Origin of the sequence: Janthinobacterium algoris (genome assembly GCF_051380935.1) — a bacterium.
Classification (GTDB): domain Bacteria; phylum Pseudomonadota; class Gammaproteobacteria; order Burkholderiales; family Burkholderiaceae_D; genus Janthinobacterium.
In genome coordinates, this window is record NZ_JBNYXZ010000013.1 from 114,405 (window position 1) to 196,720 (window position 82,316).

70 protein-coding genes, 1 rRNA gene and 1 pseudogene (1 of these 72 only partly in view) are annotated in these 82,316 nt (G+C 60.8%); 47 read left to right on the forward strand and 25 right to left on the reverse strand.

The features are described 5' to 3' along the window. The 13 genes and pseudogenes from ACQ4W7_RS19450 to ACQ4W7_RS19510 all read left to right on the forward strand — a co-directional run. A protein-coding gene (locus ACQ4W7_RS19450) for a DUF4962 domain-containing protein (RefSeq protein WP_436532603.1) crosses the window boundary here: on the forward strand, positions 1-1,718 show its 3' portion. It extends 541 nt beyond the left edge of the window; the window shows 1,718 of its 2,259 coding nt (coding positions 542-2,259); its start codon lies beyond the left edge, outside the window; it ends in the stop codon at positions 1,716-1,718. 588 nt (positions 1,719-2,306) lie between these two features. Further along, entirely contained in the window at positions 2,307-3,530 is a 1,224-nt protein-coding gene (locus tag ACQ4W7_RS19455; RefSeq protein WP_426072794.1) for a glycosyltransferase, read from the forward strand. Between the two features lie 85 nt (positions 3,531-3,615). Then, a complete protein-coding gene (locus ACQ4W7_RS19460) occupies positions 3,616-4,605 on the forward strand; it encodes a glycosyltransferase family protein (RefSeq protein WP_426072795.1) in 990 nt (329 codons plus the stop codon). Positions 4,606-4,657: 52 nt separating this feature from the next. Continuing rightward, positions 4,658-6,001 carry a phenylacetate--CoA ligase family protein gene (locus ACQ4W7_RS19465; RefSeq protein WP_495542747.1) on the forward strand — a complete coding sequence of 448 codons (1,344 nt, stop codon included), beginning with the start codon at positions 4,658-4,660 and terminating at the stop codon, positions 5,999-6,001. A gap of 71 nt (positions 6,002-6,072) precedes the next feature. Next, positions 6,073-7,143 carry a glycosyltransferase family 4 protein gene (locus ACQ4W7_RS19470; RefSeq protein WP_426072797.1) on the forward strand — a complete coding sequence of 357 codons (1,071 nt, stop codon included), beginning with the start codon at positions 6,073-6,075 and terminating at the stop codon, positions 7,141-7,143. After that, entirely contained in the window at positions 7,140-9,137 is a 1,998-nt protein-coding gene (locus ACQ4W7_RS19475; protein ID WP_436532606.1) for a heparinase II/III family protein, read from the forward strand. The genes ACQ4W7_RS19470 and ACQ4W7_RS19475 overlap by 4 nt, the downstream gene beginning before the upstream one ends. 11 nt (positions 9,138-9,148) lie before the next feature. Next, positions 9,149-10,459: a nucleotide sugar dehydrogenase gene (locus ACQ4W7_RS19480; protein WP_436532608.1), complete on the forward strand. Its 1,311-nt coding sequence runs from the start codon at positions 9,149-9,151 to the stop codon at positions 10,457-10,459. After that, positions 10,440-11,705, forward strand: coding sequence for a glycosyltransferase family 4 protein (locus ACQ4W7_RS19485; protein WP_426072800.1), 1,266 nt, complete (start codon positions 10,440-10,442; stop codon positions 11,703-11,705). Before ACQ4W7_RS19480 ends, ACQ4W7_RS19485 begins: the two co-directional genes overlap by 20 nt. 109 nt (positions 11,706-11,814) lie before the next feature. After that, entirely contained in the window at positions 11,815-13,269 is a 1,455-nt protein-coding gene (locus ACQ4W7_RS19490; protein ID WP_426072801.1) for a mannose-1-phosphate guanylyltransferase/mannose-6-phosphate isomerase, read from the forward strand. A 179-nt stretch (positions 13,270-13,448) separates the two neighbouring features. Further along, positions 13,449-14,006 carry an FxDxF family PEP-CTERM protein gene (locus ACQ4W7_RS19495; protein ID WP_426072802.1) on the forward strand — a complete coding sequence of 186 codons (558 nt, stop codon included), beginning with the start codon at positions 13,449-13,451 and terminating at the stop codon, positions 14,004-14,006. Positions 14,007-14,090: 84 nt separating this feature from the next. Beyond that, entirely contained in the window at positions 14,091-14,669 is a 579-nt protein-coding gene (locus tag ACQ4W7_RS19500) for an FxDxF family PEP-CTERM protein (RefSeq protein ID WP_426072803.1), read from the forward strand. A 134-nt stretch (positions 14,670-14,803) separates the two neighbouring features. After that, positions 14,804-15,835: a TIGR03790 family protein gene (locus ACQ4W7_RS19505; protein WP_426072859.1), complete on the forward strand. Its 1,032-nt coding sequence runs from the start codon at positions 14,804-14,806 to the stop codon at positions 15,833-15,835. Positions 15,836-16,006: 171 nt separating this feature from the next. Next, positions 16,007-17,211 (forward strand): annotated as a pseudogene (locus tag ACQ4W7_RS19510) (ISL3 family transposase). A 10-nt stretch (positions 17,212-17,221) separates the two neighbouring features. Here the strand turns inward: ACQ4W7_RS19510 and ACQ4W7_RS19515 are convergent. Further along, the gene (locus ACQ4W7_RS19515) at positions 17,222-17,944 is read right to left on the reverse strand and encodes a PEP-CTERM sorting domain-containing protein (RefSeq protein WP_436532611.1); all 723 of its coding nucleotides are present in this window, start codon (positions 17,942-17,944) and stop codon (positions 17,222-17,224) included. Positions 17,945-18,399: 455 nt separating this feature from the next. Between ACQ4W7_RS19515 and ACQ4W7_RS19520 the strand changes: the two genes are divergently transcribed. The 4 genes from ACQ4W7_RS19520 (at position 18,400) to ACQ4W7_RS19535 (ending at position 23,613) form a co-directional block, all read left to right on the forward strand. After that, on the forward strand, positions 18,400-21,393 hold the full coding sequence (locus tag ACQ4W7_RS19520) for an ExeM/NucH family extracellular endonuclease (RefSeq protein ID WP_436532613.1): 2,994 nt from the start codon (positions 18,400-18,402) through the stop codon (positions 21,391-21,393). A gap of 10 nt (positions 21,394-21,403) precedes the next feature. Continuing rightward, positions 21,404-22,042, forward strand: a complete 639-nt coding sequence (locus tag ACQ4W7_RS19525; protein WP_426072806.1) for an NF038129 family PEP-CTERM protein — start codon at positions 21,404-21,406, stop codon at positions 22,040-22,042. 186 nt (positions 22,043-22,228) lie between these two features. Then, a complete protein-coding gene (locus ACQ4W7_RS19530; protein WP_426072807.1) occupies positions 22,229-22,945 on the forward strand; it encodes a winged helix-turn-helix domain-containing protein in 717 nt (238 codons plus the stop codon). After that, positions 22,942-23,613: a LuxR C-terminal-related transcriptional regulator gene (locus tag ACQ4W7_RS19535; RefSeq protein ID WP_426072808.1), complete on the forward strand. Its 672-nt coding sequence runs from the start codon at positions 22,942-22,944 to the stop codon at positions 23,611-23,613. Before ACQ4W7_RS19530 ends, ACQ4W7_RS19535 begins: the two co-directional genes overlap by 4 nt. Here the strand turns inward: ACQ4W7_RS19535 and ACQ4W7_RS19540 are convergent. The 3 genes from ACQ4W7_RS19540 to ACQ4W7_RS19550 form a co-directional block, all read right to left on the reverse strand. Then, the gene (locus ACQ4W7_RS19540) at positions 23,610-24,035 is read right to left on the reverse strand and encodes a protease inhibitor I9 family protein (protein WP_426072809.1); all 426 of its coding nucleotides are present in this window, start codon (positions 24,033-24,035) and stop codon (positions 23,610-23,612) included. The genes ACQ4W7_RS19535 and ACQ4W7_RS19540 overlap by 4 nt on opposite strands. A 115-nt stretch (positions 24,036-24,150) precedes the next feature. Then, positions 24,151-27,303, reverse strand: a complete 3,153-nt coding sequence (locus tag ACQ4W7_RS19545; RefSeq protein ID WP_436532617.1) for a S8 family peptidase — start codon at positions 27,301-27,303, stop codon at positions 24,151-24,153. Positions 27,304-27,346: 43 nt separating this feature from the next. After that, on the reverse strand, positions 27,347-28,105 hold the full coding sequence (locus ACQ4W7_RS19550) for an NF038120 family PEP-CTERM protein (RefSeq protein ID WP_426072811.1): 759 nt from the start codon (positions 28,103-28,105) through the stop codon (positions 27,347-27,349). 464 nt (positions 28,106-28,569) lie between these two features. Between ACQ4W7_RS19550 and gspG the strand changes: the two genes are divergently transcribed. From gspG to ACQ4W7_RS19610, 12 genes are all read left to right on the forward strand, one after another. After that, complete coding sequence (gspG, locus tag ACQ4W7_RS19555; RefSeq protein ID WP_426072812.1) at positions 28,570-29,013, forward strand: type II secretion system major pseudopilin GspG; 444 nt, start codon at positions 28,570-28,572, stop codon at positions 29,011-29,013. Positions 29,014-29,049: 36 nt separating this feature from the next. Next, positions 29,050-30,255 carry a type II secretion system F family protein gene (locus ACQ4W7_RS19560; protein WP_436532620.1) on the forward strand — a complete coding sequence of 402 codons (1,206 nt, stop codon included), beginning with the start codon at positions 29,050-29,052 and terminating at the stop codon, positions 30,253-30,255. Continuing rightward, positions 30,252-31,958: a GspE/PulE family protein gene (locus tag ACQ4W7_RS19565; protein ID WP_436532622.1), complete on the forward strand. Its 1,707-nt coding sequence runs from the start codon at positions 30,252-30,254 to the stop codon at positions 31,956-31,958. The genes ACQ4W7_RS19560 and ACQ4W7_RS19565 overlap by 4 nt, the downstream gene beginning before the upstream one ends. Beyond that, positions 31,951-32,784 (forward strand): hypothetical protein, encoded by an 834-nt coding sequence (locus ACQ4W7_RS19570; RefSeq protein ID WP_436532624.1) that lies wholly within the window; start codon positions 31,951-31,953, stop codon positions 32,782-32,784. Before ACQ4W7_RS19565 ends, ACQ4W7_RS19570 begins: the two co-directional genes overlap by 8 nt. Next, positions 32,781-33,329 carry a ubiquitin family protein gene (locus ACQ4W7_RS19575; protein ID WP_436532626.1) on the forward strand — a complete coding sequence of 183 codons (549 nt, stop codon included), beginning with the start codon at positions 32,781-32,783 and terminating at the stop codon, positions 33,327-33,329. Before ACQ4W7_RS19570 ends, ACQ4W7_RS19575 begins: the two co-directional genes overlap by 4 nt. Beyond that, positions 33,326-33,901, forward strand: coding sequence for a hypothetical protein (locus ACQ4W7_RS19580; protein WP_436532628.1), 576 nt, complete (start codon positions 33,326-33,328; stop codon positions 33,899-33,901). The genes ACQ4W7_RS19575 and ACQ4W7_RS19580 overlap by 4 nt, the downstream gene beginning before the upstream one ends. Then, on the forward strand, positions 33,898-34,419 hold the full coding sequence (locus ACQ4W7_RS19585) for a hypothetical protein (protein ID WP_426072818.1): 522 nt from the start codon (positions 33,898-33,900) through the stop codon (positions 34,417-34,419). Before ACQ4W7_RS19580 ends, ACQ4W7_RS19585 begins: the two co-directional genes overlap by 4 nt. Continuing rightward, complete coding sequence (locus tag ACQ4W7_RS19590; RefSeq protein ID WP_436532680.1) at positions 34,419-36,449, forward strand: secretin GspD/PilQ domain-containing protein; 2,031 nt, start codon at positions 34,419-34,421, stop codon at positions 36,447-36,449. Before ACQ4W7_RS19585 ends, ACQ4W7_RS19590 begins: the two co-directional genes overlap by 1 nt. Then, complete coding sequence (locus ACQ4W7_RS19595) at positions 36,446-36,937, forward strand: type II secretion system protein (RefSeq protein ID WP_436532630.1); 492 nt, start codon at positions 36,446-36,448, stop codon at positions 36,935-36,937. The genes ACQ4W7_RS19590 and ACQ4W7_RS19595 overlap by 4 nt, the downstream gene beginning before the upstream one ends. Before the next feature lie 3 nt (positions 36,938-36,940). Beyond that, positions 36,941-37,333 (forward strand): type II secretion system protein, encoded by a 393-nt coding sequence (locus ACQ4W7_RS19600; RefSeq protein WP_426072820.1) that lies wholly within the window; start codon positions 36,941-36,943, stop codon positions 37,331-37,333. Positions 37,334-37,338: 5 nt separating this feature from the next. After that, positions 37,339-38,004: a type II secretion system protein gene (locus ACQ4W7_RS19605; protein ID WP_436532632.1), complete on the forward strand. Its 666-nt coding sequence runs from the start codon at positions 37,339-37,341 to the stop codon at positions 38,002-38,004. A gap of 225 nt (positions 38,005-38,229) precedes the next feature. After that, positions 38,230-38,727, forward strand: coding sequence for an FxDxF family PEP-CTERM protein (locus ACQ4W7_RS19610; RefSeq protein ID WP_426072822.1), 498 nt, complete (start codon positions 38,230-38,232; stop codon positions 38,725-38,727). 99 nt (positions 38,728-38,826) lie between these two features. Here ACQ4W7_RS19610 and murJ read toward each other — a convergent pair whose 3' ends face one another. Next, the gene (gene murJ, locus ACQ4W7_RS19615; RefSeq protein ID WP_436532635.1) at positions 38,827-40,374 is read right to left on the reverse strand and encodes a murein biosynthesis integral membrane protein MurJ; all 1,548 of its coding nucleotides are present in this window, start codon (positions 40,372-40,374) and stop codon (positions 38,827-38,829) included. A gap of 297 nt (positions 40,375-40,671) precedes the next feature. On the opposite strand from murJ, the gene rpsT reads away from it, so the two are divergent. After that, positions 40,672-40,938, forward strand: coding sequence for a 30S ribosomal protein S20 (gene rpsT / locus ACQ4W7_RS19620; RefSeq protein WP_010395935.1), 267 nt, complete (start codon positions 40,672-40,674; stop codon positions 40,936-40,938). Positions 40,939-41,113: 175 nt separating this feature from the next. On the opposite strand, the gene ACQ4W7_RS19625 is transcribed toward rpsT, so the two are convergent. From ACQ4W7_RS19625 to ACQ4W7_RS19635, 3 genes are all read right to left on the reverse strand, one after another. Continuing rightward, entirely contained in the window at positions 41,114-41,566 is a 453-nt protein-coding gene (locus ACQ4W7_RS19625; RefSeq protein WP_436532637.1) for a DUF192 domain-containing protein, read from the reverse strand. A gap of 128 nt (positions 41,567-41,694) precedes the next feature. Continuing rightward, positions 41,695-42,021, reverse strand: a complete 327-nt coding sequence (locus tag ACQ4W7_RS19630; protein WP_436532639.1) for a hypothetical protein — start codon at positions 42,019-42,021, stop codon at positions 41,695-41,697. A 108-nt stretch (positions 42,022-42,129) separates the two neighbouring features. Continuing rightward, a complete protein-coding gene (locus tag ACQ4W7_RS19635) occupies positions 42,130-42,693 on the reverse strand; it encodes a pseudouridine synthase (RefSeq protein WP_436532641.1) in 564 nt (187 codons plus the stop codon). A 317-nt stretch (positions 42,694-43,010) separates the two neighbouring features. Between ACQ4W7_RS19635 and icd the strand changes: the two genes are divergently transcribed. Beyond that, a complete protein-coding gene (icd, locus tag ACQ4W7_RS19640; protein ID WP_436532643.1) occupies positions 43,011-44,264 on the forward strand; it encodes an NADP-dependent isocitrate dehydrogenase in 1,254 nt (417 codons plus the stop codon). Positions 44,265-44,355: 91 nt separating this feature from the next. Here the strand turns inward: icd and cspE are convergent, their stop codons facing one another. Then, positions 44,356-44,559 carry a transcription antiterminator/RNA stability regulator CspE gene (cspE, locus tag ACQ4W7_RS19645; RefSeq protein ID WP_010395943.1) on the reverse strand — a complete coding sequence of 68 codons (204 nt, stop codon included), beginning with the start codon at positions 44,557-44,559 and terminating at the stop codon, positions 44,356-44,358. Positions 44,560-44,880: 321 nt separating this feature from the next. On the opposite strand from cspE, the gene clpS reads away from it, so the two are divergent. The 3 genes from clpS to ACQ4W7_RS19660 all read left to right on the forward strand — a co-directional run bounded on the left by clpS (position 44,881) and on the right by ACQ4W7_RS19660 (position 51,019). Continuing rightward, a complete protein-coding gene (gene clpS, locus ACQ4W7_RS19650) occupies positions 44,881-45,183 on the forward strand; it encodes an ATP-dependent Clp protease adapter ClpS (protein ID WP_034751577.1) in 303 nt (100 codons plus the stop codon). Then, a complete protein-coding gene (clpA, locus tag ACQ4W7_RS19655) occupies positions 45,180-47,480 on the forward strand; it encodes an ATP-dependent Clp protease ATP-binding subunit ClpA (RefSeq protein WP_426072828.1) in 2,301 nt (766 codons plus the stop codon). The genes clpS and clpA overlap by 4 nt, the downstream gene beginning before the upstream one ends. Before the next feature lie 176 nt (positions 47,481-47,656). Further along, positions 47,657-51,019: a S41 family peptidase gene (locus ACQ4W7_RS19660; RefSeq protein WP_436532645.1), complete on the forward strand. Its 3,363-nt coding sequence runs from the start codon at positions 47,657-47,659 to the stop codon at positions 51,017-51,019. 5 nt (positions 51,020-51,024) lie between these two features. On the opposite strand, the gene ACQ4W7_RS19665 is transcribed toward ACQ4W7_RS19660, so the two are convergent. The 3 genes from ACQ4W7_RS19665 to prpR all read right to left on the reverse strand — a co-directional run bounded on the left by ACQ4W7_RS19665 (position 51,025) and on the right by prpR (position 54,133). Then, on the reverse strand, positions 51,025-51,441 hold the full coding sequence (locus ACQ4W7_RS19665) for a LytR/AlgR family response regulator transcription factor (protein ID WP_426072830.1): 417 nt from the start codon (positions 51,439-51,441) through the stop codon (positions 51,025-51,027). A gap of 90 nt (positions 51,442-51,531) precedes the next feature. Next, on the reverse strand, positions 51,532-52,482 hold the full coding sequence (locus ACQ4W7_RS19670) for a phytanoyl-CoA dioxygenase family protein (RefSeq protein ID WP_436532648.1): 951 nt from the start codon (positions 52,480-52,482) through the stop codon (positions 51,532-51,534). A gap of 25 nt (positions 52,483-52,507) precedes the next feature. Continuing rightward, positions 52,508-54,133, reverse strand: coding sequence for a propionate catabolism operon regulatory protein PrpR (gene prpR / locus ACQ4W7_RS19675; RefSeq protein ID WP_436532650.1), 1,626 nt, complete (start codon positions 54,131-54,133; stop codon positions 52,508-52,510). Between the two features lie 211 nt (positions 54,134-54,344). Here prpR and ACQ4W7_RS19680 point away from each other — a divergent pair, with 211 nt between their 5' ends. Beyond that, positions 54,345-58,004, forward strand: coding sequence for a sensor domain-containing protein (locus ACQ4W7_RS19680; protein ID WP_426072833.1), 3,660 nt, complete (start codon positions 54,345-54,347; stop codon positions 58,002-58,004). Here the strand turns inward: ACQ4W7_RS19680 and xth are convergent. Further along, a complete protein-coding gene (gene xth, locus ACQ4W7_RS19685) occupies positions 58,001-58,765 on the reverse strand; it encodes an exodeoxyribonuclease III (RefSeq protein WP_426072834.1) in 765 nt (254 codons plus the stop codon). The genes ACQ4W7_RS19680 and xth overlap by 4 nt on opposite strands. A gap of 570 nt (positions 58,766-59,335) precedes the next feature. Here xth and ACQ4W7_RS19690 point away from each other — a divergent pair. From ACQ4W7_RS19690 to ACQ4W7_RS19705, 4 genes are read left to right on the forward strand one after another with little or no spacing between them, the layout of a single operon-like run. After that, a complete protein-coding gene (locus tag ACQ4W7_RS19690) occupies positions 59,336-59,707 on the forward strand; it encodes a phiTE_015 family protein (protein WP_426072835.1) in 372 nt (123 codons plus the stop codon). A 10-nt stretch (positions 59,708-59,717) separates the two neighbouring features. Next, positions 59,718-59,906: a DUF1653 domain-containing protein gene (locus tag ACQ4W7_RS19695; protein WP_034782199.1), complete on the forward strand. Its 189-nt coding sequence runs from the start codon at positions 59,718-59,720 to the stop codon at positions 59,904-59,906. 32 nt (positions 59,907-59,938) lie between these two features. Further along, a complete protein-coding gene (locus ACQ4W7_RS19700) occupies positions 59,939-60,409 on the forward strand; it encodes a CreA family protein (RefSeq protein WP_071079295.1) in 471 nt (156 codons plus the stop codon). A gap of 11 nt (positions 60,410-60,420) precedes the next feature. Then, positions 60,421-60,954: a hypothetical protein gene (locus tag ACQ4W7_RS19705; RefSeq protein ID WP_436532653.1), complete on the forward strand. Its 534-nt coding sequence runs from the start codon at positions 60,421-60,423 to the stop codon at positions 60,952-60,954. 193 nt (positions 60,955-61,147) lie between these two features. On the opposite strand, the gene ACQ4W7_RS19710 is transcribed toward ACQ4W7_RS19705, so the two are convergent. Then, on the reverse strand, positions 61,148-62,641 hold the full coding sequence (locus ACQ4W7_RS19710) for a leucyl aminopeptidase (protein ID WP_426072837.1): 1,494 nt from the start codon (positions 62,639-62,641) through the stop codon (positions 61,148-61,150). Between the two features lie 67 nt (positions 62,642-62,708). Here ACQ4W7_RS19710 and lptF point away from each other — a divergent pair, with 67 nt between their 5' ends. From lptF to ACQ4W7_RS19730, 4 genes are read left to right on the forward strand one after another with little or no spacing between them, the layout of a single operon-like run. Continuing rightward, on the forward strand, positions 62,709-63,854 hold the full coding sequence (gene lptF, locus ACQ4W7_RS19715; RefSeq protein ID WP_426072838.1) for an LPS export ABC transporter permease LptF: 1,146 nt from the start codon (positions 62,709-62,711) through the stop codon (positions 63,852-63,854). After that, the gene (gene lptG, locus ACQ4W7_RS19720; protein WP_436532656.1) at positions 63,851-65,020 is read left to right on the forward strand and encodes an LPS export ABC transporter permease LptG; all 1,170 of its coding nucleotides are present in this window, start codon (positions 63,851-63,853) and stop codon (positions 65,018-65,020) included. The genes lptF and lptG overlap by 4 nt, the downstream gene beginning before the upstream one ends. Next, a complete protein-coding gene (locus ACQ4W7_RS19725) occupies positions 65,020-65,427 on the forward strand; it encodes a sirohydrochlorin chelatase (protein ID WP_436532658.1) in 408 nt (135 codons plus the stop codon). The genes lptG and ACQ4W7_RS19725 overlap by 1 nt, the downstream gene beginning before the upstream one ends. Continuing rightward, positions 65,424-66,419: a stealth family protein gene (locus tag ACQ4W7_RS19730; RefSeq protein ID WP_436532660.1), complete on the forward strand. Its 996-nt coding sequence runs from the start codon at positions 65,424-65,426 to the stop codon at positions 66,417-66,419. The genes ACQ4W7_RS19725 and ACQ4W7_RS19730 overlap by 4 nt, the downstream gene beginning before the upstream one ends. On the opposite strand, the gene ACQ4W7_RS19735 is transcribed toward ACQ4W7_RS19730, so the two are convergent. From ACQ4W7_RS19735 to ACQ4W7_RS19770, 8 genes are all read right to left on the reverse strand, one after another. Further along, entirely contained in the window at positions 66,416-67,066 is a 651-nt protein-coding gene (locus ACQ4W7_RS19735; RefSeq protein ID WP_436532662.1) for a hypothetical protein, read from the reverse strand. The two genes, ACQ4W7_RS19730 and ACQ4W7_RS19735, sit on opposite strands and share 4 nt — an antisense overlap. Before the next feature lie 251 nt (positions 67,067-67,317). Then, a complete protein-coding gene (cobA, locus tag ACQ4W7_RS19740) occupies positions 67,318-68,082 on the reverse strand; it encodes a uroporphyrinogen-III C-methyltransferase (protein WP_436532663.1) in 765 nt (254 codons plus the stop codon). 28 nt (positions 68,083-68,110) lie between these two features. Then, positions 68,111-69,427, reverse strand: a complete 1,317-nt coding sequence (locus tag ACQ4W7_RS19745; RefSeq protein WP_426072844.1) for a sulfate adenylyltransferase subunit 1 — start codon at positions 69,425-69,427, stop codon at positions 68,111-68,113. After that, on the reverse strand, positions 69,427-70,338 hold the full coding sequence (cysD, locus tag ACQ4W7_RS19750; protein ID WP_436532665.1) for a sulfate adenylyltransferase subunit CysD: 912 nt from the start codon (positions 70,336-70,338) through the stop codon (positions 69,427-69,429). Before cysD ends, ACQ4W7_RS19745 begins: the two co-directional genes overlap by 1 nt. 40 nt (positions 70,339-70,378) lie before the next feature. Continuing rightward, positions 70,379-71,095 carry a phosphoadenylyl-sulfate reductase gene (locus tag ACQ4W7_RS19755; RefSeq protein WP_436532667.1) on the reverse strand — a complete coding sequence of 239 codons (717 nt, stop codon included), beginning with the start codon at positions 71,093-71,095 and terminating at the stop codon, positions 70,379-70,381. 9 nt (positions 71,096-71,104) lie between these two features. Then, positions 71,105-71,665 carry a DUF934 domain-containing protein gene (locus ACQ4W7_RS19760; RefSeq protein ID WP_436532669.1) on the reverse strand — a complete coding sequence of 187 codons (561 nt, stop codon included), beginning with the start codon at positions 71,663-71,665 and terminating at the stop codon, positions 71,105-71,107. Next, positions 71,658-73,346, reverse strand: coding sequence for a nitrite/sulfite reductase (locus tag ACQ4W7_RS19765; protein WP_426072847.1), 1,689 nt, complete (start codon positions 73,344-73,346; stop codon positions 71,658-71,660). The genes ACQ4W7_RS19760 and ACQ4W7_RS19765 overlap by 8 nt, the downstream gene beginning before the upstream one ends. Before the next feature lie 81 nt (positions 73,347-73,427). Beyond that, complete coding sequence (locus ACQ4W7_RS19770; protein WP_426072848.1) at positions 73,428-74,201, reverse strand: sulfite exporter TauE/SafE family protein; 774 nt, start codon at positions 74,199-74,201, stop codon at positions 73,428-73,430. A 160-nt stretch (positions 74,202-74,361) separates the two neighbouring features. Here ACQ4W7_RS19770 and ACQ4W7_RS19775 point away from each other — a divergent pair, with 160 nt between their 5' ends. The 3 genes from ACQ4W7_RS19775 (at position 74,362) to ACQ4W7_RS19785 (ending at position 77,156) form a co-directional block, all read left to right on the forward strand. Next, entirely contained in the window at positions 74,362-75,303 is a 942-nt protein-coding gene (locus tag ACQ4W7_RS19775) for a CysB family HTH-type transcriptional regulator (RefSeq protein ID WP_102292355.1), read from the forward strand. 60 nt (positions 75,304-75,363) lie between these two features. Continuing rightward, positions 75,364-76,014, forward strand: coding sequence for a class I SAM-dependent methyltransferase (locus ACQ4W7_RS19780; RefSeq protein WP_426072849.1), 651 nt, complete (start codon positions 75,364-75,366; stop codon positions 76,012-76,014). Positions 76,015-76,208: 194 nt separating this feature from the next. After that, a complete protein-coding gene (locus ACQ4W7_RS19785; RefSeq protein ID WP_426072850.1) occupies positions 76,209-77,156 on the forward strand; it encodes a porin in 948 nt (315 codons plus the stop codon). A gap of 52 nt (positions 77,157-77,208) precedes the next feature. On the opposite strand, the gene ACQ4W7_RS19790 is transcribed toward ACQ4W7_RS19785, so the two are convergent. From ACQ4W7_RS19790 to ACQ4W7_RS19800, 3 genes are all read right to left on the reverse strand, one after another. Further along, positions 77,209-78,399, reverse strand: coding sequence for a PAS domain-containing sensor histidine kinase (locus tag ACQ4W7_RS19790; protein ID WP_436532673.1), 1,191 nt, complete (start codon positions 78,397-78,399; stop codon positions 77,209-77,211). 164 nt (positions 78,400-78,563) lie between these two features. Continuing rightward, positions 78,564-79,322, reverse strand: coding sequence for a LytR/AlgR family response regulator transcription factor (locus tag ACQ4W7_RS19795; RefSeq protein ID WP_101480230.1), 759 nt, complete (start codon positions 79,320-79,322; stop codon positions 78,564-78,566). A gap of 63 nt (positions 79,323-79,385) precedes the next feature. Further along, entirely contained in the window at positions 79,386-80,678 is a 1,293-nt protein-coding gene (locus ACQ4W7_RS19800; RefSeq protein WP_426072852.1) for a sensor histidine kinase, read from the reverse strand. A 628-nt stretch (positions 80,679-81,306) separates the two neighbouring features. Here ACQ4W7_RS19800 and ACQ4W7_RS19805 point away from each other — a divergent pair. Beyond that, positions 81,307-82,316: ribosomal RNA gene (locus ACQ4W7_RS19805) — 16S ribosomal RNA — on the forward strand; the annotation flags it as partial.

Genomic DNA, 82,316 nt, shown 5'->3' on the forward strand with positions numbered 1-82,316 from the left:
CGGGTGGTGCCCGTGCGCTGGCTGCACCATCGGATTCGCTTTGGCCAGTGACGTCAAGTACGCAATCCGCAGCGCGCACTGCGTATGTCACCCAGATTTCTCAAGCCATAGGCAGCGCAACCAATCAAATGTTGGGTGCGACACTGTTGTATCAACTTACACGTGAAAGCAAATATCTGCAAGAAGCACTGGCACGCGGTAATCAGTTGGCGGTACTTGATCCTGGGGGCATGACCAGCTATGTCAATCATGATATGGCGACACGCAGCATCATGTTGACATTGGCCAAGTGCTCGGACTTGCTGTCGGTCGAGTTGAGCAAGGATCCGCAGCGCAAAGCACTCTGGATGGCGGCCATTTCTGCGCGTGTCAATCCTATGTATGCTGATCTGATCAAAAATAATTACAGGTTAGATCAAACCCCCTTCGATGCTCATGGCGTGATAGCGCTCGGCTATCTGGCGGTGATTTCCACGCTCACGATGGGCGATATCCCTGCTGCGGCTACCTGGTTTGATTTTTCTTTCCGCTCCTATGTCAACGCGGTGTACGCCTGGAGTGGTCCCGAAGGCGGCTATGCGAATGGTACTTCCTATGCGATGTTTAATACGGAGTATGCCCTGCAGTTATGGCAGCCGATGGCTGAAGCGACTGGAGTGAATATTTTCACTAAGCCGTGGAGTAATGGCTTTGCGCGTTATCTGATGCATTTCTTGCCTCCAGGTGCGCCAGGACAGGTATTTGGCGATCAACATGAGGGTGATATATATAATTTTGTATTGAAGGGTTTCGCGTCGCGCTTCAAGACACCTCAGGCTGCCTGGTATGTCAAGAATATCGTTGGCGAAGAGGCCGATCTGACTTTGTTTCAGGCGCCCTATCCTCTGCCTGTTGAGACGGTGACTGCGACACCCGTACCGCCGCCCAATGCCGCCTTGTATCCGACTATCGGATGGGTCGCCATGCATAGTAATCTGGCGGACCGTGCTCGTACTTCCGTATATTTCAAATCCAGTCCCTATGGTTCGTATAATCATGGTCATGGCGATCAGAACTCGCTGGTGATCGATAGTGGCGGGCGCCGTTTGCTGATTGAGGCAGGATATGAGGATTATTATTATTCGCCGCTGGTGATGTCTTGGTATCGCCAGACTAAATCGCATAATGCTATTACGTTCAATAATGGCATAGGCCAGCTAATCAACGATAACGTCAATAACCTGAGCCGAAATGGCAAGATCACGGCATTTTCTACGACCCCGACGTTGGATTATGCGGCTGGTGATGCGACTCCGGCCTATGGCGGAGCGTTGACTTCGGCAGTGCGCAAAGTATGGTATTTGCGTGGACAAGACGCGGTGGTGGTGGTGGACAGGCTTTCCGCACCCACAGCGATGTCGTTCGAATGGAATCTGCATGCGGCTGGACCGATCGCCAAGGAGAGTGCAACTGCCGTGAAGATTACCAAGATTGATCGTACCCTGTGCATTACTTCATTGGGCGGCGAGGCCAATAGCTACCAGCTGCGCTCGGGACCACCGCCGGCCCCAGGTAAAACCGAAGATCATGGTGCATTTGTGAAAACGAATGTTGCACAGACTGGCGAATTTATTGTATTGCTCGATGTCGGCTGCAAGCGTCCGAAGACGACTCTAACCACCACGGCCACTGGCAAGCAGTTGATGGTTGGGGCACAGGCGATCATGATTCCGAACTAATAGATAGAGGTTGTGTGTCAAAGATCTTTGATTAGCTGTAAAAAACCTGCAGCGTAAACTGAACCCCAAAAGTTGGACACCAATTTTTGGGGTTTTTCATTTCGACGTACAGTGAGCAATTTAAGCTCGACATTGACCGGCAATATTTGTCCGGTGCCGTGGGTATAAGCAGCTGGCCGACGAGCACAATCTGCATCATTTAACTGTGAGATTGTGGATTGAATTGCATGCAGCGCATGGCATTGACGGTCAGGTAAAAAAGGTCAGCTATTACAATGCAGAGTCCAAGTTCTCTGTGTTGCAGTATATGTGAGCCGCTGTACGGAGCTCAGCCCTGGATAAGCTGGCAAACTAAACCGTCCAACTATATGGGGCCAGTTCAGGGGCAGGTTTTTTATGTGCGGATGAGCGATGGTAGTGCAAGCGAAAGTGCGGGGGGGGATTTTTTTGTCAATGAAGCTGACTTTTTGTTAATTATTTGCCTTGGCGCGGGTATGATATGCCTGTTCTTTGAGATCGATGGCCGCGTAGCTGCCATCGATCCCTCTTCAGCGTCTTTCATTGACGGGCTTATATGGGATGTTTGCCTTGAAATCACACAACGTATTTCGATTATTGCAACTTGTACCTGAGCCCTTGCCAACCTTCCGTGTCGACGTGGCCACCCTTTTCGGCAAATACCTGCCGCTTCATGGCGTGATATGCGACATCGTTGGCAGGGCCGGCAAGGGGGAGTTGGTGGAAGGTGCGTATATGACACAGGCGCGTCCCGCCGAGTATTCCAGCCGCTTGCGCCAAGAGTGGGCATTTTTCAAGCTATGCCTCGGCCGTGTCTTGGCGACCAGTAAAAAGCAGTGTGACTTGATCCAGGTGCGAGATATGGTCTCCATCGGTCTGCTGGCGATGCTGATGGCTCGTTGCAAGGGTATCCGGTTTGCATATTGGGTATCATTTCTGATGAGTGAAGGGCGCATCGCGCGTGCCCGATCCTCAATTGCCGCTGGCAGGGGCAAGCGTTACTACATCGTGTTGTTGAAGGGGCTGGTTGAGCGCTTTCTCCTGTACCGATTTGTGCTGAAATGGGCGGACCATGTTTTTGTGCAAAGTGAAGCGATGAAGCAATTGATGGTAGAACGAGGTGTTGCAAAAGATAAAATCACCGCCGTGCCGATGGGCGTCGACATGGACATGCTGCATGCGGAAGGATTGGCGCCACGCCGCCTGGCCGGCTGGGAAGACGTCCCCGTGCTGGCTTATCTCGGCACGCTGGATAGCTCGCGCGAGCTGACGGTGCTGCTCGATGCGCTGCTGCTTCTGCGCCGCCGCCAGCCATCGGCACGTTTGCTATTGATCGGCGATTCGCCGACGGCATCCGATGTGCCCGCCTTGATGGCTTACGCGGCGGGCCTTGGCCTTGCCGATGCCATTCATATTACGGGCTGGCTGCCGTCGCTGCAGGCGCTGGCCCTGCTGCGTGGCGCTGATGTGGCGCTTTCCTATGTGCCACGCGGCGCGCTGTTCGATTACAGTTCGCCGACCAAGCTGCTCGAATACCTTGCGCTGGGCATGCCTTGCGTGGGTAATGACAGTCCGGACCAGGAAAATGTGTTGCGTGCAAGCGGTGCCGGCTGCCTGGCGGCCAGCACCGCTGAGGCGATGGCCGAACAGATCGGCGTCATTCTTGCCGACCTGCCTGCCGCTCGTTTGCTTGCGGCCGTCGGCCCGGCCTTTATTGAGGAACAGCGCAGTTACCGGGTTCTGGCCAGCCGGCTCGCCACCGTGTACACAGAGGAAATTGCTCAGAAGCCATAATATTGTAACAATCCTGTGCACTGCAGCAAAATGCTGGACGATGTCGCTATGCTATGTGATAATGTTTTTTTGAAAATATTTTCTGATGATTCAAATAATCCTTTCCCAAGCTGGCGGCTACCAGGACGTTGTCGCCTATCTGCAGCAGCAGGGGGGTCACGTCAGTAACATGGGGCCGGATCGTGGCCGTGGTTCGTCGTTTCGCGGAAAACTGTCAATCCTGTCTGCCATGGTGTCGCCCAAGCTGTGGGGTGTGCGCAAGCTTTGGGGCAGCGACGATATCGTGCTTCTGATCGGTTGGCAGGCGCTACCCATCCTGGCGATGATACGGTGCGGCCTCGTGAAGCGTCCGCGCAAGCTGCTGGTGATGGCGTGTTTCGTCCATTCGGTGCGGGCGCGCCGTTGTCTGAATCTGCTTTGGCGCGCGCTGCGCTTCCCCGGGATGGGCTTTGTCGCCTTCTCGAAAGGGGAGGGGGATAATTTGATCAAGGCCGTCGGCATGGCGCCGCAAGACGTGCATTTTCACCTGTGGCGGCAGGAACTCTATGGTTTTGGCGGCGCTGCGGCGGCGGTCGAGGGCGACTATGTGTTCGCCGGCGGTTATTCCAATCGCGACTATGACTTGTTGTTGCAGGCCATGGCGGGCGTCAATGCCCCGCTGGTGGTGGTGGCTGCAGAACGCAATCACATCGCCGTGCCGGAGCAGTCGCGTGTTACCCTGCACCGCGATTTGCCGGAGGCGCAGTTCGAGAGTCTGCTTGCCGCCAGCCGCGTGGTTGCCATGCCCTTGAAAAGCCAGGGTGAGGCATGCGGGCAAAGCGTGCTGTTGCGGGTGTTGCGCAACCGCAAACCGCTGGTGGCGACGTGGCATGAGGCGATCGAAGCATATCTGGGCAGCGATTATCCAGGATTCGTCCCGCATGATGATGTCGAGGCCATGCGCGCGACCCTCGAGCGTGCCGTCGAGGACGCCACATTTCGGAAAGCATTGAGCGATGCGATCGTACAGGCGGAGTCCCGCCTGGCCAAGGTCGGCAGTCCAGGTGAGGAAATACATCGTTTCCTGCTGCTCTGATGCTTTCCATTCCACTCCTATCGGACACCCCGTTGCGGGAGCCACTGTGAATATGTCTTCAATCAAGAACGAACTGCGTTTCGGCATGCGAGCCATGTTGCGCGATAATTTTTTGTTGCGGCGTGCCATGGACCGTCTCGCTGCACATGAGCGCATGAGCGTCGACGAGTTGACGCACTATTCTCAGCTGCGCCTGCATGCAAGCATGCAGCACGCGATACGAACGCTGCCTCATTACGCGGCCATGCCAAGCGGTTTTACGCCAGCCAATGCGGCACAGGTATTGCGCGAGCATTTTCCCGTGATCGACAAGGCGACCCTGCTGGCGCACCGCGCGGCGCTGTACCCGCATCTGGGCCACAAACGCCCGTGGCAGGCGGCTGGGCAGACCAGTGGCACGACCGGCACGCCGTTGACGATTTTTCGCAGCATGCAGTCTGTGTTGATGGAAAACGCCTTTATCCAGCGCCACTGGAGCTGGTCCGGCTACACGCCCCAGGTGACGCGCGCAACCTTGCGTGGCGACATGGTGGCGGGGATCAACCAGACCAGACCGCCATTCTGGTTCTGGAACCGCTATAACCGCCAGTTGTTGCTCTCGTCGCGGCACCTGACCGAGGCGCATGCCGATGCGATCATTGACCGCCTGGAACAGGCGGCGCCGGCCATGTTGCAAGCCTATCCATCGACAGCCTATACGTTGGCCGGTTTCTTGCAGCGGCGGGGGCGCCGGCTATCCATACCGTATGTGTTTACAGCATCGGAACCGCTGTATCCGCATCAGCGCGCATTGATCGTCCAACGCCTGGACGCCACCATCATGGATATGTATGGCATGGCGGAGCGCGTGGCGTTCGCCACCGAATGCGAACACGGAAACATGCACTTGAACAGTGATTATTCCCATGTTGAAATCCTGGACGAGCATGGCGAGCCGACCGACGGGGAAGGCTTCGTGGTGGGAACGACCTTTCATAATCTGGCCATGCCGCTGCTGCGTTACCGGCTCAGCGACCGGACGCGCTGGAAGCCCGGTCGCTGTGATTGCGGCAGGCCCTTTCCCATGATCGAGCCCGTTACCGGCAAATTTGAGGACATCATCACCGGCAGCAGCGGTGCAGTGATCAGTCCATCGGTGCTGACGTTCGCCTTCAAAGGTGTCGATAACATCCTCAAGTCGCAAGTGGCGCAAGTGGGTACTGCGCGCTGGGAAGTGCGTCTGCTGCCTGGCCCCGCCTTTTCCGATAGCGACAAGCTCAAGCTGCTCGACAATATCCACACCATGGTCGATTCCGGCGTCAGTGTGAATGTGGTGCTGAAGGCGGACTTGCCCAATACGGCGGCGGGGAAATTCCGTTGGGTGGTCAATGAGACGAGTGCCCACGCAGCTAGCTAGTGCCGAGTGGCATGGCCATGTGCGGTAGGGCCCCACCGGCTGGCGGACAATGATAAATTACCGGATTCGACATGAAAAAAATTCTGATGGTCGGCACCAGCCTGAACACCATGGGCGGCATTGCTGCCGTGGCGCGCGTCTACGAGAGCGCGGGCCTGTTCGAGCGCTATCGCGTGCATTACCTGGCCACGCATTGTGATGGCGGGCCCGTGGCCAAGCTGCGCATCATGTTCTGCGCCTATGCGCGCTTCCTGGGCATGCTGCTGACCGGACAGGTAGGCCTGATTCACGTGCATGTCGCCTCGCACGCGAGCTTCTGGCGCAAGTCGGGCTTTTTCCTGCTTGCCTTCCTGTGCCGCGTTCCCAGCATCCTGCACTTGCATGGCGGCGGCTTTGCCGCTTTTTATGAGCGGCAGTGCGGTCCGTTGCGGCGCGCATATATCCGCTACATTTTCAATCATGCGTCGCGCGTGCTGGTACTGTCGAGCGGCTGGCAGGCCTGGGTGCGCGGCATGAGCCGCAATCCGCATGTCGAGATCATGTTCAATCCGATGTCGTTGCCGCCTATTGTCACACCATGGTCTGCACGGCAAGCTGGAAGCGTGTTGTTCCTGGGTAAACTAGGTCAGGCAAAGGGCGTATATGACCTGCTGCAGGCATGCGCCGAACTGACGCAACGTTGTCCATCGCTGCACCTGGCGTTAGGTGGAGATGGCGACCGTAGCGCCGTGCAGCAACAAGCCGATGCGCTGGGGGTGGCGCGGCACGTCGACTTGCTGGGCTGGGTACAAGGCGAGCAAAAGACGCGCCTGCTCAATAGTTGCCGCATCTACGTCTTGCCTTCGTATTTTGAAGGCTTGCCGATGAGCATACTGGAGGCGATGGCCTGTGGCGTGCCCGTGATTGCTACGGCGATCGGTGGCATTCCCGAGGCAATACAAGATGGGGTGGAGGGATATCTGCTCGCCCCCGGCGACGTCAATGGGCTTGCTGAGCGGATCGCACGCTTGCTGTCCGACGACGCGCTGGCGCAAAGAATGGGCGCCGCGGGGCGCAGCAAGGTGGAGCGTCAGTTTTCCACGGCGGCGGTCATGCCGCGCCTGGAGCAAATTTATAACGACTTGGGGTTGAGTGCTGTATGACATCGTTAGCATGGAAAATCAACCGCTTGAAATTGATGGGCGCGCCCGAAGTTGCCTGGCGCGTGCAGCAATTGCTGCAAAAAAAAGCCAGCAAACTTGGCATCGGCTTGCTGCGCCGCGTGCCTGCGCCGCAATTGACGCGTATGGGCCAGCCTTTCCTGGCTGGCGATGGCCGCGATACCGATAGCGTGGCCTTGCGCGCCGCAGCCGATGCCGTGCTGGCGGGCCGCTGGAATGTCTTCGCCTTGCTTGGTGCGGAACTGGGTTTCCCGCCGCAATGGAACCGCGATCCGAAAACAGGTACCGTGGCGCCGGTGACCCTGGGCAAACAGATCGATTACCGCAGCGAAAAAGTGGTTGGTGATATCAAATACTTGTGGGAACCGAACCGACACCTGGAACTGGTGGCGCTGGCGCAGGCATGGAAAGTGACGGGCGAGCAGCGCTACGCTGACGGTGCGCGTACTTTGCTGCAATCGTGGTTCGAGCAATGCCCGTATCCGATGGGCGTGCATTGGACCAGTTCACTTGAGCTGGCGCTGCGCCTGCTGAACTGGGCCTGCGCCTGGGAATTGCTGGGCGGCCTTGCGTCGCCGTTGTTTCAGGGCGAAGCGGGGCAGCGTTTCTTGCAGCAATGGCTCACCGCCATCTACCAGCATAGTCACTTTATTTCAGGTTATTTTTCGCGCCACTCGTCAGCGAACAACCATTTGTTTGGCGAATACATGGGCTTGTTTGTAGCCAGTACTGTGTGGCCTTGCTGGCCGGAAAGTACGAGATGGCAGGCGCTGGCGCGCAAGGGGCTGGAAGAGGAGGCGCTCAAGCAAAATACGCCAGATGGCGTGAACCGCGAGCAAGCCGTCTATTATCAGCATGAGGTGATGGACATGATGTTGCTGTGCCAGAGGATCGGTCAGGCCAACGGTGCGGGCTTTTCCATGGCGTACTTGCAGCGCCTGGAGCGCCTGGCTGAGTTCATCGCGGCGCTGATGGACGTGGACGGCAACGTGCCGATGACGGGTGATGCTGACGATGCGCAGATGGTGCGTCTGGCGCACGAGGATGGCTGGCATCGCTACCGCTCGCTGCTGGCCAGCTGCGCCGTGCTGTTTGGCCGCGCCGACTTCAAGCGCAAGGCCAGCCATTTTGACGACAAGAACCGCTGGCTGTTCGGTGTGGCGGGCTTGCAACATTGGCAGGCGCTCAATGGCGGCTTGCCCGAGGCGCCCGTACTGGCCTTTCCCGAAGGCGGTTACTTTCTGCTGGGTAGTCATTTCGGCACGCCGGACGAGGTGCGCCTGGTGGCGGACTGCGCACCGCTCGGCTATCTTTCCATCGCTGCGCATGGACATGCCGATGCGCTGGCATTTACCCTCTCGGTGGGTGGCGAGGAATTGCTGATCGATCCCGGTACCTATGCCTATCACACGCAAAAAAAATGGCGTGACTACTTTCGCAGCACGCCCGCGCACAACACGATAGCCGTCGATGGCCTGGACCAGTCTGAAATCGGTGGCAATTTCATGTGGCTGAAAAAAGCCAACGCGCGCATGATTGCTCATGAAACGAATTCCGAAGTGCAAGTTTTTGAGGGCGAACACGATGGCTATGGCCGCCTGGCCGATCCCGTGCTGCACCGGCGTCGTATCGAGTTCAACTTTAATAATAAATGCATTGTTGTAAAAGACATATTACAATGTACAAATGTACATGATATTGCCTTGCATTGGCAGTTCGGCGAGAGCTGTGATGTGAGCCTGGTAGATGGGCAAGTGCAGGTGCGGGGGCAACGTAATGGCTTGCGCATGATGTGCACGCACGGTATCCCGGAAGTGTTGCGCGGTAGCGACACCCCGCCCGGTGGCTGGATATCGCGTCGCTTCGACGAGAAATTGCCCATTGCCAGCGTTGCCTGGCGCGTGCAGGTGCATGGCACAACTGAAATCGTGACGCGAATCGAGCTGATGCCGTTTGCGTCGCCAGCTAATTATTGAGGGAGCATATTTTGAAAATCAGTATTTTTGGCCTCGGCTATGTGGGTGCAGTATCGGCCGGTTGCCTGGCAACGGATGGACATGAAGTGATCGGTGTCGATCCGAACAGGACCAAGGTGGAACTGATTAACCAGGGCACCACGCCCATCATCGAAAAAGATATCGGCGAGATGATCGCCGCCACCGTGAAGAGCGGCCACTTGCGCGCCACCTTCGACGTGCGCGACGCCGTCTTTGGCTCGGACATGTCGCTCATCTGCGTGGGCACGCCTTCTCAGCTGAATGGCAATCTGGACCTGAGCCACGTGCGCAAGGTGTGCCAGGAAATCGGCGCCGCCATCGCCGAGAAGGACAGCTTCCACGTCGTTGTGGCGCGCTCGACCATGCTGCCCGGCTCCATGCGTTCGCTGGTCATTCCGACGCTGGAAGCGGCCTCGGGCAAGGTGGCCGGCGTTGATTTCGGCGTGTGCAACAATCCGGAATTCCTGCGCGAAGGCACGGCGGTCTACGATTACTACAACCCGCCGAAGACGGTCATCGGCGAATCCGATGAAAAGGCCGGCGCGCTGCTGGTGCAGTTGTATGAAAAGATGGATGCGCCGCTGGTGCGTACGGACGTCGAGACGGCCGAGATGGTCAAGTACACCGACAACACCTGGCACGCAGTGAAAGTGGCGTTCGCCAATGAAATCGGCAATATCTGCAAGGCCGTCGGCATCGATGGCCACAAGGTGATGGAAATCTTCTGCCAGGACACCAAGCTGAACCTGTCGCCCTACTACATGAAGCCGGGCTTTGCCTTTGGCGGCTCCTGCCTGCCGAAAGACGTGCGTGCGCTGACCTACAAGGCGCGCAGCCTGGACCTCGATTTGCCTTTGCTCAACTCCATCCTGCCGTCGAACCAGCGGCAAGTGGAAAAGGGCATCAAGATGATCGTTGACAAGGGCGCGCGCAAGGTGGGCATCCTGGGCTTCTCGTTCAAGGCAGGCACGGACGACTTGCGCGAGTCGCCGCTGGTCGATGTGATCGAGTATCTGCTGGGCAAGGGTTACGAGCTGAAACTGTACGACAAGAACGTCAACCTGGCCGCCCTGACAGGCGCCAACCAGGATTACATCCTCAACCACATTCCGCACATTTCCAAGCTGATGGTGACGAACATGCAGGACGTGCTCGATTTTGCCGACACCATCGTCATCGGCAATGGCGCGGCCGAATTCAAGACCGTGCCCGCCAGCCTGCAGCCGCACCAGCACATCGTCGACCTGGTGCGCATCAGCAAGGAACAAAGTGGAGAGCAATATGACGGCATCTGCTGGTAACAAGGTGGCAGGTGCGCCACGCCGCGTGCTGATCCTGGTGGAAAACTTGCCGTCGCCGTTCGACCGGCGCGTCTGGCAGGAAGCGACTACCCTGCATGCGAATGGTTACGAAGTGTCGATCATCTGTCCCACGGGCAAAGGTTACGAATCGCGCTACGAAGCCATCGACGGCATCCATATCTACCGCTACCACCTGCCGCTGGAAGCGGAAGGGGCCAAGGGCTATCTGGTGGAATATTCGCTGGCGCTGTTCCACACTTTCCGCCTGGCGTGGAAAGTGCATTTCGCGCGCGGTTTCGACGTCATCCACGCCTGCAATCCGCCCGATCTGCTGTTCCTCATCGGCGGCTTCTTCAAGTTGACGATGGGCAAGCGTTTCCTGTTCGACCACCATGACATCAATCCGGAGCTGTACGAAGCGAAGTTTGGCCGGCGCGATTTCTTTTATAAACTGATGGTGCTGTTCGAACGCTGGTCGTTCCAGAGCGCCGACGTGTCGATCGCCACCAACGAGTCGTACAAGAAGATCGCCATCGAGCGGGGCGGCATGAAGCCCGAGGATGTCTACGTGGTGCGTAGCGGACCCAAGCTGGACCGTTTGCGCGTGCTGCCGCCCGTGCCGGCACTCAAGAAGGGCCGCGCCTACCTGGTCGGCTACGTGGGCGTGATGGGCGCGCAGGAAGGCATCGACCTGCTGCTGCAGGCGGCGCAATACATCGTGCAGACCTTGCAGCGCGAGGACGTGCACTTCGGCCTGGTGGGCGGCGGCACCTCGCTCGAACAGATGAAGCAGATGGCGCAGGACATGGGCATCTCCGACTACGTGACCTTTACGGGACGCGTGCCGGACCAGCAATTGCTGGAAATGCTCAACACCTCGGACGTGTGCGTGAACCCGGACGTGGCGAACGAGATGAACGATAAGTCGACCATGAACAAGATCATGGAATACATGGCCCTGGGCAAGCCTATCGTGCAGTTCGACTTGGTCGAGGGCAAGGTTTCCGCACAGCAGGCATCGCTGTATGCCTTGAAGAACGACCCCATCGACATGGCGCGCAAGATCGTCGAATTGCTGGACGATCCGGCCCGCCGCGAGCAGATGGGGGCGTTCGGTCGTCATCGCGTGATCAATGAGCTGGAGTGGGAATATGAAGCGCCCAAGCTGCTGGCCGCGTATGCGCGCCTGTTTCCCGCTGCCGCGCCCGCCGCGCCGGTGACCTTGAGCAAGGATGGCGGCGGATAGCGCCGTACAACCGCGCCGTGCGCGGCGTGCTGGGCGGCCTGCGGATCGCCTGAAGGATTATAGTGTCGAGCGTGCATGCTCCTCAATAAACTGTTTGTGAAGTGAAGCCATGAAAATTTACCCAGTTATCCTGTCCGGCGGTTCGGGCACCCGTTTATGGCCGCTGTCGCGCGCCGTGCTGCCCAAGCAACTGTTGCCGCTGGTAACGGACAAGACCATGCTGCAGGAAACGGCGCTGCGCGTGACCAGCCTGTCCAACCGCCGTGCCGGCGATAGCGGACTGGCCGGTTTCGACGTCATGCCGCCGCTGGTGGTGTGCGGCAATGAGCACCGCTTCATGGTGGCCGAGCAACTGCGCGAGATCGGCTTGCCGCCGCTGGGCATCTTGCTTGAACCGGTGGGGCGCAACACGGCGCCGGCCGTGGCCGTGGCCGCGCACTACCTGCTGGCCATCGACCCGCAGGCGCTGATGCTGGTCTTGCCGGCCGACCATGTCATTACCGATGTGGCCGCGTTTCACCAGGCCATCGCCCAGGCGGCGCTGCTGGCGGCCGATGGCGCGCTGGCCACCTTCGGCATCGTGCCGACGGCGCCGGAAACTGGCTATGGCTACATTCGCAGCGGCGCGCCCGTGAGCCCGGATGCTGTGGGCTGCAAGGTCGAGCGTTTCGTGGAAAAGCCGGACCTGGCCACGGCGCAGTCGTTTCTGGCCGCCGGTAATTATTTCTGGAACAGCGGCATGTTCCTGTTCCGCGCCGAACGCTTTCTGGGTGAGCTGGGGCAATTCCAGCCGGCCATGCTGGCCGCCAGCGAGGCGGCCGTGCGCGACGGTTACCGCGACCTCGATTTCTGCCGCCTGGAAGAGAAAGCCTTCGCCGCCTGCCCGTCCGATTCGATCGACTATGCCGTCATGGAGCATACGGCGCATGCGGTGGTGCTGCCGGCCGCCATCGGCTGGAGCGATGTCGGTTCCTGGTCGGCCCTGTGGGAAGTGCAGCAGGGGGACGCCAACGGCAACGTGGTGCGCGGCGACGTGTATCTCGATGGCGTGAGCAATTGCCTGGTGCGCGCCGAACGCCGCATGGTGGCCATGCTGGGCGTGCAGGATCTGATCGTGGTGGAAACGGACGACGCCATCCTGGTGGCGCACAAGGACCAGGTGCAGCGCGTCAAACAAGTGGTCGATCACTTGAAGCAGGCGGGGCGCAGCGAACACGTGCAGCACCGCAAGGTGTACCGCCCGTGGGGCAGCTATGAAGGCATCGATATCGGCGAGCGCTTCCAGGTCAAGCGTATCACGGTCAATCCGGGCGGCAAGCTGTCGCTGCAGATGCACCACCACCGCGCCGAGCACTGGGTGGTGGTCAGCGGCACGGCCAGCGTCACCTGCGGTGAGAAGGTGACCTTGCTGACGGAAAATGAATCGACGTATATCCCGATCGGTATGACCCACCGGCTGGAAAACCCGGGCAAGCTGCCGCTACATTTGATCGAAGTGCAGTCGGGAAGTTATCTGGGCGAAGACGATATTGTGCGCCTGGAGGATGTCTATCAGCGCGCCTGATGTGCGGTTTCACGATATCCGCACAGTGAAACTATTGGCTTCAAGAATGATGCTATAAAGTAACTTTTTATTAAACAATAGTTAACACAAAGAATTGCTTTATGCTATGATTCTGCCTGGTTTGATCAGATAACTCATGTGGATGCAAGCGCATCCACAATCACGCTCGGTGGAATCGCATGAAGAAAAATACGTATTCGGTGCTGGCTGCGCTGGCCTTTGCCAGCTCAGCTTTGTTCGCGCAGGCAGCCTTTGCCGCGCCCGTCGACATCAGCTCCACGCCTGGCGCCGTCAATCTGGCAGCGGGCGGTTCGCTGACCTTCGGCGACAAGTTTAAAAATAATCAAAAAAGCAATTTTTTCAATGACCTGTTTGCATTTAACGTGAGCAAGGCCAACGACCTGAGTGTGGTGCTTTCTGCGCGCAGCAGCAGTGCGAAGAATGGCCTGAACCTGACGGGTTTTGGCTTGTACAGCAGCGTCGGCAATACCTTGCTGCTGGGCGGTGATCAACTACTGACCGGCATCGATGACAAATGGACCCTGTCGTATGCGAATCTGGCGGCCGGTTCCTATTATTTGAAAGTCAGCGGCAACGTGGTGTCGAATACGGGCGCGGCTTTCAGTGCGAACGGTAGTCTGGTATCGGCCGTGCCTGAGCCAGGTACGTATGCGATGTTGCTGGCGGGCTTGGGCCTGCTGGGCTTCATGGCACGTCGTCGCCAGAAGGCGGCTTGAGCCTGGCCTGGCTGATTGGTATCCTCGTTTGCGTTTCCATCCCGCAACTGGCATGAGCCAGTTGCAGTTATCTTGGTGAAAAGTATGAAAAAATTCCTGAAATCCCTGTTTGTGGCCGCCATGTTTGCCGGCAGCAGCCTGGCAGCCCATGCTGCGCCGGTTGACATCAGTCACGCGACGGTGGATCTGACGCAAGACTTGCTCGATTATTCCAGCAGCGAGCTGCTGGGCTCGTTTTCGCTGGCACCAGGCCAGCTGGCCGGCGCGGGCAATAACTTTTTCAGCGACAAATTCACGTTCAACGTGACGGGTTTTAACGACCTGAGCGCACTGGCGACGTCGCTCAAGCCGAGCGCCAACTCTGGCCTTACCCTGACCGGTTTCAGCCTGGGCAATGCCAGCGGCATTCTGTTTCATGGCGCCCTTGACCTGATCAACTTCTCGGCGCAAGACCAGGCATGGTCGCTGCAGTCCGGTTCCACGCCTTTGGCTGCTGGCAATTACTTCCTGCAAATTGACGGCTATGTGGCCTCGCCAACTGGCGGCAGCTATAGCGGCATCCTGGCTGTCACGCCGGTGCCTGAACCGGAAACCTACGGCATGCTGCTAGCGGGCCTGGGTTTGCTCGGTTTCATGGCACGCCGCCGCAAGCTGCAAGCCTGAAGATAAAAGATTCTGTACATGGAACGGAGGCTGCGGCCTCCGTTTTTTTTTGTCGCTGGCTAACGCGGGGCTATAATCGTCACACACAGTGGGTGACTGCGGCATGGCTGCTTCGATCTTCCTCAACGACGATACTGACCTTGCATAAATCTCTCTTCCTTTCGCTGGCGCTGGCTGCCGGCATCGCACATGCCGACGCGCCCTCCATGCCGCCAGGATTGAATGCGCTGCAATTGGCTGTCGTGATTAATGACGCCGAACCGAACAGCATCGCGGTGGGCGAATATTACCGCCAGGCGCACGGTATTCCTCCTGCAAACGTTGTGCACGTGAATATCCCGAATCGCCCGCGCAAGCTCAGCGTGGATCAGTTCGCGCAGTTGAAGAAGCGTATCGACGCGCAATTGAAGCCCCATATCCAGGCCGTGCTGATGGTGTGGAGCGCGCCGTACGCGGTCGAATGCAATTCCATCACTTCCGCTTATACCCTGGGCTACGATGCGGGGCAATGCGCGAAGACGTGTGACGCCGGCAAGCCCAGTATCTATTTCAATAGCAATGTGCCGCAACCATTTACGCAGATGGGCATGCGCCTGTCCATGCTGTTGCCCATCGATTTCGTGGAAGAGGCCAAGGCCGTGGTGGATCGTGGGACAGTCAGCGGTTTTTCCGTGCCCGCCGCCAGCGCGTATTATCTGACCACCAGCGAAAATGCGCGCAACAGCCGTGCCGCCTTTTTTCCGCCTGCCGGGATCGTGCGCCAGCGCAAGCTGACGGTCAAGAACTTGAAGGCCGATGTACTCGATGGCGCGCAGGACATCATGGTTTACCAGACCGGCATGGCCAAGGTCGCCAAGCTCGACACCTTGCGCTTCCTGCCTGGCGCCCTGGCCGATCATCTGACATCGTTTGGTGGCGATCTGCAGGGGACGGCGCAAATGAGCAGCCAGCGCTGGCTGGAGGCGGGCGCCACGGCCAGCTATGGCACCGTCAGCGAGCCGTGCAATTACTGGCAAAAGTTTCCCAATCCGACGGTGTTGTTGCGGCGCTACCTGACAGGTATGACGGCGCTGGAAGCGTATTGGGGTAGTGTGGCGTGGCCCGCGCAGGGATTGTTTATCGGCGATCCCTTGGCGGCGCCGTATGCAGCGCTCCGGCGTCGTTAGCATCATGTTGATGCAGGCATAAAAAAAGGTTCATCGCGGTTCGTGGGGGAAGACGGGCTTGACGTTTTTGCCGAAGAGGTGGCGGTGAGGGTTTTGAATTGGTAAATTAGTTGTCGCCAATCAAAACAATTTACCTTGCCACCTTCGCCGCCATGCTCAATGCTCACTGCTATGTTGTCCCTTCCATTCTGGGAAGGGCATGTTGTCGATTCCGTCGTTGAACTAGACGATGGTTCGCTGCAAATTACTCTCCCCGCCGCTCCCGGCGCCGATGCGCTGTGCGGTTTCTGCCGCAAACCTTGCGTCTTGCTCCAAGAGCGGCGCTGGCGTTGGCGTCGCGTGCGTGAGCGCGATATTTTAGACAGGTGAGTTTGGCTCAAGGTGCCGATCCGCCGCCTCGACTGTCATCATTGTGGGGCCCGGGTCGCTGAGCATATCGCCTGGCTGGAGCCCCGTTCGCGTATCACCCACCGTGTACGCACCTGGGTTGAGGCGTTGGTGCAACTGCTGCCCATTGCGCATGTGGCCAAGCTGACCGGTCTGCATTGGCATACGATTAAGGCCATCGACCTGCAACGCCTCCAGCAATTACATGGTGAGTTCAAGGCACCAGAGGTCATGCGCCTTGTCATGGATGAATTCGCTCTGCACAAGAGGTCCGCTACGCCACGGTCATGCTGGACGCGCAACGCAGGCGCGTACTGTGGGTTGGCGAGGGGAATAGCCGGGCAGCGATCCGGCCCTTCTTCGAAGCACTGGGAGCGGAGGGCTGCAGCCGGATCGAAGCAGTGGCAATGGATATGAACACGGCCATGGATCTCGAGGTACGCCAGCACTGCCGTAACGCCGAAGTCGCCTACGACTTGTTCCATGTCGTGGCACGCTTCGGACGTGAGGTCGTTGACAGGGTCAGGGTGGATCAGGCCAATGCGTTACGCGCCGATCCCAAAGCCCGTCAGGTGATCAAGCGCAGCCGCTGGCTGCTGCTGCGCAATCGTGACAACTTGGACAACGAACGCGCCGTCGAACTGGACGAACTGCTCGCTGCGAACACCCCCTTGGCCACAGTCTACCTACTGAAGACCGAACTCAAGGAACTCTGGTATGCGTCGTCCGTTCGAGAAGGCGCGCGCCGTTGGAAGCGCTGGCTAAGGCTGGCACTTGATAGCCAGATTACGCCGGTCATCCAGTTCGCCAAACGACTACGCAAATACCTGCGTGGCATTTTGGCTTCGGCAATCTATCCGATGAATTCGTCCATCCTGGAGGACATCAACAACCGCATTAAAGTCATCAAACGGATGGCCTACGGCTTCCGGGACTCAGCCTATTTCTTCCTCAAAATCAAGAATGCGTTCCCCGGTAAACCGCGATGAACCTTTTTTATTAGGTTTTAGCAGTGCGTTTTCGGCGTCCCATGAAGGTCACCATTCCCAGGCCGGCCAGCAGCATGGCATAGGTTTCCGGTTCAGGAACGGCCAGTACCGGCGGCAATATGGTGTTGGGAGTAATGCCACGGCCTTCGATGCCACCACCAGCACCACCGGAGCCAACGCCACCGCCGCCAGCTGCCGCGGGAAGGGCCGTGTCGGAGGACGTCAGCAGTGGCGCATACTGCTCCGGCATCGCCCGTCCCATACCACGATAGCCTTCGCCGCCGCTAAACGGTTCCAGTCTTGCCTGCGCAACAAAATCGCGCGTACCCGAACTATAGTTAAAACCATCTTGCTTGACGCCTCTTCCCAGGCCCTTGGTGCGAGTGCGGGAATCCGTATCGAACTGGCTCAAATCATGGCCGCGACTGTCGAAATGCGGCTTGCGCAATACTTGCGAAGATTCCTCACCACTGAACTCAGGCGTGGATCCTTTGCCGTCGTTGGTTCGCCAACCCATGCCGATGGCACCATTTGCCAAACGGCAAGCGCTATATGTGCTGTTCATGTCCGCCTCACTGGCATTGCCATTGGTGCCGGCATCGTTTGCTTCGCAGCGTTTGTTGTCCGCAGCGGCTGGAGCCGCTGTTTGCGCAGCCGCGGAACCTGCGCTCAATACCAGGGTGGCGGCAATGGCCAGCAGGGATAGGTGGAGGGAGGGGGTGAATTTTTTCATGGTTTGATCTCGCTAGGGTTTTTCATGCCGACAGGGCGCTGTGCGCTCCATGGTCTCGACGCAATAAAATTAGCAGTACATTCAAATAGCGCATCGAATTATGCGTGGCGCAGGGCGTGGACTGGGCCCTTTGCATAACTATTTACTGGCGTGTTGCTACTGACTGGGCAAGCTTTGCAAACTTGCAAGGAATAAAACTTATTTAATAGAAATATATCATATTTTTGAGCAATTTGCTGTTCTTGCTGAAGTTCGAAAGTCAAATGTTGTTGATTGGCTACTTGCATGAAGGATGAGAGGATGGACTTTTACTCCATTCGGCTTAATCAAATGTCATCAAGTCGTCATCCCATGCCTTTAATATGCAAATAACAAGTCTGAAATACTTTTGTTAATTGTGGCGCGCCGGCCGATCATGTGGGACCGGCGTCATTTATTTACCGACCGGGATTCTCATGCACACCTCGTTTTCCCCCTTGCGCACGCCGCTGCGCCTGACCGTCATGGCCACCCTGCTGGCCAGTCTCTCCGTGCCGGCTCTGGCTGCTTCCGATATCGTCATCAGCCAGGTATATGGCGGTGGCGGCAATAACGGCGCGTTGTATCGCAACGATTTCATCGAACTGTTCAACCGCGGCGCCAGCGCCGTGAACCTGAGCAATTGGAGCGTGCAATACGGCGCGGCCGGCGGAACGAGCTGGGCCGTCACGGCCTTGCCGGCTATCGATTTGCAACCTGGCCAGTATTTGCTGGTCCAGCAAGCCAAGGGTACGGGCGGCACGCTGGACTTGCCTGCGCCGGACGCCACGGGCGGCCTGACCATGTCGGGCACGACGGGCAAAGTGTTGCTGAGCAATAGCAAGACGGCGCAAGTGGGAGCGGCGCCAACGGGCACCGCCGTCGTCGACCTGGTCGGTTTCGGCACGGCCAACGGCTTCGAAGGCAGCGTAGCGCCCGCGCCGTCGAATACGGTATCGATCTTGCGCGCGAATGGCGGCTGCGGCGATACGGACGACAATGGCGCCGACTTTGCCAGCGGCAGCGTGACGCCGCGCAATACGGCTTCGCCGCTGAATGTCTGTGGCGGCCCCGTGGTGCACCAGATCATTACCAGCTGCCCGGCCAACCTGGCTTTGGCCGTAGGCAATGGCGGCAGCGCCGTGCTGCGCGCCGCCGATGTCGATGGCATGGTGAATTCCTCTACCTTGAGCTCGCCGGCCGTGGCCGGCATCAGCCTGGCCAATTTCAGCGCCGCCGGCGTTGCGGGCGAGAGCGCCAGCGTGAGCCTGCTGGTGGCTGCCGGCGTGCCGGTGGGTATTTATCCTGTCGTCGTGAACTTCAGCAACGACCAGCAGCAAAGTGCCAGCTGCAAGATCGATGTCGCCGTGCAAGGCCTGGCCGCCGTCAGCCACACGATTCCGCAAATCCAGGGAGCGGGCGCGGCTAGCCCGTACGCCAATTCCGTGCAAACGACGCAGGGCGTGGTGACGCTGAAAGTGGGCACCGGCTTCTTTATCCAGGATGCGGCCGGCGATGGCGATCCGTCCACGTCGGACGGTATTTTTGTGTACACGGGCGCGACGGCTACCACCGTGCAGCCGGGCGAGCTGGTGCGTGTGACGGGCACGGTGGTCGAATACACGCCCTCGGGCGCGAAAAATTCCTATACGGAATTGAAGGACGTGACGGCCATCCTCACGCAAAGCGCGGGCCACAGCATCGTGCCCACGAATGTGACCTTGCCGAACGACAAGCTGGCCGCCGTGGAAGGCATGCTGGTGCGCTTCACGCAACCGTTGACCGTGTCGCAAAACGCCTACCTGGGCGCGCGCGGCGAATTGAGCCTGTCGGCGGGACGGCGCGAAGTGCCGACCAACCGCCATCCGGCTAGCTCCGCCGAGGCGCAAGCCTTGATCGCCGCCAATGCGAACAACCTGATCGTGCTCGATGATGGCATCTTTGTTGCTCCGGCAACGATACCGTACATCGGCCAGGATAACACCGTGCGCAGCGGCGATACGCTGGCCGACCTGACGGGCGTGGTGGACTTTGGCGCCATCGGCGGTGGCGGGGCCGCATATAAATTGCAGCCGACGCAGACGCCGCAATTCTCGCGCGACAACCCGCGCATGGGCAGCCCGGAACTGCCATCAGGCAATGTCAAGGTAGCCAGCGCCAACGTGTTGAATTTCTTTACGACCTTTACTAATGGCAACAATATCTTTGGCCAGACGGGGCAGGGCTGCACCGTGGGCGCCTCGACCACCAAGTCGAACTGCCGCGGCGCCGACAACCTGGCCGAGTTCGTGCGCCAGCGCGACAAGATCGTGGCCGAGCTGAAAGCCATCGACGCCGACGTGGTGGGCTTGATGGAAATCCAGAACAATGGCGAGACGGCCGTCACTTACCTGGTCGAGCAGCTCAACGCTGCCATCGGCGGCGTCACGTATGCCGTGGTGCCGAAACCGGCCGCTACGGGCACGGACGCCATCCGCGTGGCCATGATCTACAAGCCATCCAAGCTGGGCCTGGTGGGCGGCGCCTTGTCGGACGCCAACGCCGTCAACAACCGTCCTCCCATGGCGCAAACTTTCCGCGCTGCCAATGGCGAGAAATTCTCGCTGGTCGTCAATCACTTGAAATCGAAGGGCAGTTGCCCGTCGAGCGGGCTGGACGCTGATCAGAACGATAGCCAGAGCTGCTGGAACGCCACCCGCGTACGGCAAGCCCAGCGCCTGGTGGGCAGCTTCGTGCCCCAGGTGGCGGCCGCTGCCGGCGACGCGGACGTGCTGGTCATCGGCGACCTCAATTCGTATGGCGCGGAAGATCCGATCCAGGTCATCACGGGCGCCGGCTTCGTCAATGAACTCGAGCGTTTCGTGCGGCCATCCGGCATGCCGTACTCGTACGTATTCGGCGGCCAGAGCGGCTACCTCGACCATGCGCTGGCCAGCGCTTCGCTGAGCCCGCAAGTAGCCGGCGTGGCCGAGTGGCATGTCAATGCGGACGAGCCGGAAGTGATCGACTACAACATCGACTCGGCCAAACCGCAAGACTTGTACAACGCCTTGCCCTATCGCGCCTCGGACCACGACCCCGTCGTCATCAGCCTGGACTTGCAACCCGCCTACCGCGACATCACGGCTGCCGTCTCGACTGCCAGCTCAGGCCTGACGTTCAACCGCGCGACGCAAAAGTACACGGGCACGTTCGCCTTCACGAACACGGGCACGGCGGCCATCAGCGGCCCGTTCCAGGTCGTGTTCGGCGGCTTGCCGGCCGGCGTGACCCTGGCCAATGCCACTGGCAGCCGTGCGGGCGCCGCGTATGTCACCGTCAACGCCGCCAGCCTGGCGCCTGGCGCGACAGCCTCGTTTGCCGTCAGTTTCACCAATCCGTCGAAAGTGACGATCAATTATTCCGCCAGCATCTTTGCCGGCAACTTCTAAGGATACGACCATGTTTGCACAGAACCTCAACCTGACCCTGCGCCGTGCCGTGCTGGCCGCCGTGCTCGCCGCCAGCAGCAGCCTGGCGCTGGCGGACCCGCTCGCCTACCGCGTGGAAATCGACACCAGCCAGTTTTCGGGCGCCGGTTTCCTCGATTTTGCCTTTATCGCCGGCAACAGTCCTGCACCTGGCGCCAGTGCCGTGCTCAGCAATTTCTCGGGCGCATTTGGCGCGCTGGCATCACAGGACGGCAACGTCAGTGGCAGCTTGCCCGGTACCTTGACCTTCGGCAATAGCGGCGCCTACAACGACTGGTTTCACAACGTGACCCTGGGCGGCAAATTCGGATTCAACGTTGTCTTTGGCGGCGACTTCCTGAACACGGCCGGCAACGCAGGCACGACGTTTGGCGTGGGCTTGCTCGACTACACCGGCACGGCTTACCTGGGCAATGCGAATGGCAACTTGCTGCAATTCGAACTGACCCCGCTCAACGGCGGCTTGCCCGCCAGCATTACGGGCAGCACCTACGCCAGCATAGCAACGATCTCGGCCGTGCCGGAAGCGTCGGAATGGATGATGCTGACGGGTGGCCTGGCGCTGATCGGTTTTGCCCTGCGCCGTCGCCAGCCTTTCACACGCGCATAGTCTTTCTAGCCAGGACACAGCGTGCCTGCGGGGCGCTGTGTTTTTTTTCGTCTATTTATTTGAAATAGCTATAAATCAGGAAACTAAATTGTATTAGCCAGCGTTTTACGCTTGATGCATATTAAAAAGTGTCGAGCAGTCTAGTTTTTCCTGGACTGCCGCCAACTTTTTTCCGGAGATGCATCGATGCCTGGCCATATCCTGGTGCTGGACCCTGCGCCCGTCATGCAGGCGTTGCTGGCGCATAACCTCGTGGGTGCGGGCTACCGGGTCAGTTGTGCCCTGGACGCGCGCGGTGCGCTGGCGCTGCTGGCGGCCGATCCGCCCGATGTGCTGCTGCTGGAGTGGGAGCTGCCGGATGCGTCCGGCATCGCACTGCTGCGCCAGCTGCGCCAGGATGAGGTGCTGTGCAACTTGCCCATCATCATGGTCAGTGCGCGCGACAGCGAGCAAGACAAGGTGCTGGCGCTGGAAAGCGGTGCCGACGATTATCTGTGTAAACCTGTCGGTCCCCGTGAAATGCTGGCCCGCGTGCATGCGTTGCTGCGCCGGCGCGCGCCAGCGGCCTTGCGCGCTGGCACGGCTGGCGCTAGCGCCTTGCGGCTCGATCCGCGCACCCAGCGCGTGACGGCCGGCAGCGTGCCCGTTAACCTGGGCCGCGTGGAATTCAAGCTGCTGCATTTTTTGATGGACCATCCGGACACGGTGCATAGCCGCGCGCAACTTCTGGACCAGGTGTGGGGTCACGCCGCCTATCTCGACGAGCGCACGGTCGACGCCCACGTGGGACGCTTGCGGCAGGCGCTGCAGCCAGGCGGCTGCGGCCACCGCATCGTAACCGTGCGCGGTAGCGGCTATCGCTACCTGGCAACCGATGCCACCGATACCGCCGTGTGCGCATGATGCTGCTGACGGGGCGGGAACAGGAATACCTGCTGCACGCCATACTTGGTGCGCATGGCATTGGCGTGCCCGGCGATTTCTTTCTGTGGAGCCAGGGGCCGTTGCAAACGCTGTTGCCGCACGACATATTAATGTGCGCGCAGCTGGGCGTCGACGGGGCCGTGCTGCGCAGCGAAGCGTGGCACAGTATCGTGCCTGATCACGCACAGCTGCGCCAGCGCCATGGACAGCTGGCGCGCCTGGTGCTGGCCTGGCGCGCGGGCGGGCGGCAGGCGGCCGTCATCGATAGCGTGCTGGTGCATGGCTGCGTGGGTGAGGCTGGTGGCAGCTTTTTTGCCCTCTTCTCCATGGGGGGCGTGGATGCAGCGCGCCAGGCCTACGCGCTGGAATTGCTGCTGCCGTATCTACATGTGTACTGGCTGGCGCTGCAAGGCAGCCAGCGTGCGCCCCTGGCCGGTCCGGGCGCCAGGCGCGCAGCCAGTGCGCGCGAACTGGAAGTGCTGCATTGGGTACGCGAGGGGAAGAGCAATGACGAGGTCGGGCAAATCCTCGGCATCAGCGGCGCCACCGTGAAAAGCCATTTGCAGCGCATTTACAAATTATTGGGCGTGAGCAACCGCATGCAGGCCGTGTCGCGCGGCATCGCGCTGCGCCTGCTCAGCCATTAGCGCTGGTCCTGCGGCCCGGCCTGCATCGTTTCATTGCCATTGCCGCCGACATCTTGCGTGTGTTCGACGGTGCCGAGCGACACCCTTGCCACGTCCGGGCTCGCTTGCAGGCGCGCCACTTCGGCTCGTGTCAGCATGGCGGCAAAACCGTTGAAGGTCACTGTGTAGCGGTACTGCACGGTAGCGTCCGGCACCAGCGCCAGCACGGCGCGCTGCTGCGCTTCCAACTGGGCCGTGTAGCGCCGCGTGGCGTCGCTGTTCGTATCGAGCCCATGCACGCCGTCCGCTTGCGAGGCCAGCGGTGGGGCGCGCAATTGCACCAGATAGGACAGTCGCGCCGCAGCGGCCTGCGCCGTGACAGGCCGTGCATGGATGCTGGCCATGCCGGCCAGGATGGCAATACTGAGGCGAAATGCGGACATGCAAGCTCCTTTGGCGCGTGGCGTATGCAAGCCGCCCATGCGCCGATTGTACGCGCCTCGCGCATAAAAAACGCGCCCCGCAGGGCGCGCCGTGTTACGGCTTGAAGCGATATCGTTACAGCTTGGCGTCCGCTCTCACGTTGCGCAGGCTGGGGACGGCCAACGGCAACGGGCTGTTGGTTTCCACCGACAGTACGGTGGTGGACGCCGCGGCGTTGTTGCCATCAAGGAAGACCACGCCGCCCAGGTAGCGCTTGCCCGTTTCCAGCCCCGACCAGCTGATGCCGGCCGTGGCGCTGCCGCCCACGTACACCTTGCCTGGCAGCGTGGCTTTCAGGTTGCCGCCCTTGTCGGCTGTGGTGACGACGGCCGACGACAGGCCGAAGCCGGTCGACGCGCCATTCGCCAGCTCGTAGCCGATCACGCACACCTTGTAGCTGCCTGCCGCCGGGGTGGTCACGGTGATAGCCTCGTTCGAGCCGGCCGTGGCCGAGGTGGCGACGGTCGCGCCAGCGCTGTTGAGTAGCAGCAAGTCGAGGTCATTGCCGGCGCCTTCGCTGGTATCGCGGTCGAAGGTTTCGAAGCGCGCCACCACCGTGTTGGCGGGAATGCTCACATTGACCACGCGCACGCCGCTGCCACCCGCCTTGCAGGCGGTGGCCATCTGCGCCAGCGTTTCCACGCTGCCCGGCGCGGCCTGGCTGATGGTTTGCGCGCTGCGGGCCACTTCCTTCAGGCCGCCCGTCGCCGCGCCGACCTTGCCGGCAAAGCCGGTGGACAAGGTCAGCGAACGCAAGCCGCTGACCTTGTCGGCCTGCAGCAATGCCGGCGACTGCACCGCGCGGCCCGAGCGGGCCGTGACGGGGCTGCGTACTGTGTGCACGCCGTCGCTCCACACGAGCGCGCCGTACTGCCAGGCGTTGTCCGGCGCCGTGGTGCGCGTCAGGGTCACGCTGAAGGACTTGGTTTCGCCCGCTGCCAGTACCAGGGTGGCAGGCGTCACCGCCACGCTGTAACCGCTGACCGAGGCGCTGGCCGTGTAGGTGGCGCTGCTGCTGCCCACATTGGTGACGCGGCGCGTCACCGTTTGCGTGCCCAGCACGTTGCCGATGGTGATGGACGGCACGTTCAGGTTGTAGCCGGCAATGGTGCCGCCCGCACATTCAGCTGTCATGCCGACGCCGCACATGTATTTCTTGTAGTCAGCCAGGCTGGCGTCATATACGAGGCCCGGATCGGTGGCTTTGTTCGGCGTCACGTGGCCGGCGCCCTGGCCCCATGGCAAGATGCCGCGCGCGTCGCCTGCCTGGATGTCGGGCAGGGTGGTGCTGCCGGTGGTCATCAGGGCCGATTTGATGGCGGCCGGGCTCCAGTCAGGATGCTGCTGGCGCAGCAGGGCGGCCAGGCCGGCCACATGCGGGCTGGCCATCGAGGTGCCTTGCAGGAAGATGTAGGCTTGCGCCGGCACCAGGCTGCCATCCTGCACGGCATCGCGCTGCGCGCGCGACAGGGCAGGCGAGCCGCCGGCCAGGATGTCCACGCCAGGCGCCGTGACGTCGGGCTTGAGCAGGTTGGCATCGAACAGGTTCGGGCCGCGCGACGAGAAGTCGGCCACCACGGGCGCGGCGGGGCCGTTGCCATTGGTGACGAAGCGCGAAATGGCCGCCGTGGCCACGCCAGTTTGTGCTTGGGCGTTGATCAGCGCGCCATCTGCAGCGCTCACGTGCACGGCCGGCAGCACGTGCGGGTCGGATACCAGGCCCACGCCCGTGTCAACCAACACCATGCCGGCACCGCCCGCTTGCAGCACGGCGACGCCCTTGTCGGTGCGCGCCGTGGTGCCGCGCAGGCAGCTGACGACCTTGCCTGCGACCTTGGCCGGATCCAGCAAGGCCACGCCGCCGTTGTCGCCGGCGCGGTAGCACAGCGCCAGTTTTTGCGCATCAGCGCCAGGCAGGCCCGCGTCTTGCGCGCGGATCAAGGTTGTCGCTGGCAGCGGGTTGTAGTTGAGCGAGGCACCCGTGTAGCTGGCGCCGTTGCCCAAGGTCACCTTGGCCTGGTTGGCGCGGTTGTGTGTCGAGGCGGCCACCGTGGTGATCCACGGGCTGACGTGGGCCACCGTATTCGCCGGTCCCGCGTTGCCGGCCGAAGCGGCAACGAAAACGCCGGCATTCGAGGCATGCAGGAAGGCTTGCTCGACCGGGTCGTTGACGCTGCCGCCACCGCTGATCGAGTAATTGATCACGTGTACGCCATCCTGCACGGCTTTTTCAATTGCCGCCACGCTGTCGCCGCCGTAGCAGCTGTTTTTCGCGCCGGTCGGCTGGGTGGCCAGGTTGTAGGACCAGCACACCTTGTAGACGGACAGGCGGGCGCGTGGCGCCACGCCGGAAATCGCGCCCAGCGGCGCGCCGCCTACGATGACTGGCACGCCCGCATTGCCGCCCGCGGTGGACGAGGTGTGCGTGCCGTGGCCGCCTTCACCGCTGGGGTCGCCAACGGAGTCGCGCGGCGAGGTGAATTCGCTCCAGTGCTGGATCTTGTCGGTCTCGGTCAGGCGCACGGCGTTGAAGTATTGCGCGCCAAGCAGCTTGTTATTGCAGTGCTCTTGCGTAAAGCCTTCGCCCGCTTGGCAGCTGCCCTTCCAGGCGGCCGGCGCCGTGCCGTATGCCAGGGTTGCGTTGGGGTCGAAGGTCGGGGTGCCGTTGGCGTCGACCTTGTCCGCATACGACAGGTTTTCCGGCCACACACCGCCATCGACGATGCCGATGATGATGTCTTCGCCCGCATGCTGCTTGCCGCCCAGCTGGCTCCACAGGCCGCCCGGTTGGTCCAGGCCCAGGAAGGTTGGCGTGTAGTTCGTTTGCAGGGTGCGCGGTTCGTCTGGGGCGATGCTGGCCACTTCGCCGCTCGCTTGCAATTGGCGCACTTCGGCGTCGGTCAGCAGGGCGGAGAAACCGTTGAGGACGATCTTGTACTGGTATTGCACGGGCGCGGCGGCAACGAGCGCTTGTACCCGTGCCTGTTTCTGGTCAAGGTAGTCGCCGTACAGCTGCACTTGCGTGCTGGCCAGGTCGAGGCGGCCGCCGGCGGCAGGCTGGGTTGCGCCCAGGCCTTCCACCGAGCCGGTGTAGGAGGCGATCGGTTTGTCGGTCAGCTGCACGATGTAGGGACGGCGCAGGTCGTCGGCGTGGGCCTGGAAGCTCAGGCTGGCAAACAGGCTCAGCACGGCGAGCGAAATGGGGCGCAAGGCGGGACGGAATGTCATGTAGGGTTTCCTGGTGGCGGTAGCGGGAATCGAAAGGGGCAAATCAGGCTTGCTGGCGGCGGCGCGCCGCGAAACCGATGCCTGCCAGGCCCAGCAGCAGCATCGCGTAGGTCGATGGCTCAGGTACCGAGGCGACGATATTGTCGAGCGCAAACTGGCCCTTGTTGGTGCTGAAGGCGTTGCAACTGCCGGCCGTGTTGCAAGTGAAACCGAAGAAGGCCAGCGAGGCGAATTGCTGGCTACCGAAGCTGGCGCTGGTGTTGTAGTGCTGGAACTGGAAGTTGCCGCCGATGGGGCCGCCCAGCTGGTATGTTTCATACAGGGAAGACCCGTCAGCATAGAAGCCTTGCACGCGTAACAGTCCCGCCACAGCCGGATAGGTGATGCCCTGGGCGTAGCCGATGAAGCTGGCGTCGAAGCCTTGCAGGCTGACGCTGCCGCCCGGGTTCAGTGGATCGAGGTAGACGATGCCGTCGTTGAGCGAGGCATAGTAATTGCTCGTATTGTTGCTCGGGCACGCCATGCCGCAGGCGGCCGGATCCGTGCCGTCGAACACCGCGCCGACCAGATCGCCATAATTGGCGCCGGCGACATTCGACGCGCCCGTCAGCAGGAATTTTCCGATTTCCAGAGCGTCGCCATGGCCGACGAACTGGCTATCCAGATTATCAAAATTGATCACGTCCGCGATGGCGGCTGGGGCACAGACAGCGGACAGGGTCAGGATGGCGGCGCCAGTCAACTGCTTGGCGGAGAAGGGACTTGCTGCGAAAGCTGCCTTCGAATGCACAATACGAGTCATGAATTTTCCCTTGGTGATTATGTAGGATGCAATATGTTTTGCGTCTGGGTGCTCTTTCCTGCGTAGACGGCTGAGACCAATACGTAGAAAATTGATTTTTACTATAGCAAAAGAGGCAATTCCATTGTTTGATATTCTTGCAAATTTAATTTGAAAGTTACAAATAATGAATGAATAAAATTCATCACTCACTATGAATTGCTAACCAATAGTAGATAGTTTCCGCATTGAAAATAGTTGAGTAATTAACCAGTCAGCCAAGCGCGCGCGGCACGCCGACCGTTTCGCGCACACTGGATGGTTTCCCATGAAATTTGTTGTTCACAGTACAAACAAAAGATTGTATTAACCATAAGCGGCATGGTAGGCTGATAAGCATCGGGCAAGCGCGTGTCGCCCGGGCGTGGCCATCAGCCGCGCGCAGCGACGCAATGTATTGAAGATAGGCAATAAGGAGTTAGCGGATGCATGCAGCACACAGGCAGAACCTTGCGGCAACGCGCCATGCGCGCGGCTTTACCTTGCTCGAACTGTTGGTCGTGATCGTGATCATCGGCTTGCTGGCGGCCTATGTCGGCCCCAAATATTTCGCCCAATTGGGCAAATCGGAAGTAACAGTGGCCAAGGCGCAGATCGAGGCGTTTGAAAAATCGCTCGACACCTACCGCCTCGACGTGGGGCGCTATCCCACCACGGAAGAGGGTTTGGCCGCGCTGCTGGCCGCGCCGCCTGCTGCCGGCACGCGCTGGAACGGTCCCTACCTGAAAAAAGCCGTGCCGCTCGACCCGTGGGGTCATGCCTATCAATACCGTGCTCCCGGCAGCAAGGGCGAATATGACATCGTCTCGATGGGCAAGGATGGCCAGCCAGGCGGTAGCGCCGAGAACGCCGACATCAGCTCGCAATAGCGCCACCGCCATTCTTTTTCCTACGGACAAGCCATCATGCAGTTTGAAGTACGCGCGCTTTCCACGGACCAGGCAGTCACTACCTTGCATACGTGCGTGATCGACGGCCGCGACGAAGCCGACGCGCGCCGCCAGGCCGAGGCGCGCGGCTTGTTCGTCAGCGCCATCCGTCCCCTGCGGGTTACGCCGTTCAGCGCGGCCGGGCGCCAGCGCGCGCGGGCGCTGCCCCTGCTGCTGTTCAGCCAGGAATTGCTGGCGCTATTGCAAGCGGGCCTGGGCATCGTCGAAGCGCTGGAAGCCTTGCTGGAAAAGGAAGCGTCGCCAGCCACGCGCAGCGTGCTCACGCGCCTGCTGGAAGGCTTGCGTGAAGGCAAGCGCTTTTCCGCCGTGCTGGCAGAGCAGGCCGAACTGTTTCCTCCTTTGTACATCGGCATCGTCAAGGCGGCCGAGGGCACCAGCGACTTGCCGCGCGCGCTGTCGCGCTACATCGACTACCAGCAGCGCATCGATACGGTGCGTGGCAAAATCGTCAGCGCCGCCATCTACCCCACCATCCTGCTGGCCGTGGGCGGCGGTGTCAGCGCCTTCCTGATCAGTTACGTGGTACCCCGTTTCGCCGAGGTCTACCAGGGCGCCGGGCGTAACTTGCCATGGATGTCGCAAGTCATGCTCAGCTGGGGCCAGTTCGTCACGCAGCACGGTGTGCTGTTGTTGCTCGGGCTGCTTATCACCGGCAGCGTTGTATTGACGGCCGTGCGGCGCGTGCTGCGCCATGGCGGCGTGGCGCGCCTGCTGGCGAAACTGCCCGGCATCGGCGAACGCGTGCGCATCTATGAACTGTCGCGCCTGTACCTGACCCTGGGCATGCTGGCCGAGGGCGGCATCACCATTGTGCAAGCCATTACCACCGTGCAGGCGATGGTCTCGCCGGGCATGCAGACGTCCTTGCAGGGGGCGCGCGGCGCCATCGAGTCGGGCCAGCCCCTGTCGTCGGCGTTCGAACAGCACCAGTTGACCACGCCGATTTCCCTGCGCATGCTGCGCGTGGGCGAGCGCACGGGCGACATGGGGCCCATGATGACGCAGTCGGCCGCCTTTTACGACGGCGAAATCAGCCGCTGGATCGACCGTTTTACGCGTACTTTCGAACCCTTGCTGATGGCTGCCATTGGCCTGGTCGTAGGCGCCATCGTGATCCTGCTGTACATGCCCATCTTTGACCTTGCCGGCGATATTTCATGATGCCCATTACTGCCGAATCCACCGTGGCCAGCGTGGCCATCGACGCTGCGCTGCTGCAGCGCGCGCGCGCCCTGAGCCGGCAATCGAAGCGCAGCCTGGTCGAGGAATTGCAGCAATTGAGCGGCATCGAAGCGCGCGCCGTGGTGCGCGAGCTGGCGCGCCCGTTCGGCCTGGGCGTGCTGGAAACGGCCGACATGCTGGCGTTGTCTCCCGCCTTCGACCTGCTGCCGCTGTCGCAGGCGCTGGCGCGCCACTCCGTGCTGCTGCGCGCCAGCGACGGCCAGCTGGCGGGCGTGATCGCCGACCCGTTCGACCTCGATCTGCAAACCTGGCTGGGCGCGCGCGCGGGGCAGGGTGGTTTGTGCATCCGCCTGGCGCTACAGTCTGACATCGCCGCCTACCTGTCGAAGCAGGAAGAATCGGCGCGCGCCGTCGACAGCCTGCTGCCCGGCGCCGCCAGTGACGCGCGGCGCGATGGCAAGACGGCCGCCGTGCTGTCGTTCGCCAGCGTGTCGGAAGCGGCCAGCCCCGCCGTCAAGCTGGTCAACTCGACCTTATATGACGCGCTGAAGGCGGGCGCCTCGGACATCCACCTGGAAAGCACGGCTGGCGGCCTGGCCGTCAAGTACCGCGTCGACGGCGTGCTCGATCACGCCACGTCCGTCAACGGCATCGAAGTGGCTGAGCACATTATCTCGCGCCTGAAAGTACTGGCCGAACTCGATATCGCCGAGCGCCGCGTGCCGCAGGATGGCAGCTTCCGCGTCGAGTCGGGCGGGCGCGAAATCGATTTGCGCGTCTCCATCATGCCCAGCATCCATGGCGAGGACGCCGTCATCCGCATCCTCGACAAGCGCGCCATGATCGAGGCATACGGCGCCTTGACCCTGGAAGCGCTGGGCTTTGACGCGCCATCGCTGCATGCCTTGCGCGCGCTGGCGCAGGAAGCCTATGGCATGCTGCTCGTCACCGGTCCCACGGGGTCGGGCAAGACCACGACCTTGTACGCGGCGCTGACAGAAATCCACAACGGGCGCGAAAAGATCATCACCATCGAAGATCCAGTCGAATACCAGCTGCCCGGCATCCTGCAGATACCCGTGAATGAAAAGAAGGGCCTGACGTTTGCCAAGGGATTGCGCTCGATCTTGCGCCACGACCCCGACAAGATCATGGTGGGCGAAATCCGCGACCGCGAGACGGCGGAAATCGCCGTGCAGTCGGCCCTCACGGGGCATTTGGTGCTCACCACCGTGCATGCGAATAATGTCTTTGACGTGTTCGGCCGCTTCACGCACATGGGCATCGATCCGTATGCGTTCGTCTCGGCCCTGAACGGCATCTGGGCACAGCGGCTGATCCGCACCAACTGCCCCCATTGCGCCACCGAATACACGCCCGACGATCTGGAGCTGGCCAGCGTGGGCCTGGCGCGCGCCGAGGTGGCAGGCTATGAATTCAAGCAGGGCAAGGGCTGCGGCGACTGCCGAGGTACGGGCTACAAGGGGCGTCGCTCGATCGCCGAGATTCTCGTGCTGACCGATGAAATTCGCGAACTGATCGTCGATAAAAAACCGATCCGCCAGATCAAGGCGGCTGCGTATGCGAACGGCACGCGCAGCCTGCGCCTGGCGGCGCTGGAACTGGTCAAGCGGGGCGCCACCACCATCACCGAAATCAAGAGGGTCACCCTGCATGCGTAGAGGTTTTGCGAAGTTGAGTTTGGGACATGGACTACGCCTGGGCGTGGCGGCGGGCACAGTGAGCCTGTGGCGCAGCAGCCGCTGGCGCGCGCCCGCCTGGACCTTGCTGGGTGAAGCCGCGTATGTGCCGGACGACATGCTGCATGGCGACTTCGCTGTCCTGGGACAGGCATTGGAACAGCTGCTGCCGGTGGATGAATACGCCGGCTGGCCCCTGTCCGTGGTGCTCGACGATGGCTTGGCACGCCTGTGGCAGGTGGACATGCCGCAAGGCGCCGCGCGACTGGCCGATATCGAGGCCGCCGCCGCGCTACGCTTCCAGTCGCTGTATGGAGATGCGTCAGGCCTGTGGCACAGCAGCAGTGCCTGGGATGCGCGCACACCGTTCTTTTGCGCCGTGCCCCGTGCACTGCTGGCGCAGCTGACGCGCGTGGCGGCCGCACGCAAGCTGGCCCTGATTTTCATTACGCCGCAATTCGCGCGCCACTGGAACCGCTGGCACGGTGCGTTGAAACCGGGCGCCTGGTTTGGCCAGTTTCAGGAGAACGTCTTGACCTTGGGCGTGCGGCAGGATGGTTATTTACGCTCCGTGCGCGCGCTGCCCGTGCCCCCAGACGCCAGCCATGGCTGGCTGGTGCAGACGTTGGCGCGCGAGGCGCTGCTGCACGGTGTGGAAGCTCCAGGCTTGCTGCAACTGTGCGGCGCGGCGCCAGCGGGCTGGCTGGCGCCGGCGAAAGAGTTCAACTGCCAGATTTTCGCCATGCCGTACGGGGAAGGCGCCTTGTCGCCAGCCGCCCGGCTGGCCCGCAGCGGAGGCGTGGCATGACGCGCCTGGATATCGATTTCGCGCCACCAGGCTGGCGCCGCAGCCTGCACCGCGTGCCCGCGTGGGCGTGGTGTATCGGCGCGCTGGGCGTGGGGCTGACTGTCACGGCGGTGTACAGTGGCAACGCCGCGCTGCAGCGCCAGCAGGCAAACGAGGCACGCTGGCAGCTGGCGCAGCAGCGTGTGATGGCCGCCACGCAGGGACCGGCGCTTGTACCGCAAGCGCCCATCGCGCCGGCGCAGGCGGCGGCCGTGAATGCGGCCATCCTGCAATTGAACTTGCCGTGGCGCGATGTGCAGGATGCGCTGGCCAGCGCCACGCCGCCCGGCATCGCACTGCTGGCGCTGGAACCGGATGCGCGCAAGCGCGTGCTGAAGATCACGGCCGAGACGACCGGCAGCGACGCCATGGTGGCCTACATCGCGCAATTGAAACAGCAGGAGCTGTTCGGCACCAGGGTGCAGCTGCTGCGTCATGAAATCAATGCGCTCGATCCGAACAAACCCTTGCGCTTCCAGCTCGAAGCGCGCTGGGGCACGCCATGATGGCCATCGACCTCTCGATCGTGCGCCTGCGCGCGCAACTGCTGTTGCGCCGCCTGGGTGCGCCCGCCTGCCTGGCCGTGGCCTTGCTCGCGCTGGGCATGGCCGCCTGGGCCTGGGCGTGGCAGCAGCGCGCCGTGGCGGCGCAGCTGGAAGCGCGGCCCTTGCCGCAGCCATCGCTGGCCGTGGCGGCCTCGGTGCCGCCGGCGACGGCCAGCGAGAACCTGGCGCGCTTTTATGCCACCCTGGGACAGCAGCGCCACGCGGAACAGCAAGTCAAGCAGCTGTTCGACTTGGCCGCGAAAAACGGTTTGCTGCTGGCGCAAGGCGATTACAAGAGCGGTTACGACAAGGCCAGCCGCGTGGCCACCTGGCAGGTGACCTTGCCGCTGAAGGGCAGTTATGCGGCCGTGTGGCAGTTCGCGCTGCAAGCGCTGCGCGCCGCGCCCTTCGCCTCGCTCGATGAACTGAGTTTTCGCCGCGAGCAGATCGCCGATACGGAACTCGAAGCGCGCTTGCGCCTGACGTTTTATTTGACCGATGCGTTGCCTGACAGCGCGGGAGAGGCGCCATGACCCCGCGCCATTGGCTCATGCTGGCCGGCGTGCTGGGCGCGGGCGCCTTGCTGCTGTTCGGTGAGCGCCAGCCCGTGGCCGAGGTGGCCGAAGCGGTCGAGCGGGCCGTCGCGCCGGCGCGCCATGCGTCCGCCAGGCCGCCAGCCGCGCAGCCGGCCATCCTGGCCCTGCTGCCGCGCAGTGAAGTGGCGGGCGAGGAGGGCGAGACCTTTGGCGGCGCCGGTGGCGTTTTTCAGAGCCAGAACTGGACCCCGCCGCCACCGAAAATGGTGGTGACCGCCGCGCCGCCACCACCGGCGCCGATGGCGCCGCCGCTGCCCTTCGTCTACCTGGGCAAGGCAGCCGCCGACGGCGCCTGGGAAGTGTTTTTGTCGCGCGCCGACAAGACGTATATCGTGCGCGCCAATACCGTCATCGATGGCGCCTACAAGGTTGTGACGATCGCGCCGCCCGTCATGACGCTCACTTATCTGCCGTTGAACCAGGTTCAACAGCTCAACATTGGAGTACTCGAGTGATGTCTCGTTCTTTTTCATCGGCGCCGTTGCTGGTACTACTGGTGCTGCTGGCCGGCTGCGCCGGGCAGCAAGCCTACCGCGACGGGCGCGAGCTGATTGCGCAAGATAACATCCCGGCCGGCCTGCAAAAGCTGCAGGAAGCGCTGCAGCAAGACCCCGGCAACGCGCAATACCGCAGTGCCTACCTGCAGGCGCGCGAACGGGCCACGGGCAGCCGGCTGCAGCAGGCCGAGCGCCAGGCACAGGCGGGGCAGGGCGACCTGGCGCGCGCGGGCTTTTTGAGCGTGCTGGAAATCGATGCACAGAACGAGCGGGCCAACAGCGGCTTGCGCGCGCTCGAACGTGAGCAGCGCCAGGGGAAATTGCTGGCTGATGCACGCACGGCGTTGGAGGCAAAACAATACGACCCGGCGCGCCAGCGCCTGAACGCTATCCTCACCGAGCAGCCGAACCATGCGGGCGCGCGCGCGCTGCTGCGCGACGTCGATGAAAAGACGGCGCCGCCTATCGTCGAATCGGGCCTGGCCAGGTCGTACAAGCAGCCGATCACCATCGAATTTCGCGACGCGCCTTTAAAACAAGTGTTCGAACTGATTGCGCGCCGCTCCGGTCTTAATTTCGTCTTCGACAAGGATGTCAAGGCCGATGCGAAAACCTCGATCTTCCTGAAAAACAGCACGGTGGAATCGGCCGTCTACTTCCTGCTGGTGACGAACCAGCTGGAGCAGCAGGTGATGGATGCGAACACGATTTTGATTTATCCGAACGTGGCGGCGAAATTGAAGGAATACCAGGAAGTGCTGGTGAAAACCTTCTTCCTGGCGAACGCGGATGCCAAGCAGGTGGCCAACACGCTCAAGACTATTTTGAAGACGCGCGACGTGGTGGCCGATGAAAAGCTCAACCTGGTCATCGTGCGCGACACGCCCGAGGCGATCCGCCTGGCCGAGCGCCTGATCGCGCTGCAGGACGTGCCCGAGGCGGAAGTGGTGCTGGAGTTGGAAATCCTCGAAGTCAAGCGCAGCCGTCTGCTGGAACTGGGCGTGGCCTGGCCAACGAGCCTGACCCTGACGCCGCTTTCCACCTCGGGCGGGATAGGCCTGACCATCAATGACTTGAATAAGCTGAACCAGCGCAGCATCGGCGTGAGCGACCTGTCCGTGACGGCGAATGTCAACAAGAAGGATGGCGACGCGAACATCCTGGCCAACCCGCGCATCCGCGTGCGCAACCGGGAAAAGGCGAAGTTCGTCATCGGCGACAGGGTGCCGGTGGTGACCACCACCATTTCACCGGGGACGGGCGGCTTTGCTTCCGAATCCGTCAGCTACCTGGACGTGGGCTTGACGGTGAACGCCGAGCCGACCATCTATTTGAATAATGAAGTGGGCATCCGCATCTCGCTCGAAGTGAGCAACCTGGGCGCGGCCACCATTACCAGGAGCGGCTCGACCCTGTACCAGATCGGCACGCGCCAGGCGTCGACCATGCTGCAATTGAAGGATGGCGAAAACCAGGTGCTGGCGGGCCTGATCAACAATGAAGAGCGCAGCTCGGGCAACAAGGTGCCGGGCCTGGGCGACATACCCGTGCTGGGACGCCTGTTCGGCAGCAGCAAGGACGACAGCCAGAAGACGGAAATCGTGCTGTCGATTACGCCGCACCTGGTGCGCACGGTGCAGCGCCCGGAAGCGAAGGAGTCGGAATTCTCGGCCGGAACGGAAGGCAGCTTCCGCCGCCGTCCCGACATGGCGGCCAAGGCGCCCACGCAGATGCCGGGCACGCTGATCGTGCGTTCCGGCCCGTCCGCCGTCGGCATGCAGCCGGCGCCCGCGCAGCCGCTGATGGCGCCCGGCCAGGTGCCATCGACCTTGCCGCAGACATTGCCGCAGACGCTGCCCGCGCCGGAAGTGGCGCCGTCGCCCGAGCCGGCCGCGTCGCCTTTGCCAATATCGTCCGGCCAGCCCGTGCCGCTGCAGGCGTCGCCCTTGCCGCTGTCGTCGGGCCAGCCGGTGCCGGTCGCCAAATGAGACTCGCGTGTGCGCAGGGTGGGCAGGGCGGCTTCACCCTGATTGAGCTGCTGGTGACCCTGGCCATCCTGGGCGTGCTGGCCACCTTGGTGATCCCTGTTACGCAGGTGACGGTGCAGCGGCGCCAGGAGCAGGAATTGCGGCGCGCGCTGCGCGAGATCCGCCAGGGGCTCGACGCCTATAAACGCGCTGGCGACGAGGGCCGCATCCTGCGTGCGCCCGACGCCAGCGGTTACCCGAAAAGCCTGGAACTGCTGGTCGAGGGCGTGCCGGACCAGCGCAACCCGAAGCGCAGCAAGCTGTTTTTCCTGCGCCGCGTGCCGCGCGACCCGTTCAACGCGGACGCGGGCCTGAGCGATGCGCAAACCTGGGGCAAGCGCAGCTACGCCAGCGAAGCGGCCGCGCCGCGCGAGGGCGACGATGTGTACGACGTGTATTGCACATCCGGCAAGACCGGCTTGAACAACGTGCCTTATCGTCTATGGTGAACCATGCCCGCTGAAATCCTTCCTGCCCGTAGGCACGGCTTTACCCTGATCGAATTGCTGGTGGTGCTCGGTATCGTGGCGCTGCTGCTGACCCTGGCCGTGCCCCGTTACTTTCCCAGTCTCGACAAGGCAAAGGAAACCGTGCTGGCAGACAACTTGCGCAACCTGCGCGCCACCATCGATCAGTTTCATGGCGATACGGGCCGTTATCCCGATACTTTGGAGCAATTGGTAGAAAAAAAATACCTGCGCGCCATGCCCATCGATCCCATCACGGACAGCGATGCCAGCTGGGTCATCGTGCCACCGCCCGACGATACGCCGGGTCAGGTGTATGACGTGAAAAGCGGCGCGCCCGGCAAGGACCGCGCCGGCACGCCGTTCGCCGACTGGTAGCTGCCGTGCACTGTTCTGCATGCCGTCAGCGCGGTTTTACTTACCTGGGCCTGATCATCCTGGTGGCCATCCTGGGCTTCGTGGGGGCGGCTGGCCTGAAAATGGGCTCGCTGCTGCAGCGCCAGGCGGCCGAACAGGAGTTGCTCGACATCGGTGCGCAGTTTGCCGATGCGCTGCAGAGTTACGCGGGCGCCACGCCTGCCGGCCAGCCGCAGCAGCCGCCGAATCTGGCCGACTTGCTGCGCGACCCCCGCTTTCCGCAGGTGCGCCGCCATCTGCGCAAGCTGTATGTCGACCCCATCACGGGACGCGCCGAGTGGGGCTTGCTGTACCAGCCCGGCAGTAACGGCATCATTGGTGTCCACAGCCTGTCGAAGGCAGAGCCATTAAAAATTGGCAATTTCGATGTGCGGTTTGCCGGCTTCGAAGGCAAGGCCCATTTTTCGGAGTGGCACTTCATGGTCGATGCACAAGTGCAAGCCACCCTAGCTGCGGCGGATTCAGCCATGCCGGCGGGCGAGGCGTTTGCCATCGCACCCGCCTTGCCGGAGTCACCGTTGTTTTTCAAGCCTATTGCCTCACCGCAAGAAGAGCTGCCGCCAGAGCCTGTTGACCTGCTTGAACCTCATAATTCTGCGGATAGCCCGGCCGAGCCGGCGATTTCACCGTAAAGCGGAGTAAAAACAGATCAATGCACGAGTAACTATTTTCACCAAGAAAGTCATAGGTACTGGCAAATATTTCACTATGAAAATACTTGTATTAAATGAAACTTCGATAAAATATTTATAAGTAATTCAATGCATTTATGCTACCATCCTTACCAGTACTTCCGGTACTAAAACTATTGGTGGCCTGCGCATTGCAGCCATAAATTACTTTTTAAGGAATAAGCTATGAAATTGAAATTTATCGCTGCAGGCATTCTGGCAGCAGCATCGTTCAGCGCGTCGGCGGCAACCTACGACCTGGGTATCCTGGACCCGACCGGTTCCGACACCCTGTCGGCTTTCACGACCAAGTTCGCCATCAATTCGCAGATCAATGATTCGTGGACTTTCCAGTTGCTGGCCCCATCGTCGACCTCGTTCGGTGCATTGCAAACGTTCTCCGTTGCTAACGGCGCGATCAAGGATTTCGCCGCTACCCTGGTCGGCTATGGCAGCTTGGACAAGAGCACGGCTAGCGGCATCCAGAATCTGAGCTGGGCAGGTCAATTGGCTGCAGGTAACTACACGGTGCAAGTCTCGGGCCTGACCCTGGTAAAAAATGTGCAGTACGTAGGCACGGTTTCGGCCTTGCCAGTACCAGAACCAGAAACCTACGGCATGCTGCTGGGTGGCCTGGCACTGGTTGGTGCCGTGGCACGCCGCCGCGCCAAGAAAGCTGACTAAGCTTTCGCCGCAGTGAAAAAAACCCGCCTCGGCGGGTTTTTTTTCGTCTGGCTCATCTGCGCGAGGCAAGACGCCGGCAACACCGTCCCGCGCATGTGCTCAGGCGTGGCGCTTGAAGTCACGGAAGCGGAAGCCAACGAGCAATAGCGTGGCAAAGTACGCCATGCCGCACAGGCTCACCACCAGGGCCAGCGCACCGGCCCGCAACAGCGGATGGGCTTGCATAGCGATCCAATCGATGCGCATGGCGCCAACATACGCCACGCAGCCCATCACGATGAGTGCGGGCAGCAGGCGCAGGAAGAACTTGGCCCAGCCCGGTTTCGGCTGGTAGATGCCGCGCTTGCGCAAGCCCCAGTACAGGAAGCTGGCGTTCAGGCAAGCGCCCACGCCGATCGACAGGGCCAGGCCGGCCACGGCGATGTAGGGCACGAACAACAAATTCATCAGCTGTGTGGCGATCAGCACGCCGATGGCGATTTTCACGGGCGTGCGGATGTCCTGGCGCGCATAGAACGCGGGCGCCAGGGTTTTCACCAAGATAATGCCGATCAGGCCCAGGCTGTAGGCCACCAGCGGCTGCGTCGACATGGTCACGGCTTCGGCTGTAAACTTGCCGTAGTGAAAGAGCGTGGCGATCAGTGGCGTGGCCAGAGTCGCCATGCCGACAGCGGCGGGCAGTGCCAACAGGAAAGTCAGGCGCAAACCCCAGTCCAGCAGGGCCGAGTATTCCGTCTTGTCGCCATCCACATTCGCCTTCGACAGGCTGGGCAGCAAAATGGTGCCCAGGGCCACGCCCAGCATGGCGGTCGGGAACTCCATCAGGCGGTCCGCATACGACAGCCAGGAAATGCTGCCTTCGGCCAGGCGCGACGCGATGCTGGTGTTGATCATCAGACTGATCTGGGCTGCCGAGACGGCGAAGACGGCCGGTCCCATCTTTTTCAGCACGCGGCGCACGCCGCCGTCGGACAGGCCGATGGCGGGATTAAGCGACAGGCGCGGCAGCATGCCGATCTTGATCAGGGCGGGAATCTGGATGGCCACTTGCAGCAAGCCGCCGGCGAACACGGCAATGGCCATGGCGTAGATCGGCTGTTTCAAGTGCGGCGCGAGGAACAGCGAGGCGGCGATGAATGACAAATTGAGCAACACTGGCGTAAACGCGGGAATCTTGAATTCGCGCCAGGTATTTAAAATGCCGCCGGCCAAGGCCACGAAAGACATGCAGGTAATATAAGGGAACATCAGCCGTGTCATCCACACGGCCGCATCAAAAGCGCCGGCATCCTTGGTCAGACCCGTGGCGATGGCGTACACGAACCATGGCGCGCCGACGATGCCGATGGCGGAGACCAGCAAGGTGGCCCAGACCAGGGTGGTGGCCACATGGTCGGCCAATTGTTTGCTGGCTTCCTGTCCATGCTGGTTCTTGTATTCCGACAAGATCGGCACGAAGGCTTGCGAGAACGCGCCCTCGGCAAACAGGCGGCGCAACAGGTTCGGGATGCGGAAGGCAACAATGAAGGCGTCCGTGTAGGCGCCGGCGCCAAAGGCGCGCGCGAACAGGCTTTCGCGCAATAATCCGGTTACACGGGACAGCATGGTCATGCTGGAGATGGCGGCAAGGGTTTTAAGCAAGTTCATGGGGGCAGATTATAGCCGGGCATGGCCCTGGAAACCGCTTAAAATATGGTAACAATCGCTGTTGATTCACCGTTGCCAGGCCCATTTTCAGGTGTTTTTGGCGTCACACACGGTTTTTTGATTTGCCCCCGCTTGAAAATATCGCTATAATCGAAGGCTGTACAGAATTCTGTTACGCAGACACTAATGTTTGACAGGCACTGGTTTGGCACACATGGTTCGGCAGACGCACAGAACGCACCGGTTGGCAAACACTAATGTTTGCAAACGCACTTTGACCCTGTTTTAGGAAATTCCATGGCAAATACCGCACAAGCGCGCAAACGCGCTCGTCAAGCAGTTAAGCAAAACGCACACAATTCGTCCCAACGTTCGACCTTGCGCACGGCTATCAAAGCTGCTCGCAAAGCGATCCAAGGTGGCGACAAGGCAGCTGCTGCTGCAATCTTCCAAGCATCCGTGTCGACCATCGACCGTATCGCTGACAAGAAGATCATCCACAAAAACAAGGCAGCTCGCCATAAGAGCCGTCTGGCAGCTGCTTTGAAAGCACTGTCCGCTTAATATTCGCCAGCAGGCAAGCCACCAAGGTGGCCTTGCCTGTGCCGGTACGCTGGCACTGGTTGAAAAGCAAAAACCCGCAGATTCGTTCTGGCGGGTTTTTTCGCGTGCGCGCGTACTTTTCATAGCCATCTTCGGCTGCGTTTTCCGGCAGCGGCCCGCTGCCGGCCGCCACAGCTTAGCGCAAGGCGGGCAAATTGCCGATGTTCATACCCGGCTTGATATTCTTTTGCTTGAACCAGCCCAGGTTCATTTCCAGCGCATAGCGCACGGGCACGGTCTTCGTGGAGCAATGGCTGTCGAGCGTGTGCGCTTGCATGTCTTCGATATTGACGATCTTGCCGCCGGCATCGATAAAGGCCACCGACAGGGGTAGCGGCGTATTTTTCATCCACATGCATTGCGTCGACGGGTTGCCAAAGACGAACAGCATGCCCGCATTCATCGGCATCTTTTCGCGGTACATCAAGCCTTGTTCGCGTTGCTCTTGCGTGGCGGCGATTTCCGCCTGGATCAAATGCATGCCGGCCGAGAGCTGCAAGCTCTTGCCTGGCGATGTTTGCGCGAGCGCAATGCTGGCGCAAGCAATCAGGGCGATGGACAGGCTGAGATGGCGAAGGGAAGTTTTCATGGAGCGGGACGGTGGCTGCGAAGCGGCGATTAAGCCATGCAGGCAGCCGCCCGGTCAAGCCTGCTGCTTGGCCGCGCCGAAAGCGTGGGGTTACAGCAACATAGTTGTTGTAACCCCGGGGCCTACGCTTATTTCACGGGCTTGCCTGCTTCAGATGCTGGCTGCTTCGACTTGCGCGCCTGGGGAATCAGGCGCGGCGCATCGGTCGCGGCCGAGGCCTTGCTTGAGGCACCCGAACGCGCCGCGTCCGTCGCCGCCGATGCGTTGCCCGAGGCCGCTGCAGGCGGCACCGGGTTGATGGCATCGGTGGCGGCCGAGGCATGGCTGGTTGCCGATGCGGGGGGCGGTTTGACGGCATCGGTCGCTGCGGAAGCATGTACCTTGGCACCCGATTGCGCCAATGCGGCGCCGGCAAGCAGGGAAGCGGCCAGCGTCAATATTACTTTTATCATCATCTTTCCTTTTCCGTCATATTAAGGTGGGATGATTTTAATGCATTATCTAAAAATAAATAGTGCTTACTGGCAAAATTTTAGTGCGGACGCCATCTTTTCTTGGCCTGCTCACGCTTTTCCAATGTTCTCGGCCGGCACTTCGCACCACTCGCCAGGCAGCAGAGGGTGGCTGACCAGCGAGAACGGGCCGATGGCGCTGCGCACCAGGCGCAGGGTCGGCAGGCCGACGGCAGCCGTCATGCGCCGCACTTGCCGGTTTTTTCCTTCTTTCAAGGTGATCGCCAGCCACGAGGTCGGTTTGTCGGCGCGCGCGCGGATGGGCGGGTTGCGGGGCCATAGCCAGTCCGGCTCGGCGATGCGCACGGCCTTGCATGGCTTGGTGACAAATTCGCCCAGGTCCAGCGGCGCCTGCAGGCGCGCCAGGCTGGCCGCGTCGGGCACGCCATCGACCTGCACCAGGTAGGTTTTCGCTTCCTTGCGGTCGGGGTGGCTGATCTCGTGTTGCAGGCGGCCGTCGTCCGTCAGCAGCAGCAAGCCTTCGCTGTCGGCGTCGAGCCGACCGGCCGGGTAGATGCCGGGAATGGTCAAATGATCAGCCAGGGTGAGGCGGCCGTCCTGCGGCGAAAATTGGCACAAGACCTGGAATGGTTTATTGAAGAGAATGAGTGGCATGCTGATAAATGAATTGATGCAAACGATGGTGGCCGCTGGTTGGCGCCGCAAATGCGTGGCGCCCTGTGAGATACTGGTGCATAATGTGAAACGCTAGTCTTATGTCTTATAGAAGACTTGGTGCCAGCGTGGCGATACGCTTCTTTGGCGCTGCATTCTGCATTCTGCATTGCGATGCAGATGGCCCGGGTGTTCTTTCCCTGCTAAAGTGCGTTGTTGCCGCCATGTTCGGACTTGTTTTTGTAAACTCTGCAACCGCAGAGCGCGTCGCCGGCCTGTGTTGCCCGCCAGCGGTGTGTCCCACTTCGGAGATCACGATGTATCAACATATCACTGTACCTGCTGACGGCCAAAAAATCACCGTCAACGCTGATTTTTCGCTGAATGTACCAGATAATCCTATCGTTCCCTTCATTGAAGGCGATGGCACGGGCATCGATATCAGCCCGGTCATGATCAAGGTCATCGACGCTGCCGTGGCCAAGGCTTATGGCGGCGCGCGCAAGATTAGCTGGATGGAAATCTATGCGGGTGAAAAATCGACGAATGTGTACGGCCCCGATGTGTGGCTGCCGGAAGAAACGTTGGCCGTACTGAAAGATTACGTCGTCTCCATCAAGGGCCCGCTGACCACGCCCGTCGGCGGCGGCATCCGCTCGCTGAACGTGGCGCTGCGCCAGCAGCTGGACCTGTATGTCTGCCTGCGTCCCGTGCGCTACTTCAAGGGCGTGCCGTCGCCCGTGAAAGAGCCGGAAAAGACCGACATGGTGATTTTCCGTGAAAACTCGGAAGACATCTACGCCGGCATCGAATACCAGCAAGGCTCGCCCGAAGCCAAGAAATTGATGGATTTCCTGATCAATGAAATGGGTGTAACCAAGATCCGCTTCCCGGCCACCTCGGGCCTGGGCATCAAGCCCGTGTCCATCGAAGGCACCGAGCGCTTGGTGCGCAAGGCCATCCAGTACGCGATCGACAATGACAAGCCATCCGTGACGATCGTGCACAAAGGCAACATCATGAAGTACACGGAAGGCGGCTTCCGCGACTGGGCGTATGCGCTGGCGCAAAAGGAATTCGGCGCCGAACTGATCGATGGCGGTCCTTGGTGCAAGTTCAAGAATCCAAAGACGGGCCGCGACATTATCGTCAAGGATTCCATCGCTGACGCGTTCCTACAACAAATCCTGCTGCGTCCGGCCGAATACAGCGTCATCGCCACCTTGAATTTGAACGGCGATTACATTTCCGACGCGCTGGCGGCGCAAGTGGGCGGCATCGGCATCGCACCGGGCGCCAACCTGTCCGACTCCGTCGCCATGTTCGAGGCGACGCACGGCACGGCACCGAAGTATGCGGGCAAGGATTACGTGAACCCCGGTTCCTTGATCCTGTCGGCGGAAATGATGCTGCGCCACATGGGCTGGCTGGAAGCGGCCGACCTGGTCATTTCATCGATGCAGAAATCGATTGCCTCGAAGCGCGTCACCTACGATTTCGCCCGCCTGATGGAGGGCGCGACGCAAGTGTCGTGCTCCGGTTTCGGCGAGGTAATGATCGAGCACATGTAACACGAGGGGCAGGGCAGGGTCAGCGCACCCTGCGGACGAAAAAAAACCCCGTTTGACAACGGGGTTTTTCACATCTGAGGGCCGGCGATGCTTAGGCTGCTTGGATGTTGGAAGCTTGCTTGCCTTTAGGGCCTTGCGTGACTTCGAATTGAACTTTTTGACCTTCTTTGAGGGTCTTGAAACCGTTCATGTTGATTGCGGAGAAGTGAGCAAACAAATCTTCGCCGCCGTCATCTGGAGTGATGAAGCCAAAACCTTTGGAATCATTGAACCACTTAACTGTACCTGTTGCCATAAAAAGAACTTTCAAAATTAAAACAAATCACACGAGCCATAAAAGCAAGAAGCTTCTTGCCCCCTCCTCGACGTCTCACTTCTTATCAAGCTGTACATTACTGCAACAGTCGATACAGCATTGTTGGCGGAATAAATAATGAAGTCAAGCGCTTTTCCATCGATATTGCCAAATTCTTCACGGCAACCAAAAAAGCAACTCTTGATTTTGACAGCAAGGTCGCCATCTGCGCACTATTAAGAAAACGCGTAAGATTGAAAACAATTGGAAAGGCGTAGATATTGCGCATGACAACCACTGTGAAAGCATTAGAATAAGCGTATGGCAACCAAGCACGACACAGAAACCCTGCTGGAGCGGCAGGTACTGAAGCCGCCACCGCTCTACCAGGTAGCCTTGCTCAATGACGACTACACGCCTATGGAATTTGTGGTGGCCATCATTCAGGAGTATTTCAACAAGGACCGTGAAACGGCGACGCAAATCATGCTCAGTGTTCATCGCTACGGCAAAGGAGTGTGCGGCGTGTTCTCTAAAGATATAGCGTGTACCAAAGTGGAGTTCGTTTTAACGCATGCGCGCAAGGCGGGGCATCCCCTGCAGTGCGTGATGGAGGAAGTATGATTGCGCAGGAATTAGAAGTAAGTTTGCACATGGCGTTTGTCGAAGCTCGGCAGGCACGGCATGAATTCATCACGGTTGAGCATTTACTGCTGGCACTGCTGGACAATCCCTCCGCTGCCGAGGTGTTGCGTGCCTGCGCGGTCAATATTGAGGACCTGCGCAAGACCCTCACCAATTTCATCGGCGATAACACGCCGACCGTGCCTGGCACGGGCGAAGTCGACACCCAGCCGACGCTTGGTTTCCAGCGCGTGATCCAGCGCGCCATCATGCATGTCCAGTCCGCCTCGAATGGCAAGAAGGAAGTCACGGGCGCCAATGTGCTGGTGGCCATCTTCGGCGAAAAGGATTCGCATGCTGTTTACTACCTGCACCAGCAGGGCGTAACGCGCCTGGACGTGGTTAATTTCATTTCGCACGGCGTGCGCAAGGACCAGTCGACGGAAAGCGCGAAAGCCTCCGAAGGCGTGGAAGAAGCGCCCGTCGATGGTCAGCCGAAGGAAAGCCCGCTCGACCAGTTCACGCAAAACCTGAACAAGGCCGCTGCCGAAGGCAAGATCGACCCCTTGATCGGCCGCGAGGAAGAAGTCGACCGCGTGATCCAGATCCTGTGTCGCCGCCGCAAGAACAATCCGCTGCTGGTCGGCGAGGCGGGCGTCGGCAAGACGGCCATCGCCGAAGGCCTCGCTTACCGCATCACGCAAAGCGATGTGCCGGAAATCCTGCAAAATGCCGTCGTGTATTCGCTGGACATGGGCGCCTTGCTGGCCGGGACCAAATACCGCGGTGACTTCGAACAGCGCCTGAAAGCCGTGCTGAAGCAATTGAAAGACAATCCGAACGGCATCCTGTTCATCGACGAGATCCACACCATCATCGGTGCAGGCTCGGCTTCGGGCGGCACCCTCGATGCCTCGAACCTGCTGAAACCGGCACTGGCCAACGGCCAGTTGAAATGCATAGGCGCGACCACGTACACGGAATTCCGCGGCGTGTTTGAGAAAGATCATGCCTTGAGCCGCCGTTTCCAGAAAGTGGACGTCAACGAGCCGACCGTCGAGCAGACCATACAAATCCTGCGCGGCCTGAAATCGCGCTTCGAAGAGCACCATGGCGTGAAATACTCGGCCTCGGCCCTGACGACGGCAGCCGAACTGGCGGCGCGCTTCATCAACGACCGCCATCTGCCCGACAAGGCGATCGATGTCATCGATGAAGCGGGCGCGGCGCAGCGCATCTTGCCGAAGTCGAAGCAAAAGAAAACCATCGGCAAGGCCGAGATCGAGGACATCATTGCCAAGATCGCGCGTATTCCGCCGCAAACGGTCAACCAGGATGACCGCAGCAAGCTGCAAACCATCGACCGCGACTTGCGTAATGTGGTATTCGGGCAAGATCCTGCCATCGATGCGCTGGCCTCGGCCATCAAGATGGCGCGCGCGGGCTTGGGCAAGACGGACAAGCCGATCGGCTCTTTCCTGTTCTCCGGTCCGACGGGCGTGGGCAAGACCGAGGTGGCCAAGCAACTGGCCTTCATCCTCGGCATCGAGCTGATCCGTTTCGACATGTCGGAATACATGGAACGCCACGCGGTCAGCCGTTTAATCGGCGCGCCACCGGGCTACGTTGGTTTCGACCAGGGCGGCTTGCTGACGGAAGCGATCACCAAGAAGCCGCATGCGGTCTTGCTGCTCGACGAAATTGAAAAAGCCCATCCGGACATTTTCAATATCCTGCTGCAAGTGATGGACCATGGCACCTTGACGGACAACAATGGCCGCAAAGCCGATTTCCGTAACGTGATCATCATCATGACCACGAATGCGGGCGCGGAAAGCTTGCAGAAAGCCTCGATCGGTTTCACCAATTCCAAGCAGGCAGGCGACGAGATGGCCGACATCAAGCGCATGTTCACGCCGGAATTCCGCAACCGCATCGACGCGACCATCAGCTTCCGCGCGCTGGACCAGGAAATCATCCTGCGCGTGGTCGACAAGTTCCTGATGCAGCTGGAAGAACAGTTGCACGAGAAAAAAGTCGAAGCCGTGTTTACCGAGAAGCTGCGTGCTTTCCTCGGCAAGAAAGGATTCGATCCGCTGATGGGCGCGCGGCCGATGGCGCGTTTGATCCAGGATCTGATCCGCAAGGCCTTGGCCGACGAGCTGCTGTTCGGCCGCCTGGTCACCGGCGGACGGGTCACGGTCGACCTCGACGACAAGGACCAGGTCTTGCTGGAATTCCCGGAACCGCCCGACGCGGCGCCGACGGCTGCACCGGAAACGGTGGAAGTGGAGTAAGTCCTCCGGCGCCACGCGCGATCAACAACCCGCACCACGCAAGTGGCGCGGGTTTTTTTACGTTTTTGTGGGCAATAAAGAAGGTTTTCTTTGGTCGTGGTTATGCCAGAATTGCTGTCCGGTATCGACATGATGTCCATGCCACCCATCGCCCTGATCGCTCTCTGGATGCTCACATGAAAATTTCCCGCCATCTTACCTTGCTCCTGTTGTCCGCCGGTCTGCTCGGCAACGCCGCCGCTGCCTCCGCTCCTGCTGGCAGTTATTTCCGTTTTCCCGCCATACGCGGCGACACCGTCGTGTTCACGGCCGAAGGCGATTTGTGGAAAAGCAGCGTGCGCGGTGGCGCGGCACAGCGTTTGACCACGCATCCCGGCTATGAAACGAACGCGGCGATTTCCCGTGACGGCCTGTGGCTGGCGTTTTCCGCCGCCTACGAAGGCGCGCAGGAAGCCTATGTGATGCCGCTGGCCGGTGGCTTGCCGCGTCGTATTTCGTATGACAATGGCGGCGTGCTGGTGCTGGGCTGGACGGCGCAGGGCGAGGTGCTGATCAGCACGCAAAATACGGATGGCCCCGCCTCGCGCCGCATCGTCGCCGCCATCGATCCCGTCAAGCAGACGCGGCGCGTGTTTCCCGTGGCCGACGCCAACGACGCCGTGCTCGACGACGCGGGCAAGACGCTGTTCTTCGCGCGTTTCGGCCTGGCCATGACCAACGACAATGTGCGCAACTACCGGGGCGGCGCGCATGCCACCCTGTGGCGCTATGAGCTGGACGGCAAGGGCGAGGCCGTGCGCATGCACACGGAGGCTGCCGTGTTGGCGGGCAACAACAAGCGCCCCATGTGGTGGCAGGGCCGCGTGGTGTACATCAGCGACGAAGGCGGCAGCGACAATCTGTGGAGCATGTTGCCCGACGGCTCCGACCGCCGCGCATTGACCAGCCACACGCAGTGGGACGTGCGCAACGCCGCGCTGGGCGATGGCAAGGTGGTCTACCAGCTGGGCGCCGATTTGCACCTGCTGGACTTGAACGGCCCGGCAATGGGCGCCTCGCAGCCGCTGGCCATCAGCCTCGTGTCCGACTTCGACCAGCAGCGTGCGCGCCAGATACGCTCGCCGCTCGATACCTTGAGCAATGTCCAGTTGTCGGGCAAGGATGAGCGCATCATCCTGACGGCGCGGGGCAGGGTCAGCATCGCCGGCACGGGCAGCTTGCGCCGCGTCGATATCGCCATTCCCGAAGGGGCGCGGGCGCGTGATGCCGTCTTTTCCAGCGACGAGAAATCCGTGTTCGCCATCGTCGACACGAGCGGCGAAAATGAAATCTGGAAGTATGCCGCCGATGGTTCGGGCAAGGGCGAGCAGCTGACGACGCAGGGCGACAACCACCGCTGGAAACTGTACCCGTCGCCGGACGGACGCTGGCTGGCGCACACGGACAAGAAGGGCCGTTTCTGGCTGCTGGACTTGGCAACCAAGGGCAACCAACTGATCGACGACGCGGGCAAGGCGGGCGTGGACAAGCACGACGAAGTGCAATGGTCGCCCGACAGCCGCAATCTGGCCATCGTGCGCGTGGCCAGCAACGAGCAGCGTGAGCAGATCGGCTTGTACAACCTTGCGTCGAAGCAGTTGCAATTCGTCACCAGCGACCGCTATACGTCCGGCTCGCCCGTGTTTTCGCCCGACGGGCGCTGGCTGTATTTCATGTCGGCGCGTAATTTCCAGCTGGCCAACGGGTCGCCGTGGGGCGACCGCAACATGGGGCCCGTGTTCGACAAGCGCATCGGCGTGTATGCGCTGGCGCTGCAGCCGGGTAACCGTTTCCCGTTCCAGCCCGACGATGAGCTGAGCCGCCCTGGCGTCAAGCCGGCCGAAACGGACGATGAAAAGGCGGCCGAACAGGCGGCGGAAAAGGCCCTGGAAAAAGCCGGTGGCAAGACGGTAGTGAAAAAGGCGCCGGCCGCCTTGCCTGCCATCGTCAGCCAGGGCCTGGCCGAGCGCCTGTATGAAGTGCCGCTGGCGGCGGGCAACTACAGCGCGCTGGCCGCCGACGACAAGCGACTGTATTTCCTTGAGCGTGACAGTGGCGAAAACAAGTCCAGCCTGAAGACCCTGGCCATCGGCAATACCGGCTCCAAGCCGGAACTGCTGGTGGCCAATGTGCGCGAATTCGACCTGGCGACGGATAAAAAGCATTTGTACTACAGGACAGCAGCAGCTACCGGCCCGGGCGAGATGCTGGTGATCGAGGCAGGCGCCAAGCTGCCGGCCGACCTGTCGAAGGCCAAAGTCAAAGTCGATGACTGGACTTTTGTCTCGAATCCGCGGCTGGAATGGAAGCAGATGTTCAACGATGCCTGGCGTTTGCACCGAGATTTCCTGTACGACGCGAAGATGCGCGGCGTGAACTGGAAGGCGGCGCGCGACAAATATGCGCCGTTGGTCGAACGGGTCACGGATCGGGCCGAGCTCAATGACGTGCTGGGCATGATGGTGGCCGAAGTGGGCGCCCTGCATTCGCAGATCCGTCCCGGCGAATTGCGCCGCACGGAGCAGGAAGGCACGCCGGCCGGCCTCGGTGCCGTGCTGGCGCGTACCAGCGACGGTTACCAGGTCGAGCATGTCTACCGCAGCGAAGCGGAATTGCCCTCGGCGCGGGCACCCCTGTCGCGCCCCGACGTGGATGTGAAGGCGGGCGACATGATCACGGCTGTCAATGGCAAGGACGTGCTGGCCGCGCGCGATATCAGCGACCTGCTGCTGAACCAGGCCGACAAGCAGGTGCTGCTGCAGGTCAAGCGGGGCAAGGGCAAAGGAGGCGCGTCGCGCGCCGTCATCGTCACGCCCGTCAACATGGCGAAACAGACGGCGTTGCGTTATGGCGACTGGGAACTGAGCCGCGCCGAGCAGGTGGCGGCCGCCTCGCAGGGGCGCATCGGCTACCTGCACCTGCGCGCCATGGGGCCCAATGACATCGCCTCGTTCGCGCGCGATTTTTACGCCAACATCAACCGCGAAGGCTTGATCATCGACGTGCGGCGCAATAACGGCGGCAATATCGACAGCTGGATCATCGAAAAACTGCTGCGCAAGGCCTGGGCTTACTGGGCGCCGCCGGGCGTGCAGCCGTCGTCGAACATGCAGAACACCTTTCGCGGCCACCTGGTGGTGCTGGTCGATGAACTCACGTATTCGGATGGCGAGACCTTCGCCGCCGGCATCAAGGCCCTGGGCCTGGCGCCGCTGGTGGGCAAGCGCACGGCCGGCGCCGGTGTCTGGCTCAGCGACAATACGCGCCTGGCCGACAATGGCATGGCGCGCGTGGCGGAAAACGGCCAGTTCGGCATCGATGGCCAGTGGCTGATCGAGGGCGTGGGCGTGGTGCCGGACGTGGAGGTGGAAAATCCGCCGCACGCCACCTTCAATGGCGCCGACCGCCAGCTGGAGGTGGCGCTCGATATGCTGGCGAAAAAGCTCAAGGAGCAGCCGCGCCCCGCGTTCCAGGCGCAGCCGATCCCCGCGCTGAAATAGTCCCCTTACAGGCCGCAGGCGGCCTTGAACTGCTGCGCGCGGCGGCGCGACACTTCGACCACGCTGCCGTCCAGCAGGTGCAGGTCGAGGCCATCGGCGGCATTCGGCGCCACTTGCGCCACCTGCGCCAGGTTGACGATCTGGCGCCGGTTGGCACACAAGAACAGGGCGGGATCAAGCTTTTCTTCCAGCTGGTTCAGGCTGCGCAGCATCAGCGGCTGCTGCGCGCCGAAATGCGCGCGCGTGCCTTCCGATTCCAACAGGCGGATATCGTCAAACGCCACAAACCAGCAGCGTTTCACATCCTTGATGAAGACTTTTCCCGTGACGTCGACCGTGAATGGCGCGGGCGCGGCGGCCCGGCTGGCGCCCGCCAGCAGCACGGTGGTGAGCAAGATCAATGTTTGCAGTGTTCGTTTCATGGGGTACGCCTCCTTGACGACCATGCTAGCGGCGCAGGCGGGCGGCCGCCAGTGCTGCGGGATGAGCGTCGTCAGGGCGGGATGAGTGGTTCAGATCCACGTATCCTGATCCTGCAGGTGGTCGGGAAGGTAGGTCAGGTACTGCACCATGCGCGGCGCCGGGCCGCGGTTGGGCGTGGCGCAATGGGGCAGGGCCTGGTGCCAGATGATGAAATCACCGGCCATGCCGTCGACGGGCACGGGCCGCAAGTCTTCGATGGCCCATTCGCGCGGCTGGCGCCCCGGCGGCACTTGCTGCAGCCAGTCGGCGATGTGCCGCTGGAAGCCGGGCACGCAGTGAAAGGCGCCATGCTGCGCCGGACAGTCGCTCAGGTACAGCATGCCTTGCAGCTTGAAGGGAATCGGCTGTTGCAGGCTGACATCCCAGTGCAGGGCGCTGCCAGGGAAACGGTGCTGCGGCGTTTCCGGCGGATTGAAGCTCACCTTGTCGATGCTGGCGTAGATGCCGGTGCTTGTGCCGGTGCCGGTGCCGGTGCTTGTGCGGTATAGCTGCTGGTAGGCGTGGCGTATGTGCGCGCTGTAGCGGTTTTCCTCAAGGGCCGGATGGTCGGAAAATTGCAGCATCAGGCCCCGCTTGCCCGGGTGCGGCTGGTACCACGATGCCGCATCATCGGGGCTGGCGCCCAGATAGTCCCAGATGGCAGTCCGGGCAGCGGCGCACTGCGCGCGCGGCACGGTGGCGCGCAGCACCAGATAGCCATGTTCCTCGAAATGGCGCAGCTCGGCGGCGGACAGCACATCCTGGTGGGGACTGGCGGCGTGCGCCGGGCGTGGGCGCGTGCGCGCGGCGATCCAGTCCGTGTAGGCTTGCAGGGTCGGCCGTTGCTGATACAGGAAGTGCAGCGCGTCGTCCATCGAAATGCCGCGCGCGTACAGGGCTTTGATGTCCTGGTGGTCGCGCGCCAGTCCGCTGGTGCCGGCAGCGCCGCCGTGTCCCGTACAGCGTTGCCATAAATCGTGCAGGTGAGGCCAGTCGTCCATGGTGTTTTTGGGAGGGGTGAAAAAATCAGCCGGCGCGCAGGCGGCGCCACAGGGTGGTGCGGCTGATGCCTAGGTATTGGGCGGCGGCGTCGCGGCGCCCGCCGAAGCGCGCCAGCACCGCGCTGGTGCTTTCATCTTCCAGACGCAGCGGTACGGTGGCGGGTGGCGCCGACGGCAGCGCCGCCGTACCGGTAGCGTTGCCCAGTTCCGGCGCCACACCCAGCACGAAGGCGGGTGTCAGCGCTTGCAGCGGTTCGGCGGCCAGGAACAGTGCCAAACGCTCGGCCAGGTTGCGCAGTTCGCGCACGTTGCCGGGCCAGTCGTAGCGGCGCAGCAGCGGCGCGCAAGCCTGGATTTCGGCGTGCAGGTTGGGGTGCGGACGGGCGCCCAGTGCGGCCAGCGCGTTTTTCAGCGACCATTCAGCCAGGCCTGGAATATCGCTGGCGTGTTCGCGCAAGGCGGGCAAATGCAGGCGCAGCACGGCCAGACGGTAGAACAGGTCGGCGCGGAAGCGTCCTTCGCGGATGCGCTGTTCCAGGTCGCAGTGCGTGGCGCTGATGATGCGCACATTGATGGCGATGGGCCGCGTGCCGCCCACGCGCACCACTTCGCGCTCTTCCAGCACGCGCAGCAAGCGCGTTTGCAGGGCCAGCGGCATTTCACCGATTTCGTCGAGGAACAGGGTGCCGTGGTTGGCTGCTTCGAACAGGCCTGCATGGCCGCCCCGGCGCGCGCCCGTGAAGGCCCCATCCTCGTGGCCGAACAGCTCCGATTCGAGTAAGGATTCGGCGATGGCGCCGCAATTGATAGCGATGAAGGGCCGGTTCGCACCCAGGCTGCGCGGGCTTTCGCGGTGGATCGCCTGCGCCACCAGTTCCTTGCCGCTACCCGTCTCGCCCTGAATCAGTACCGTCGCCGGCGAACGGGCGTACAGCAGCACCGACTGGCGCAGCGCTTCCATCGCTTCCGATTCGCCGCGCAAATCGTGCAGGCCATGCCGCGCGCGCAGGGTGTCGGCCACTACCGCGCGCCGTCCGCGGGTCGATTCGATCTGGGTCAGGCGCGCCAGTTCCAACGCGTCGTCGAAGGCGCGCCGGATGGCCGTGGCCGAATACACGAAGACGGCGGCCAGCCCCGCCTCTTCGGCCAGGTCGGTGACGAGGCCCGCGCCGACGACGGCCTTGACGCCGGCCGCCTTCAGTTCGTTGATCTGTGCGCGCGCGTCTTCCTCGGTGGCATAGGTGCGCTGGGCAATCTGGAAGCCGAAAGTGGCGGCAAATTCAGCCAGTTCCGGCATCGGGTCCTGGTAGGTGACGACACCGATGTGCGGCGAGATGCGCCGCGCGCGCGCCAGCGCCTGCATCACGTCGTAACCGCTGGCCTTGGCGATGATGACGGGTACCGACAGCCGGCCTTTCAGGTAGGCGCCGTTCGAGCCGGCCGCGATGACGGCGTCGCAGCGTTCGGTGGCCATGCGTTCGCGGATGTGGCGCACGGCGTCGTCGAAGCCCAGGTTGATCGGTTCGATCATCGCCAGGTCATCGTATTCGAGCGTGATGTCGCGGAACAGGTCGAACAGGCGCGAGACGGAGACGGTCCAGATGACGGGTTTGTCGCGGTGGTCGAGCGGAGGTTGGGGAGGGCGGCGCATGCTTTATTCTAAACGATTTGTTTCATTTTATTGCCATGCAACGGCTGTGCAACAGGCGTGTTGCAAGTGGTCTGTGGTGTTTCAGATATTGCCAATAAGGAATATGAAAAAACCCCCGGAAACTGGTTTATGATCTAGCAGCACCGTGATGCTTGGAAAAATATTTTGCCCAGGCGTATGTTCACTTTGCCTTTAACCATCCATGGTGCCCATGAACCGCGTACCGACCAGTCCCGATTTCATCGCCGATGCCTTGCAGCTGATCGCCTTGCCGGCCTGCGCCTGCGATGCTTGCGGCATGGTAGTCGCGGCGAATGGCGCCTTGAGCACCTTGCTGGGCAGGGATGTGTCGGGCCGGCTGCTGGCCGACTGTTTTACCGACGCCTACCGCGCGTCGAGTACCAGCATGCTGCGTGGCGCGCTGGGCGCTGCCGGGCGCGAACGGCACTGGGACAGCAGCCTGGAGGGAATCGATGCCGCCATCGCCGTGCAGGTATGGGCCAAGCCGCTGCCGGTGGGCGATGGATTGCCGGGTGCGACCCTGGTGTTTGCCGACATCAGCGTGCAGCAGCGCGACCAGCAAGCCTTGCGCAAGACCTTGCTGGAACAGCACGCCATCCTGGAAAGCGCTGCCGTCGGCATTATGTTTTCCAAGGGCGGCTTCATCGAGGAGTGCAATATCCGCGCCGCCGAGATGCTCGGCTATGCGCGCCACCAGTTGACGGGCATGCCGGGCGCGGTGCTGTACCGCTCCGCCGAGCATTGCCGCATCCTGGGGCTGGAAGCGGCGCCGTTGCTCTCCAAAGGCAAGCCGTATCGCACCGAACTGGAATTGCGGCGCCAGGACGGCACGCTGTTCTGGGGCCGGCTGCACGGGCGCGCTGTCGATCCCTTGAATACGCATGACGGCACGGTGTGGATTATCGAGGATATCAGCGACCATCGGCGCGATGAAGACCAGCTGCGCCGCGCCATGCTGGAAATGCAGGCCGTGATGGACAACGCGCCGCTGGCCATCGGTTTTCAGCGCGACAAGGGCGTGCTGCGCTACAACCGCCGCTTTGCCGAATGCTTCGGCTTTGATGGCGACAGCGGCGTGGGCCTGGCCGTCGCCGACCTGTACCCGTCACGCGCGGCGTATGAGAACGTGGTGCGGCAAGCGTCGCCCTTGCTGCGGCGCGGCCAGCCGTTCCAGGGCGAGATGGAGATGCGCCGCCGCGACGGCTCCACTTTCTGGGCGCTGGCGTATGGTTATGTACTGAACCCGGAGAGCCAGATCGACCGAGGCTTGCGTGACACGATCTGGCTGTTCGACGACCGCAGCGCGCAGAAGGCGGCCGAGGAGGCCACGCGCCAACTGATGCTGGAGCAGCAGGCCATCCTCGACAATGCGTCCGTCGGCATCCTGTTTTCGCGTTCGCGCCTGGTCTTGCGTTGCAATCCCCGCTTCGCAGAAATGTTCGGCTACGCGCAGGAGGAGATGACGGGCTTGCCCGCCGCCGAGCTGTTTCCCTCGCCCGCTGCCTACGCAGAGTTTGGCGTGCAAGCCACGCCACTGCTGGGGCAGGGCTTGCCGTACGAGCAGGATGAAGCGCTGTTCCGCCGCCGCGATGGCAGCCTGTTCTGGTGCCGCATTCGGGCCAAGGCCGTCGACCAGGCGCACAGCGAGCAGGGCACCATCTGGATACTCGAAGACGTCACGGACAGCCGCCAGGCGCAGATGGAGGTGGCGGCCATCATGACGAATGCCTCGGTGAGCATCTTGTATACCAAGAACCGCCTGATCACGCGCTACAACCTGGGCTTTGCCGCGATGTTCGGCTACAGCGGCGACGAGGCGCTGGGCCTGCCCGGGCGCGCGCTATACGTGTCGCAGCAGTCCTACGAGTTGCTGGGTGCAGCAGCCTTCCCCTTCCTGTCGGTGGCCAAGCCGTTCCAGACGGAAGTGGAAATGATGCGCCGCGACGGCAGCACCTTGTGGGCGCAGCTGATCGCCTACGTCGTCAATCCGGACGATCCCGCTGCAGGAACCATCTGGATCATCGAGGACCGTACGGAAGCGAAGCGCGCGGAAGAATCCCTGCGCAATGCGCTGCTGGAAAACCAGGCCATCCTCGACAGCGCCGTGCTGGGCATCTCGGTGGTGGAGGGCGGCTACAATTTGCGTGCCAACAGCAAGATGGAAGAGTTGTTCGGCTATGGCCCCGGCGAGATCAACGGCCTGTCGGTGCAGGCCCTGTATCCGGACGCGGTCGCGTGGAAAACGGCGCGCGGCGAGACGGCGCGCGATTTCGGCGCGGGTCGCGTGCACATGTCGGAATACCAGTTGGTGCGCAAGGATGGCAGCCGCTTCTGGGCGCGCCTGTCCGGCCGGCCGTTTGACCTGGCGCATGCGCATGGTCGTTCCGTGTGGCTGGTCGACGATGTGACGGCGCGCCGCGAGGCGGCCGAGGCGGTGCGCCGTGCGCGCGACGAACTGGAACTGCGCGTGCACGAACGCACGGCCGAACTGGCCGGCGCCAATTTGCTGCTGCAGGGCGAGATCGTCGAGCGGCGCCAGGCCGAGGCGCGGGTGCATCACATGGCCTACCACGACAACCTGACGGGCTTGCCGAACCGCGCGCTGCTGTCGGACCGCCTGGAACGGGCCATGCTGTCCTCGCAGCGCTCCGGGCGCAAGCTGGCCGTGATGTTCATTGACCTGGACCGCTTCAAGACCATCAACGATTCGCTGGGCCACATGACGGGCGATTTGCTGCTCAAGGAAGTGGCCGGCCGGCTCTGCCGCGCGGTGCGTGCCAGCGATACGGTGGCGCGTTTGGGTGGCGATGAATTCGTCGTGCTGGTGCCCGGCATCCGCGACACCGACGAAGCGTCGCGCGTGGCCGAGAAGATCATCGAGGCGCTGACGCCCGCCTTTCCGCTCGATGGCCATGTGCTGCACGTCACGCCGTCGATCGGCATCTGCCTGTATCCGGACGATGGCGGCGATGTCGACACCTTGATGCGCCATGCCGATGCGGCCATGTACCACGCCAAGGGCAATGGCCGCAATAATTATCAGTTCTTCACGCAGACGATGAACCAGGCGGCGGCCCTGCACTTCGACCTGGAAAGCAGCTTGCGCACGGCGCTGGCGCTGCAGCAGTTCGAACTGTTTTACCAGCCCATCATCGATATCGCCACGCGCCGCCTGCATGGCATGGAAGTGCTGCTGCGCTGGCGCCGTCCCGGCCAAGGCCTGGTGCTGCCTGACCGCTTCATTCCCATCATGGAGGAAAACGGCTTGATCGTACCGGTGGGCGAATGGGTCATGCGCCAGGCGTGCGAGCAAAGCATGGCCTGGCAGCGCCAGGGCTTGCAGCCCGTGCCCTTGGCGGTGAACCTGTCGCCGCGCCAGTTCATGCACAAGGGCCTGGTGGCGGCGATCGGCGCCGTGGTGCGTGAAACGGGCATCGATCCGGCGCTGCTGGAATTCGAGATCACCGAGACGGCGCTGATGCAGCACGGCGAGCATACCCTGGAAATTTTGCGGCAGATCAATGGCATGGGCCTGCGCCTGTCGATCGACGATTTCGGCACCGGCTATTCCAGCCTGGCTTACTTGAAGCGCTTCCCCGTAAAAAAGGTCAAGATCGACCGTGCCTTCATCAAGGACCTGGAACACAGCGCGGAAGACCGCGCCATCGTGGCGGCCATCATCGCGCTGGCTGACAGCCTGCAATTGTCGACCGTGGCCGAGGGCGTGGAGACGGAAGAGCAGTTCGCCCTGCTGCAAGCGAACGGCTGCCGCTATGCGCAGGGTTATCTGTTTTCGGCGCCCGTGCCGGCGGCGAATGCGCAATCGCTGCTGGAACGGTTGCCTGATTAGTCGATGGTGGCCACAACCGGCGCATGGTCTGAAGGTTGCTCCCATTTGCGGGGCACGCGGTCGATCACGCAGGCCGTGCAGCGGGCCGCCAGGGCTGGCGAGAGCAGGATATGGTCGATGCGCAAACCCTTGTTCAGGCGGAAGCCCAGCTGGCGGTAATCCCACCAGCTGAATGATTTTTCCGCCTGCTCGAACAGGCGGAAGGCGTCCGTCAGGCCGATGTCGAACAGGCGTTGCAGGGCGGCGCGTTCCTTGTCCGAGACCAGCACCTGGCCGGCCCAGGCGACAGGGTCGTGCACGTCGCGGTCGTCGGGCGCGATATTGTAGTCGCCCACGACGGCCAGCTGCGGGTGCTGCAGCGCTTCTTCGGCCAGCCACTCGTGCAGGGCCGCCAGCCAGCTAAGTTTGTATTCGTACTTGTCCGAATCGACGCTCTGGCCGTTCGGCACGTAGGCGCAGACGACGCGCACGCCGCCTATGGTGGCGGCCAGGATGCGCTGCTGCGCATCTTCATAGCGCGGGTTGTTCTTCACCACGTCGGTGATCGGCAGCTTCGACAGGATGGCCACGCCGTTGTAGGTCTTCTGGCCGCTGAAGACCACCTGGTAGCCGGCTGCCTCAATCTCGGTGACGGGGAACTTGTCATCCGTCAGCTTGGTCTCTTGCAAGCAGAGTATGTCGACCGGGTTGTCTGTCAGCCACTGCAGCACTTGCGGCAGACGCACTTTAAGCGAATTGACGTTCCAGGTAGTGATTTTCATGGGAAAAGTCCTTGCTTGAATAGGTATCGATAAGCGCGAATCTTACCGCATGCGTGTCGCCGGCGTCCTGCTCCCCGCTTGTCGCGCAAGCACTTTATTTTCCTACAGGGAAAAAGACTATTAATAAAGTATTTGTATTTAGCCAATCGTGACGCATGAATATTATGTTTTTGTGTATGATTGATCAACCCCAATGTTTGATTTCGCATAAGCGGCTGGCGTGGCGGACTGCGTCTCGCCGTTTAACGCGACAAAGGTGTAAAGTTTCTCGCTAAAACGCGATAAAAACTACTAAAATGGCACAATGTAACAACTGTGTCACACGGCTTTGTTACAGCCAAGTTGAGAACCGAACAGGAAGCAGTTGTAATTAGTTGTAATTGCTATTCCGATTACATGACCACTGTGCCGGGGCGGAGCATCAATTCCGTCACTGGCGCCGCCAGACTTGTTATATAAATTGCAGTACTATATCTATGAGACTGTTTTGCGACATCAATAGATGGTACTATTTTGAAATGTTGCAGTTTTAATAGTGAGACTTGCGCGTAGCATTTGCAAAGGAAGAAAATGCGAACTGCATTTGAAGCGTGGGCGCAGCGTGACGGCCACATTGTGCGGCGAAGAGAAGACAAACCGGATGAGTACCTGATTTTCGAGACCCAGCGCCGCTGGGTTATCTGGCAGGCAGCTCTGACGCATGGCAAAACGGCGGCCAAGCCGCGCGTGAGCGCTGCTGAAAAGGCGGCGAAAGCCCAACGCGCGCTGGAAATGTCTTCCGATGAAGCGACCGTGCGCAACAAGGTGCTCAATGAGGTGCTCGACGCCTTCGGCGGTGCCGATGGCGCTGCCGGCATGGAAGGCATACTCAAAGTGATCCAGGGCCTGAAGATGAAGCAGAAGGCACTGGCCGACGACAAGAGCGAAGATTCAACGGCTTGAGGGGACGGCGATGCGTTATCGGCACTACAAGGGCGGCATTTATGAACTGGTGTGCGAAGCCACGCTGGAAGCGGATCTGACGCCGATGATCGTGTATCGCGCCGCGGACGGTTCCATCTGGACCCGGCCGAAAGACGTGTTCTTTCAACTGATCGAAGTCGAAGGCGTCATGGTCCAGCGTTTCGCTCCCATCAACTGATGGCCGCCTGCGTGCGTGCCCGGGATTATTTCATGCGTAAATTGCTGCCTGCCGCTTTGGTGCTGGGCTTTGCCTGCACCGCGGCGCATGCCGAAACCATCGGTTCGGTCGACACGGTGTTCAAATTGATCGGCCCTGACCACAAGATCGTCGTCGAAGCCTACGACGATCCGCGCGTCGCTGGCGTCAGCTGCTACCTGTCGCGCGCCAAGACCGGCGGCATCAAGGGCGCCGTCGGCCTGGCCGAAGACAAGGCCGATGCGGCCGTGGCTTGCCGTCAGGTGGGGCCGCTGCAATTCAAAGGCAAGCTGCCGCGCCAGGAAGAAGTGTTTACCGAGCGTGCCTCGATCTTTTTCAAGCATGTGCGCGTGGTGCGCATGGTCGACAGCAAGCGCAATGCGCTGGTCTACCTCGTGTATTCCGACCGCCTGATCGAGGGCAGTCCGAAAAACAGCGTTACCGCCGTCGCCGTGCCCGGCGACCAGCCGATTCCCGTCCGTTAAGCGAGCTACCCATGCGTGTGCCGCTGTCTGCCCCCCTTGCCGCCTTTGCCGCCGGGACGCTGCTGTTCGCTCTGGGCGGCTGCGCCACGTTGACTGGCAACACCGAGCAGATGGTGCTGGTGCAAACCATCCAGGACAACCGCGAGCTGAACGGCGCCGGCTGCATCCTCAGTAACGACGTGGGCAAGTGGTTTGTCACCACGCCGGGGCGCATTACCATCCGCAAGAGCCAGGAGCCTTTGACAGTCGACTGCCGGAAGCACGGCTCGCCCGCCATCGCCACGGACGACCACATCGATCCCAAACTCAATGGCAGCATCTGGGGCAATGTCATCCTGACCTTGGGCGTCGGCTATTTCGTCGACCGCAACACGGGTGCGGGCTTTGACTATCCATCGATTTTGACCATTGTCATGCAAGACCCCGCGCGCCTGGCGCGGCCGCCAGCGCCCGTCGCCGCGAAACAGCCCCCGGCCGCCGTGCCGGAAACGGTGGTGCAGCCAAAAGTGGCGCCATCGCCTTTGCCCAATCCCGTCGTCTACTAATACCAATACACATAAAAAAGCCGCCAAGGTCAGTGACTATGGCGGCTGTCTTCTTACTGAATACTTAACGACGCCTGACAAAACCGTAGCGAGCGGGAGCTAGTGGTGGTCGAGAAGCGCAGCTGTACTTTATGTACAGCGAGCATCGCCGGCCGCCAATAGCCCCGCGCAGTAGGTTTGGTCTGGCGTTCTCTTACACGCGGTTGATGAGGAACGTCGTCAGCAGGGGGACGGGACGGCCGGTCGCGCCTTTTGCGCCGCCCGATTTCCATGCCGTGCCGGCGATGTCCAGATGCGCCCAGGTGTACTTCTTGGTGAAGTTTTCCAGGAACGCCGCTGCCGTCACCGAACCGCCGCCTGGCGTGCCGATGTTGGCCAGATCGGCAAAGTTCGACTTCAGCTGCTCGTTGTACGCCTCTTCGATCGGCATGCGCCATGCCGTATCGCTGGATTGTTTGCCCGCTGCCAGCAGCTCATTGGCCAGCTGGTCATGCGCCGCATCGCTGCGCGTAAACAGGCCGCTGTTGTGGTGACCCAGGGCCACGACGCAAGCGCCCGTCAGGGTGGCGATATCGACCACGGCTGCCGGCTTGAAGCGTTCGGCGTAGGTCAGCGCGTCGCACAGCACCAGACGGCCTTCGGCGTCCGTGTTCAGCACTTCGATGGTCAGGCCGTTCATCGAGGTGACGATGTCGCCCGGCTTGGTGGCGCGGCCCGACGGCATGTTTTCGCAGGCGGCGATGACGCCGATAACGTTCAGCTTCAGATTCATTTCGCCGATGGCGCGGAAAGTGCCCAGTACCGAGGCGGCGCCGCACATGTCGTACTTCATTTCATCCATGCCAGGACCGGCCTTGATCGAAATGCCGCCCGTGTCGAAGGTGATGCCCTTGCCGACCAAGACCACCGGCGCATCCTTGGCCTTGCCGCCCATGTGTTTCAGGACGATGAATTTCGGCGGCTGCTCGCTGCCGTTGGTGACGGACAGGAAGCTGCCCATTTTCAGCGCTTCTAGCTGTTTGCGGTCCAGGATTTCGACTTCGAACTTGTAATCCTTGGCCAACTGCTTGGCCGTGTTGGCCAGGTAGGTTGGATTGGCGATGTTCGCCGGCAGGTCGCCCAAGTTGCGCGTCAGGTCAGAACCGTTGGCAATGGCGATGGCTTGCGCCAGCGCGCCGCGCGTGGCTGCCGTTGCCGGAGCCGCCAGGACGATCTTGCGCACGCCTGCTGGTGCCGGATCCTTTTTGCTTTTTTGCGAGTCGCAGCGGTATTCGTTGTCATGTGCGGCTTGCACCACGCAACGGATCGCCCAATTTGCGTCGCGCTCTTTCACTTCCGTCAGCGGTAATGCGATAATGGCGTCCGCAGCGCCCAGCGAGCCGAATGCCTTCAGTGCGGCTTGTACGCCGGTAGCGAAGCTTTTTTCGCTGACAGTGTCATCGCTGCCCATGCCTACCAACAGAACACGTTCGGCGGCGACGCCATCGACTGCGCGCAGCAGCAAGGTGCTGCCAGGTTTGCCGCTGATGTCGCCGGACTTCAGCGCAGCCGAAATTGCACCCTTGCTGTCCAGCGATTTTGCCGCTGGCGACAGTTTTTTGTTTTCGAATACCGCAACCGCGATGCATCCGCTTTTGGCCGTGCCGAGGGTGCTCTTGGTATCGAATGCTTTTATGCTAAAGTCCATTTGGTTCTCCGTTTTCATTTACTAGTAACGTGTTACTCAACTAACTGACCCGAATTATAAACTCCGAATGATCTTTCAACGCGCCCTTCGACGTGAATTGGCTAGTGCCGCCGGGGCCACCTTCACTGTTTTGTTCAGCATCCTGCTCACCTGGATGTTGATCGGCATTCTCGGCAAGGCGGCGGGCGGCAAGATCGCGTCGGCCGACGTCATGTCGCTGATGGTTTTTTCCGCCCTGATGCAGCTGCCCACCATCATCATCCTTACCGGTTTCATTTCGGTGCTGATGGTCGTTACCCGCAGCTACAAGGAATCGGAGATGGTGGTGTGGTTCGCTTCCGGCCTGAGCCTGTCGCGCTGGATCTGGCCGGTCCTGAGCTTCGGCCTGCCGCTGGTGCTGGCCACCGGCATCCTGAGCTTGTACGCCACGCCGTGGGCGCAAAAGAAAAGCGATGAATACGTGGCGCGCTTTGAAAAGCGCGAAGACCTGCAGAAAGTCACGCCGGGCCAGTTCCGCGAATCAGCCGGCAGCAACCGCATCTTCTTCGTCGAGGGTGTCAGTGGCGAGAAGAACGTGGTGCAGAACGTCTTCGTCAATACCGTCGATGAGAAAGGCAGCGCCGTCGTCGTCGTCGCCAGGGAAGGCGTGATCAATACCGACGCCAAGGGCGAACGCTTCCTGGTGCTCAAGAGCGGCCGCCGCTATCAGGGCGTGCCGACGCAAGCGGACTTCCAGACCATGGAATTCGAGCAGTACATCATGCGCATCGAGAGCAAGCAGCAGGAACTGGGCGCGGAACTGGGCGTGCGCGCCATGAGTACCATGGCGCTCATCGCCGATCCGAATCCCTACACCATGGCCGAATTGCTGTGGCGCGTCAGTGCGCCCCTGATCGGCCTGATGCTGATCTTGCTGGCCATTCCGCTGGGCTTCGTCAACCCGCGTGCCGGCAGTTCGGCCAACCTGATCGTGGCCCTGCTGATTTTCTTTACGTACAGCAACCTTATCAAGGTCGTCGAAGCGAGCGTGAAACAGGGGCGTTTGACATTCGGCCTGGCTTGGTGGCCGCTGCACCTGCTGGCGGCACTGGCCGTGGTGGCGCTGTTTGCGTGGCGCCTGAATGTGAATCACCGCTATCACCCGCTGGTCCTGCTGGCGTCCTTCAAGCGCGCGCGCCGCGCCGGCAAACCAAGTAAAGCGGCATCGAAATGAAGATTTTACAGCGCTATTTTGCGGTCTCGATATTCCAGGCGGTGCTGTTCGTGCTGCTGGCCTTCCTGGCACTGCAAGCCTTCATCGACCTGACGGGCGAGCTGCCCAAGGTGGGCCGCAACGGCTACACCATCCAGTATGCCTTCCTGTATGTGCTGGTGCTGGTGCCGGGGCATGTGTACGAGGTGATGCCGATCGCGGCGCTGATCGGCACGATCTACACGATGGCGCAGCTTGCGGCCAGTTCCGAATTTACCATCATGCGCGCCTCAAGCATGTCGACGGCGATGGCGGTCGGTTTCCTGTTCCGCATCGGTATCGTCTTCGTGGTCATCACCTTCATCTTCGGTGAGTTGATCACGCCGCGCACCGAGCCGCTGGCCGAACGTCTCAAGCTGACTTCGCGCGGTGCGACCGTGTCGAGCGAATTTCGCTCCGGCCTGTGGACCAAGGACATGGTCAAGAGCGACGGCCTGACGGGCACCGTCACCGGTTCGCGCTTCTTCAATGTCGGCGAAGCGCGTCCGGACGGCCAGCTGAAAAACGTCAAGTTGTATGAATTTGACACCGATATGCGTTTGCGCACTCTGACCGTGGCCAAGGGGGCGACATATCAGGGCAACAATATCTGGCGTCTCACCGATGTGACGGAAACCTCGTTCTCGAACAGCGCGGCGACTTCGCCCGGCTTCGAGCCGAAGCTGGCGAACTACTATGGGCAGGAAACGAGTCTGGTGCGCACGGTGCAAAGCGCCAGCAAGGACATGACGTCGGAAGTGACGCCGAAGATCCTGACGGTGTCAGCTTCCGATCCCGAGCGTATGTCGGCCAGCGAACTGGCCGTGTACACGCGCCACCTGGCCGAGAACAAGCAGGAAACTGAGCGTTTTCGCATCGCCTTCTGGAAAAAGCTGATCGATCCGCTGGCCATTTTCGTGCTGATGGCGCTGGCGCTGCCGTTCGCCTACATGCATACGCGCAGCGGCGGCATCAGCCTGAAGATCTTCATCGGCATCATGATCGGCGTGAGCTTCATGCTGGTCAACACCCTGTTCTCGCATCTCGGGTTGCTCAGCACCTGGCCGGCCTTCCTGACAGCGGTGGCGCCGAGCGCTCTGTATCTGCTGCTGGCGCTGGGTGCCCTGTGGTGGGTGGAGCGACACTGATGGAGACGAACGTGAAACATGCACTGATCTTGTTTGCCCACGGCGCGCGCGCCGCATCGTGGGCCGCGCCCTTCGAGCGCCTGCGCGATCTGACCCAGGCGCGCATGCCCGGTACCAGCGTGCACCTGGCCTTCCTGGAGTTGATGACGCCGCGCCTGCCCGAGCTGGTAGCGACCTTGCTGGCCGAGTTGCCCGCCGGCGCCACCCTGGACGTCACGGTGGTGCCGGTGTTCCTGGGGCAGGGCGGGCATGTGCTGCGCGACTTGCCGCTCTTGCTGGAAGAGCTGCGCCAGCAGCATCCGCGATTGCGCCTGAAGGTGGTCGAGGCGGTGGGCGAGAACGCCAGCGTACTCGCTGCCATCGCCGATTACTGCGTGGCGGCGCCAGGCTCCAGCCCTCTCCCTTGAGCGGCGCCGCCAGCGCGATGCCTGCGGCGCGCATCGACATCGTCTACCTGTGGGTCGATGGCGCCGACCCGGCGTGGCAGGCGCGCCGGCAGCAGGCATATGCCGCCTGGGAGCAGGCGCATCCTGGCCAGCTGGCCCTGCATGGCAACGTGGCGGGGCGCTACCGCGACAACGGCGAACTGCGCTACAACCTGCGCGCGCTGGAGCGCTTCTTCCCCGGTCACGGCCATGTCTATCTGCTGACGGACCGCCAGGTGCCTGCCTGGCTGCGCGCCTCACCGCGCCTGACGGTCATCGACCATGCCAGCCTGATGCCAGGCGCCGCCTTGCCCGTGTTCGATTCGGGTCATATCGAATCCTACCTACACCATATTCCGCGCCTGTCCGAACGCTTCCTGTATCTGAACGACGACGTATTTTTTGGCGCGCCCTTCGAGTCCGCATTCTGGTTTGGCGGCGAAGGCGACCGGCGTTTGAGTGTGTTTACGGAGAGCGCACTGCAGCCCGATTTGCAGGGCTTGCGGGCCGACGTGGCGGCGCCTGTCAATTGCGCCACTTTGTCGCGGCAATGGCTATCGGCGCAGTATGCCGCTTACCGGCATGAACCGCGCCTGTATGCGCATGCGCCTCGGCCCATGCTGAAAAGTGCGCTGCATGCGCTCGAGGCGCTGGCACCGGCCATGTTTGCCGGCGTGCGCGCGACGGTGTTTCGCTCCTGGCAGGTGCCGGCATTGCTGCCCGACCTGGTGCCGCGCTGGATGGTGCATCAGGGGATGGCGCGGGCATGCATGCTCGACCCGCTGCATATTGCCAGCGGTGATGTACAGGCGCCGCAGCAACTGGAGGAGCTGGCGGCGCGTTTCGGCAGCCTGCCGTTTTTCTGCATCAACGATACCTGCGACGAGGCCGACGATGACGATCCGCGCCTGCTGCGCGTGGCCGCGACCTTGCAGCACCTGCTGCCGCTGCCATCCTCCTTTGAAGAGGCTTAGGCCGGTTTCTTCCGGGGCGCCAGGCTGATGCGCGCGGCGGCCGTGCTATCGGACAGCGAAGCGAGGAACAGCAGCAAATAGGCACCCAGTTCGAAGACTTCCTCGCCCAGCAGCGCGTAAGCGTCGGGCATGCCGTGAAAGACCTTCTTGTCGAAAGGCCAGCCAGCGGCCATCAGCAAGCCGCCGATGGCCGTCAGGATGGTGATGCGCATGCTGAAAATCAGGCCGGCATGGGCAAACACCTTGCGGGCGCGCGGCGCGAAAAAGATCAGCAAGCGTATCAGGATCAGCAACTCCAGCACGCGCAAGGCTTTTTCAGCCTGAGCCCAGGCGGGCGCTGTGCCGAATTGATCGATATCGAGTTCGCGCAGCAGGAAGCCGAACAGCAGGGCACACAAGCCGGCATGCATGAGGAAGCGCAGCGACTGGCGGTCAGTCTCTTGCCAGGCGCGCATGCCGTGCACCGTGCAAGCCAGGGCCAGGAACAGCGCCTGCAGCCATTCCAATAAATGGTTTTCATCGTCGATATTCGGGAACACCGTCCACAGGGCGATGGAGGCCAGCATGCTTGATAGTACGGCGCTGGCGACGCCGACATTGCTGCGGCTGAGCGAAGTCAGGGCTTCGCGCACGGAAGAGAAATTCATGTGTTGATCGTGACGGCTAAAGTTGCGCGGCGCGGTATTGCAGCCTGCGGGCGCAGCTTTTTTCGGGGAGATTACCGGAGTGGGCTCCCGTCAGCCGGAAGACCGCACGGCAAGCGCTATGGCGGGGCGAAGCGTGATTTTATTACTATCACGCAACAACTTCTCGAGAAAAGATGCGTGAGCATCGTATCATGTTTCTTTTGAAGACGTCGGTTACTGACTTTAAAGTCGGTAAAATACGGTGTGTTTATTCAAGCATGGCGCGCCAGAATAGCCGCCGTTTCGTCGATGGCCTGGTGCGCGCGCGCGGCCATGGCGTCGCCCAGCATCACCAGCACGGGGCCGTGCGTGTCGCCCAAGCCATGCGCCAGCGCGCTGAGCGTCAGGCGCACGATGCGCTGGTCCGGGCGACTGCAGTTTTCAATCACCACCACGGGCGTGTCGACGCGCCGGCCCTGAGCCAGCAGGCGCTGTGCCGTGAAGATGGCTTCGCGCCCACCCATGTATTGCACCAAAGTATCGCAGTCGGGAATGCGCGTCTGATCCGGTTCGCCCGGCGCCGTGCTGGAAGTAAAGAAGGCCACGCTGCGCGATACGCCCCGTTTGGTCAGCGGTTGCTGTGTGGCCGCCGCGGCAGCCAGCGCCGTGGTAATGCCGGGCACCACTTCGACGGCGATGCCCGCTTCTTCCAGCGCCCGCAGCTCCTCGTCGGCACGGCCAAACAGCATGGGGTCGCCCCCTTTCAGGCGCACCACGAGGGCGTGCTTGCGCGCATTGTCGACCAATTGCTTGTTGATGAAAGCTTGCGCCGTCGATAACTGGCCGCAGCGCTTGCCGACCAGAATCTTTTTCGCCTGGGGGCACAGCTCCAGCATCTCTTCGGTGACCAGCGCGTCGTGCAGCACGACGTCAGCTTGCGCCAGCAGGCGCGCGCCGCGCAAGGTCATCAAGTCTTGCGCGCCGGGGCCGGCGCCGATCAGGTAGACCTTGCCGGGGAGAGATGGGGAGTTGTGCATGTTTGCTTTCCTTGGTCGAGGCGCGAGCTTAAAGCCGGATCATTCCCGCCGCGACGGTCTGGTGGGTGACTTCATCGATCAGGATAAACGCCCCCGTGGCGCGGATATCCGCATACGCGTCGGCCGCCAGCGCCTGCTGCACGTTCAGGCTGATGCGCGCGATGTCGTTCAACTTCAAGCCGTCGGCCGGATGGCGCTGCTGCGTATTGATATCGAGCAAGGTGTCGATGGCAGTCACTTTCGCCGCCGTCTGTTTCGTGCCGTGCTTGATCCAGTACTTGCGGCGCAGGTCCAGCGCGTCTTCCGACAACCAGCACACGTCGGCCACCACCTGTTTCAGCAGCGTGGCAGGGCGCTCGGCACTGGCCAGCAAGTCGCCACGCGAGATATCCAGGTATTCATTGAGCAGCAGGGTGACGGACTGGCCCACCACGGCCGTCGGCAACGAGCCGTCCAGGGTGACGATATCTTTCACTGTTGCCGTTTGGCCCGATGGCTGCACTACCAGGGTGTCGCCGATGCTGACCTTGCCCGCTTCGATGCGGCCCATGTAGCCGCGGAAGTCGTTCGCTTCGTGGCCATTGTGGCGCGCCACCAGTTGCACCGGGAAGCGGAAGGGTGTGTCGTGCGATTCGTCGTAGACGGACAAGGACTCAAGCAACTCGATCAGGGTCGGGCCCGTGTACCAGCCCAGCTTGTCACCGCGTTCGACGACGTTGTCGCCAGTCAAGGCGGACAGGGGGATCGGCGTGATGTCTTTCAAGCCCAGTGACTGGGCGAATTCGCGGTAGGCGGCGACGATGCGGTTATATACCGTTACGTCATAGTCGACCAAGTCCATCTTGTTGACAGCAACGACCACGTGCTCGATCTGCAGCAAATGGGCAATCGTCGAATGGCGTTTGGTCTGGATCAAGAGTTCCACGCTACCATCGTCGCCGAGTTTCACTTTCGACACGTCGATCAGGATGATGACGGCGTCGGCCGTCGAGGCGCCCGTGACCATGTTGCGCGTGTATTGTTCGTGGCCCGGCGTGTCGGCGATGATGAATTTGCGTTTCGGCGTGGCAAAGTAACGGTAGGCCACGTCGATGGTGATGCCTTGCTCGCGTTCCGCTTCCAGGCCGTCCGTCAGCAGCGACAGGTCGACCGTGTCGCCCACCGTGCGCTTGTGCTTGGAGCGCGACATGGCGTCGAGCTGGTCGGCGAAGATGCCCTTGCTGTCGAACAGCAAACGGCCGATCAGGGTGCTCTTGCCATCATCGACGGAACCGGCCGTGATGAAGCGCAACATGCCGCGCTCTACACTGTCGGTGGAGGTGGTGTTCTGGATTGCTGCATTCATTAGAAATACCCTGCTTTCTTGCGTTTTTCCATCGAGGCTTCGGAAGTCTGGTCATCCATGCGGGTAGCGCCCCGTTCCGTGATTTGCGTGATTGCCGTCTCGGCGATGATGGCGTCGACCGTCGCCGCATCGGACGACACGGGGCAGGTGCACGAGATATCGCCTACGGTACGGAAGCGCACGACTTGCGTTTCCACCGTTTCGCCTTCGCGTGGTGGCGTCAAATCCGTCAAGGGCACCAGCAAACCGTTGCGCGGGATCACCTGGCGCTCGTGCGCGAAGTAGATCGGCGGCAATTCCAACTGTTCACGGGCGATGTATTGCCACACATCCAGTTCGGTCCAGTTCGAGATGGGGAAGACGCGCATGTTTTCACCGGGATGCACGCGGGTGTTATAAAGGTCCCACAGCTCGGGACGCTGGGCTTTCGGGTCCCAGGCGCCGAATTCGTCGCGGAACGAGAAGATACGTTCCTTGGCGCGGGCCTTCTCTTCATCGCGGCGCGCGCCGCCGATGCAGGCGTCGAATTTGTGTTCGGCAATCGTTTCCAGCAAGGTCACGGCTTGCGCCGCATTGCGCGAATCCGTGGCCGGGTTACGCAGGCGCACGGTGCCGCGCTGGATCGAGTCTTCCACGGAGCCGATGATCAGGCGCTCGCCCAGCTCGGCCACTTTCTTGTCACGGAAAGTGATGACTTCCGGGAAATTGTGGCCCGTGTCGATATGCACGAGGGGAAATGGGAACTTGCCTGGACGGAAGGCTTTCTCGGCCAGGCGCAGCAGGACGACGGAATCCTTGCCACCGGAAAACAGCAGGGCGGGATTGGCCGATTCGGCCGCCACTTCGCGCATGATGTGGATGGCTTCCGATTCAAGGCTGTCAAGGTGACGCTGGTTCAAAATATTGCTCATATGGGGTACCTTCTTGTTCTGCTGAGTCTGTTGTGTCTGTTCAGGCTGCCACGGATTTGATGCGTATCAACTTACCGTCCACCATGTGCAGGCCGCATTCCTTGGATTCCGGGTTTTCCCACCACCAACGCCCGGCGCGCACATCTTCGCCTGGCTGGACGGCCCGCGTGCACGGTTCGCAGCCGATGGACGGGTAGCCCTGGTCGTGCAGCGCGTTGTAGGGCACGTCGTTGGCGCGGATATAGTCCCACACATCTTGCTCGGACCAGTCGGCCAGCGGATTGAATTTCGTCATCGCGTGCGCGGCGTCGTCTTCCTGTACGTGCAGCTCGGCGCGCGTTGTGGACTGGGCGCGGCGTTGTCCCGTGACCCAGGCCTTGTTGCCGGCCAGCGCGCGGCCCAGCGGTTCGACCTTGCGGATGCGGCAGCATTCGCGGCGCATCTCGACGCTGTTGTAGAACGCATTCAAGCCATTCTGTTCCACATAGGTTGCCACCGCTTCCGGCTGCGGGCGGTACAAGGTGATGTCGTGGTCGTAGCGGGCCTTGACCTTGTCGAGCACGGCCAGGGTTTCCTGGTGCAACCGGCCTGTTTCCAGGGAAAAGATGCCGATGGCCAGCTTCGCCTTGAGAATCATGTCGGTCAGCACCATGTCTTCGGCTGCCAGGCTGGACGCGAACACGGCCGGCGCAAAATCTGCGGCGATGCGTGTCAGCGTTTGCTCGGTGGCGTCAATTAAAGTAGTCAGATCGCTCATCACGGTTCCTCAGATGCCGGCCGCGTTGTCGAGGTCAGGATTCTGGCCTTCGCGCTGGTGGCGGCGGAACAGCGGCGATTTTTGATCCCACGACGCTTGGTAGGTTTCCGAAAAGACAGACAAACCTTTCAGGGCATCATGGATGCTGCGGTCGGACCGGGTGGCATACGCATCGAAGCCGACCCGGTGCATGGAAAACAGCTGGTCGCGCAGCACGTCGCCAATGGCGCGCAATTCACCTTGGAAGCCCAGGCGGGCGCGCAGGTTGAACGCGATGGAATAGCCGCGGCCATCCGTGAATTTCGGGAAGTCCACGCCGATGACGGGCAGTTGCGCCACGTCGGCCGCCAGGTCTTCCGGCCGCTCGTCGCTGGCCAACCAGACGCCGATATCGGGCAGGCGAGCCAGCAGGGTCTCGCGCTGGGCTTGCCAGACTGGCAGCGGCACGATGACCCTACCGGCAGGCACGACCACCGTTTCCGGCGTGTCGTTTTCATCGAGGCGCAGCAAGCCCCAGCTATTCGGCACCACGGCGGCGTTCTTGATGATTTCTTCGCGTACTTCAAACATATTCGTCTTCTCCCACCAGGTTGCCGACCGTGATCGGCGTTGCATAGACATGTTCCTTGAACGGCGCCAGGCCTAGGCGCTGGGCCGTATCGACGAAGCGCTCGCCTTCATGACGGTCGCGCACGTAGACGTGCAGTAGGCGGCCGATGACTTCAGGCATTTGCAGGGAAGAGAACGATGGTCCGATGATCTTGCCGATGGCGGCGTGGTTGCCTTGCGCGCCACCGATCGACACTTGATACCATTCGCTGCCATCCTTGTCGACGCCGAGGATGCCGATGCTGCCCACATGATGGTGGCCGCAGGCATTGATGCAGCCGGAAATATTCAGCTCGATCTCGCCGATGTCGTGCTGGAAGTCGATGCTGTCGAAGCGCTCGGCAATGGCGGCCGCGATCGGCAGCGACTTGGCGTTCGCCAGCGAGCAGAAATCGCCGCCCGGGCAGCAGATCATGTCGGTCAACAAACCGATGTTCGGCGTGGCCAAGCCATGCGCCTTGGCTTCCTGCCACAGCTTGAACAGTTTCGATTGCTCGACGTCGGCCAGCACCAGGTTTTGCTCATGCGTCACGCGCAATTCGCCAAAGCTGTAGCGGTCGGCCAGGTCGGCCACGAAGTCGATCTGCTCGGCCGTCGCGTCGCCCGGCGGCACGCCCGTTTTCTTCAAGGACAACACCACGGCCACATAGCCGGGGCGCTGGTGCGGCTTGACGTTGCGCGCCAGCCAGTTCACGTAGGCCTTGTTGTCCGCGTGTTCCGTCTTGTAATCGAGTTCCGGCAGGGCAAGGTAGGCGGGCGGATTGAAGAAGTCCGCCACGCGCTGCATTTCCTCGGCGCTCAATGTTTCGGGACCGTCCTTCAAGTCGACCCACTCTGCTTCCACCTGGCGCGTGAATTCTTCCACGCCGATGGCTTTCAACAGAATCTTGATGCGCGCCTTGTATTTGTTATCGCGGCGGCCGTGCAAGTTGTACACGCGCATGATGGCCTGGATGTAGGTCAGCAAGTGTTGCCACGGTAAAAATTCGCGCACCACGCTGCCCAGAATCGGCGTGCGGCCCATGCCGCCGCCGGCCATCACCTTGAAGCCCACTTCGCCGGCTGCGTTGCGCACGGCCGTCAAGCCGATATCGTGCACGGCAATGGCGGCGCGGTCTTCCTCGGCGCCATTGATGGCAACCTTGAATTTACGCGGCAGGGCGATGAATTCGGGGTGGAAGGTGCTCCACTGGCGCAACACTTCCGCATACGGACGCGGATCGATGATTTCATCGGCCGCGACGCCGGCGTAGGGGTCAGATGTTGTATTACGGATACAGTTGCCGGAAGTCTGGATCGCGTGCATTTCCACCGATGCCAGATCCGTCAGGATATCGGGTGTCTGTTCCAGTTCGATCCAGTTGAACTGGATGTTCTGGCGCGTGGTGAAGTGGCCATAGCCGCGGTCATATTTGCGCGCGATGTGCGCGAACATGCGCATCTGCTTGGACGACAGCAAGCCGTACGGCACGGCGATGCGCAGCATGTAGGCGTGGCGTTGCATGTACAGGCCGTTTTGCAGGCGCAGCGGGATGAATTCCTCTTCCGTCAGTTCATTGGCGATACGGCGCGCAACCTGGTCTCGGTACTGGGCGATGCGTTCTTTGATGATGAGGTGGTCGTACTGATCGTAATGGTACATATCAATTCCTAAAAAAGCCGGGGTGCTGGAAGACTGCCTGGGATGATGTTCTTGATACTGCTCTGATCACATGGTCGGTCATTAATAGATTAGCTTCACTGCCACGCCGGTCAAGGTCATCGCCAGCAGCACGCGTAAAAACTTTTCCGGCACCGAGCGGGCAACCCAGGAACCGAGCGTGATGCCGGGCAAGGAGCCGACCAGCAGCGAGGCCAGCAATTCCCAGTGGATGGAACCGAGCCACCAGTGGCCCAGGGCGGCGATGGCGGTCAGGGGCACGGCGTAGGCGATATCGGTGCCCGCCACTTCTGCCGAGCTCATGCGTGGATACAGCATCACCAGCAAGGTGGCGCCGATGGCGCCGGCGCCAATCGACGAGACCGTCACCAGCACACCCAGCACGGCGCCGGAGATAATGGTTGCAGCAGTAAGCTTGTTGCCTTGTAATTGTTTCTCAGGGTGCGCGTTGATCCAGGCCAGCATGCGGCCCTTGAAGATCAGCGCCACGACGGTCAGCAGCACGGAGGCGGCGATCGAGTAACGGATGATCTGGCCGATTTCCGGTGACAGGGTGCCGAACGATTTCAGCGCCAGGGTCGCGACGACGGCGGCGGGCAGGGCGCCGATGCACAGGCGCTTGACAATATCCCAGCGGATGGTGCCGCGCAGGCGGTGCGTGAGGGTGCCGGCGCTCTTGGTGATCGAGGCGAAGGCCAAGTCGGTGCCCACCGCCACGGAAGGAGGCACGCCAAACAGCAGGGTCAACAACGGCGTCATCAGCGAGCCGCCGCCCACGCCGGTCATTCCTACCAGTAATCCTACGGCAAATCCTGAGACTATATAAGACAAAGTCATGCTTGCACCCCCAAAGTACTCGCAATAGTAATAAACTTAGTGTTTATTCCAAACTACTTAGTACGCATTTGCTTATATGCGATATGCGTATATGCATGAGCACAAAATCATGGGTGGGGCGGAAACTCGGCAAATCACGGCAATCTAGGGCAAACCAGCAATGAATCTCCATCAACTGCGCTTCGTGCGCGAAGCGGTCCGGCAGAACTATAACCTGACGGACGCCGCCAAGGCCTTGTTTACGTCGCAACCGGGCGTGTCGAAAGCCATCATCGAGCTGGAGGAAGAGCTGGGCGTGGATATTTTTACACGCCACGGCAAGCGCATCCGCGGCTTGACGGAGCCGGGTCGCCTGGTGCTGGAGTCGGTCGAGCTGATCATGCAGGAAATCGACAGCATGAAGCGCATCGGCAAGGAATTCGCGGCACAGGACAGCGGCAGCTTTACCATTGCCACCACGCATACGCAGGCGCGCTACACCTTGCCCAAGGTGGTGCAAGCGTTCATGATCAAGTTCCCCAAGGTGAGATTGTCGTTATTGCAAGGAAATCCACGCCAGATCGCCGAGATGGTGCAGCGCGACCAGGCCGATCTTGCGATCGCCACGGAATCAATCGCCGCCATCGATGGCTTGATTACCTTGCCCTGCTATCAATGGGAGCACGTGGTGGTGGTGCCGGTCGACCATCCGCTGCTCAAGTCGAAGTCCGTGACCCTGGAGGAAATCGCCGCTTTCCCCCTGATTACCTATGACAGCGCGTTTGCCGGACGCAACAAGATCGACCATGCTTTCGTGCTGCGCGGCCTGAAGCCGGACATCTTGCTGGAAGCCATCGATGCCGACGTCATCAAGACTTATGTCGAGTTGGGCATGGGGATTGGTATCATAGCGGGTATGGCCTTCGATGCCGAGCGCGACAAAGGCTTGCGCGCCATCCCTGTCGGCCACCTGTTCGGCATGAATGTGTCGCGCGTGGCCGTCAAGCAGGGCGCGTATTTGCGTAGCTATATTTATACCTTTATCGAGTTGCTGACGCCGACCTTGAATCGCAAGCTCATCGAGCAGGCGATGAGCGGTGATAAAGAGCATTACGAACTATAACAATGCAGGACACGGGCGGGCGATGTGCCTGGCCCGGATTATTTAGAAGAGAAGAAACACATGATTACCGATCAGCTTGCCAAATATTACGCCACCATCGCGCAGCAGTACGAGCGCGTCTATGACAAGCCCGAACGCCAGGAAGACCTGGAAGTGTTGCGCGACAAGGTCGCCGACGTGCTGGAAGGCCACACCGTGCTGGAACTGGCCTGTGGTACCGGTTACTGGACGGAACTGGTCGCCGAGTCGGCCGAGTCGGTGCTGGCCACCGATATCAACGATGAAATGCTGGCGCTGGCTCAGGCACGCGGCTTGCCCGACAACGTCACCTTCGCCAAGCTCGATGCGTTCAATTTACCTGATGACTTGCTGGGCAAGTTCACGGCCGTGTTCGCCGGCTTCTGGTGGTCGCACGTCAAGCGCGAAGACCAGGACAAATACCTGAAGCAATTGCGCAGCAAGCTGGGCAAGGACATTCTGCTGGTGCTGATTGACAATTCCTATGTTGATGGCAGCAACACCGTCATCGCGCGCACTGACCTGGAAGGTAATACCCATCAGTTCCGCACAACGGATGGGGGCGAGCGCTATGAAGTGCTGAAGAATTTCCCGTCGGATAGTCATCTGCGCAAGAAATTTGCCCATTCGACCCGTGAAATCCGCATGAAGCGCCTGGAATACTACTGGCTGCTGAGCTGCCGCCTGAAGTAAAGCCGGAACGGCAACATTAACCGCCCTCGGGCGGTTTTTTTTCGCCTGTTGTTTTTATGTGACACGATGTTGTGCCAAAAAGCAACATCTTGTCGATGTCATATTGTTGAAGTATTTGGTGGGCATGATTCGGTTCAGCAGCTAAGCAGCTCAGCAGCAGCTCAACTTGTCCAACCTAATGTAGAGAATCTCAAGTGAAAAAAATTACTCTGGCAGCATTGATCATCGGCACCTTCGCAGCAGCTACGGCGCAAGCACAATCGAACGTCACCGTGTATGGTCTGGTTGACCTCGGTATTGCCAAGACCACTGGCCAGCCGACGGTACAACGCGAAAACAATGCGTCGCGCCTCGGTTTCAAGGGTACGGAAGATCTGGGTGGCGGCCTGTCCGCAATTTTCAACCTGGAAAGTGAATTCCTGGCCGACACCGGCGCGCAAAAAGGCGTGTTGTTCGACCGTCAAGCATATGTGGGCTTGAAGGGCGCTTTCGGTACCGCCATCCTGGGCCGCACCAAGAATCTGGTCGATGGCACCATCGCCCGCGTCGATCCATTCAATACCTATGGCGTGGTTGGCAAAAACAATGAAACCCTGCTGCGTTCGGGCGTCGGCTCGTCGCGCGTGAACAACGCTGTGACCTACAACAGCCCAAGTTTTGAAGGTTTCGTGGGCAGCCTGCAATACGTGCTGAGCGAAGTCAACAGCGCTGACGCAGGTGTGATCGGCCTGGCAACCTACGACAACGGCCCGATCAGCTTGCACGCCGGTTACGAAAAAGCCGTGCAAGCAACGGCAACGGCGGCCAAGCCTGACCTGTGGTCCATCGGTGGCGGCTATAAATTCGGCCCAGCCAAGATCACGGCGGCTTACTCGAAAGGCGACACCAAGGTGGCAACCACGGGCGAATACAAGTCCTACCTGATCGGCCTGAACTACACGGTTGGCGGCGGCGATGCCAAAGTGTCGTATGGCAAGCAAGAGCAAAGCAACAACAAGGTCAAGGATCAAGACACCATCAAGGAATTTGGCGTCGGCTACGACTACCACCTGTCGAAGCGCACCGACGTGTACGCTTACGCTGGCCGCGAGCGCGTCAAGTCGCTGACCTCGTACCAAGTTGGTATTGCACACAAATTCTAAGCATCAGTTGATGTGATGGATGACCAAGGCGCCTGCGGGCGCCTTTTTTTCGTTATGACGTGGCTGTTTCCATCACTGCCGCCTGCATGGGCAGCGAGATTTCAATGCGTGTGCCGCCGAGTTTGTTATCGGCGCCAATATGGATGCTGCCGTTCAAGCCCCACACCCGTTCGCGCATGCCCAGTAGTCCCAGGGCCGTGGCTTTTTCCAGGTCGTGTTCGGCAATGCCGCGGCCGTCATCCTGAATGGTGATCGCCAGCGAGGAGTCGATGCGGTGCAGGGCAATGGTGATGTGGTTCGCCTCGGCATGGCGCGCGATATTCGTCAGTGCTTCTTGCACGATGCGGTAGATGGCCGTGCTGCGCGCATCGTCGAGCACCAGGTCGGCCTCGTCGGCCAGTAAATCAAAATGCACGGCGCGACGCTGCAGGAAATCGTGGCGTAGCTTCTGTAGTGAAAAATACAGTCCCCCTTCATCGAGCGCGCGTGGGCGCAGGTTGCTGGCGATGCGTCGCAGCGAGGTGATGGCTGTCACCAGCAAGCTGTCCATGCTGTGCAGCAGGGTCTGCAGGGGCTGGGTCGTGTCCGTGTGCTGGCGCACCAGGGTCAAGTCGACGCGCAAGGTGGCCAGCAACTGCCCCAGGTCGTCATGCAGTTCGCGCGCGATATGCTTGCGTTCCTCTTCGCGGATGGATTGTAGCGCGCTCGACAATTCACGCAATTGTGAAAAAGAGTGGGCCAGCTGTTCATGCATTTGCTGGCGCACACTGATATCGCGCACGATGACGGTAAATACGCTATGACCGTCTTCCTGCATGCTGGAGAGCGAACCTTCGAGAGGGAACATGGCGCCATCGTTGCGCCGTCCCGTCAAGGTGTAATCGGTGGCGCGCCGGCCTGTCAGGCGCAACTCCTGGCTGATGTCGCCAAACGGCGGATCGCCCTCGTGGTTGCCCAGGCTGCCCAGGGTGCGCAAGTCGCGCAGGATGTAGTGGCCCAGGCGCATGCCGCGCATGCCGGCTGGCGTGTCGTCGAACAATCTGGCTGCCGCCGCGTTCGCAAGCAGGATGATTTGCTCGCTGTCGATGCTGATGATGGCATCGCTGGCGCTGTCGATGATGGCCTGGCCGCGTGCCTGCCGTTGTCGGCGGGCTTTCAGCGGAGGAAACAAGCACAGCAATAGCGCCGCCGCCATGCCCAACGGCAGGATGCGCAGCAGTGTGGGACTGCCTCGGTCGGGCATGGGGTTCTCCTTGCGAACGTGAACGAAGGCAGGCAAGACAGGGATGGAGAGTTGGACTTTATGTAGCCTATGCCTGTTGGTGCGGCACGGCTTGATGTGGCGCAGGAAGGGGAAAGAAGAGAGCTATGCGCCGCGCCGGCCTGGGCCGGGCGCCGGCGAGAGACCTACATTTGCTTGAACAGGTGCAAGAAGCTGCGGCTCACTTCGAGCTTGTCGGATTTTCCTTTGATGAGCACCAGGTGGCGGCCGCGTATATCGCGCGTCACGCCTTCGATGGCATTCACGTTGACCAGAGTGGCACGGTGGATTTGCCAGAATAGCGAAGGGTCGAGCTCTTCGGCCAGGTCGCGCACGGGCTTGCGGATCAGCGCCTCATACTTGGCTGTCTGCACGCAGGTGTATTTCTCGTCAGAACGGAAAAACAAAATCTCTTCTACGGGAATCATGCGCAAGTCCTGGCCGATGCTGGCCTGTATCCATTGCAGGTAGGTGGGCTTGGCCGTTATTTTCTCTGCCAGCTGCGACAGCATGGCCGTGACGCTGCTGTTGACGTCCAGGGCCGGCTTGTTCAAGTGCGTTTTCAGGCGCTCCACCGTCACCAGCAAGCGTTCATGCTCGGGCGGCTTGAGCACATAATCGACGGCGCCCCGCTCGAAGGCTTCGACAGCGTGGGTATCATAGGCCGTGACAAAGACGATATGCGTCTTGCTGCCAATCACTTGCGCCGCCTCCATGCCCGTCTTGCCCGGCATGCGGATATCGAGGAAAGCAAAGTCGGGTTTGAGTTGCTCCACCAGCTCGATCGCTTCGTCGCCATTCTTGGCTTCGCCGATGATTTCCAGTTCAGGCCAGGCCTGGCCCAGGCGCAGGCGCAGCTGGTCGCGCATCAGTCTTTCGTCGTCGGCAATAATAGCGGTAGGCATAGGTCTCAAGTGTGAACAGGCGAAGATTGATTATTCAATGATTTAGCGTTTTTATCAACTGTCTTATTTAGACAGCTGATATGGCACTTCTATCACCGCGCACACACCGCTGGGCTGGTTGGGCGTGATGGTCAGGCTGCCCTGCTCACCATGTAGCAGTTTCAGGCGTTCGCGGATAGTGGGCAAACCCAGTCCCGTGCCATCGCTGGGCACCACGCCAAAGCCCAGGCCGTCATCAGTGACGATGACGCGCAGCTTGCTGTGCGCCACTTCGGCCACGATGCGCAGGGTGCCGCCTTCCGGTTTGACTTCCAGGCCATGCTTGATGGCATTTTCCACCATCGATTGCAGCATCATGGGAGGGAAGGCGGCGCTGCGCAGGCCGTCGGGAATCTGAAAATCGACGGTCAGGCGTTCTTCCATGCGCATTTTCAGCAGGTTCAAGTACGCCTGCACCATGTCCGCTTCACGGCCCAGGTTGGTAATCAGGGCGTTGTCGCGCATTTGCGGCAGCACGGCGCGCAGATACTGGATCAGGCTGCGTTGCATCTTGGCCGCGCGCGGCGGATCGACCTGGATCAGGTGCTCGACGGAGGCAAGCGTGTTGAACAGGAAGTGCGGCTCGACTTGGGCCTGCATCATCTGCATCTTCGCTTCGCTGAGCTGGCGCTGCATGGATTCCCGTTCGGCTGCCTCATTCGCCGTGACAGTTTGCGCTTCCGCACGTTTCTTGCCGCCAACCAGGGCCTTCATGGCGAACAAGGCCAGCACCAGCAAAGACACAAAGCTCTTGAACCAGGTCGAGGCTTGCTGGTGATAGCGTGACACTTTTTGTTCTGCCGCATCATCGACCGCTTCTTCTATGGCATTCGACAACTCTTCGCCGATCTGTGGCGGTAATTCAATATGGACTTCTTCCCCTGAAGCATTAGTGGTCACCGGATAGCTGGGCTTGGCGGGGGCGGCCGGTGGTTCTGGTGGCGCTTGCGGCACGGCGTTTGTGTGCTCGTCCGCCTCGGTTGCATCGGCCGGGTCGCTGGCGGCATCGGTCGTGCTGCTACGCCGGTTCTTGCTGTTGCGGGGATTGAAATGGATGCCGGTATCGTCGATCAGAATATTGGTCTCACCCGCGCCCTTGCTGCTGCGTTTATGCGACTTGATGACAACTTCTTCGTCCTGGCTGGACGAGAACAGCTCATCTTGCAAAATGGAGCCGGCGATCAGGGCCAGCGCCGCGAACAGGAAAAATTTCCACCAGGATAGCTGGGTGACCCAGGTCGTCGTCGCGTCGAATGCCCGTTGCAACCAAGCGAGGATGGTTTTCAACAATTGGGGCAGGCTGGAAATCGGAAGCATGGGAGGTACTTTCAAGTACAAGAGTTAATCGACGCAGCGGGCAAGTTTAACCCCTTGTTGAGTAGCGTCAGAGTCTGATGTTGCCACTGTGCCTAAAGACCACAAACTACGCCAGTCGATTGCGACAGGCTGCACAAAAAGGCGCTTGAAGTGAAGGCAGGGCTTGCTGGGCGGCGTAGACATGCCACTGCATCGAAATAGTCCTTGCCGGGCACGCAGGGCAGGGCTATAATTCGCCCCCTCGCTGAACGACGCATGCAAATGCCGAGTAAAGCAGGGTGAAAAAGAAGGTTGACGAAATGCTGCAAACGCTTCATACTCTTCCTTCTTCGCAGCTGACAAACACAACGCTTTGTCGATAGCGCGAGAGTAGTAAATAAGCAGTACCGAATACCGTTCTTTAACAATTAACAGTCGATAAGTGTGGGCATTTGATGTAAGTGCAGCAGTGATCTTCGGATCACTGTAAAACTTAAAATATCAAATGTTCACAAGAAATAATGAAATAGGATACTTCTTCGGAAGTAGCCTGTCAGTTTTTTGAGTGAGCAAACACCTCGCAATGCGAGGGGTTTGAACTAGTTAAATAGTTCGACCATGCCTGTAAAAGGGCAAAGTAACAGAGATTAAACTGAAGAGTTTGATCCTGGCTCAGATTGAACGCTGGCGGCATGCCTTACACATGCAAGTCGAACGGCAGCACGGAGCTTGCTCTGGTGGCGAGTGGCGAACGGGTGAGTAATATATCGGAACGTACCCTAGAGTGGGGGATAACGTAGCGAAAGTTACGCTAATACCGCATACGATCTAAGGATGAAAGTGGGGGATCGCAAGACCTCATGCTCGTGGAGCGGCCGATATCTGATTAGCTAGTTGGTAGGGTAAAAGCCTACCAAGGCATCGATCAGTAGCTGGTCTGAGAGGACGACCAGCCACACTGGAACTGAGACACGGTCCAGACTCCTACGGGAGGCAGCAGTGGGGAATTTTGGACAATGGGCGAAAGCCTGATCCAGCAATGCCGCGTGAGTGAAGAAGGCCTTCGGGTTGTAAAGCTCTTTTGTCAGGGAAGAAACGGTGAGAGCTAATATCTCTTGCTAATGACGGTACCTGAAGAATAAGCACCGGCTAACTACGTGCCAGCAGCCGCGGTAATACGTAGGGTGCAAGCGTTAATCGGAATTACTGGGCGTAAAGCGTGCGCAGGCGGTTTTGTAAGTCTGATGTGAAATCCCCGGGCTCAACCTGGGAATTGCATTGGAGACTGCAAGGCTAGAATCTGGCAGAGGGGGGTAGAATTCCACGTGTAGCAGTGAAATGCGTAGATATGTGGAGGAACACCGATGGCGAAGGCAGCCCCCTGGGTCAAGATTGACGCTCATGCACGAAAGCGTGGGGAGCAAACAGGATTAGATACCCTGGTAGTCCACGCCCTAAACGATGTCTACTAGTTGTCGGGTCTTAATTGACTTGGTAACGCAGCTAACGCGTGAAGTAGACCGCCTGGGGAGTACGGTCGCAAGATTAAAACTCAAAGGAATTGACGGGGACCCGCACAAGCGGTGGATGATGTGGATTAATTCGATGCAACGCGAAAAACCTTACCTACCCTTGACATGGCTGGAATCCTTGAGAGAT

Coding starts and splice junctions, on each gene's coding strand:
- ACQ4W7_RS19540 (WP_426072809.1), bottom strand. CDS start 24,035: ATGTCCGCATTTCGCCTCAGTATTGCCATCCTGGCCGGCATGGCCAGC.
- ACQ4W7_RS19495 (WP_426072802.1), top strand. CDS start 13,449: ATGAAGAAAAATACGTATTCGGTGCTGGCTGCGCTGGCCTTTGCCAGC.
- ACQ4W7_RS19550 (WP_426072811.1), bottom strand. CDS start 28,105: ATGACTCGTATTGTGCATTCGAAGGCAGCTTTCGCAGCAAGTCCCTTC.
- ACQ4W7_RS19735 (WP_436532662.1), bottom strand. CDS start 67,066: ATGAATTTCTCTTCCGTGCGCGAAGCCCTGACTTCGCTCAGCCGCAGC.
- ACQ4W7_RS19780 (WP_426072849.1), top strand. CDS start 75,364: ATGATTACCGATCAGCTTGCCAAATATTACGCCACCATCGCGCAGCAG.
- ACQ4W7_RS19705 (WP_436532653.1), top strand. CDS start 60,421: ATGCGTGTGCCGCTGTCTGCCCCCCTTGCCGCCTTTGCCGCCGGGACG.
- ACQ4W7_RS19630 (WP_436532639.1), bottom strand. CDS start 42,021: ATGATGATAAAAGTAATATTGACGCTGGCCGCTTCCCTGCTTGCCGGC.
- ACQ4W7_RS19535 (WP_426072808.1), top strand. CDS start 22,942: ATGATGCTGCTGACGGGGCGGGAACAGGAATACCTGCTGCACGCCATA.
- ACQ4W7_RS19560 (WP_436532620.1), top strand. CDS start 29,050: ATGCAGTTTGAAGTACGCGCGCTTTCCACGGACCAGGCAGTCACTACC.
- ACQ4W7_RS19710 (WP_426072837.1), bottom strand. CDS start 62,641: ATGGACTTTAGCATAAAAGCATTCGATACCAAGAGCACCCTCGGCACG.
- ACQ4W7_RS19765 (WP_426072847.1), bottom strand. CDS start 73,346: ATGTACCATTACGATCAGTACGACCACCTCATCATCAAAGAACGCATC.
- ACQ4W7_RS19500 (WP_426072803.1), top strand. CDS start 14,091: ATGAAAAAATTCCTGAAATCCCTGTTTGTGGCCGCCATGTTTGCCGGC.
- lptG (WP_436532656.1), top strand. CDS start 63,851: ATGAAGATTTTACAGCGCTATTTTGCGGTCTCGATATTCCAGGCGGTG.
- cobA (WP_436532663.1), bottom strand. CDS start 68,082: ATGCACAACTCCCCATCTCTCCCCGGCAAGGTCTACCTGATCGGCGCC.
- rpsT (WP_010395935.1), top strand. CDS start 40,672: ATGGCAAATACCGCACAAGCGCGCAAACGCGCTCGTCAAGCAGTTAAG.
- ACQ4W7_RS19515 (WP_436532611.1), bottom strand. CDS start 17,944: ATGAAAAAATTCACCCCCTCCCTCCACCTATCCCTGCTGGCCATTGCC.
- ACQ4W7_RS19585 (WP_426072818.1), top strand. CDS start 33,898: ATGACCCCGCGCCATTGGCTCATGCTGGCCGGCGTGCTGGGCGCGGGC.
- ACQ4W7_RS19745 (WP_426072844.1), bottom strand. CDS start 69,427: ATGAATGCAGCAATCCAGAACACCACCTCCACCGACAGTGTAGAGCGC.
- ACQ4W7_RS19755 (WP_436532667.1), bottom strand. CDS start 71,095: ATGAGCGATCTGACTACTTTAATTGACGCCACCGAGCAAACGCTGACA.
- lptF (WP_426072838.1), top strand. CDS start 62,709: ATGATCTTTCAACGCGCCCTTCGACGTGAATTGGCTAGTGCCGCCGGG.
- murJ (WP_436532635.1), bottom strand. CDS start 40,374: ATGAACTTGCTTAAAACCCTTGCCGCCATCTCCAGCATGACCATGCTG.
- xth (WP_426072834.1), bottom strand. CDS start 58,765: ATGAAAATCACTACCTGGAACGTCAATTCGCTTAAAGTGCGTCTGCCG.
- icd (WP_436532643.1), top strand. CDS start 43,011: ATGTATCAACATATCACTGTACCTGCTGACGGCCAAAAAATCACCGTC.
- clpA (WP_426072828.1), top strand. CDS start 45,180: ATGATTGCGCAGGAATTAGAAGTAAGTTTGCACATGGCGTTTGTCGAA.
- ACQ4W7_RS19470 (WP_426072797.1), top strand. CDS start 6,073: ATGAAAAAAATTCTGATGGTCGGCACCAGCCTGAACACCATGGGCGGC.
- ACQ4W7_RS19485 (WP_426072800.1), top strand. CDS start 10,440: ATGACGGCATCTGCTGGTAACAAGGTGGCAGGTGCGCCACGCCGCGTG.
- cspE (WP_010395943.1), bottom strand. CDS start 44,559: ATGGCAACAGGTACAGTTAAGTGGTTCAATGATTCCAAAGGTTTTGGC.
- ACQ4W7_RS19460 (WP_426072795.1), top strand. CDS start 3,616: ATGATTCAAATAATCCTTTCCCAAGCTGGCGGCTACCAGGACGTTGTC.
- ACQ4W7_RS19530 (WP_426072807.1), top strand. CDS start 22,229: ATGCCTGGCCATATCCTGGTGCTGGACCCTGCGCCCGTCATGCAGGCG.
- ACQ4W7_RS19520 (WP_436532613.1), top strand. CDS start 18,400: ATGCACACCTCGTTTTCCCCCTTGCGCACGCCGCTGCGCCTGACCGTC.
- ACQ4W7_RS19790 (WP_436532673.1), bottom strand. CDS start 78,399: ATGCCCGACCGAGGCAGTCCCACACTGCTGCGCATCCTGCCGTTGGGC.
- ACQ4W7_RS19695 (WP_034782199.1), top strand. CDS start 59,718: ATGCGTTATCGGCACTACAAGGGCGGCATTTATGAACTGGTGTGCGAA.
- ACQ4W7_RS19795 (WP_101480230.1), bottom strand. CDS start 79,322: ATGCCTACCGCTATTATTGCCGACGACGAAAGACTGATGCGCGACCAG.
- ACQ4W7_RS19700 (WP_071079295.1), top strand. CDS start 59,939: ATGCGTAAATTGCTGCCTGCCGCTTTGGTGCTGGGCTTTGCCTGCACC.
- ACQ4W7_RS19660 (WP_436532645.1), top strand. CDS start 47,657: ATGAAAATTTCCCGCCATCTTACCTTGCTCCTGTTGTCCGCCGGTCTG.
- ACQ4W7_RS19770 (WP_426072848.1), bottom strand. CDS start 74,201: ATGACTTTGTCTTATATAGTCTCAGGATTTGCCGTAGGATTACTGGTA.
- ACQ4W7_RS19525 (WP_426072806.1), top strand. CDS start 21,404: ATGTTTGCACAGAACCTCAACCTGACCCTGCGCCGTGCCGTGCTGGCC.
- ACQ4W7_RS19575 (WP_436532626.1), top strand. CDS start 32,781: ATGACGCGCCTGGATATCGATTTCGCGCCACCAGGCTGGCGCCGCAGC.
- cysD (WP_436532665.1), bottom strand. CDS start 70,338: ATGAGCAATATTTTGAACCAGCGTCACCTTGACAGCCTTGAATCGGAA.
- ACQ4W7_RS19580 (WP_436532628.1), top strand. CDS start 33,326: ATGATGGCCATCGACCTCTCGATCGTGCGCCTGCGCGCGCAACTGCTG.
- clpS (WP_034751577.1), top strand. CDS start 44,881: ATGGCAACCAAGCACGACACAGAAACCCTGCTGGAGCGGCAGGTACTG.
- ACQ4W7_RS19565 (WP_436532622.1), top strand. CDS start 30,252: ATGATGCCCATTACTGCCGAATCCACCGTGGCCAGCGTGGCCATCGAC.
- ACQ4W7_RS19610 (WP_426072822.1), top strand. CDS start 38,230: ATGAAATTGAAATTTATCGCTGCAGGCATTCTGGCAGCAGCATCGTTC.
- ACQ4W7_RS19475 (WP_436532606.1), top strand. CDS start 7,140: ATGACATCGTTAGCATGGAAAATCAACCGCTTGAAATTGATGGGCGCG.
- ACQ4W7_RS19690 (WP_426072835.1), top strand. CDS start 59,336: ATGCGAACTGCATTTGAAGCGTGGGCGCAGCGTGACGGCCACATTGTG.
- prpR (WP_436532650.1), bottom strand. CDS start 54,133: ATGCGCCGCCCTCCCCAACCTCCGCTCGACCACCGCGACAAACCCGTC.
- ACQ4W7_RS19590 (WP_436532680.1), top strand. CDS start 34,419: ATGTCTCGTTCTTTTTCATCGGCGCCGTTGCTGGTACTACTGGTGCTG.
- ACQ4W7_RS19760 (WP_436532669.1), bottom strand. CDS start 71,665: ATGTTTGAAGTACGCGAAGAAATCATCAAGAACGCCGCCGTGGTGCCG.
- ACQ4W7_RS19665 (WP_426072830.1), bottom strand. CDS start 51,441: ATGAAACGAACACTGCAAACATTGATCTTGCTCACCACCGTGCTGCTG.
- ACQ4W7_RS19680 (WP_426072833.1), top strand. CDS start 54,345: ATGAACCGCGTACCGACCAGTCCCGATTTCATCGCCGATGCCTTGCAG.
- ACQ4W7_RS19625 (WP_436532637.1), bottom strand. CDS start 41,566: ATGAAAACTTCCCTTCGCCATCTCAGCCTGTCCATCGCCCTGATTGCT.
- ACQ4W7_RS19595 (WP_436532630.1), top strand. CDS start 36,446: ATGAGACTCGCGTGTGCGCAGGGTGGGCAGGGCGGCTTCACCCTGATT.
- ACQ4W7_RS19670 (WP_436532648.1), bottom strand. CDS start 52,482: ATGGACGACTGGCCTCACCTGCACGATTTATGGCAACGCTGTACGGGA.
- ACQ4W7_RS19725 (WP_436532658.1), top strand. CDS start 65,020: ATGGAGACGAACGTGAAACATGCACTGATCTTGTTTGCCCACGGCGCG.
- ACQ4W7_RS19775 (WP_102292355.1), top strand. CDS start 74,362: ATGAATCTCCATCAACTGCGCTTCGTGCGCGAAGCGGTCCGGCAGAAC.
- ACQ4W7_RS19800 (WP_426072852.1), bottom strand. CDS start 80,678: ATGCTTCCGATTTCCAGCCTGCCCCAATTGTTGAAAACCATCCTCGCT.
- gspG (WP_426072812.1), top strand. CDS start 28,570: ATGCATGCAGCACACAGGCAGAACCTTGCGGCAACGCGCCATGCGCGC.
- ACQ4W7_RS19465 (WP_495542747.1), top strand. CDS start 4,658: ATGTCTTCAATCAAGAACGAACTGCGTTTCGGCATGCGAGCCATGTTG.
- ACQ4W7_RS19490 (WP_426072801.1), top strand. CDS start 11,815: ATGAAAATTTACCCAGTTATCCTGTCCGGCGGTTCGGGCACCCGTTTA.
- ACQ4W7_RS19545 (WP_436532617.1), bottom strand. CDS start 27,303: ATGACATTCCGTCCCGCCTTGCGCCCCATTTCGCTCGCCGTGCTGAGC.
- ACQ4W7_RS19570 (WP_436532624.1), top strand. CDS start 31,951: ATGCGTAGAGGTTTTGCGAAGTTGAGTTTGGGACATGGACTACGCCTG.
- ACQ4W7_RS19635 (WP_436532641.1), bottom strand. CDS start 42,693: ATGCCACTCATTCTCTTCAATAAACCATTCCAGGTCTTGTGCCAATTT.
- ACQ4W7_RS19600 (WP_426072820.1), top strand. CDS start 36,941: ATGCCCGCTGAAATCCTTCCTGCCCGTAGGCACGGCTTTACCCTGATC.